This is a genomic window from Lentzea aerocolonigenes, assembly GCF_000974445.1.
Classification (GTDB): Bacteria; Actinomycetota; Actinomycetes; order Mycobacteriales; family Pseudonocardiaceae; genus Lentzea; species Lentzea aerocolonigenes.
On sequence record NZ_BBOJ01000005.1, the window covers coordinates 115,344 to 230,686 of the forward strand.

The 115,343-nt window shown below is 68.5% G+C and carries 100 protein-coding genes (2 of these 100 cut by a window edge); 52 read left to right on the forward strand and 48 right to left on the reverse strand.

The genetic code is table 11. The annotated features are described in order from the left end of the window. From AOM45_RS11270 to AOM45_RS11280, 3 genes are all read right to left on the reverse strand, one after another. A protein-coding gene (locus AOM45_RS11270) for a helix-turn-helix transcriptional regulator (protein ID WP_030467434.1) crosses the window boundary here: on the reverse strand, nucleotides 1-2,163 show its 5' portion. It extends 597 nt beyond the left edge of the window; 2,163 of the gene's 2,760 nt are visible here — the first part of the coding sequence; its start codon is at nucleotides 2,161-2,163; the stop codon falls past the left edge of the window. 86 nt (nucleotides 2,164-2,249) lie between these two features. Beyond that, nucleotides 2,250-3,173, reverse strand: a complete 924-nt coding sequence (locus AOM45_RS11275; RefSeq protein WP_030467433.1) for an LCP family protein — start codon at nucleotides 3,171-3,173, stop codon at nucleotides 2,250-2,252. After that, on the reverse strand, nucleotides 3,170-3,676 hold the full coding sequence (locus AOM45_RS11280) for a SigE family RNA polymerase sigma factor (RefSeq protein ID WP_030467432.1): 507 nt from the start codon (nucleotides 3,674-3,676) through the stop codon (nucleotides 3,170-3,172). The genes AOM45_RS11275 and AOM45_RS11280 overlap by 4 nt, the downstream gene beginning before the upstream one ends. A gap of 162 nt (nucleotides 3,677-3,838) precedes the next feature. Here AOM45_RS11280 and AOM45_RS52775 point away from each other — a divergent pair, with 162 nt between their 5' ends. Further along, complete coding sequence (locus AOM45_RS52775) at nucleotides 3,839-5,446, forward strand: PI-PLC domain-containing protein (RefSeq protein ID WP_063757023.1); 1,608 nt, start codon at nucleotides 3,839-3,841, stop codon at nucleotides 5,444-5,446. 100 nt (nucleotides 5,447-5,546) lie between these two features. Here the strand turns inward: AOM45_RS52775 and AOM45_RS11290 are convergent, their stop codons facing one another. The 3 genes from AOM45_RS11290 to AOM45_RS11300 are packed head-to-tail and all read right to left on the reverse strand — an operon-like array spanning nucleotide 5,547 to nucleotide 7,921. Then, nucleotides 5,547-6,350 carry an SAM-dependent methyltransferase gene (locus AOM45_RS11290; protein ID WP_030467430.1) on the reverse strand — a complete coding sequence of 268 codons (804 nt, stop codon included), beginning with the start codon at nucleotides 6,348-6,350 and terminating at the stop codon, nucleotides 5,547-5,549. Between the two features lie 58 nt (nucleotides 6,351-6,408). Beyond that, complete coding sequence (locus AOM45_RS11295; RefSeq protein ID WP_030467429.1) at nucleotides 6,409-7,449, reverse strand: tetratricopeptide repeat protein; 1,041 nt, start codon at nucleotides 7,447-7,449, stop codon at nucleotides 6,409-6,411. After that, nucleotides 7,442-7,921 carry a sigma-70 family RNA polymerase sigma factor gene (locus tag AOM45_RS11300; RefSeq protein ID WP_051783271.1) on the reverse strand — a complete coding sequence of 160 codons (480 nt, stop codon included), beginning with the start codon at nucleotides 7,919-7,921 and terminating at the stop codon, nucleotides 7,442-7,444. The genes AOM45_RS11295 and AOM45_RS11300 overlap by 8 nt, the downstream gene beginning before the upstream one ends. A 435-nt stretch (nucleotides 7,922-8,356) precedes the next feature. On the opposite strand from AOM45_RS11300, the gene AOM45_RS11305 reads away from it, so the two are divergent. Continuing rightward, nucleotides 8,357-13,501, forward strand: coding sequence for an SdrD B-like domain-containing protein (locus AOM45_RS11305; protein WP_030467427.1), 5,145 nt, complete (start codon nucleotides 8,357-8,359; stop codon nucleotides 13,499-13,501). Between the two features lie 4 nt (nucleotides 13,502-13,505). Here AOM45_RS11305 and AOM45_RS11310 read toward each other — a convergent pair whose 3' ends face one another. Together AOM45_RS11310 and AOM45_RS11315 are read right to left on the reverse strand one after the other, a co-directional pair. After that, nucleotides 13,506-16,640 (reverse strand): TIR domain-containing protein, encoded by a 3,135-nt coding sequence (locus AOM45_RS11310; protein ID WP_030467426.1) that lies wholly within the window; start codon nucleotides 16,638-16,640, stop codon nucleotides 13,506-13,508. Continuing rightward, nucleotides 16,640-19,684 (reverse strand): hypothetical protein, encoded by a 3,045-nt coding sequence (locus tag AOM45_RS11315; protein ID WP_156093803.1) that lies wholly within the window; start codon nucleotides 19,682-19,684, stop codon nucleotides 16,640-16,642. Before AOM45_RS11315 ends, AOM45_RS11310 begins: the two co-directional genes overlap by 1 nt. Before the next feature lie 141 nt (nucleotides 19,685-19,825). Here AOM45_RS11315 and AOM45_RS11320 point away from each other — a divergent pair, with 141 nt between their 5' ends. Beyond that, nucleotides 19,826-20,299, forward strand: a complete 474-nt coding sequence (locus AOM45_RS11320; RefSeq protein ID WP_030467424.1) for a DUF4262 domain-containing protein — start codon at nucleotides 19,826-19,828, stop codon at nucleotides 20,297-20,299. A gap of 273 nt (nucleotides 20,300-20,572) precedes the next feature. Here AOM45_RS11320 and AOM45_RS11325 read toward each other — a convergent pair whose 3' ends face one another. Continuing rightward, nucleotides 20,573-21,526 carry a helix-turn-helix transcriptional regulator gene (locus tag AOM45_RS11325; RefSeq protein ID WP_030467423.1) on the reverse strand — a complete coding sequence of 318 codons (954 nt, stop codon included), beginning with the start codon at nucleotides 21,524-21,526 and terminating at the stop codon, nucleotides 20,573-20,575. An 84-nt stretch (nucleotides 21,527-21,610) separates the two neighbouring features. Between AOM45_RS11325 and AOM45_RS11330 the strand changes: the two genes are divergently transcribed. Then, nucleotides 21,611-22,084 carry a VOC family protein gene (locus AOM45_RS11330; RefSeq protein WP_030467422.1) on the forward strand — a complete coding sequence of 158 codons (474 nt, stop codon included), beginning with the start codon at nucleotides 21,611-21,613 and terminating at the stop codon, nucleotides 22,082-22,084. Here AOM45_RS11330 and AOM45_RS11335 read toward each other — a convergent pair. From AOM45_RS11335 to AOM45_RS49380, 5 genes are all read right to left on the reverse strand, one after another. Next, nucleotides 22,068-22,457: a hypothetical protein gene (locus tag AOM45_RS11335; RefSeq protein ID WP_030467421.1), complete on the reverse strand. Its 390-nt coding sequence runs from the start codon at nucleotides 22,455-22,457 to the stop codon at nucleotides 22,068-22,070. The genes AOM45_RS11330 and AOM45_RS11335 overlap by 17 nt on opposite strands. Nucleotides 22,458-22,459: 2 nt before the next feature. Beyond that, a complete protein-coding gene (locus AOM45_RS11340) occupies nucleotides 22,460-23,830 on the reverse strand; it encodes an NAD(P)/FAD-dependent oxidoreductase (protein ID WP_030467420.1) in 1,371 nt (456 codons plus the stop codon). Then, nucleotides 23,831-25,036 carry an MAB_1171c family putative transporter gene (locus AOM45_RS11345; RefSeq protein WP_030467419.1) on the reverse strand — a complete coding sequence of 402 codons (1,206 nt, stop codon included), beginning with the start codon at nucleotides 25,034-25,036 and terminating at the stop codon, nucleotides 23,831-23,833. It lies immediately after the preceding gene. Continuing rightward, nucleotides 25,023-25,580, reverse strand: coding sequence for a hypothetical protein (locus AOM45_RS11350; protein WP_156093802.1), 558 nt, complete (start codon nucleotides 25,578-25,580; stop codon nucleotides 25,023-25,025). The genes AOM45_RS11345 and AOM45_RS11350 overlap by 14 nt, the downstream gene beginning before the upstream one ends. A 67-nt stretch (nucleotides 25,581-25,647) precedes the next feature. Beyond that, the gene (locus AOM45_RS49380; protein ID WP_156093801.1) at nucleotides 25,648-26,355 is read right to left on the reverse strand and encodes a hypothetical protein; all 708 of its coding nucleotides are present in this window, start codon (nucleotides 26,353-26,355) and stop codon (nucleotides 25,648-25,650) included. A gap of 241 nt (nucleotides 26,356-26,596) precedes the next feature. Between AOM45_RS49380 and AOM45_RS11360 the strand changes: the two genes are divergently transcribed. Continuing rightward, entirely contained in the window at nucleotides 26,597-27,499 is a 903-nt protein-coding gene (locus AOM45_RS11360; RefSeq protein WP_059362345.1) for a GGDEF domain-containing protein, read from the forward strand. 10 nt (nucleotides 27,500-27,509) lie between these two features. On the opposite strand, the gene AOM45_RS11365 is transcribed toward AOM45_RS11360, so the two are convergent. Beyond that, nucleotides 27,510-28,109 carry a DsbA family protein gene (locus AOM45_RS11365; RefSeq protein WP_030467415.1) on the reverse strand — a complete coding sequence of 200 codons (600 nt, stop codon included), beginning with the start codon at nucleotides 28,107-28,109 and terminating at the stop codon, nucleotides 27,510-27,512. Between the two features lie 50 nt (nucleotides 28,110-28,159). Beyond that, a complete protein-coding gene (locus AOM45_RS11370) occupies nucleotides 28,160-28,642 on the reverse strand; it encodes a MarR family winged helix-turn-helix transcriptional regulator (protein WP_030467414.1) in 483 nt (160 codons plus the stop codon). 182 nt (nucleotides 28,643-28,824) lie between these two features. Between AOM45_RS11370 and AOM45_RS11375 the strand changes: the two genes are divergently transcribed. Further along, on the forward strand, nucleotides 28,825-30,840 hold the full coding sequence (locus AOM45_RS11375) for an ATP-binding protein (protein WP_051783260.1): 2,016 nt from the start codon (nucleotides 28,825-28,827) through the stop codon (nucleotides 30,838-30,840). Between the two features lie 103 nt (nucleotides 30,841-30,943). Here AOM45_RS11375 and AOM45_RS11380 read toward each other — a convergent pair whose 3' ends face one another. Beyond that, nucleotides 30,944-32,065, reverse strand: a complete 1,122-nt coding sequence (locus AOM45_RS11380) for a hypothetical protein (RefSeq protein WP_051783313.1) — start codon at nucleotides 32,063-32,065, stop codon at nucleotides 30,944-30,946. A gap of 234 nt (nucleotides 32,066-32,299) precedes the next feature. Here AOM45_RS11380 and AOM45_RS11385 point away from each other — a divergent pair, with 234 nt between their 5' ends. Next, nucleotides 32,300-35,266, forward strand: a complete 2,967-nt coding sequence (locus tag AOM45_RS11385) for an AfsR/SARP family transcriptional regulator (RefSeq protein ID WP_156093800.1) — start codon at nucleotides 32,300-32,302, stop codon at nucleotides 35,264-35,266. 357 nt (nucleotides 35,267-35,623) lie between these two features. On the opposite strand, the gene AOM45_RS11390 is transcribed toward AOM45_RS11385, so the two are convergent. The 4 genes from AOM45_RS11390 to AOM45_RS11405 form a co-directional block, all read right to left on the reverse strand. After that, nucleotides 35,624-36,487 (reverse strand): Scr1 family TA system antitoxin-like transcriptional regulator, encoded by an 864-nt coding sequence (locus AOM45_RS11390; protein ID WP_030467410.1) that lies wholly within the window; start codon nucleotides 36,485-36,487, stop codon nucleotides 35,624-35,626. A 46-nt stretch (nucleotides 36,488-36,533) separates the two neighbouring features. Further along, complete coding sequence (locus AOM45_RS11395) at nucleotides 36,534-37,844, reverse strand: DUF2252 domain-containing protein (protein ID WP_030467409.1); 1,311 nt, start codon at nucleotides 37,842-37,844, stop codon at nucleotides 36,534-36,536. 252 nt (nucleotides 37,845-38,096) lie between these two features. Then, complete coding sequence (locus AOM45_RS11400) at nucleotides 38,097-40,154, reverse strand: ArnT family glycosyltransferase (protein WP_030467408.1); 2,058 nt, start codon at nucleotides 40,152-40,154, stop codon at nucleotides 38,097-38,099. After that, complete coding sequence (locus AOM45_RS11405) at nucleotides 40,151-41,368, reverse strand: bifunctional glycosyltransferase family 2/GtrA family protein (RefSeq protein ID WP_030467407.1); 1,218 nt, start codon at nucleotides 41,366-41,368, stop codon at nucleotides 40,151-40,153. Before AOM45_RS11405 ends, AOM45_RS11400 begins: the two co-directional genes overlap by 4 nt. 151 nt (nucleotides 41,369-41,519) lie before the next feature. On the opposite strand from AOM45_RS11405, the gene AOM45_RS11410 reads away from it, so the two are divergent. Genes AOM45_RS11410 through AOM45_RS11420 form a run of 3 tightly spaced genes read left to right on the forward strand, consistent with a single transcriptional unit; the run spans nucleotide 41,520 to nucleotide 45,676 of the window. Further along, nucleotides 41,520-42,188: a response regulator transcription factor gene (locus AOM45_RS11410; RefSeq protein WP_030467406.1), complete on the forward strand. Its 669-nt coding sequence runs from the start codon at nucleotides 41,520-41,522 to the stop codon at nucleotides 42,186-42,188. After that, a complete protein-coding gene (locus tag AOM45_RS11415) occupies nucleotides 42,185-43,531 on the forward strand; it encodes a sensor histidine kinase (RefSeq protein ID WP_035910106.1) in 1,347 nt (448 codons plus the stop codon). Before AOM45_RS11410 ends, AOM45_RS11415 begins: the two co-directional genes overlap by 4 nt. Nucleotides 43,532-43,585: 54 nt before the next feature. Further along, nucleotides 43,586-45,676, forward strand: coding sequence for a M6 family metalloprotease domain-containing protein (locus AOM45_RS11420; RefSeq protein ID WP_030467404.1), 2,091 nt, complete (start codon nucleotides 43,586-43,588; stop codon nucleotides 45,674-45,676). On the opposite strand, the gene AOM45_RS11425 is transcribed toward AOM45_RS11420, so the two are convergent. The 3 genes from AOM45_RS11425 to AOM45_RS11435 are packed head-to-tail and all read right to left on the reverse strand — an operon-like array spanning nucleotide 45,673 to nucleotide 48,196. Beyond that, nucleotides 45,673-46,152, reverse strand: a complete 480-nt coding sequence (locus tag AOM45_RS11425; RefSeq protein ID WP_156093799.1) for a hypothetical protein — start codon at nucleotides 46,150-46,152, stop codon at nucleotides 45,673-45,675. The two genes, AOM45_RS11420 and AOM45_RS11425, sit on opposite strands and share 4 nt — an antisense overlap. A 50-nt stretch (nucleotides 46,153-46,202) precedes the next feature. Then, a complete protein-coding gene (locus AOM45_RS11430) occupies nucleotides 46,203-46,691 on the reverse strand; it encodes a hypothetical protein (protein ID WP_030467402.1) in 489 nt (162 codons plus the stop codon). A gap of 56 nt (nucleotides 46,692-46,747) precedes the next feature. Beyond that, nucleotides 46,748-48,196, reverse strand: a complete 1,449-nt coding sequence (locus AOM45_RS11435) for an LLM class flavin-dependent oxidoreductase (RefSeq protein WP_030467401.1) — start codon at nucleotides 48,194-48,196, stop codon at nucleotides 46,748-46,750. A 64-nt stretch (nucleotides 48,197-48,260) separates the two neighbouring features. Here AOM45_RS11435 and AOM45_RS11440 point away from each other — a divergent pair, with 64 nt between their 5' ends. After that, nucleotides 48,261-48,740: a MarR family winged helix-turn-helix transcriptional regulator gene (locus tag AOM45_RS11440; RefSeq protein ID WP_236703305.1), complete on the forward strand. Its 480-nt coding sequence runs from the start codon at nucleotides 48,261-48,263 to the stop codon at nucleotides 48,738-48,740. Here the strand turns inward: AOM45_RS11440 and AOM45_RS11445 are convergent. Together AOM45_RS11445 and AOM45_RS11450 are read right to left on the reverse strand one after the other, a co-directional pair. After that, the gene (locus AOM45_RS11445) at nucleotides 48,737-49,048 is read right to left on the reverse strand and encodes a hypothetical protein (RefSeq protein WP_030467399.1); all 312 of its coding nucleotides are present in this window, start codon (nucleotides 49,046-49,048) and stop codon (nucleotides 48,737-48,739) included. The genes AOM45_RS11440 and AOM45_RS11445 overlap by 4 nt on opposite strands. A gap of 45 nt (nucleotides 49,049-49,093) precedes the next feature. Further along, nucleotides 49,094-49,699, reverse strand: a complete 606-nt coding sequence (locus AOM45_RS11450; protein WP_035910103.1) for a TetR/AcrR family transcriptional regulator — start codon at nucleotides 49,697-49,699, stop codon at nucleotides 49,094-49,096. 107 nt (nucleotides 49,700-49,806) lie between these two features. Here AOM45_RS11450 and AOM45_RS11455 point away from each other — a divergent pair, with 107 nt between their 5' ends. The 8 genes from AOM45_RS11455 to AOM45_RS11490 all read left to right on the forward strand — a co-directional run bounded on the left by AOM45_RS11455 (nucleotide 49,807) and on the right by AOM45_RS11490 (nucleotide 57,760). Continuing rightward, complete coding sequence (locus AOM45_RS11455; RefSeq protein WP_236703307.1) at nucleotides 49,807-50,568, forward strand: SDR family oxidoreductase; 762 nt, start codon at nucleotides 49,807-49,809, stop codon at nucleotides 50,566-50,568. Nucleotides 50,569-50,597: 29 nt separating this feature from the next. Next, nucleotides 50,598-51,506 carry a VOC family protein gene (locus AOM45_RS52780; protein WP_236703309.1) on the forward strand — a complete coding sequence of 303 codons (909 nt, stop codon included), beginning with the start codon at nucleotides 50,598-50,600 and terminating at the stop codon, nucleotides 51,504-51,506. Between the two features lie 84 nt (nucleotides 51,507-51,590). After that, a complete protein-coding gene (locus tag AOM45_RS11465; protein WP_030467396.1) occupies nucleotides 51,591-53,207 on the forward strand; it encodes an FAD-binding oxidoreductase in 1,617 nt (538 codons plus the stop codon). A gap of 13 nt (nucleotides 53,208-53,220) precedes the next feature. Next, on the forward strand, nucleotides 53,221-54,399 hold the full coding sequence (locus tag AOM45_RS11470; protein WP_081902087.1) for an acyltransferase family protein: 1,179 nt from the start codon (nucleotides 53,221-53,223) through the stop codon (nucleotides 54,397-54,399). Beyond that, a complete protein-coding gene (locus AOM45_RS11475) occupies nucleotides 54,392-55,576 on the forward strand; it encodes a sedoheptulose 7-phosphate cyclase (RefSeq protein ID WP_030467394.1) in 1,185 nt (394 codons plus the stop codon). Before AOM45_RS11470 ends, AOM45_RS11475 begins: the two co-directional genes overlap by 8 nt. After that, a complete protein-coding gene (locus tag AOM45_RS11480; RefSeq protein WP_051783253.1) occupies nucleotides 55,573-56,280 on the forward strand; it encodes a cupin domain-containing protein in 708 nt (235 codons plus the stop codon). Before AOM45_RS11475 ends, AOM45_RS11480 begins: the two co-directional genes overlap by 4 nt. Continuing rightward, nucleotides 56,277-56,621, forward strand: coding sequence for a cupin domain-containing protein (locus AOM45_RS51715; protein ID WP_030467392.1), 345 nt, complete (start codon nucleotides 56,277-56,279; stop codon nucleotides 56,619-56,621). Before AOM45_RS11480 ends, AOM45_RS51715 begins: the two co-directional genes overlap by 4 nt. Further along, nucleotides 56,618-57,760, forward strand: coding sequence for an MFS transporter (locus tag AOM45_RS11490; protein WP_030467391.1), 1,143 nt, complete (start codon nucleotides 56,618-56,620; stop codon nucleotides 57,758-57,760). The genes AOM45_RS51715 and AOM45_RS11490 overlap by 4 nt, the downstream gene beginning before the upstream one ends. Before the next feature lie 39 nt (nucleotides 57,761-57,799). Here the strand turns inward: AOM45_RS11490 and AOM45_RS11495 are convergent, their stop codons facing one another. Then, the gene (locus AOM45_RS11495; RefSeq protein ID WP_081902085.1) at nucleotides 57,800-59,728 is read right to left on the reverse strand and encodes a DUF8189 domain-containing protein; all 1,929 of its coding nucleotides are present in this window, start codon (nucleotides 59,726-59,728) and stop codon (nucleotides 57,800-57,802) included. Nucleotides 59,729-59,866: 138 nt separating this feature from the next. Between AOM45_RS11495 and AOM45_RS11500 the strand changes: the two genes are divergently transcribed. Further along, nucleotides 59,867-61,093, forward strand: a complete 1,227-nt coding sequence (locus tag AOM45_RS11500) for an MFS transporter (protein ID WP_063757021.1) — start codon at nucleotides 59,867-59,869, stop codon at nucleotides 61,091-61,093. Here AOM45_RS11500 and AOM45_RS11505 read toward each other — a convergent pair. Together AOM45_RS11505 and AOM45_RS11510 are read right to left on the reverse strand one after the other, a co-directional pair. Continuing rightward, nucleotides 61,048-61,644 carry a hypothetical protein gene (locus AOM45_RS11505; protein WP_051783252.1) on the reverse strand — a complete coding sequence of 199 codons (597 nt, stop codon included), beginning with the start codon at nucleotides 61,642-61,644 and terminating at the stop codon, nucleotides 61,048-61,050. The genes AOM45_RS11500 and AOM45_RS11505 overlap by 46 nt on opposite strands. A 14-nt stretch (nucleotides 61,645-61,658) precedes the next feature. Next, nucleotides 61,659-62,102 carry a hypothetical protein gene (locus AOM45_RS11510; RefSeq protein WP_236703311.1) on the reverse strand — a complete coding sequence of 148 codons (444 nt, stop codon included), beginning with the start codon at nucleotides 62,100-62,102 and terminating at the stop codon, nucleotides 61,659-61,661. A 289-nt stretch (nucleotides 62,103-62,391) separates the two neighbouring features. On the opposite strand from AOM45_RS11510, the gene AOM45_RS11515 reads away from it, so the two are divergent. After that, nucleotides 62,392-63,219, forward strand: coding sequence for a PucR family transcriptional regulator (locus tag AOM45_RS11515; RefSeq protein ID WP_030467386.1), 828 nt, complete (start codon nucleotides 62,392-62,394; stop codon nucleotides 63,217-63,219). Here the strand turns inward: AOM45_RS11515 and AOM45_RS11520 are convergent. From AOM45_RS11520 to AOM45_RS11540, 5 genes are all read right to left on the reverse strand, one after another. Beyond that, a complete protein-coding gene (locus AOM45_RS11520) occupies nucleotides 63,191-64,264 on the reverse strand; it encodes a PucR family transcriptional regulator (protein ID WP_030467385.1) in 1,074 nt (357 codons plus the stop codon). The two genes, AOM45_RS11515 and AOM45_RS11520, sit on opposite strands and share 29 nt — an antisense overlap. Beyond that, nucleotides 64,207-64,686 carry a copper resistance CopC family protein gene (locus AOM45_RS11525; protein ID WP_051783248.1) on the reverse strand — a complete coding sequence of 160 codons (480 nt, stop codon included), beginning with the start codon at nucleotides 64,684-64,686 and terminating at the stop codon, nucleotides 64,207-64,209. The genes AOM45_RS11520 and AOM45_RS11525 overlap by 58 nt, the downstream gene beginning before the upstream one ends. Then, on the reverse strand, nucleotides 64,683-65,339 hold the full coding sequence (locus AOM45_RS11530) for a YcnI family copper-binding membrane protein (protein ID WP_030467383.1): 657 nt from the start codon (nucleotides 65,337-65,339) through the stop codon (nucleotides 64,683-64,685). Before AOM45_RS11530 ends, AOM45_RS11525 begins: the two co-directional genes overlap by 4 nt. Before the next feature lie 66 nt (nucleotides 65,340-65,405). After that, the gene (locus AOM45_RS11535; RefSeq protein WP_156093797.1) at nucleotides 65,406-65,789 is read right to left on the reverse strand and encodes a hypothetical protein; all 384 of its coding nucleotides are present in this window, start codon (nucleotides 65,787-65,789) and stop codon (nucleotides 65,406-65,408) included. A gap of 277 nt (nucleotides 65,790-66,066) precedes the next feature. Then, nucleotides 66,067-66,942 (reverse strand): helix-turn-helix domain-containing protein, encoded by an 876-nt coding sequence (locus AOM45_RS11540; protein WP_030467381.1) that lies wholly within the window; start codon nucleotides 66,940-66,942, stop codon nucleotides 66,067-66,069. Between the two features lie 326 nt (nucleotides 66,943-67,268). Between AOM45_RS11540 and AOM45_RS11545 the strand changes: the two genes are divergently transcribed. The 3 genes from AOM45_RS11545 to AOM45_RS11555 all read left to right on the forward strand — a co-directional run bounded on the left by AOM45_RS11545 (nucleotide 67,269) and on the right by AOM45_RS11555 (nucleotide 70,738). Further along, nucleotides 67,269-67,664: a hypothetical protein gene (locus AOM45_RS11545; RefSeq protein WP_156093796.1), complete on the forward strand. Its 396-nt coding sequence runs from the start codon at nucleotides 67,269-67,271 to the stop codon at nucleotides 67,662-67,664. Nucleotides 67,665-67,941: 277 nt separating this feature from the next. Beyond that, the gene (locus AOM45_RS11550) at nucleotides 67,942-68,478 is read left to right on the forward strand and encodes a hypothetical protein (RefSeq protein ID WP_156093795.1); all 537 of its coding nucleotides are present in this window, start codon (nucleotides 67,942-67,944) and stop codon (nucleotides 68,476-68,478) included. A gap of 1,462 nt (nucleotides 68,479-69,940) precedes the next feature. Beyond that, nucleotides 69,941-70,738: an SIMPL domain-containing protein gene (locus AOM45_RS11555; RefSeq protein WP_201779935.1), complete on the forward strand. Its 798-nt coding sequence runs from the start codon at nucleotides 69,941-69,943 to the stop codon at nucleotides 70,736-70,738. Between the two features lie 401 nt (nucleotides 70,739-71,139). Here AOM45_RS11555 and AOM45_RS11560 read toward each other — a convergent pair whose 3' ends face one another. The 3 genes from AOM45_RS11560 to AOM45_RS11570 all read right to left on the reverse strand — a co-directional run bounded on the left by AOM45_RS11560 (nucleotide 71,140) and on the right by AOM45_RS11570 (nucleotide 76,284). Continuing rightward, nucleotides 71,140-72,705: a S8 family serine peptidase gene (locus tag AOM45_RS11560; protein WP_236703313.1), complete on the reverse strand. Its 1,566-nt coding sequence runs from the start codon at nucleotides 72,703-72,705 to the stop codon at nucleotides 71,140-71,142. A gap of 136 nt (nucleotides 72,706-72,841) precedes the next feature. Continuing rightward, nucleotides 72,842-75,382 (reverse strand): DUF7617 domain-containing protein, encoded by a 2,541-nt coding sequence (locus AOM45_RS11565; protein ID WP_030470097.1) that lies wholly within the window; start codon nucleotides 75,380-75,382, stop codon nucleotides 72,842-72,844. A gap of 221 nt (nucleotides 75,383-75,603) precedes the next feature. Beyond that, entirely contained in the window at nucleotides 75,604-76,284 is a 681-nt protein-coding gene (locus tag AOM45_RS11570; protein WP_030470096.1) for a hypothetical protein, read from the reverse strand. A gap of 30 nt (nucleotides 76,285-76,314) precedes the next feature. On the opposite strand from AOM45_RS11570, the gene AOM45_RS11575 reads away from it, so the two are divergent. The 6 genes from AOM45_RS11575 to AOM45_RS11600 all read left to right on the forward strand — a co-directional run bounded on the left by AOM45_RS11575 (nucleotide 76,315) and on the right by AOM45_RS11600 (nucleotide 81,238). Continuing rightward, nucleotides 76,315-76,833, forward strand: coding sequence for a hypothetical protein (locus AOM45_RS11575; RefSeq protein ID WP_156094090.1), 519 nt, complete (start codon nucleotides 76,315-76,317; stop codon nucleotides 76,831-76,833). A gap of 278 nt (nucleotides 76,834-77,111) precedes the next feature. Further along, complete coding sequence (locus tag AOM45_RS11580) at nucleotides 77,112-77,714, forward strand: hypothetical protein (protein WP_156094089.1); 603 nt, start codon at nucleotides 77,112-77,114, stop codon at nucleotides 77,712-77,714. Between the two features lie 654 nt (nucleotides 77,715-78,368). Then, entirely contained in the window at nucleotides 78,369-78,902 is a 534-nt protein-coding gene (locus tag AOM45_RS11585) for a response regulator transcription factor (protein WP_051784102.1), read from the forward strand. A 66-nt stretch (nucleotides 78,903-78,968) separates the two neighbouring features. Then, complete coding sequence (locus AOM45_RS11590; protein ID WP_059362354.1) at nucleotides 78,969-79,280, forward strand: hypothetical protein; 312 nt, start codon at nucleotides 78,969-78,971, stop codon at nucleotides 79,278-79,280. A gap of 173 nt (nucleotides 79,281-79,453) precedes the next feature. Beyond that, on the forward strand, nucleotides 79,454-80,206 hold the full coding sequence (locus tag AOM45_RS11595) for an RNA polymerase sigma factor (protein ID WP_051784101.1): 753 nt from the start codon (nucleotides 79,454-79,456) through the stop codon (nucleotides 80,204-80,206). 288 nt (nucleotides 80,207-80,494) lie between these two features. After that, complete coding sequence (locus tag AOM45_RS11600) at nucleotides 80,495-81,238, forward strand: hypothetical protein (protein ID WP_156094088.1); 744 nt, start codon at nucleotides 80,495-80,497, stop codon at nucleotides 81,236-81,238. Here AOM45_RS11600 and AOM45_RS11605 read toward each other — a convergent pair. The 4 genes from AOM45_RS11605 to AOM45_RS11620 all read right to left on the reverse strand — a co-directional run bounded on the left by AOM45_RS11605 (nucleotide 81,235) and on the right by AOM45_RS11620 (nucleotide 84,739). Next, nucleotides 81,235-81,831, reverse strand: a complete 597-nt coding sequence (locus AOM45_RS11605) for a hypothetical protein (protein WP_156094087.1) — start codon at nucleotides 81,829-81,831, stop codon at nucleotides 81,235-81,237. The genes AOM45_RS11600 and AOM45_RS11605 overlap by 4 nt on opposite strands. 123 nt (nucleotides 81,832-81,954) lie before the next feature. Continuing rightward, entirely contained in the window at nucleotides 81,955-82,548 is a 594-nt protein-coding gene (locus AOM45_RS11610) for an arsenate reductase/protein-tyrosine-phosphatase family protein (RefSeq protein WP_051784100.1), read from the reverse strand. Further along, the gene (locus tag AOM45_RS11615; RefSeq protein ID WP_030470087.1) at nucleotides 82,545-83,354 is read right to left on the reverse strand and encodes an LCP family protein; all 810 of its coding nucleotides are present in this window, start codon (nucleotides 83,352-83,354) and stop codon (nucleotides 82,545-82,547) included. Before AOM45_RS11615 ends, AOM45_RS11610 begins: the two co-directional genes overlap by 4 nt. Next, the gene (locus AOM45_RS11620; RefSeq protein WP_030470086.1) at nucleotides 83,351-84,739 is read right to left on the reverse strand and encodes a tyrosine-protein kinase domain-containing protein; all 1,389 of its coding nucleotides are present in this window, start codon (nucleotides 84,737-84,739) and stop codon (nucleotides 83,351-83,353) included. The genes AOM45_RS11615 and AOM45_RS11620 overlap by 4 nt, the downstream gene beginning before the upstream one ends. 253 nt (nucleotides 84,740-84,992) lie before the next feature. Here AOM45_RS11620 and AOM45_RS11625 point away from each other — a divergent pair, with 253 nt between their 5' ends. Genes AOM45_RS11625 through AOM45_RS11665 form a run of 9 tightly spaced genes read left to right on the forward strand, consistent with a single transcriptional unit; the run spans nucleotide 84,993 to nucleotide 96,198 of the window. Beyond that, nucleotides 84,993-86,738 carry a nucleoside-diphosphate sugar epimerase/dehydratase gene (locus tag AOM45_RS11625; protein WP_162185708.1) on the forward strand — a complete coding sequence of 582 codons (1,746 nt, stop codon included), beginning with the start codon at nucleotides 84,993-84,995 and terminating at the stop codon, nucleotides 86,736-86,738. Then, a complete protein-coding gene (locus AOM45_RS11630) occupies nucleotides 86,735-87,685 on the forward strand; it encodes an NAD-dependent epimerase/dehydratase family protein (RefSeq protein ID WP_030470084.1) in 951 nt (316 codons plus the stop codon). Before AOM45_RS11625 ends, AOM45_RS11630 begins: the two co-directional genes overlap by 4 nt. Next, nucleotides 87,682-88,956 carry a nucleotide sugar dehydrogenase gene (locus AOM45_RS11635; protein WP_030470083.1) on the forward strand — a complete coding sequence of 425 codons (1,275 nt, stop codon included), beginning with the start codon at nucleotides 87,682-87,684 and terminating at the stop codon, nucleotides 88,954-88,956. Before AOM45_RS11630 ends, AOM45_RS11635 begins: the two co-directional genes overlap by 4 nt. Then, complete coding sequence (locus AOM45_RS48830) at nucleotides 88,953-91,286, forward strand: glycosyltransferase family 4 protein (protein ID WP_063757110.1); 2,334 nt, start codon at nucleotides 88,953-88,955, stop codon at nucleotides 91,284-91,286. The genes AOM45_RS11635 and AOM45_RS48830 overlap by 4 nt, the downstream gene beginning before the upstream one ends. Beyond that, a complete protein-coding gene (locus AOM45_RS11645; RefSeq protein WP_030470082.1) occupies nucleotides 91,283-92,377 on the forward strand; it encodes a glycosyltransferase in 1,095 nt (364 codons plus the stop codon). The genes AOM45_RS48830 and AOM45_RS11645 overlap by 4 nt, the downstream gene beginning before the upstream one ends. Further along, nucleotides 92,347-93,801, forward strand: a complete 1,455-nt coding sequence (gene wzy / locus AOM45_RS11650; RefSeq protein WP_162185707.1) for an O-antigen polysaccharide polymerase Wzy — start codon at nucleotides 92,347-92,349, stop codon at nucleotides 93,799-93,801. Before AOM45_RS11645 ends, wzy begins: the two co-directional genes overlap by 31 nt. Next, nucleotides 93,798-95,000, forward strand: a complete 1,203-nt coding sequence (locus AOM45_RS11655; protein ID WP_030470080.1) for a DegT/DnrJ/EryC1/StrS family aminotransferase — start codon at nucleotides 93,798-93,800, stop codon at nucleotides 94,998-95,000. Before wzy ends, AOM45_RS11655 begins: the two co-directional genes overlap by 4 nt. Beyond that, nucleotides 94,997-95,587 (forward strand): sugar transferase, encoded by a 591-nt coding sequence (locus tag AOM45_RS11660; protein WP_030470079.1) that lies wholly within the window; start codon nucleotides 94,997-94,999, stop codon nucleotides 95,585-95,587. Before AOM45_RS11655 ends, AOM45_RS11660 begins: the two co-directional genes overlap by 4 nt. Beyond that, complete coding sequence (locus AOM45_RS11665; RefSeq protein ID WP_030470078.1) at nucleotides 95,584-96,198, forward strand: NeuD/PglB/VioB family sugar acetyltransferase; 615 nt, start codon at nucleotides 95,584-95,586, stop codon at nucleotides 96,196-96,198. Before AOM45_RS11660 ends, AOM45_RS11665 begins: the two co-directional genes overlap by 4 nt. On the opposite strand, the gene AOM45_RS11670 is transcribed toward AOM45_RS11665, so the two are convergent. Together AOM45_RS11670 and AOM45_RS51720 are read right to left on the reverse strand one after the other, a co-directional pair. Beyond that, nucleotides 96,163-97,446, reverse strand: coding sequence for a lipopolysaccharide biosynthesis protein (locus AOM45_RS11670; protein ID WP_162185706.1), 1,284 nt, complete (start codon nucleotides 97,444-97,446; stop codon nucleotides 96,163-96,165). The genes AOM45_RS11665 and AOM45_RS11670 overlap by 36 nt on opposite strands. Continuing rightward, nucleotides 97,398-97,889 carry a hypothetical protein gene (locus AOM45_RS51720; RefSeq protein ID WP_162185705.1) on the reverse strand — a complete coding sequence of 164 codons (492 nt, stop codon included), beginning with the start codon at nucleotides 97,887-97,889 and terminating at the stop codon, nucleotides 97,398-97,400. The genes AOM45_RS11670 and AOM45_RS51720 overlap by 49 nt, the downstream gene beginning before the upstream one ends. Before the next feature lie 133 nt (nucleotides 97,890-98,022). On the opposite strand from AOM45_RS51720, the gene AOM45_RS11680 reads away from it, so the two are divergent. After that, entirely contained in the window at nucleotides 98,023-103,614 is a 5,592-nt protein-coding gene (locus tag AOM45_RS11680) for a DUF7927 domain-containing protein (RefSeq protein ID WP_030470075.1), read from the forward strand. 11 nt (nucleotides 103,615-103,625) lie between these two features. Here AOM45_RS11680 and AOM45_RS11685 read toward each other — a convergent pair whose 3' ends face one another. Next, on the reverse strand, nucleotides 103,626-104,051 hold the full coding sequence (locus tag AOM45_RS11685; RefSeq protein WP_156094085.1) for a response regulator: 426 nt from the start codon (nucleotides 104,049-104,051) through the stop codon (nucleotides 103,626-103,628). 306 nt (nucleotides 104,052-104,357) lie between these two features. Here AOM45_RS11685 and AOM45_RS11690 point away from each other — a divergent pair, with 306 nt between their 5' ends. From AOM45_RS11690 to AOM45_RS11725, 8 genes are all read left to right on the forward strand, one after another. Continuing rightward, entirely contained in the window at nucleotides 104,358-104,774 is a 417-nt protein-coding gene (locus AOM45_RS11690) for a hypothetical protein (protein ID WP_030470073.1), read from the forward strand. Between the two features lie 2 nt (nucleotides 104,775-104,776). Further along, nucleotides 104,777-105,466, forward strand: a complete 690-nt coding sequence (locus AOM45_RS11695; RefSeq protein ID WP_063757114.1) for a response regulator transcription factor — start codon at nucleotides 104,777-104,779, stop codon at nucleotides 105,464-105,466. Between the two features lie 217 nt (nucleotides 105,467-105,683). Continuing rightward, nucleotides 105,684-105,980: a hypothetical protein gene (locus AOM45_RS50730; RefSeq protein WP_156094084.1), complete on the forward strand. Its 297-nt coding sequence runs from the start codon at nucleotides 105,684-105,686 to the stop codon at nucleotides 105,978-105,980. An 8-nt stretch (nucleotides 105,981-105,988) separates the two neighbouring features. Continuing rightward, the gene (locus AOM45_RS50735; RefSeq protein WP_156094083.1) at nucleotides 105,989-106,411 is read left to right on the forward strand and encodes a 6-carboxytetrahydropterin synthase; all 423 of its coding nucleotides are present in this window, start codon (nucleotides 105,989-105,991) and stop codon (nucleotides 106,409-106,411) included. Next, on the forward strand, nucleotides 106,398-106,781 hold the full coding sequence (locus AOM45_RS11710; RefSeq protein ID WP_030470069.1) for a hypothetical protein: 384 nt from the start codon (nucleotides 106,398-106,400) through the stop codon (nucleotides 106,779-106,781). The genes AOM45_RS50735 and AOM45_RS11710 overlap by 14 nt, the downstream gene beginning before the upstream one ends. A 232-nt stretch (nucleotides 106,782-107,013) precedes the next feature. Further along, on the forward strand, nucleotides 107,014-107,826 hold the full coding sequence (locus tag AOM45_RS11715) for an RNA polymerase sigma factor (protein ID WP_051784096.1): 813 nt from the start codon (nucleotides 107,014-107,016) through the stop codon (nucleotides 107,824-107,826). A gap of 231 nt (nucleotides 107,827-108,057) precedes the next feature. Then, nucleotides 108,058-109,137 carry a hypothetical protein gene (locus tag AOM45_RS11720; protein ID WP_030470067.1) on the forward strand — a complete coding sequence of 360 codons (1,080 nt, stop codon included), beginning with the start codon at nucleotides 108,058-108,060 and terminating at the stop codon, nucleotides 109,135-109,137. A 108-nt stretch (nucleotides 109,138-109,245) separates the two neighbouring features. After that, nucleotides 109,246-109,632: a histone-like nucleoid-structuring protein Lsr2 gene (locus tag AOM45_RS11725; RefSeq protein ID WP_051784095.1), complete on the forward strand. Its 387-nt coding sequence runs from the start codon at nucleotides 109,246-109,248 to the stop codon at nucleotides 109,630-109,632. 595 nt (nucleotides 109,633-110,227) lie between these two features. On the opposite strand, the gene AOM45_RS11730 is transcribed toward AOM45_RS11725, so the two are convergent. The 4 genes from AOM45_RS11730 to AOM45_RS11745 form a co-directional block, all read right to left on the reverse strand. Then, nucleotides 110,228-111,067, reverse strand: coding sequence for an SAM-dependent methyltransferase (locus tag AOM45_RS11730; protein WP_162185704.1), 840 nt, complete (start codon nucleotides 111,065-111,067; stop codon nucleotides 110,228-110,230). 354 nt (nucleotides 111,068-111,421) lie between these two features. After that, complete coding sequence (locus tag AOM45_RS11735; protein ID WP_030470064.1) at nucleotides 111,422-111,631, reverse strand: hypothetical protein; 210 nt, start codon at nucleotides 111,629-111,631, stop codon at nucleotides 111,422-111,424. 30 nt (nucleotides 111,632-111,661) lie between these two features. Continuing rightward, nucleotides 111,662-112,393, reverse strand: a complete 732-nt coding sequence (locus AOM45_RS11740) for a response regulator transcription factor (RefSeq protein WP_051784094.1) — start codon at nucleotides 112,391-112,393, stop codon at nucleotides 111,662-111,664. 176 nt (nucleotides 112,394-112,569) lie between these two features. Then, nucleotides 112,570-113,289, reverse strand: coding sequence for a prepilin peptidase (locus tag AOM45_RS11745; protein WP_030470062.1), 720 nt, complete (start codon nucleotides 113,287-113,289; stop codon nucleotides 112,570-112,572). A 192-nt stretch (nucleotides 113,290-113,481) separates the two neighbouring features. Here AOM45_RS11745 and AOM45_RS11750 point away from each other — a divergent pair, with 192 nt between their 5' ends. The 4 genes in view from AOM45_RS11750 to cpaB are tightly spaced (at most 15 nt apart) and all read left to right on the forward strand, a layout consistent with a single transcriptional unit that may run on beyond the window. Then, nucleotides 113,482-113,688: a Flp family type IVb pilin gene (locus tag AOM45_RS11750; protein WP_035911699.1), complete on the forward strand. Its 207-nt coding sequence runs from the start codon at nucleotides 113,482-113,484 to the stop codon at nucleotides 113,686-113,688. A gap of 5 nt (nucleotides 113,689-113,693) precedes the next feature. Then, nucleotides 113,694-114,128, forward strand: a complete 435-nt coding sequence (locus AOM45_RS11755) for a TadE/TadG family type IV pilus assembly protein (protein ID WP_063757109.1) — start codon at nucleotides 113,694-113,696, stop codon at nucleotides 114,126-114,128. Beyond that, nucleotides 114,116-115,207 carry a pilus assembly protein TadG-related protein gene (locus tag AOM45_RS11760; protein ID WP_081902387.1) on the forward strand — a complete coding sequence of 364 codons (1,092 nt, stop codon included), beginning with the start codon at nucleotides 114,116-114,118 and terminating at the stop codon, nucleotides 115,205-115,207. Before AOM45_RS11755 ends, AOM45_RS11760 begins: the two co-directional genes overlap by 13 nt. A gap of 15 nt (nucleotides 115,208-115,222) precedes the next feature. After that, nucleotides 115,223-115,343, forward strand: partial view of a Flp pilus assembly protein CpaB gene (gene cpaB, locus AOM45_RS11765; protein ID WP_051784092.1) — the beginning only. Its footprint extends 650 nt past the window's final position; only the first 121 of its 771 coding nucleotides appear in the window; its start codon is at nucleotides 115,223-115,225; its stop codon lies beyond the right edge, outside the window.

Below are 115,343 nucleotides of genomic sequence, written 5' to 3' on the forward strand. Positions count from 1 at the left end.
ATCGACGTGCACCTGGTGCATCGCGTCCCGCTGGCGGTAGGCCTGCGCCATCGCGCGCCGCGGGTCGCCTTCCGCCAGCGCGATCAGCGCCCGCACCTCGTGCAGCCAGATCATCGGCATGGTCAGCCGGGCGTCCGCGTGCGCCGAGTCGAACGCGGTGATGAACGCGGTGGCCGCCGCGACGTCGCCCCGTTCGAGCGCCGCGTAGACCGCGAAGTGCGTCGAGGTCGCGCGCAGACTGATCACCTCGGACACCGGGTCCTCGTGCGCGACGGCGGCCAGGGCGCCTTCTGCCTCCGCCTCGACCGCCGGCATGTTGCCGACGCGCCAGTTCAGGAACAGCGACGCGTTCGCCACCATCGCGAACTCGATCGGCGAGCCGTGCTGGCGGACCCGCAGCCGGGCGCGCTCGATCTCGTGGCGTGCCGTGTCGACGCCGTCCGCGGCCATCAACGCCAACAGCGCCACCAGCCACGCCACCATCGCGTCCGTGCTGCCGGTCGCGTCGTCGAGGTACGCACCGTTCGCGAGCGCGCGCGTTGCGGTCGTGGCCACTTCATCGTGCGGCCACACCTCGTAGCGGCCCATCTGCGCGAGAAGCCCGAGCAACGTGCGTTCGTCCGGGGTGCCGCCCGCCAGTCCCGCGTAGCCGCTGAGGTGCGCGGAGGCGACCTGGCGCTGGTCGGGCAGGAACGAGCGGAACACCGCGAGCCGTGCCTCCAGGTGCAGCCGCGACTCACCGTCCGGCCTGGCCGCGATGGCCTCGGTCAGCTCGGTGATCGCCGCCGCGGGTCCCTCGATGGCGGCCGTGGCGGAGGCGGCAGCCGCGACCAGTTCCGCGTCCGGCAGGCCCTGCGCCGCCGCTTTCAGGTGCCGGTGCGCGTTCACCGCGTCGCCGGTCCGCAGCAACGCCCGGCCCAGCTCGGCACGCAGTGCGGCGTCATCGGGCCGTTCGTCCACCGCGCGCGCAAGATGGGCCGCGGCCGTGCGTGCGTCTCCGGCCGACAGCAGCGTCGCGGCGGCCTTGCGCAGCACGTCGGCGGCGTTGGGCAACGTGCCCTTCGGTGCGTGCACGAGATGCGCCGCCACCCGATCCGCCGGTGCGTGCGACTCCCACAACGCCTTCGCAGCGCGCGCGTGCAACGAGGCGCGCGCGATCGGCCCGAGACCGGTCAACACCGCTTCACGCACAACGGGATGCACGAACCCCAAGTGCTCACCGGTGACCAGGACGTTCGCCGTCGTCAACGCCTCCACGGCGGCCGGAAGATCGCCGACCTCGGCCAGTTCCGCGGCCTGCCACGGGTCTGCCTGCGAGCCCAGCACGGCGACCGCACCGGCGAGCGCCACTGCCTCGGCGGGCAACCGTCCGAGCGTGGCGCGGAAGACCGTGCTCGGCCCGAGCGTGCCGACCTTCTCCGCCGTGCAGGCGTCGTCGAGCGGCAGCCCGAGCGCCGCGAGCTCGTCCACCAGCACGCCGGACAGGAACGGGTTGCCGCCGCTGGCCGCGTGCAGTGCCTTGATGACCTCGGGATGCCCGCCCACCAGTGCGCCGAGGGCGTCCGTGGTGAGCGGGCGGGGGAGCAACCGGTCCGCGGCCACGCTGAGCGCCGCGAGCGGCCCGAAGTTGTCCGCGGGCGGCTGGGTCGCGACGACCAGCGCGATCGGCAGGTCGGAGATGCGGCGCGCCAGGTAGACGAGGAACTGCAACGACGACAGGTCGGCCCAGTGCGCGTCGTCCACCGTGATCAGCAGCGGGCGGGTGGAGGAGAGGTCCACCGCGACCCACCACAGCGAGTGCAGCGTGCGGGCGAGCTCGGCCTCGCTCGGGTCGAGCGCGGCGTCGTCCAGCGCCTTGAGCGCCGCACCCGACGGCCCGGCCAGGATCTTCTCGCGGAGCTCGCCGGAGTACCGCGACACCGAACGTTCGACCATCTGCCGGACGACGCCCCACGCCATGGCGCTCTCCAGGGCGTCGCCGACGGCCTGCAGCCGTCCGAACCCGCGTTGCTTGGCCAGCTCGCGGCACTCCTGCACGAGCCTGGTCTTGCCGATGCCGGCGCGGCCCTCGATGACGACGACGCGACCCTCACCACGGGCGGCTGCGTCGAGAGCTTCACGAATGTGCGCGATCTCGTCGTCTCGTTCAAGTGGTTCGCGCACGAATTGATCGTAGCGGCCATTCGGCGGGCTACACGCTGGTCATCGACACCGCATCCGGGCGACTTGATGCTCCATTGGAGTGATCGTCAGTTCACGCACAGATCCCCGGGATCCGCCGCCTTCCCGGCGAGGGCCTTGTCGGTGAACTCCTTCGACTTGGCGGGGTCGGCCTCGTACGCGAAGCCGTTCTGGTTCTGGACGGGCGTGCCGACCGGCAGGGTGCTCATGCTGATCTTCACCGGGCCGGTGAACCGCTGCGCGAACGCGAGCACGTCCCAGCCCTGGTCGATCTTGATCATCCCGGCGGCGCCGTGGGCGAGCGCGACCGCCCTCTCCTTGGTGAGCTGCGAGGCCACTCCGGCGAGGAAGACCTGGTGCCGCTTGATCCGGTCCAGGTCACCGTTCGGCAGGCCCTGGCGCTGGCGCAGGAACGCGACCGCGTAATCGCCCGAGATCGTCGTCTTGCCCGCGCGGAAGGGGACCCCGGAAACCGGATCGGTGATCGCCGCGCGCAGGCAGACCTCGACGTTGAGGAGGTACGCGATCCTGCCGACATCCCTCATCTGGATCGCGGCGTAGTGGTCGACCTTCGTCCCGGTGAGCTTCTCGACGGCCGCGGTCAGCTTCTTCGGGTCCTGGGCGAAGAGGGTGTTGATCTTCACGCCGTCCACGAGGAGGTCACGCGGCAGCGACACGAGCGCCGCCGTCCCGTCCGCCTGGAACCGCGCCAGGACCAGCGCGTCGCCGAGGTTGACGTCGTCGAGGCCGACGAGCAGCACGTTCTGCGCTTCCTGCCCGAGGGACGCCCCGACCGGTGCCGTCTCGGTCTTCTTGATCGTCGTCGGGACGATCACGGCCGCGGCGGCCGCCGCGACGGTCAGCGCGGCCACACCGATGATCATGCCGAGCGGCTTGCGCTTCCTGGCCTTGTGCAGGTCGGCCATCACGGTCCGCGGATCGACGCGTTCGTCGGCTTCGGCGGCGATGGCTTGGCGGATCAGGTCGTTCATGAGTGCACCCCCAGGGTGGCGGATCGGGCGAGTTCGTGAGCGCGCAGCGTCTGCAGTGCGCGAGAGAGTTGGCTGCGCACGGTTGATTCCGCGCAACCGAGCACCTGTGCGATCTCCGCGTCGCTGCAGTCCTCGTAGAACCGCAGCACCAACGCCGCACGTTGCTTGCGCGGCAGGACAGCGATCCGCGCGCGCATGGCCTCGCGTTCGGCGTGTGCGTCGGCCGGGTCGGCCATCGACGGCACGTGCCTGGCGAGCTCACTGCGTTCCACAGCGACCTCTCTCGCGGCCTTGCGACGACGCCACGACAGGTAGTCGTTGGTCACCATGCGCTTCACGTAGAGGTAGGGCGCATCCATCGCCCCGATGCGATCCCACTTGCTCTGCGCGCGCATGAGTACGTTCTGCACGATGTCCTGCGCGAGATGCTTGTCGCAGGCGATCGCGGTGGCGTACCTCAGCAGCCGGTCGAGCCGGTCAGCGACGAACTCGTCGAACCCCACGCCGCCCCCTTCTAGTTCGTGGTTGCTTGCGGCTCGGGAAACCCCATCGAGGCCGTCGCGCGCTGCATCGGATTTTGTGGTCCGGACCACAGATGTCTCGTTTCGGGCGGATTTCGGTGTGAAGTCTTTTCACGTTCACCCCGATGAACGACCCTTCACCCCATGCGCATCATCCCTGCACTCGCGCTGTTGTCGCTGCTGCTCGTCCCCGTGGACGCTGCCGCGGCACCCAACGGCAACTACTACCTGCAAAGCGCCGTGACCGGCCAGAACGCGGCCGTGTCCGGCTCCTCCGTGGTCCAGCACCGCCCCAAGGGCAACGAGGACCGCCAGCAGTTCACCTGGAACGGCAGCACGCTCTCCGAAGGCGGCCAGTGCCTCGGCCGCGCGGGCGACGCCGCCCAGATGGTCAGCTGCTCGAGTGCGGACGCCCAGTGGGTCGCCGTGCTCGACGACCAGGACCGCTACCGCTTCAAGGACCCCGGCTCGGCGCGCTACCTGATCGCGTCCGGCACCGACCAGGTCCGCGTCGGCACCGGCACCGACACGTGGTTCCTGACCCCGGTCAACCCTGTCCGGTACCAGCCCCCTGCCGACCCGCGCCTGGACGAGATGACGTTCCTGACCGCCCACAACGCCTACGCGAACGGCGTCGACGGCGGCTTCACCTTCGCCAACATCGCCCCGAACCAGTCACGCGGCATCGTGCAGCAGCTCAACGACGGCGTCCGCGGCTTCATGCTCGACATCCACCAGACGCCCGACGGTGCGATCCTCTGCCACAACAGCTGCACGCTCGTGAGCAAGCCCGTGGCGCTCAACGTCGACATCCAGCGCATCGTCGACTTCCTGAAGTCCCGCCCCACCGAGATCGTCACGGTGTTCCTGGAGGACTACGTCTCAGCCGACGTCCTGCGCGCCGAGCTCGCCCGCGTCAACGGCCTGAACGACGTGCTGTACCGCGCCGAGGGCGTGCGGGACAACGGCTGGCCGCGCCTGTCGCAGATGCGGGCCACCGGCAAGCGCCTGCTCATCTTCACCGACCACGGCAAGGACGGCCGCGAGAACTCGGGCGTCCTCTACCAGCGCGACTGGACCGTCGAGAACTACTGGTCGATGGGCTCGGGCGCCGGCACGTCCGACTGGTCCTGCTACTCCCGCTGGGGTGAGAAGCCGCTCACCGCGACCGAAGCGAACTTCCGCCCGCTGTTCGTGATGAACCACTTCCGCGACGTCCCGATCCAGAGCACCGTCGCGACGGACAACTCGAAGGCCGCCGACCGCGCCCGCCGCTTCTGCGAACCCGCGGCGCGCAAGACCGCGAACTACCTGGCCGTCGACTTCTACCAGCTGAACACGCCCGCCCTGCCGGTTGAACGGCACCCCTCGGGCTCCGGTTCCGTCGAACTGTCGCCGACGCTCTGCCTGGACAACAACGCGGGCGGCACCGCCAACGGCAACCCGGTGCAGATCTGGACGTGCAACAACTCCTACGCGCAGAAGTGGCGCGTCGTCGCGGACGGCACCATCGCGACGGTGGGTGGGTGCCTCGACGTTTCCAACGGCGGCACCACCGACGGCACGCCCGTTCAGCTGTGGGAGTGCAACGGCACGGGCGCGCAGCAGTGGCGGGTGCGCGCCGACGGGTCGGTGCAGAACCCGCAGTCGGGGTTGTGCCTGGACAACCCCGGTGCGTCGACGACTCCGGGCACGCGCTTGAACATCTGGACGTGCAACGGGTCCGCGGCTCAGGCCTGGCGCTTCCGCTGAGTCCCTGGCCAGAAGTCTTGTCCGCAACCTCCCGGCTCGCCGGCCCAGGTTCCGGCACGGATGAACGGCGCGTGGACGAAAGCGCCGTTCATCCACCTGCTCAGACCTTGCGGCCGACTCCCACGTAGACGTCCTCGGGGCCATCCTCGCCGGCCGGGCCGAGTTCCGCGTGCCACCTCGGCGCCGGAACGACGCCCGGCTCCAGCACCTCCATGCCCGCGAACATGGGCTGGAACTGCTCCAGCGAACGGAAGTACATCGGGTCGCGGCTGTGCTTCATGGCCTCGACGACAGAGCCCATCTCCTGCGGCTTGAAGTCCGCGGTCAGGTGCGAGAGCGCGATCAGGCTGCCGGGCGGCACGGCGTCGCGGTAGCGGGCGACGACCTCGGCCGGGCCCTTCTCGTCCGAGACGAAGTGCAGGACCGCGACCATGAGCAGGCCGACGGGCTTCGAGAAGTCGATCAGGTCCTTCACGACCGGGTCGGACAGGACGTCCTGCGGGCGGCACATGTCCGCCTGGACGACGCCCGCGTTCTCGTTGCCCTCCAGGATGAGCTGGCTGTGCGAGACCGCGACCTCGTCGTAGTCCACGTAGACCACGCGGGCGTCCGGCTTCTCCTGCTGCACGATCTCGTGGACGTTGCCGACCGTCGGGATGCCCGAGCCGAGGTCGAGGAACTGGTCGATGCCGTGCTGCATCATCAGCAGGACGGCGCGGCGCATGAACGAGCGGTTCGACGCCGCGATCGCCCGGCCGTCGCGCAGGACCTGCAGCACCTTCTCGCCGACCACGCGGTCCGACGCGAAGTTGTGGCCACCTCCCAACAGGAAGTCGTAGACGCGTGCCGCGCTGGGCACGTCCGTGTTGATTCCTGCGGGCACCCACGAGAAAGGCTCGGCCATGCCGCAGAACCTACCCGCCTGTGCGCAGGCGTGTATCGGCCCGGATCGGGTGAAAGGGTCAATGACAGCGGGCGAAACGGGCCGAGATCTGCTCTACCAGCTCGGACGCCCCTGCTCGCCGGGCTTCCTGGGCCAGCCAGCGGAGGTGGTCGTCGAACCGCGCGGACCGCAGGGTGGCTGCCGCTGCCAGGGCGTTCTCGGTGAACCCACCGGCTTTCGCGAGATCTCCGACGGCCAGGTGGTTGCGGGCCAACGCCGTCAACGCGATCGTGCGCGCGCGGACGAACCCCTCGTCGTAGGAGCCCACTTTGGTCGTGAGTGAGGCGATTGCCCGTTGTGGATCGTCGAGCGCGCGACGGTCTGCCCACGAGTTGTGCGCCGCCACGGACCCGAGCTGGAACGCCCTCAGTGCGTCGTCAGGTGCGTTGTGGTGCAGGAACATCCGGCCTGCCCTGGTCAGCACGGAGGCGATCAGCGCCTCGTTCTCGGCCTGCCGCGCCAAGGTGAGCGCGCGTTCGAAATGTGGCAGCGCGAGGCCGGGCAGGCCGCTGTCGAACGTGGTCCAGCCCGCCAGTTCCTGCACTTCCGCGACGGCCGTCCACATCGCCTCGTCACCGGCGAGGATCATCGGTTCGACCAGCGCGAGGTGCTCCAGCACCGCGGCCCGGCAAGCGATCCCGCCGTATTTCTGGTCCAACGCGCGCAACGCCTGCGTGCGCGCATGAACCGCTGACGGCGCGAGGAGTTGCATAGGCGCCGCGGGAGGCATCCAGTCGGAGACCGGCGCGCCGACCATGATCCTGGCCGCGTGCTCCAGGAAGCGTTGCCGTGCGGCGACATCCGACTGCATCAGCTCCGCGGCCTCGGTGAAGCCGTCGGCCAGGGCGGCCTCGCACCAGTGTGCGGCCTCCTCGGTCCGGCCGAGCGCGAACAACGCCTGCGCCAGCCGCAGCGCCGCGTCACCGACGTGCTGGTCGGCTGCTATCCGGAAGTGCACCGCCGCCTCCCGCGGGTTCCCGGCGCGTTCCGCGGCCTCGCCCAGGCGGTACACCCGTTCGACGGCCTCGTCGAACTCGAACCGGTCCAGCAGCTCACTCATCGGTGCCTCCGAGGATCCGCCGCAGCTCCGCCCGGCCGCGGGTGAGGTGCGTCCGCACGGTCGACTCGCCGACGACCAGCACGGAGGCGATCTCGCTGACCGAGTAGCCGAGCAGGTGGTGCAGCGCCACCACCTCGCGGTGCCTGGGGGAGAGCTCGCGCAGCGCGGACCGCACCGCCTCCACCTCGTGCACCTGCTCGGCGACATCAGGCACTTCGACCATCGGTGTTTCGTGCTGGTACCGCTGCTGCGCCCGGCGCATCAGCCGTATCGCGACCTTCAGCACCCACGCCTCGGGCTTGTCGTACGCGTGGATGTCGTCCCATCGGTGCCGCGCGATCAACAACGCGTCCTGTGCCACGTCCTCGACCACGCGGGTGTCCCCGGTGAGCGAGGTCAGCGTCCTGGTCACCACGGGCAGGCAGGTGCGGAAGAACTCGGCGAAGCCCTGATCCGGCTCCGGTGCGTTCAACGGCCTTCCCCTTCAACGTCCGCTCGTGGTGTTCACCGCCCTGAGGCGACCTTCACCGGTTACAGGCGTCGAAGCCAGGAAAGGCTGAGTGCAACACGCGTATTCACCCGTTCAGCCTCATATGCCGTGTGGTCAAGCGGTGACATCCACACACACGAACGACCCGGAAGAGCGAAAAATCCTCTGTGGACGGTTACTCGCCACGAACTGGCGATCTAAACCTGTATCCACGATCGAGGAACAAGTCTCACCTGACGTGGGACAAGCGTTTTACGGAACGCGACACGCGCAGCTGATCAAGCCGCCATTCATGCGAGACAAGTTCACTCGCACGTGCGACAAGCGCCTCTCGGTAACCGGGCAGACCTGCGGAAACGGTGGCATTTTCCAGATTCCCGCAGTGTGTTCCCGACCCTGCTGCCTAGGAGCGATTTCGTGAAACGACCACTTGCCGCCGCGCTGGCGGCGCTGGTGGCCGCCCCGTTCGCGGTCGTCACACCGACCGCGAACGCCGGCCCCGGCGACGGCAGTCTGAACGTGACTGTCGTGCGTGATGTCAACGGCAACGGCACGTATGAGGCCGCTCTGGAAGTTGGCGTCCAAGGCGCGGCCGTCCTGGTGACCGATCCCGCGGGCAAGACCGCGGCCGGGACGACGGACGCTCAGGGCAAGGTGACAGTGGGACTCGGCGCCGTGAGCGGCGGCAGGTACCGCGTGCAGGTGAGCCCTCCCGCGGGCAGCGTGCTGCAGCCCGCACCGGCAGGAGCCGGCCTGGAGAGCAACACGATGTTCGTGGACGTCTCCGGCGGCAAGACGGTCAACGTCATGACCGCGCTGTGGAACCCGGCCGACTACTGCCAGGCCAACCCGACGCTCGTCACCGGCTGTCAGCGGGCGACGCGCAAGCAGGACGGCAGCAGCAACGTCACCGGCTCCGAGCGGTCCCTGGTGACCTTCCCGTTCACCAGCCGCGGCACCGGCCCCGCGCCCGCGCAGATCGCGAACCAGGGCGCCACGGGCTCGGTGTACGGCATCGCGTACCGCAAGCAGGACAAGCGCATCTTCTCCGGCGCGTTCGCGAAGCGGCTCACCAACTACGGCAGCGGCAACGCCGGTGGCATCTACGTCACGCCCGCCGGCGGCGGCGCGACGACGCTGTTCGCCACCGTGCCGAACGCCGGCACCACCACGCACAACCACGCGAACAACTTCGACGGCGGTTTCGCCAACGTGGTCGGCAAGGAGGCGCTGGGCGACATCGACATCTCCGAGGACGGCAGCGAGCTCTACGTCGTGAACCTCGGCGACAAGAAGCTCTACGTCTACGACGCTGCGGTGGCGACCGCGGGCGCGCCGAAGGGTTCGTACGCGATCCCGTCCCCCTGCGCCAACGCGAACGACTGGCGGCCGGGCGCTCTCGGCGTCCGTGACGGCGTGGTCTACGTGGGTGGTGTCTGTTCGGGCGAGACGAGCCAGAACACCGCCGACATGCGGGCAGTGGTCCGGACGTTCAGCGGCGGCGCGTTCAGCGCACCCGTCGTGAACCAGCCGCTGAACTTCAAGCGCGGCACCGTCCTGTGGCAGGGCACGAACACCGACCGCTGGCTGCCGTGGAAGACCACCTACACGCAGCCGACGCCGACCGGCGGTCTCGTCGAGCACCCGGAGCCGTTGCTCACCGACATCGGTGTCGAGGCGAAGGGCGATCTCGTCCTGGCGTTCCGCGACCGCTTCGGCGACCAGGGCGGCAAGAGCCTGTCCCCGGCCGACGGATCGGCGGGACAGTGGGACACCGTCAGCGGTGGCGACCTCAACCGGGCCTGCCGCCAGGCGGACGGCAGCTTCGCCTGGGAAGGAACCTCGGCCTGCCCGAACAACAACACCGCGGCCAACAACGGCGGCGGCGAGGCCGGTGACGTGGTCGAGTACTACCCCGGTGAGTACTACAAGGACGCCAACGGCGCTCCGCACAACGAGACCGCGCAGGGCGCGCTCGTCGTCGCGTACGGCGAAAGCCGCATGCCGGCGACGGTGATGGACCCCACGGCGCTGAACACCGGTGGCACCGGCTGGTTCGACCGGACCAACGGCACCATGGCCGCCAACGGTTTCCCGAACGCCTACCAGATCAGCGACGTGAACAGCGAGGGCTGGGGCAAGGCGAACGGTCTCGCCGACCTCGAGGCGCTGTGCGACCTCGCGCCGGTCCAGCTGGGCAACCGCGTCTGGTTCGACACCGACGCCGACGGCGTCCAGGACGGCGACGAGCCGCCGGTTCCGGGTGTCAAGGTGACCGCGACGCCGTGTGCCGGTGGCGCGTCGCTCGGCACGAAGGTCACCAACGCGAAGGGTGAGTACTACTTCGGTGCCGCCGACGGTCTGAAGCCGGAGACCTGCTACAACCTCACGTTCGACCGCAGCGCGGTGAACGCGGGCGGGCTGCCGAACGCACCGGACGTCGCGAGTCTCAAGTGGACGGTCAAGGAGGCTGGACCGGACCGCGTCATCGACTCCGACGTGGACGCCGAGGGCAAGACCCAGGTCACCACGGGCAAGGCCGGTACCGCGGACCACACGATCGACGCGGGCATCAACGCCAAGGTCACCAACTCCCTCGGTGACTTCGTCTGGGTCGACACCAACCGCAACGGCCTGCAGGACACCGGAGAACCGGCCGTGCAGGGCATGACCGTCGTGCTGAAGAAGGGTGACGGCACGCAGCTCGGCTCGCCGAAGCAGACGGACGCACAGGGCAAGTACCTGTTCGACCAGCTGCCCGACGGCGTCTACAGGGTCTGCTTCGACCTGTCGAAGTTGCCCGCGCAGTACGCGGGTTACACCTTCACCGGCAAGGACGCGGGTGACGACACGAAGGACTCGGACGCCGACCCGGCGGACGGCTGCACCCCGACGACGACGCTGGGTGCCGCCAAGCGCGAGGACCTGACGCTGGACGCGGGCCTGGTGCCACCGAACAACTCCCTCGGTGACTTCGTCTGGGTCGACACCAACCGCAACGGTGTGCAGGACAGCGGCGAGCCGGGCGTGCCCAACGTGACGGTCAAGCTCGACACGGGCAAGACCACCACGACGGACGCGAACGGCAAGTACGTCTTCGACCAGCTGCCCGACAGCACGTTCACGGTGTGCTTCGACGTCAAGAACCTCCCGGCGCCGTACCAGGCCTACCTGGTCACTCGCCCCGACGCGGGCGGGGACGACGCCGAGGACTCGGACGCGAACGCCGAGGGCTGCGCGCCGCCGACGTCACTGGGTCCGAACAAGCGCGAGGACCTGACGCTGGACCTGGGCATCAGGCCGCCGAACGAGCTCGGCGACACGGTCTGGAAGGACGAGAACAAGAACGGTCTCCAGGATCCGGGTGAGCCCGGCGTTCCCGGTGTCACCGTCAAGCTCGGCGACAAGACCACGAAGACGGACGAGAACGGCAAGTACGAGTTCCCGAACCTGCCGGACGGCGAGTACACGGTGTGCTTCGACATCGCGAACCTGCCCGCAGCGGTGAAGGACTACGTGCCGACGACGCCGAACGCCGGCGACGACGGGAAGGACTCCGACGCGGACGTCTCGACCGGGTGCACGCCGCCCACCACGCTGAACGTGGACAAGCCGGAGGACCCGACGCTCGACCTGGGGCTGATCTCGCCGGTCAACCGCCTCGGCGACTACGTGTGGATCGACGTCGACAAGGACGGTCTGCAGGACGCCACCGACATCCCGGTCGAGGGCGTGACGGTGAAGCTGAGCACCGGCGCGACCACGAAGACCGACGCGCAGGGCAAGTACCTGTTCGACGACCTGCCGGACGGCGAGTACACGGTGTGCTTCGACATCGCGAACCTGCCGGCCTCCGTGAAGGACTACAAGGTCACCAAGCTGAACGCCGGTAGCGACGACGGAAAGGACTCCGACGCCGACCCGGCGACGGGGTGCGTGCCCGAGGTGACGCTGGGCGTCGGGAACCGCGTCGACCTGACCCTGGACATGGGCCTGGTCTCACCGCCGAACAAGCTCGGTGACCTGGTGTGGCTCGACAGCAACTCCAACGGCGTGCAGGACGACGGCGAACCCGGTGTCCCGAACGTCCCGGTCAAGCTGTCCACCGGTGCGAGCACCACGACGGACGCTCAGGGCAAGTACCTGTTCGACGACCTGCCCGACGGCAAGTACACGGTGTGCTTCGGCCCGATGCCGGACGCGGTGAAGGACTACTTCTTCACCAAGCCGAACGCGGGCGACGATGACGCGAAGGACTCCGACGCGAACGTCGACACCGGCTGCACCCCCGAGGTGGAGCTGGGCATGGGCCAGCGGGAGAATCTGACAGTCGACGCCGGCATCCACGCGCCGATCAATCTGCTCGGCGACTTCGTGTGGATCGACGCCAACAAGAACGGTCTGCAGGACGAGGGTGAGAAGCCCGTGGCCGACGTGACCGTGAAGCTGAACACCGGTGCCACCACGAAGACCGACCAGTACGGCATCTACCTGTTCCGCGACCTGCCGGACGGCGAGTACACGGTGTGCTTCGACCTCAAGAACCTGCCGGCGGCGGTGGCGGACTACACCGCCACCAAGCGTGACGCGGGTGATGACCTGAAGGACTCCGACGCCGACCCAGCCACGGGCTGCACGCAGCCCGTGCAGCTCGGGGTGGACAAGCGCAAGAACCTGACGCTCGACCTGGGTCTGGTCGCACCGCCGAACAGGATCGGTGACTTCGTGTGGTCCGACACCAACCGCAACGGCGTGCAGGATCCGGGCGAGCCCGGCGTTCCCGGTGTGCCGGTCAAGCTGGTCGACGACAAGGGCAAGCCGGTGGGCGAACCGGTGAAGACCGGTCCCGACGGCAAGTACGAGTTCCCGAACGTCCCGGACGGCACCTACAAGGTGTGCTTCGAGATGGGTGCTCTGCCCGGTCAGTACGCCGGCTACGTGGCGACGAAGCCGAACGTCGGCGACGACACCAAGGACTCCGACGTCGACCCGGCCACCGGCTGCACGCCGCCGGTGAAGGTCGGTGTCGGGAAGCGCGTCGACCTGACCCAGGACCTGGGTCTGGTGCCGCCGACCAACCGCGTTGGTGATTTCGTCTGGTACGACAACAACTCCAACGGGGTGCAGGACGCCGGCGAACCCGGTGTGCCGGACCTCCCGGTGTTCCTGCAGGACGGCAACGGCAAGCCCGTCTCCCAGAGCAAGACCGACAAGGACGGCAGGTACCTCTTCACCGACCTGCCGGACGGTGAGTACAAGGTCTGCTTCAACGCCGATCCGCAGACGGGCCTCGTGGCCGGACGTGAGCTGACCAAGGCGAACGCCGGTGACGACGGAAAGGACTCCGACGCCGACCCGGCGACCGGATGCACCCCGGTCGTCAAGCTGGGCAAGGACAAGCGCGTCGACCTCACCCTCGACGCGGGTCTGCTGCCGAGGCCGCCGGCACCGTCGCTGGCCAGCACCGGTGCGGCCGTGTGGGGCCTGCTCCTGGCGGCGTTGACGATGATCGCCGGTGGCGTGTTCCTGCTGCTGCAGGGCAGGCGCCGGCGCAGGACCTGATCCGTCAGGGAAGCAGATGGCGGAAGGCGTCGACCAGCAGCATGCGCTGCTGGTCGACGTCCAGGCCTTCGTCGAGCTCGTCGTCCGCGCGGAACTCCTTGGTGTTGAAGGGACCGCGCGGGCCGAACGACTCGACGCGCACAGCGATGTCGACGAGGTCCGACGTCAGCTCCACGACGGACTGGTCGTCCGGGATCGGGTCGTTGTGCTGGTAGAGCTCGTAGGAGAACCGCATCCCGATCGTGCCGTCGAACGTGGCCTGCTCGGTGGGCAGCTGCATCGCCTCGAACACCGCCCGGTAGAGCGCGGCGCCGGTCAGGTGCAGCGGGGTCATCACGACGTGCGTGACGCCGAGGTCGTGGCTGCGCACCGAGATCGCCGCGGTCGGGCCGTCCGGCGTCGGCGGCACGGGTTGCGGGAACACGGGGAACTCCGACTTGCGGTCCGCGCGCCACGTCGCGACCAGGCGGTCGGCCGCGTCCACCATGTCGATGTGCTTGCGCGGCGCGAGCAGCGGCGGCAGCGGTTCCTCGTCGAGCCGCACGATGAACAGGAAGGCGCGTCGGCGCGTCATCTCGAGGTTGAACGCCGCCGTCCACTCGTTGGTGACCCACTCGCGTTGCGGGGTGTTCGCCGACCACAGCAGCACGTAGTAGTCCGAGGTGGCCAGCGCCTCGTCGATCGCGGCGACCACGTTGCGGCCGGGTGCGATCGCGCTCTCGTCGAGGTACGCGTTGACGTTGCGCGCCTCCAGCTCGGTGCGCAGCTGCTCGGCGTGCGGGCGGTCCTTGCCGGCGAACGACAGGAACACCTTGGGTCGGGTTTCGAGCGGCACGGGGTCTCCGTCCTTCCTGAGTCTTCTGCGGAGCGGGCCCGCTGTGGTCTGGATTCCTGCGTCGCCGTACAACGACCAGCACGCCCAGTCGGCGGGGTGCTGGTCGGAGACTTCTCTGAGCGCGTGCTGCAACGCGCGGTCGCGCGGCAGTCTGGCCAGGTTGCGGTCGAACGCGTCGAGCACCTTCCGTGCTGCCTCGTCCTCGGCCTTCCACCGCGCCGCCACGACCGCCGCCGCGCCCGCGGTGATGGCCGAGCGGACGAAACCGACCTGTTCGTCGCGGCCTCGTTGCTGGGCCATGCCGGACTCGCAGGCACCCAGCACGACCGTGCCGCACGCGCTGAAGTCCAGCTTTGCCAACGCTTCCGCGGACACCCGTTCGTCACCGAAGGTCAGCCACGACTGGTCGGGGTCCACGCGGTCGTGTGTGCCGTGCGCGTCGATGCGGATGCGTTGGAAGCGATGTTCCCCGAGGACGGTTTCCAGCTCCGCCGCTGAAGCGAACCTCTCGCCCGGTGTCGTGGCTCTGCGCAGCAGGGAGTCCGGGCTGAAGATCGCCGTCCGGTCACCGCGCTGCCCGCGGGAACGCCGGTGCAGCGGGGAGAGGGCGGACAGGCACGGCAGACTCGACAGCGCGTGGGTGAGGCCCAGGTGGTGGGTGGTGCCGGGGACGGGGAGGCCGACGAGCGGGACGTCGGCGAGGACGTCACCGGCCACGACGGCGATCCGGGTGATCTTCGGTGGTAGTGCCCCGATGACGTCGTCCAGCGCGATCAGCCCGGCCAGCTCGGTGAGCAGCGCACCGAGGATCGCCGGGTTGTAGTGGGGTTTCCACGCCTTGAGCCGGCGGATCGTGTCGGTGAGATCGCTGATGTGGACGTCGGTCGTCAGGTGGACGGTCCGGCGGCCGATGATCACGTGGTGGAGCTGGTCCGGTGTCGCGTGCATCATCCACACGACCTGGTCCCGGGGGAGGTGCCTGGTCGTCCTGCGCAGCCAGCGCCTGGCCGCGCGGAGGTCGGTGAACCTCGGCAGGGCGCGGGGTTCGGTGAGGATCGTGGCGCCTCTGGCCGCCTCGACGGCGACCACCAGCCCTGCCAATGCTTTCGGGCCGCTGCGCCGGACGCGGCGGACGGCGGCGAGCACGCGGCCGTCGTGTTCGTCGGGGGCGGCGCGCAGCATCCGGAGCTTGACGCTCGGGCTCTCCTGGTGGTCGGCGACGTCCTCTTCGAGGTGGTGGGACTCCGTCCAGTACCGGGCGGCACCGTCCTCGTCGCCGGCGTCGGCGCACGCGTCGCCGAGTTTCCGCAGTGCCAACGCCTTCAGTTCGGCATGGGCCGACCGGTTCACGGCCTCGTGGAAGTGGTGGAGGGCGTCGTCCAACCGTCCCCTGGCGTGGGCGAGCTCGGCCGAGGTCAGGTGCCAGAGCGCGGAGTTCCCCTGCCCCAGCATGCCTTCCGCCGCGATCAGCTCGTCGTCCGCGATCAGGCGGCGCACGTGGTCGAGGTGGCGTTCCACGCTGAGCGTGCGCGTGGCGTCCGGGAGCTTCGAGATCACCTCCGGGCCCGCCGCGGCGACCAGCAGCGGGAAGAGCTTGCGCGCCGCACCGGCCTGCCGGGTCAGCACGAGCAGGACTGTCAGCTCGTACACGACGGCGAACCTCAGCGCGGACTCGATCTGGAAGCTGGTGACGCACCTCGTCATCAGCACCAGCGCTTCCTCGTACCGCAGCTCTCTCCTGAGTGCGGCGGCCCGTTGCAGGAACTCCGCGGGGGTGTGCGGGGTCCTGTCGTCGATCTTCGGGACGTGCGTGCCCCTGCGCACGTCCAGCAGGAGCCGGTCCCTGCCAACGGTTTCGAGGTGCTCGGTGCGTCCCGCGCGGCGGAAGTGGCGCTCGGCGGCGTCCAGTTCGCTTTCCGCGGTGGGGTAGTCGTAGCGGTCGGCGGCGGCCAGTGCGGCGACGCGGGCGAGTTTCGCCTGTTCCAGTTCGGTGAGCTTCAGCTTCCGCAGCTCGCGCACGTCCTGGGCCGCGCGGGCGTGGTCCGTCGCGGCACTGCGGATCTGGGCTCTCAGCACGCGCAGCGACGTGTCGTTGCTCTCGGCCAGGTACTCGTCGCAGCGCTGGGCGGCTTTCGCGACGGCGCCGAGGTTGAGCAGGGTGGCGCAGTGGTCGTGGGCGACGATCGGGCTGATCTTCGCGGCCTTCTCGTAGGCGAGGTCGACGCCGAGCACGTTGCCGCGCAGTGCGGCGGAGCGGGCGGCCTTGACCGCCTCCGCGAGGGGCGTGCCCGGCTCGATCTCCATCAGTCCCCGCAGCCCCGCGCGTCGTCGTTCTCGTGGCAGATCAGCAGGATGCGGGCGGCCGGGCCGTTCGGTGTCGCGGGGCTGGACGACGGGGCGGCGGAGTTGAGGGTGATGACGATGTTCAGGCTGGTCGGCAGGCCGATCCGCGGTGGTGCGTCGACCCGGATCCACTCGGCGTCGCGGTGCACGCGCACGTCGGCCGGAACCGCTTGCTGCTGATCCGCGCTCACCTCCCGGACCGTGACGGTCATGTCCTGGTTCAGCGCGTCGGCGGCCACCGGACCGTCCTTCGTGGACAGCGTGGCGCGGAAGCTCTCGTTGAGGTAGATCGTGGTGCTGGGCGAGTTGAGCACTTCGCTCATCGTGAGTTTCCTGGTGCTGACGCGGTGCAACGACGACTGGTCGACGTGGATCGCCTTGCCGTCGGTGACGCGCATGGTGGCCTTGCCGCCGAGCGCTTCGAGGACCCTGGTCGACCACTGGTGTCCCGGTGGACTCAGGAAGATCTCGTGCCGGCCGATCATGGCGCCGATGTCGCCGAACCGGACGGCCTGCAGCAGCCCGTTCGTCTCGGTGCGTGTGGCCAGGACGTGCGCGATGTCGCTGAGCATCGCCGCGCCCTCCACCTCGCCGTTGTGGCCCAGTAACGGATCGGAGGTGGCGACGGTGACCTGGTTCCCGTCGACGTGCAGCTGCGAGCTGCGGCCGTCCGGCGTGCGGACCTGGATCGGGGTGCCGGTCGGTGGTGCGTTGCCGAACTCCGCGATCGGAGGGCCGTCGCGGGTGGGCTTCAGCGTCATGAACTCGCCGGTGGGCGGCGCGCGCGGGTTGAGTCCAGCGAGCAGGTGGCTGACGATCCCCCGGCCGTCGGGCACTCCCGCGCGGACGGTGAAGGTGTCCGCCGGGGCGTCCGGGCCGATCGTGAGCCACGGGTCGTCCTTGCCTCCGACGCGGTGCTGCGTCTGGCCGTTCGCGTCGCGCTGGCTGTAGAAGACGTTGTCGTTGAGGGACTTGCCGCGCTGCAACGGTTGCAGGGCCTGGACCATCCGGTTGACCACACCCTTGGCCCAGCTGAGCGAGATGAACGACCGGGTCTTCTCCGCGACGAGCGTGCCGAGGTGGTTGCCCTGGTAGTCGACGCGGTAGTCGATCCTGGCCCGGTCGGCCTTGAGCGTGGTGGCGAGCTGGCGGACGTTGGTCCGCATGACCTTCAGCTCGCCCAGCGGGACGACCTGGCGGCCGGACGCGGTGGTCTTGACGGTGGCGGTTCCGTCGGCGGTGTTGATGGTGCGTTCGACCTTGTCGACGACTTCGCGTTTGGCGACGGTGACCTCGGTGATCTTCCCGTTGCCGTTGTCGAGCGCGGAGGTCTCGTCCTTCGGGCCCGCGCGGCGGACGGGTTCCGGCAGGTCGGCCCGGAAGCCGTCACCGGTCCTCGCGATTCCGTCGCCGAGCGAGACACCGCCCCGCACGTGGTAGAACCCGCAGTCCTTGAACGCCTTGGACGGCTTGGTGAGCACGGCTTCCTGCGTGGCCGACGGCGGCTGCACGGGCCGGATGTCGCCGCGTTCCTTGAGATCCTGATGGCGGGTGTACCAGTCCGTGAACCTGAGGTCGGTGGCGGGTTCGGTCTCGGGGAGGCGTTTTCCTTTGCTGGCCAGCCATTCCAGCGCGCCGCTCCAGCGCATGATCTGGTCGAGCCGCGCGTACTGGGCCTCGTGGTCGGCGACGCTCTGGTAGTGCTCGTCCCACCAGCGCAGTCCTCTGCCGAACGCGTAGGAGGGTTCGACCTCGCCTTCCGCGCCGTCCGAACGGGAGAAGAGCCGAGTGGACTGGGCGCCGATGGACGCCTTGTCGCCGTTGAAGGAGAACGCCTTGTCGTTCTGGCCGAACCAGAGCCTGCCGGACTCCTCTCCCGCGCTGGTCTCGCAGTGGCTCGGCGGCGTGGCGGCGTTGCTGTCGGGCACGAACCCGCTGATCGTCGGGACGCCGTCACCCACACCGTCGACCCACTGCTTGGCGATGAGGTCGGTGTAGAACAACGTCATGCCGACCTCGGTGCCCGCGATGCCGCCGTCGTAGCGCGCCTCGTTGTAGAGCGGGTGGTTCGTGATGTGGTTGAGCATCGTCCACAGGTCGGTGCGGTCCGTGGGCAGGCCGGCTGCTTTGAGCTTTTCGCTGGAGACCTCGTCGAAGACGCCCGCTTCGACGAGCGCGGCGTCGGCCTGACCGTCGAGGAGCAGGTCGACGGTCTGCTGGGGGACGTTCTTCAGCACGGCCCGGACGTCTTCCCGGGTCGGGATCTTCTTCGGCGGGTCGAGGGAGAACCCCGGCTGCTCGTGCCTGCTGTAGGCGCGTTGCAGCACGGTGATGTCCTGGGCGGTGACGTCCGGTCCCGGCCAGTTCCAGCCGCCCGCGTGCACCTCGCCGTCGCGAATCTCCAGCGTGGACAGGTGTTTCGCGGCGGAGAGGAATTCGTCCAGCTCGTCGTTGATCTTTTTGGTGATGTACCCGTTCCGGGTGCGGAAGTCGTTGGCGCTCTGCGGGTTCTCGTCGGTGATGACGATGGTGTGGTCGCGGATCTCGTACCGGTGGACCTGCACTTGCGCCGGATCGCTGCCGGTGTCCGTGCGGTGCTGATCCAGCAACAGACCCGCGGTGCGCTTGTCGTTGACGTCGTCACGCGGCACGAGCAGGTGCAGCGTGTCGCCGTGGAAGAGCGCCCTGCCGGGCCCGGTCGGTTGCCTGGCGAGGTCGCTGAACCCGTTGTCCCTGATGGGAAAGGTGTCGAAGAACGCGTCACGCATCCCACCGGTGTCCACGTCGAGCCGCGCGGCCAGCCCGAAACGTGCCCAGTCCCTGATCTGCTCGCGTCGCTCGGCCTCGTCGTCGCCGAGCGCGCTCTCCGCAGCCGCGAACGACACGACAAAACCCTGCTGCTGCCGTTGCGCCCCAGCCTCATCAGGCAGAAGCACGACTACGATGCCCGCAGCCGCGACAAGCACGGCCACGGCCAAGGCGATGAGAAGCGTTCGTTGGCGCATGGACGATCCTCCGTGCGTCGCAGATTAACGATCCAGACGGCCCACAGATCGTTTGTCCACTTTCTGTCAACGAACTGCCCCAAACGATCTTGTCGGTGCTCCTCGGCACACTGGATCCACCACCGATCCGAGGAGACCACCATGTGCTGGGACTGCGACCACCCCGCCGACCGCGCGGAAGAACACCTGGCCACCCTGCGCCGCTGCATCGACGCGCGAGGCTGGGCCGTGCAAGCGATGGAACGACACCGAGCCCACCCGCCCTGGGCCTACACCGTCGGCCTGACCCTCCGAGGCCTGCCGGAACTCGTCGTGACGGGCATGGCGGTCCTCGAAGCGGGCCGCCTGCTCGACGACACGGCCGAACACCTCGTGCACAGCTGCGTCCCTCTGCCCGGCCGTCGGTTCGGTCTGCCGGGAGGCCCGCTGCTGGAGGTGGTGAAGGTGGCGCGGCCGTGGGCGCACCTGCTGGTGTCCGCGCGGCTGTTCGGGGAGGGAATCCAGGCGTTGCAACTGGTGCACGCGGACGGGGCGGGGCGGTGGCCTTGGGAGCGCGACTACGTGGGGGTGCTGGGTGGGCAGCCGGTGCTGGGGGTGAGGGCCGCGCCGCCGTGAGCGGCTTCGGCGGGGGTGTCGTGCGGGTATCGGCGGGTAGGTCCCGCGGCATTCGCTGGTTGCGTGTGGAGGCAAGGTGTCGTCCGGCGGGCGCGCCGAGCCCCCCGGCCCCTCAGACGGCTCTACGCCGGCGATCGCCCTGGCCCGTGGTCCGGCAAGGCCCGCAGTGGCTCTCGCTCACCACCGAACCCGCTTCTCGCCCGACCGACCTGGGGCCCGCTACCTCAATCGACCCCCGCTCTGCACCTCGGCGGGTCCGCGACCCCCACCCCTTCACCCCACCGACCGGCTGATCCGCTCCCCAACCTGCCGCAGGTGCTCCACCAACTCCCCAGGCCCGTGCACCGTGAACTCACACCCCACCAACATCAGCCGAAACGCGAGGTAATCCACTGTGTCCTCAACGCTGTGCCACACGCACGACCCGCCATCGACCGCCACCAACTCACCCGCGAAGTCAGCCAGCCGAACCCGAGCCACCTCCACCGGCAGCCGCAACGTCACGTGAGCCCGATACGTCGGCCCCGTCTCGTACATCTTCTGCGCAACGTACGAAGCCGCGTCTCCACCAGGCGGTGTCCGGCCTGAGAACCGTCCCCCGGTGGCCACCGCCGCCGAGACGCGGTCCAGCCGGAAGATCCGCCAGTCGTCCCGATCCAAGTCGAAAGCGAGGAGGTACAAGCGCCGCCCGAGCGCTACCAACTGAACAGGCTCGACATGCCGCCGAGACGTCACGTTCGAGTGCGCCACGTACGTGAACCGCACCCGTTCACCACCATGCGCCGCGCCGGCGATCACGGTGAGCTGCACGGGGTCGACCAGCGCGTCGAACGACGCCGCGGACGGTGCGGTGGCCGACGTCAGGGACGACACGCGGCGGGCCAGCCGGGGTGGCAGGACCTGTTGCAGCTTCGCCAGTGCTCGCAGCGACGCCTCGGCTATGCCCGCCACCGGTTGCCGGGCGGCGGTGCGCAGGCCTACGGCGATGGCGACGGCCTCCTCGTCGTCGAGCAGGAGTGGTGGCATCGCCTTGCCCGCGACGAGCCGGTACCCGCCGAGCACGCCCATCGTGGACTCGACGGGGTAGCCGAGGTCGCGCAGCCGGTCGATGTCGCGCCGGACCGTTCGCGTCGTGACGTCGAGGCGGGAGGCCAGCTCGCTGCCGGGCCACTCGCGGGGTGTCTGCAGCAACGACAGCAGGCGCAACAACCGGGCGGCATCACTCACACCAGAAACGTACCCACGAACTAGGACCGAAGCGGTCCTACATGGTTCATACGGTCTTTCTCAACGACCAGAAGGAGAAGACCGATGAACGTCGTCCCCGAGGGCTACCACACCGTCACGCCGTGGCTGATCACCGCAGGCCGGACCGCAGAGCTGATCGACTTCATCACGGCGGTGTTCGACGCGACCGAACTCGGTCGCGTCGGCGAGTCCCCGAACATCGGGCACGCCGAGGTCCGCATCGGCGACTCGGTCGTGATGCTCTTCGACCACCCCGGCTGGCCGGGCACCCCGGCGTTCCTCCGCCTCTACGTCGCCGACGACGCCGAGACGCTCGGGCGCGCGGTCGAGCGCGGCAGCAGGGTCGTCACCGAGCCGACCGAGATGTTCTGGGGCGACCGGGTCAGCAGGTTCGCCGACCCCTTCGGCAACCTCTGGTGGCTGCACCAGCGCGTGGCCGAGCCGTCAGCAGAGGAACTGGCCGTCCGGATGCAGGACCCGAAGTTCAAGAAGGCCATGAACTACGTGCAGAGCGCGGACTTCACTCCGCAGAGGTGAGCCAGGCCGAGGTGCTCCGGTGCCGGCCGAGGCCCACGGCGTCGAACTCGTCGTGGTGCTCGCCCTTCTCCACGCCGAGCCGCCGCAGCGCGAGCGAGATCGGGGTGACGTCCGGCGCCGGGTCGTCCTCCTCCAGCACCAGCGGTCCGAGCACGCTGCGGCCCTGCTCCCAGACCTGCGCCCGCTGCGAGCCCACGCCACCGAAGAACTCGGCGTCCACGAGTGCGACGGGTCCGCGTGAAGACCACCCGGCAACCACGCTCTCCAAAGGCGCCTCGGGCAAGGGCAGCAGCACAAGCCCCTGGGTCAGTGGCACGACCCGATCAGCGTCCAGAACGCCGGAACGCGCGATGACGGCTCGAAGGGTGTACATGATCAGTCCGTCACCCGTGAGCGCTCGTCCGCCGTCAGCGTCGGTTCGGGCGACACCTCGCTCCGAGGGCCACGCATCGTCGCCCACACGACCTTGGGGCTCATCAGCTTCGCCATCGGCCCGGACAACGTGAACGCGTCGATGAACGCCCGAGTGACTGCGGCCTCCGTGGTGGCCGTGCGCACCAAACGGTCCACGTAACGCTGCAAGACCTTGCCCGCCAACGGCAACGGCTTGCCCACCGCACCCGGATACAGGATGTCCTGGTTGGTGGCCATCGCCCACGCCCCGTCGACCACCTTGCCGATGCCGCGCTGGATCCGGTGCGCACCGTGCCCCGCCCGCATCCCGGCGTCCAGTGCCTGAGCGCTCTGCGCCGCGATCGACATCCCGTGCCCGTAGACGGGGTTGTAGGTCGCCACCGAGTCGCCCAGCGCCAGCAGCCCGGCGGGCCAGGACTTCAAGCGCTCGAAGAACATCCGCCGGTTCGCGGTGCTGTGCGACCCGTACACCGGCGACAGCGGTTCCGCCGAGGCGATCAGGTCGCCCACGACCGGGTTGCGCACCGAGCGGGCGAAGTCGACGAACTCGGACTCCTCGGTCGACGGCTCGCCGCCCCGCGTGCCCGACAGCGTCACCAGCCACCGGCCGTCCTCGATCGGCAGCAACGTCGCCGTGCAGCCCGGATGCGGATCACGCGGGTTCGCCTGCACGTTGACGATCGGAAAACCGGACGTCGCAGCCGGAGGAGCGCGGAATATCCTTGTGGCGTACGCAAGGCCGGAGTCGACGCTCTCGGACTGCACCTCGGGCAGCCCGAAGTCGACCAGCCACGAGGGCAACCGCGAACCCCGCCCGGTCGCGTCGACGACCAGGTTCGCCTCCAGCGAGATCTGCTCGCGCGAGATCCGGTCCTCGACCAGCACTCCCGTCACCGCGTGCCGGTCACCGAGCAGCGACACCGGTTCGGTGCCGGTCAGCACCGAGATCTTGTTGTCCCGCAACGCCTGGCTGCGCACGACCCAGTCGAGCAGCCCGCGACTGCACGACACGATGAACTGCATCTCGGGGAACCGCGGCACCCATCCCTGAGCGCTCAGCGACACCAGGTCGTTCGGCACCCCGATCCGGTGCGCGCCGGCGGAGAACAAGGCGTCCAACGTGCCGGGCAGCAACGACTCGATCGCCCGCGCACCACCGGCCATCAGCAGGTGCGCGTGCCGGGCCTGGGGCACGCCGGAGCGCGGCGACGGCCCGTCCGGCAGCTTGTCGCGTTCGACGACGGTGACCTCGTCGAAGTGTTTGACCAGGACGGACGCCGCGAGCACGCCCGCGAGCCCGCCGCCGAGAACAACGGCGTGTGTGGGTGCCATCTAATCCATTCCCCCTACGCGTGCGGCGTCAGCCACGGCGGCGTCGACGATCGGCGAGTGCAGGTACGCGCGCGAGATCCGCACCCACCTGTCGTGCTCGGCGGCGAGGTCGGTGCCGTCGACGATCTCCGAGACGGGACGGCGCTTCGCGGGCTTCGAACGCCCGGACGACCCCGCGGCGCGCAGCTGCGCGGCCTCCACGACGGCGGCCACCTCGTCCTTGGACAGCGAGGCCTGGTGCGCCAGGGACGTCGCGGTCTCGCCGACGCTGAGGTCGAAGTACGGCGTCAGCGCCCAGCGCCAGTCGTTGAGCTCGATGATCTGACGCCGCACGCGGTGGTGCGGGTTCAGGAACTTGCCGGGCGCCACCAGCACGATGCCGGGGTTCACGTGCACCAGCGCGCGGTGCAACGGCCGCAGGGCGAAGTACGTCCGCCAGCGCCGGATCCACAGCGACGGCGACGGGCGCCGCGGCCCGAACACCGGCAGCGCCATCGCGATCACGAGCGGGATCATGCTCAGCGACGCCATCAGCGGCGCGGCCAGGCTCAGGACGTCGAAGCTGCGTTCGCCGAACCAGTCCATCATCAGCACGAACAGCTTGATGACCGCGAACGCCACCGGAAAGAGTGCGGCGACGCAGTACCAGCGCAGGCCCCGCGCGAGCCACGGCCGGGCTGAGATCGCCTCGTCCCGCGCGCCCTGCCAGCAGTGGTAGGCCTGGCCGCCGCAGCCGACCCCGGTGGCCACGAGGTAGATGAACAGGTACACCGCAACCGTCGGCTGCGTGGCGTAGAACGTGTCGAAGTCGGTCTGGCGCTCTTCACCGATCTCGGACTTGAAGAACAGCACGGTCGTCACCGCGACGACCGTCGCGTAGCCGACGATGATCAGCCGTACCCGGTGCCAGGCCTCGGCCGCCGGGTACCGCCAGTACAGCACCAGGGCGTAGGCCGACCCGGCGAAGCAGATCACGAGGCCGTAGACGATCAGCACGGCGAAGTTCGGCACGCCGCTGACCCAGTTGATCCAGGTGACGTTCGCGGGCGCGGCGAAGAGCACGGCGAACGATCCGAAGAACACCGTGGCGATCAACGCCACGACCCTCGGGCTGCCCCAGCTCGACCGCAGCGCACGGATCTTGTACGCGAGCAGCAACAGGCCGACGACACCGCACGAGAGGTAGATCAGGTTAAAGATCGCCACGACGCACCCAGCGAGATCTTCCTTCGAGAGATTCCGCCACCCGGCGCACGTGCGCGGGTTCCTCCGTCGCGGCCGTGTCGGCCCACACCCGGTGCTCCGTCAGGCGCTCCAGCAGGTGGTCCGCGAGGTTCTCGGCCTCGCGTTCCTCGTCCTCGGTCAGCGTCGTCCTGCCCGCGATGATCTGCGCCATCCTCGGCAGCAGGTGCGGCGCCAGCTTGCGCATGCCCTCGCTGCGGCCGAGCGCGACGGGCTGGTGCTGGAGCAGCACGTGCGCGAACTCGTGCAGCAGCACGTGCAGGCGGTGGTACCAGGACGGGGAGTCGGCGCAGATCACGAGGTACGTGCCGTTCTCGAGCAACGCGGTCGCGCCGCTGAGGCACACCGCGTTCGTGATGGCGGCGAAGCGGACGTCGACGGGACGCTCGAGGCGCTCGCTCATCAGCTCGCAGACCCGGCGGCTCGCGTCGCGGTGCGTGGCGTCGGGCGGCAGGTCGAGGTCGCGGGCGACCTCGTCGACCAGCCTGCGCAGTTTCCTGCGGTTCACCCGTCGCCTCCTCTCGATGTCGTCGGCAGCGGTCCAGACAGAGATCTTCACGCCGTTGTCGTCATCATCAAGTGAGGTCCGGCGACGGACGGCGGCTGTTCAGCGGGAACGACCAGCCCTCGCCGACCTCCAGGGCCTGCCGGAACCCTTCTACCGCAGCGGCTCTGGCCTGCGGCGACAGTTCGCCGGTGCGTTCGGCCAGCCGGGTGACGAACTCGACGACGCCGAGTTCCCGCAGTGCCAGGAAATCCGTGAGCTCCGAGTCGACCCGCGCCGCGAGGTCGTCGTCGAAGAAGTACGCCGGGTCGGCGCCGAAGTGGTCGGCCAGGCCGAGGATGTGCTTGAGCCGCGGGTTGTCGCTGGCCGAGCTGAGCAGTTCGCGGATGTAGCTCGCGGAGATGCTGCCGAACTGACCGGACGAGCTGATCGCCGCCGCGACCTCCTCCGGTGACCACGGTCCGCGGTCCGGCGGGTGCACGGCCTCGAAGAGCGTCGTCAGCGCGTTCGCCCGCCACCCGGGCTGTTCTCCCGCGTGCAGGTCACCGCGGCCGCCGAGGAACACCGCCGGGTGCACGCCGAGCGCGCCCGCGAGGTCGACGATGGCCTGGCAGGTGGGGTTGTCCTTCACCCCGAGCCGCAGCTGCGAGATGTAGCCGTGCCCGATGTCCCCGCCCCGTGCCTTGACCGCGGCGGCAAGCGCTACGTTGGTCACCTTGCCTCGGCCGTCGGGCGGGTTGCTGCACAGCTCGTTGAGGACCTCGGCGAACGGCCTCACGCCACACCTCCGCTGGAGCGACTCGTGGCCGGCGATCATTCCACTGTTGTGGAACCAAGAGAGCATATGGCATCACAGGGGTTGAATCCACCTGTCCGTAGTCCTATGATCACACTCCGCCGCTTGCACTGGTGTGTCGCGTTCGATCCGAACGACGTCACCGCAGTTGAAAGGGGCAGTTCGGGCCGGTCAGAGCTGAAGTCTGGGGGGACTCATGGCGACTGCGCGGATGGGACTTCCGGTGAATCACGGTTCTCTGCGGCTGCACGACGAGAGCGCTCCCTCGCGCTGTGGTTCGTGTGCGCAACCGGTTGGTGCGTGGGCCACGGACCGCCTCACGGGCCTGCTGGGCCGTTGGGGCTGGGACGACCAGGCGCCCGCCGTGTACCGCCGTGCCCAGCGCCGGTGGGAACAGGTCGCGTTGCTGATGATCGACCTCGACCGCTTCAAGAAGATCAACGACGAGTACGGGCACCCCGCGGGCGATGTCGTGCTGACCGACGTCGCCGACGTGCTGAAGGCGCACACACGCTCGTCAGATCTCGTGTGCCGATACGGCGGCGATGAGTTCCTCGTGCTGCTGCCGCGCACCACTGGCGGTGAGGCTGCTGTTGTCGCAGAACGGATGTTGCGCGGCATCCGCGCGTTGCAGACCGCGATCACCACAAACGACGGCTACCACTTGACGCTGCACGGCCAGACGGCGTCCATCGGGGTCGCCTCCCACGTGCCGGGCAGCGAGGACACGCTCATCGACCTGGTCCGCGACACCGACGCGGCCCTGCAACGGGCCAAGCGCAACGGCCGGGCCCGCGTCCAGGTGCACGACCCCGGTGCGTTCGCGGCGGAGCGGAAGCCCGACACCTCGGCGTTGCACCACCTGCTCGCGTTGCAGGACCTGATGAGCAGCGAACAGCTGCCGCAGGTCCTGGTCGCGCTCTCCGATGGTGCCAAGGCGATGGAGGAGCTCGTCGCCGTCCTCGGTCCCAAGGTGATCCGGACGCTGGAGCGCTTGCAGGACAACGGTTTCGTGCTGCGCCGCGCGTCGCGCTACGAGCTCACGGCCGCCGCTCGCGAGTGGATCACCGACGTGCTGCCGGCCGTGGCCGCGTGGACGAACCGCCACCACGGTCTCGTCCGGTAGGGCCTGTGTCTCAGCGCAGGGTCGCGAGCCGCTGCTCCACCTCGTCGGCCGTGGCGTGGCCGCGGGCGAGCGCGTACATCTCCGACCCGCGGACGGCGATCAGCGTCGGATACCCGTTCACACCAAGGCGTGCGGCGAAGTCGAAGTCCTCGTCGGGCGACACGGTCTCGAACGCGGCCACGACCGCGTCGGCGTCGAGGCCGAAGTCCTCGGCGATCGTCCGGTAGGTCTGCGGGTCGGACAGGCTCGCGCCGTTGTGGAAGAACGCCTTCTGCATCGCCACGGCCAGTTCGGCTGCTCGCTCCGGCGCGGCCTGGCGCAGTGCGATCAGACCTCGTGCGGCGGCCTCGGAGTCCATGACGAACGAACCCTCGTCGAGCACCTCGTTGAAGGCGTCGCCGAACGTGGCGCCGGTCCGCGCGGTCACCTGGACGTTGGCGCCCTTGATGAACCCGAAGTTGCTGATCGGCACGCGGCGGTCGCCGGTGAACAGGCCGCCGGAGATCACCTCGACGGGCAGGTCGGGGTTGCGCTCGATGACCGTCTCCAGGGTGCCGGAGAAGGCGTGCGACCAGCCGCAGTAGGCGTCGAAGACGTAGAGGAGCTTCACGAGCAGTACAAAGTATCTGACTCGTCAGATATTTCGTGGTGTGACCCGGTTCACCTCAGGCGCGGCAGGGCGTCCCTCGCGGCGTGGCTGAGGAGCTTGAGGTCCTGCGCGAACTGCTCGCGGTGGTCCTCCGGCAACGGCGCCAGGAAGTGCGTCCTGATGTTCTCGAGGTGCAGGTTCGCCGCCCGGACCAGGGTTTCCGCGCCTTCTGCGGTCAGTGTCACGAGGCGGCCGCGCTTGTCGGTGGGGTGTGCGGCGCGGGTCACCAGTCCCGCGCGTTCCAACCGGTCGATCACCCGCGTCGCGCCGCCCGTGGTGAGGACCTGCTCCTGGCTGATCGCCCGCATCGACAGTCCGGGCTCGCCGGCCCTGCCGAGGATCAGCAGAACCTCGAACTCCAGGTGCGTCAGCCCGCACTCCTCTTCGAGCGCGCGGCCGAGCAGGTACCCCAGCCGGCTGGCCGCGCCCTGAAGACGCCCGAACGCCAGCATCGTCGCGTTGGTCGCCGCGTCGTGCGGGGTCTTGATGTCCACGGCGCAGCGTAGAGCACCGAACGAGGCCTGCCTTTGCGGACTTCCAAGTCGTAGCGTGAGTCGTGGGGTGATGTCGGGTGGGCAGAGTCGAGAACACCGCGTCCGGGACGGCTTGCGGGAACGTGGTGCAGGCGGGGTCGATCGGAACCTTGAACATCCATTCCGGACCACCTGGAAACCCTGTGCCTCAACAGCTGCCGCCCGCGCCGAGCGTGTTCGTCAGCAGGGTCGACGAGCTGACCGAGCTCGACAGGTGGCACGAGCGCGAAGAGCGCCAGCTGCTCGTCGTGGTCAGCGGGCCCGGCGGGGTCGGCAAGACCGCGCTCGCGTTGAGGTGGCTGCACGACACGCGCGACCGGTTCCCCGACGGTCAGCTCTACGTGGATCTCGGTGCCCACGCGGAGGCCGCGCAGCCCGACGAGGTGCTCGAGTGGTTCCTGGGCGCGCTCGGCGTCGAGGTCGTGCCGCCGGGTCTGCCGCAGCGCCAGGCGTTGTTCCGCTCGCTGACCGCGAACCGCTCGTTCGCGATCCTGCTCGACAACGCCGCCAGTGCCGCCCAGGTCAGGCCGCTGCTGCCCGCCTCGCCGCGCTGTGTCGTGGTGGTGACGAGCCGGTGGCGGCTCAGCCCGCTCGGCATGGACGGCGCCCGGTTCATCGAGGTCGACCCGATGGACCTGCGGGACTCGGTCGAGCTGCTGGAACGCGTGGTGGGCGAACCCAGGCTCGCGGAGGAGGCCGACGCCGCACGGGAGCTCGCGCGGTTGTGCGGCGGGATGCCGATCGCGCTCGGGGTGATCGGCGCACGACTGTCCCGGCGGCCGCGGCGCACGCTGGCCAGGGAGGTCGACGAGCTCAGGACCGAGAACCGGAGGCTGGCGGGCCTGGATCTCGGCGGTTCGGCCTCGGTGAGCGCGGTGCTGGATCTGTCCTATGTGGATCTCCCGCCGCGTCAGGCTCGGCTCTACCGCCTGAGCTGCTGGCACCCCGGCCCCAGTTTCGGCGTCGAGGCCGCGGCGGCGATGCTCGCCGACGACGTCGGTGAGGTCGAGGACGACCTCGACGACCTGGTGGAGAAGAACCTCCTCATCGAGGTCGGCGACGACCGGTTCCGGTTCCACGACCTGCTGCAGCTGCACGCACGTGCGCAGAACGACGCCGAACGCGAAGACGCGATCCAACGCGCCGTGGAGTTCTACCTCGACAAGGCGGTCGTCGCCGACGTGGCGGCGATCCCGGGCAGACCGCGCGTGGGCCTGCGGTTCAAGTCGGCCGACCCGGACGCGTTCGGCTCACGGGCACAGGCGCTCGACTGGCTCGACCACGAACGCGACAACCTCGTGCAGGCGTTGCGGGCGGCCGACGTCCACGGCTGGCCGGACCTCGTCTGGCAGCTCGCCGAGGCCATGTTCGCGTTGTTCCAGCGGCGTCACCACTACTCGGACTGGCTGTTCACCCACGAACGCGGGGTGCGGGCGGCGCAGATGTGCGGTGAGCGGACCGCGGAAGCCAGGCTGCGCAACCAACTCGCCGTCGCGCTGCGCAACCTCGGCCGCCTCGACGAGGCGACCGCCCAGGTCCGCACCGTGCTCGAGCTCGCGGGCGATCACGATCTCGGCAGCAGGGCCACCGCTCTGATGTTCCTGGGCCACATCTACCGCCTGAGGGGCGAGCTCGACGTGGCCCTGAGGTACTTCCGCGAGGCGCTCGAGGTGGAGATTCGCCACGGACGCACTCGCGGAATCGCACTGGCCCGGCGCCGCATCGGTGAAGTGCTCATTCACCTGGGCCGTCTCGACGAGGCCATCACGGAGCTCGAGGAGTCCGAGGCGTTGTTCGACAACGGCGTGGACAGGGCTCGCGCACGGATGTTCCGGTCCCGCGCCGTGCTCCGGGCATTCCGCTTCGACGAGGCCGGGCGGCTCGCCGAGAGCGTGCTCGCCGACGTTCGTGACGAGGGCTCACCAATGCACGTCGCCGATGCGTTCGAGCTGCTGGGCGAGATCGCCGAACGGCAGAGCGACCTCGCGCGGGCTCGCGACCACTACCGCTCCGCGCTGGCCTGCTACGGCGAGTCCTTCGACCCGAGCGCCGAGCACGTCCTGGCCAGGCTCGCGGACCTCGACCGGAACGACGACGAGCGAACACCCGACGTACCGCCGCAACAACAGCCCGGCGACCGCGAGCGCGGCCTCGGCTGACGGTGCGGGCCCGGCCACCAGCACGTCCGCCAGCGCCCACCACTTCGGCGTCGCCCGCCCGACGTGGACGAGCAGCACCCCGTCACTCCTCACCACACCCACGTCAACGGCCATGGCGCACCGGCGAGATCGGCACTGTGCGGGCCGGCTCCGGGATGCCGAGCAGCCGGTACATGGCCGCGCGCAGGATCGCACCGGACCGGTCGAGCCGGGAACTGATCAGCTCAGCGAATCCCTCGACGACCACGGCTTCAGCGATGTCGTCGGTGTACAGGGGAACCGCCTCGCGCAGCACGTGCGCAAGACTGCCGTGACGCACCTCCGGACAGGTGGCGAGCAACATGCGGGCACCGACGCCGGCGGCGTACTGCGTCGTCGAACCGTGGTCGCCGATGACGACATCGCTCGCGATCATCGTTGCGCGCCAACCCTCTTCGGGTGGAACGACGATCACGTCGCAGTCGGCGAGCCACGACCGCACCTGCCAGGCACCGTGCGCGGCCCAGATGTTCGGGTGCAGCACCGCCGCCGTCCTGAACGACTTCGGCAGCTCCCGGTACAGCTCAGGCCGTTGGCAGAACGTGGAGTCGGCCGTCCACGTCGAACTGATCGTCACGAGCGTCTCCTCCGGCCCCACCCCCAACGCCCGCCGGTAGTGCTCGCGGAACGGCAGGCCGGCCCGCATCCGGTCGAGGCAGATGTCACCGGCCACGACCGCCGCGGGCAAGGCCTCGGGACACGACTCGACAAGAACCTCGAGCTCGTGGTCGTGCGACAGGGCGATCACCGAAGCCGGCACCTTCCCACCCCGCATGAGCAACTGCCGATCGAGCCCGTGCGTGGGCTGAGCGTCGCGCCCAGCCGACCGAACCCGTTGGCGTGACTTCAGAGCGCTCGCCCCGTGCGGCAGCACGAGCACGGGCCCGGGCGCCCGGTCGACGAACCGGTAGCTGGCCGCGAGCACGAGGTCGAACTCGTGCTGCACCGCCATCTCCCAAGGAATCACCAACCCTCCCACCGCGCTGAGGAACTGCGCGGTCCCCACGTCCGGCTCGGGCTGCGTGAAGTACGTCTGGACCCGGAAGTCGGAGTCCAGCAACGGCAGCAGATCGAGCAACCGCGTGCCCGCCACCACGGTGGGCACGATCACGAGCACCTTGCGGCACCCCGGCACCGTCACGCGGTGCGCACCTCCCGCACCGAGCGGGGTCGTGAACCAGTTCATCCCGGCCTCCATCGGTCGAAGTCATTGCCAAGACCGTCCCGGCCGGACTGTTCATCGGACTGTCACGAACTTTCTCCGCACTTCAGAGCACTCGCGAGCAAGACACGTGTCCTGTTTCACGCACTATTCACGTCCATATGTCAATGGACTGTCACTGAACTGTCATCTTGGGCTGAACGAGTGCATTGCATTGCCGCTGAACAGGGAGGACACTCTTCGGCGGGGACGCGAGGGGTGGCGCTGGTGGATGCGCGATTCACGATTTTGGGGCAAACGGGGATACGTGTCGGCGAGACGGTCGACACGCAATGGGGCCCGCTCAAGCTGCGCGCGATGCTCGCGGTGCTGCTCACTCGTCCGGGAGCGCCTGTACCTGCGGCGGAGCTGATCGACTGGGTCTGGTCGGACGACGACGTGCCGCCCAAGAACCCCTCCCAAACGCTCTACTCGTATTCCTGGCGGATCCGCAGGGCACTCGATTCGATGCAAGACCGGGTGGAATTGGTCGTCGCGAACGGTTCATTTCGCTTGACGGCCCGGCGTGAATCCATCGACTACTTCCAGTACCGGGATCTCGTCGATCGCGCCCGCGATCTGGCTCGTCGCGGAGACCATCAGCAGGCCCTGGACGCGATTCGCAGGGCATTCCACGTCTGGGGTGATCAGCTCCCGCTCGAGGACCTCAAATCCGGCCGCGCCGAGGCGTGGCGCAGCCAGGCCCGGCGGACGGCGCAGGTGCCCGCCTACGAACTGCTGTGCAGCGAGTACCTCGTGCTGGGCGACTACAGCTCGGTTCTCGAAGTGCTCGACGACCTGGCTCCCGACCACCTCGCGCACCCGAGCCTGCTCAAACGACGGCTCGAAGCGCTGTACCTGTCGTCCCGCACCGATGAGGCGACACAGCTCTACCTGAGCACGTACCAGGCGTTCAAGGCCGCGCTCAACGACGCCGCGGCGCAGGACCTGCGCGAGTTCCACGACCGCCTCAGGGCGCACGGGGTCGCCAGGACGGAGCCGACTACCGGTGCCGCGGGCGTCCTGGTCCCGGAACAGCTCCCGCTCGACGTGCCGATGTTCGTGGGCCACGAGGACAAACTCGCGGCGTTGGACGTCATGGCCTCCCGGCCGGGCGTGGTGGTCGTCGACGGAGTGGGCGGTGCGGGCAAGACCGCGTTCGTCGTCCATTGGGGACACCTGCGCCGCCAGCGGTTCCCGGACGGCGTCCTCTTCGTTGACATGCAAGGGTTTTCCGACGGTGTCAGTGTCGACACCTCCTCTGTCGTCGACCGCTTCCTGCAGGGCCTCGGTGTGTCTCCCGACCGGATCGTCAATCCCGACCACCGCCTCGCGAAGCTCCAGTCGGTGCTGTCCGGTCGACGGCTGCTGGCCGTTCTGGACAACGTTCGTGACACGAGCCAGATCCACCCCCTGCTGCCGTTGTTCGCGTCCGGTGTGGTCGTGGTGACGAGCCGGTCCCGGCTGTCCGATCTGGCGGCTCGCCTTGCGCCGCAACGGATCTCCATCGACCCGTTGAGCGACGACGAGGCGTGCAGGCTCCTCGTCGACCGCATCGGTGAACACCGCGGAGGCTGCGAGGAGCTCGTCGAGCTGTCCAGGGTCTGCGGCGGGCTCCCGATCGCGCTGAAGGTGCTCGCGAACCACATCGCGACCCGGCCGGGCGTGCAGTTGGGTGCGTTCGTCACGCACTTCCGCGAACGTGGTGTGCTCGGCATCGGCACGATGCACGGGCCTCGTGCGGTCTTCACGCAGTCGTTGCGCGCCTTGGATCCTGACGCGCGCCTTCTGTTCAGGACGATCGGCGCGCATCCAGGACCGGGCATCAGCGTGAGCGCGGCGGCGGCGATGGCGGGGTTGCCCGCCCGTCGTGTCCACGAAGCCCTGGACGCCCTGGCGGAGGCGCACCTGCTGGAGCAGGCGGGTGAGCTGGACAGGTACAGGCTGCACGACCTGCTGCGCGAATTTGCGGCCGGGCTTCTCGAAGACGCGGCCGAACGTGTTGCCATCGAACGCCGCATGCTCGACTTCTACTACAGGACGGCGGAAAACGCGGACGTGCGCGTGCTGCCAACCATGATCCGAGTGCCCACATCGGACAGCGACGAGAACGTCGGGGCGCTCGAGTTCCGCGACGTGGCGGCCGCACACCGGTGGTGCACCGCCGAGGCGCAGAACATCGTCGCCCTGGTGCGGTTCGCGATCAGCGCCGGCTACTTCGAGTACGCCATGCAGATCCCGCAGTTGGTCGGACAAATCTGGCTGAGGCAGGGATTGACGGCCGAGGTCCTGAACGTGCTGCACGCCGGGCTCGCCGGCGCCAAAGCGCTCGGCGAGTCGGCTGCGGAACACCTCGCCGACCTGCTCCAGCAGATCGGCCACACCTACCTCGCGCGTCAGGAGTACGGACGGGCCGAGCACTACGTGCACTCCGCGCACCTGGCCTACCTGCGGGCACCGGGCGACCAGACGCCGGGAATTGCGTTCTGCCTGCACACCGGTGCGCGGATCTTGGTCGCGACGGGCAACGTCACCATGGGGATCGACAGCCATGAGCGCGCTCTCACGTTGGTGCGGATGATCGGTGAACGCGGCCCCGGAATGGAGAAGGTCTTTCTTTATCGCGCCGGAGAGGCCTACCAGGAAGCTTTTGACTACCAGCGTGCTGCTTCCTACTACCACAAATCATTGGTGCTGGCGCGTGAGCAGGAAGACGAAGCCTCTGAGGCCACCGTTCTCCAGTTGCTCGGATCGCTGAGCTTCGCGAGAGAACGAATTGCGGAAGCTCGTGGGTTCGCCGAGGCCGCACTGTGGAAGCACGCTGGATTGCTCGCCGTGGGGCGAGTGGGTGAGGTTTGTGCGCTGTTGAGCGAAATCGAACTCGAAGACGGAAATCTGTTCGAAGCTAAACAATATGCGCGCAAAGCGATCCAGTTCTGCGGGCGGGCTGGTGCGTCGCTGAGCGAAGCGACCGCGTTGCACGTTCTTGGACGCATTCATGCGCGCGAAGGCTTGCGGGACGGTGCGATCGAAGCGCTGTCGCTCGCCGTCGCCCTGCTGGCTGACCTGCAGCCCGAGCGCGGCGACCGCATGGCCGCTGAGCTACGTGAACTCGAGCTGGAAATCGAGCTGCCTGGGGCTCGTAAAGATTCTCCCGTGGTCAAGCGGGATACCGAAGCGTTCTGAACTTTCATTACTGACAGTACCTTTCCTGCGGGCTTTCGCTTGTTCGAGTGTCCTTCTCCTGTGTGACGGGTTGACAGCACTGCGTCTGTCGGTAGAAGATTCCGGCTTCAAGCCCGAATTCCGGGCGATGACGAATCCAGGAGCAGAGCCTTGATCAAGGCGCTATGTCGGCTGCTTGCCGTCTTTGGCGTGGTCGCTGCGGTGGCGGTTGTTGCAATGGTCCAGAATGATGCGCCGTCGACAGACGCCTCGAAGCATTGGTGCGACGGCGTCAACAGGGACGACCACTTCGAGTAGGTCGGCCCGGCAGAGCCCTGGGGCCTGCGGTTTTGAAAGATGTTCAGGTTCTTGTGCTGGTCAGGCGGCGTATTTCTCCGTGAGCGCGTTCGACCGGTAGGCCAGAGCGATCCGTTGCAGGCTGCTGCGTGAGGAGCCCTCGTCCATCGCGCAGGCTCGGAGCGCTGTGGTCATCCGGCGAAACGGCTGGACGTCGTCCTCGGTGGTGATCACCATGACGCCTGGCGTCATGGTGATCACCACCTGTTCGTCGTCGTGCACCTCGAAGCCGTGCAGCAGCGCGGGCGTGATCACGGCCTCGCGCGGGACCACTCGAACGATGACGTTCGGGTGGCGTGCGGTGATCGCGGCGAGCTCCAGCATCTGCTCGCTCATGAGCTGCGCCGGGCCGACGCGGTTCCGCAACGCCGTCTCGAACACGAAGAACTCGAACCGCACGCTCGGAGTCGCGATCAGGTCCTGCCTCTTGCGCAGCAAGGCCGTCGCGGTCCTGGTGTTGCGCTGCGACAGCGGGCCTGTCGCAGCGAACAGGTAGTCGCGGGTCCTCAACCAGTCGGGCACGACAGCGGGGTCGGCCGCGACGACGTACCCGGCGCCTCTGAACTTGGCCAGCAGTGCCGCATGTTCGGCGAAGGTGTCACGGCGCAGGGTGATGCGTCGCGCCGGTTGGTCGTCCTGCACTCGGTCGATCAGGTCGAGCGCGTGCGCCGTTGCGTCCGCGTCCATGCTCAGCCCGACGGCGAGGCGGCGCACGTCGTCCGCGCCCGGCAGCAGGATGCCGTTCTCGATCTTCGACATCTTGGACTGGGTGAACCCCGCCCGACGCGCCGCCTCCGCCCCGGTCAGCCCAGCCCTCTTCCGGTGCGCGCGGATGAGCGCGCCCAGGTCGTCGAGGTCGTGCTGGGCGTCGTCGGAGCGGGCCATCGCGGTTCCTGTCGGTCGATTGGTCGCAAACGTACCGCCAAGTGGCTCACGCGGTCGAGTCGACACCCTTGATCCGGCCGTCCCGGAACGCGTCCACGAACAGCCGGTGGTCCTCGCGGGTCTGGCGGGCGTAGTCCAGCGCGAAGGCGACGATCGAGTCGGAGAACGCGGCCTCGCGGTCGCCGATGGCCGCGGCGATCGCTTCCTCGCACTGGAAGGCGACGAGGGTCTGGGCCGAGTCCTCGTCGGCCACGCAGTGCATCTTCGCGGTGGCTTTGCCCAGGTAGCCGAGGACCGGGAGCATGTCGGCGGGTTCGGTCAGGTCGGACCAGTCGAGGTCGGCCTCGTACGGGCTGAGCTCGGAGACGACGTAGCCGACGCCGTCGATCTGAGTGTGGCCGAGCCACGGGTCGGCGTGGGCCTGCAGGGCTCGTTGTGAGACGGCGGTGCGGTGGCCGTGGTCGGTGAAGTACTCGCGGATGCGCTCGTCCGGCACGATGCGGCTGGGGGCGGCGACGTTGGCCTGCTTCATCGACAGGACGACGTCGTTCTCCAACGCCTGGGTGCGGCCCTCGACGAGGATGTTGTAGGCGTGCAGGCCGGCCGAGCCGATGCCGAAGCCGCTGCGGCCCACCACGTCCTTGACGGTGTAGGTGCGGCTGGACGCGCGCTTGCCGGTCGGGATCGTGTCCAGGTAGGACGCGAACGCCTGCTCGACGGCGGTGCGGACCTCCGGCGTCAGTTCGTGGGTGCCGTCGCGGTCGCGGCGGAAGACGCGTTCGTAGTCGACGATCACGGTCTTCTCGTCGAGCAGACCGATTCTGGTGGCCAGCCGGGCTCGTTGCAGGACGCGGTGCAGGGCGCCCTCGGTGCTGTCGAGGCCCAGGCTGAAGAGCTCGTCGCCGGGGCGTTCGGCGAACGTGCGGACCTGGCCCACGTAGGCCGAGACGTACGCGCGGATGAGGTCGGTGATGACGTTGTCCGGCAGCGCCTTGCGCCACCCGAGCAGGGCCATCGAAGCGGCGAAGCGGCGGATGTCCCACGTGAACGAGCCGAGGTAGGCCTCGTCGAAGTCGTTGACGTCGAACACCAGCGTGCCCGCGGAGTCCATGTAGGTGCCGAAGTTCTGCGCGTGCAGATCGCCCTGGATCCAGATGCGGCCGGTGCGCTCGTCGGCCCACTCATCGGGCAATTCGGCCATGTCGGCGTAGAACAGGCACGCACTGCCTCTGTAGAACGCGAACGGTTCGGCCGCCATTTTGCGGAACTTGTGCCGGAACGCAGCAGGATCCGCCGCCATCAGTCCGGCAAAGGCGTCCTCGAGCACGTTCACAATGCGGTCGCCGCGATCGGTCATCGGTGCCCCTCCCTCTCCCTCTTGAGGACGCCGATCCCAGCACGAGGATGCGTTCGAGTCGCCGTGCGTCTGCAAATTTCACGGAGAGCAGGAATCGAGAAGCCCGCGGTGCGGGCCCGCGCCTAACGTCGAAGGCATGTGCTTCATGTTCGGAGCAAGCCGGGAACAGGTGCTCCGCGCGCTCGGGCTGACCGAGGACGCGGAGAACGGGCCCGGCGGGGTGATCACGTCACCGCCGCCGGGCCCGGAGAGTCACGCGTGGCACTCCATCAGCGCCTGCTCCGACCCGCCGCCGTAAGCGCTCGGGTCCACAGTGGAGCAGTGCTGGGTGATCCACTCCTGGCGGCCGTGGTCGTCGCGGCCGCCAGGACCTCCACGGCCACCCATGCGGTCGCCGCCGCTGAGCACGAACTTCAGCTTGCCCTCGCTCACCCACGTCTGGAGCTGGTCGACCGACGGCGCGTTGTCCGAGCCGGAGAACCCGCCCATGCCGATCACCACGGCGTCCGAGCCCATGATGTACGGCGAGGCCGCCTGCGCCGAACCCGCGATCGCCAGGGTGATCTCGGCACCACCGCCGTGTTCCTCGGCGTAGGCGAGGATGCGCTTCTGCTCGTCGGTGAGCTCACCGCGGTTCCCGCCCATCCCCGGCATCATCCCGATCTGCGGACGGTTCCCGCGCGGTTGCTGGTTCCCGCTGGGTGGCTGCTGGTTCCCGCCCGGAGGCTGCTGCCCGTTCATGAACACCTCGAAGCCACCACCACCGCGCTCCATCGGCCCGGCAGCGGGCATCACGCCGTTGCCAGTGGCGGAAGCCGCGGTCGCGGTCGACCACACGGCCGGCGTCAGCAGCACCGCGACGAGCGCGGCGACGAGCCCCGCCCTGCGCAGGCCCGCCAGGAGCACGACGATCGCCACCACGGCGACACCGGCCGTCGCCCACCGCACCCAGCCGTGCCAGGACGTGTCGCGCGAGACCACGACGAACGCCCACCCGGCGGTGATCGCGATCCCCAGCGGCAGCAGGAACCGGACGAAGCTCTTGGCGCGCCAGAACATCATCAGACCGGCGGCGCTGATCGCGGCGACCGCCGGAGCGAGCATCGTCGTGTAGTACGGGTGCCAGATGCCCTGCGCGAAGCTGAACACCAGCGCGGTGACCAGCAGCCAGCTTCCCCACATGAACCAGCCCGCGCGCTCGGCCGCGTCACCGGGAACCTTCGCGCGCCACCGCAGCACTCCCGCCACCGCGACGGCGACCAGCACCAGCAGGCACAACGGCAACAGCCACGAGATCTGCCCGCCCACGGAAGCGCTGAACATGCGCGTGATGCCGACCTGTCCGCCGAACATCGCACCGCCGCCCGGCCCGCCGAACTCCATCGGGCCCTGACCGGTCGGCACCTGACCGGAGGGCGGCTGGGCACCGAAGAACTCGGGAGCATTCCCGCCGCCCCGGTTGCCGCTGCCGCCGAACACCCGGCCGAGACCGTTGTAACCGATGATCAGGTCCCACGCGCTGCCGTCCGTGCTGCCTCCGATGTACGGCTTGGAGCCAGGCCACCACGCGTGCAGCGCCACCCACCAGAACGACGACGCGATCAGCACGGCACCGGCCGCCAGCACGTCGAGCACCCGCCGCTTCACCGGCGCACTCGACCCCACCAGGTAGGCCAGCGCGAAGCCCGGCACCACGATCCACGCCTGGAGCATCTTGGTGAGGAACCCGCAGCCGATGAAGAAGGCGCACCACAGCAACCACTTCGTCCGCGGACGGCTCTCCGTCGACTGCACGGACCGCGTGAAGGCGTACGCGGCCGCGACGAGCAGCAGCACCAGCAACGTGTCCGGGTTGTTGTCGCGGTTGATCGCCACCGTGATCGGCGTCAGCGCGAGGATCAACGCGGCGAGCAGCGCCACCTTCTCGTCCGCCCACAACCGGACCGTGCGATGCAGCAGGAAGACCGCCGCGACGCCCTCGACCACCTGCGGCAGCAACACCGCCCAGCCGTGGAAACCGAAGATCCAGACGGAGATCGCCTGCGGCCACAGCGACATCGGCGGCTTGTCGACGGTCACCACGCCGGCCGGGTCGAACGAGCCGAACAGGAAGTTGGTAAAGCTCGTCGACATGGACTTCGCGGCCGCCGCGTAGTACGCGTTGCCGATCTGGCCCGCGCCGATCGCCCACACGTACAGCGCGCCGGCCAGCAGGCAGATCGCGGCGAGAGTCCAAGCAGGCCAACGTGAACGTTGCTGTGCACCGGCCGTGTCGCTGACCGGAGCGGCCACCTCGGCAGTGGCGGTCATGCCTGTTCCTTTCGGTCGTCCCTGCGGAACACCCAGCTCCGCAGCAGGAAGAAGCGCCCCGCCGTGCCCAGGGCGGACGAGCCCAGCAGCACGGCCAGTTCGAGGGCGCGGGACGGGTCGGGGACGGCCGCGTGCAGCACGAGCAGCGCGGCCGACGTGAACGCGTAGTAGAGCCCGAACACCACGAAACCCTGCAGATGCGTTCTGCCGCGGGCGGTGTTGCGGGCCGTGAAGGTGAAGCGGCGGTTGGCCTCCGTGTTGAAGAGCGTGGTGATCACCAGCGCGGCCAGGTTGGCTGCCAGCACCGGCCACCACAGCCGGAAGACGCCGTACAGGGCCAGGTTCGCGAGCGTGGAGATCACGCCGATCACCGCGAACGACAGCATCTGCCAGGACAGCCCGCCCTCGCTGCGGCTCAGCACCGCGTCGGGGTGGATCGCCCTGGGTTGCGGCCGCTGCGGCAGCCCGTTCACGAGTGCGGTGCCGTTGGCCTTCGCTCGCGCCACGCGGATCAACCCCTTGACGTCGTCGATCGCCGTGCCGATCACGTCGACCCTGCTGTCCACGTCCTCGACCCAGTCGACCGGGACCTCGTGAACGCGCAGACCGTTGTGCTCGGCCAGGAGCAACAGTTCGGTGTCGAAGAACCACGCCTCGTCGCGGGCCTGGCCGAGCAACGGCCGGACGACCTCGGTGCGGGCGGCCTTGAACCCGCACTGGGCGTCGCTGAACTTCGCACCGTGCGTGAGTCTGATCAACGCGTTGTAGCCGCGCGAGACCAGCTCGCGGCGTGGCCCGCGCACCGTCCGCGAACCCGGTGCGAGCCGCGAGCCGATCGCCAGGTCCGAGTGCCCGTTGAGCAGCGGCGCGACCAGCGGCAGCAGCCCGTCGAGCCCGGTGGAGAGGTCGACGTCCATGTACACGACGACGGCCGCCTCGCTCGCGCCCCACGACTCCTTCAGCGCCAGCCCGCGACCCTTGCGGTCCAGGTGGTGCACGCGCACCCGCTCGTACCGCTTGGCGAGGGCGTGCGCGACCTCCAGCGTCCGGTCGGTGCTGGCGTTGTCGACGACGACGATCGACCAGTCGAACGGGAACTGCTCGCTCAGGAACCCGTGCAGCACCTCGACGCAGCCGGGCAGTGCGCGTTCCTCGTTGTAGACGGGGATCATGATGTCCACCGTCCCCGTCGCCTGTGCGGTGCTCACCGCCATGTCTTCTCCGTTCCACTGTGGACACAGCTGTGACCGTTGTGGGACCGAGCTTGCTGACGCTGTCGTGAGAACGTCCTTGGCTTCTGCTGAGAGAATCGTTAGAGCGGATTCACACAGGTGCCTCACAGGTTCGCCCTCTACCGTCGCCCGCATGCGACTGCTCGTGGTGGACGACGACCCGGACGTCCGGGACAGTCTGCGGCGCAGCCTGGAGTTCGAGGGGTACGACGTCACCACGGCCGCGGACGGTGCCGAGGCGCTGCGGCTGGTGCACCACGCCGACCTGGCCATTCTCGACCTGATGATGCCGGTCCTCGACGGTTCGGAGGCCTGTCGCCGGTTGCGTGCGGCGGGGGAGCGGCTGCCCGTGCTGATGCTCACCGCCCGCGACGCGCTGGGCGACCGCGTCACCGGCCTGGACGCCGGCGCCGACGACTACCTGGTCAAACCCTTCGCGCTGGAGGAGCTCCTGGCCCGCGTCCGCGCGTTGCTCAAGCAGAACCGGCGCCGCGCGGCGCCGCGGTCGTTGCAGTTCGCCGATCTGCGGATGGATCCCGAGGCCCGCGAGGTCGTGCGCGGCGGCGTCCACCTCGACCTGACTCCGACCGAGTTCGACCTGCTGGCGGTGTTCCTGGGCGATCCCGAACGGTTGCTGACCAAGCAGCACCTCAAACACGCCGTGTGGGGCCACGACAACGGGACCAACAACCTCGACGTGTACATCGGCTACCTGCGCCGCAAGACCGAGGCAGGCGGACGGCCCCGGTTGCTGCACACCGTGCGGGGCATGGGTTTCATCCTGCGCGAGACGTCGCCGTGAAGGGCCCGGTGTTGCTGCGCGGCAAGCTCGCGTTGATCACCGCGTGCGTGGTGGCCGTCGCGATCGGCGGGATCAGCGTCATCACGTGGCTCGTCACCGATCACAACCTGCGCTCGCAGCTCGACAAGTCGTTGCTGGCGAGCCTGCCGCCGCGGATCAACCAGCCGCCGCTGCCGGGGGAGATGCGCGGTTTCCGGCTCCGCTGCGACGAAGGAGTGCCCAACGAGGGCCTGCAACAGGTGCTGCAGGGCATCCAGACCCTGAGCCCCGGCGGCCGCACCTGCGCACCTCCCGGCGTCGACCCCGTCGTGACGAGCGACACCGACTTCGTGACCACCACGACGTACCGCGACGGCGTGACGAGGTCCGGCGCGGAGGCACGCGTTCTGCTGCAACCGCTCGACAACGGCGACGTCCTGATCCTCAGCCGCAGCGTCGCGGAGATCGACGGCACCCTGACCACGCTCGCCGGCGTGCTCGCGGCCGTGGCCGTCCTCGGCGCCCTGCTAGTGGCCGGACTCGGCCTGTGGCTGACCCGCCGTGCCCTCGCTCCCATGGAACGCCTCGCCCAGACCGCGGAACACATCGCCCGCACCGAGGACCTCACCACCCCGATCACCGTGTCCGGCCAGGACGAGGTGGGCAGGCTCGGCCGCGCCTTCACCTCGATGACCGCGGCGCTCGCCGAGTCCCGCCGCCGTCAGCGCGATCTCGTCAACGACGCCGCGCACGAGCTCCGGACCCCGTTGACTAGTCTGCGCACCAACATCGACCTGCTGGCGCGCAGCGAACACACCGGACGTGAGCTGCCGGGGCGCGGCGAGGTCCTCGACCGCCTGCAGGCGCAGAGCCAGGAGTTCAGCGACCTCGTCACCGAGCTCGTCGTGCTGGCCCGCGACGACCGCGAGCTCGCCAGCGTTCCCGTCGACGTGGCCGGGGTGGTCGACCGCGCCGTGAAACGAGCCCGCAGCCGCGCCCACGACCACGTCTTCGACGTCGACCGCTCCGCGTGGTCGGTCCTGGGTGACGCGGGCGCGCTGGAGCGCAGCGTGCTCAACCTGCTGGACAACGCCGTGAAGTTCTCCCCGGCGAGTTCCACGATCACCGTCCGCTCGCGGCCCGGCTGGCTCACCGTCAGCGACGAGGGGCCGGGACTTCCGTTCGAGCACAGGCAATCGGCGTTCGAACGGTTCTGGCGCGCGCCGGACGCCCGTGGCCTGCCCGGATCCGGTCTGGGCCTCGCGATCGTCGCGGACATCGTGGCCGTGCACGGCGGGAGCGTGCGGTTCGTGCCGAGACCGCGCGGTGCGTCCGTTCGCGTGGATCTGCCGGAATTCCGTTGAGCAGCAGACGATCGACGGTGGTTCGCGCGGGTGGGTCTGGACCACGGTGGTGGCATGGACCGCAGACACCGGCGCCCTGCCCTGCTGATCACCGCGTTCCTCTCGGTCGCGATGGTCACCGCCGGCAACTCAGCCGCAGCTCCGACACCTGACGAACCGCTGCACCACTGGCAGTACGACCACTGGCCGCAGCAGCAGCCGTGGCAACAGTCCAGGGACTCCGCGCGCGTGTTCGCGCAGGCGGGGTTCCCCGGCCCGGTCGACCCGCAGAACTGGGTCAACCCCGACCACATGACGTGGGAACGGGACTACAAGAAGATCCCCGGCACCAACTGGGCCGACCCGTCGGCCAAGGGATCGGTGCGCAACTTCAAGGGCGCGCTCGTCCTGCTGGACTACCCGAACCAGCCGTTCGTCGTGACGCAGCCCAAGAACTCCACGGTGTTCGGCAACCCGAGCGCGGAGGCGAGCAACGTCCCGCGCGCTCAGGTCGGGCAGTTCTACCAGGACTTCCTCAACAAGCCGAACGGTCTCAACCGCGGCCACACCGTGCACGAGTACTGGATGGAGACCTCCGGCGGGCGCTACGGCGTCGAGCTGAAGGCGTTCGGCCCGTACCTGATGCCGGGCAAGGACCACGAGTACGCGATGGAGTTCCAGGGCGGCACCGGCTGCCCGGCCGGCGACTCGTGCAACCGCAACATCCGCACCGACGGCCGTGCCGCGTGGGTGGCCGACGTCGGCTCGGAAGTGCCGGCGGGCTACGACTTCGTCTACTACCTGTCGGCGGGCCAGGACGAGTCCGGCACGTGGCAGGAGTTCGGGATGATGAAGTTCCGGACGAAGGAGGAAGTGACCGACGACTTCGGCCCGCCGGACCCGGCGCTGCCGAACTGGTCGAAGACCCGGTACGTCGACTGGACCTCGTGGGCCGCGGGCTCTTCGATCTGGCCCAACGCGGGCGGCGGTTCGTCCACCCAGGCCGAGAGTTCCGGTCAGGGCGTGTACGCGCACGAACTGAGCCACATCCTCGGCATCGGCGACAACTACAACAACCCGTACGGCAGTCCGCCGCGCCGTGACTACAGCGGCCCGTGGGACATGCTGTCGCGCGGCTCGTTCAACGGTCCCGGCGGCCCGCACTCCCGCTGGACCATCCCGGCCACCGGTGGCGCGTCGCTCGGCGCCCAGCAGACGCTGCGCAACAAGATCAAGCTCGGGATCATCGACGAGAAGAACGTGCTGAGGTTGTCGCGCGAGGCGCTGGCGAGCTCCGGCACGGTCATCGCGAAGATCACCGCCCGCGAGGTCAACCCCGGCGCGAACGGCCTGACCGGCATCAACCTCGCGCTGGGCACCGGTGACAAGTCGCCGTCCTGCAACGTCTCCACCAACCCGTTCTGCGACGGCGGCGGCTACAACAACTACACGCTCGAAGTCGTCGACCGGATGGGCGCCGACTCGTTCACCCCGGACGCGGGCGTGTTGCTGGCCAAGACGAAGAACCAGGACACGGCACCGTTCACGTGGGTCGTCGACGCCAACCCGCAGGACATCGGCATGACCGACTACGTGCTGCCCGACGGCACCAAGGTCCCGATCACGATCGGCGACTACCGCCAGCTCGCCGACGCGCTGTTCCACGCGGGCACCGGCTCCGGCAGCGAGTTCGAGTACGTCGACCAGGCCAACCGGCTGCACTTCTACGTGCTGGACCTGCAACGCGACTCGCGTGGTGTCCTGTCCTACACGGTGGCGATCCGGTCGCTGGACGGCGCGGGGCCGCAGCAGCGCGGCGTGCGGGTCACCCCGACCGCCGCTCGTGCCGGGGACGACGGCATCGCGACGTGCAGCTTCCCGTTGACCAACACCGGCCGTGCGGCGCCTCCCGGAGGACAGCACCCGGAACCGGTCGACCAGTACGTCGACGGTGACGTGTACCGCGTGACGGCGAAGGCGGAGAACGGGTGGTCCGTCTCGGTGCCGAACGCGTTGGCCACGGCCAAGTTCGGTGGCCGGGTCGACGTTCCGGTGCACGCTCAGCGCACCGGCGGGCCGATCACGTCGAAGGTGACCCTCACGGCCACGTCCGAGAGCAATCCCGCCAGGACCGCAACCGCCACCTGCACGGTGACCGGCCGCTAGACCGACTCGTCCAGGTGCGCGTCCCACACCGCCCACGCCTCGGTGTGGGACGCGCCGCCGGCGAAGAACGCCTCGGCCAGCACGTCCAGGTCCGACTCCACGTTCATGAACTTGGGCCGGTGCACGGCGAACCCGCGCGGGTCGTCGGCCACGCGGTAGGGCACGGCGAGCCGCAGCGTCTGCCGGTGCGGGCCGTACTCGACGGCCTCGACGAGCAACGCGTCGGTCTTGCCGTGGTCGAGGTCGACGTAGCCGTCGGCCACGAGCACCGCGCCCAGCCAGCTCGGGTCGCCGTCCGCCAGCGCGTCCTGGCCGGCGCGGGCACCTTCCGCCAGGTCGTCGAACATCAACCGGTCCATGCCGAACTCGCCGTCGGTGTGCAGGTACCCGAGCAGCGGGATGAGCGTCTCTCCCTCCGACACGCACCAGACTCCGTGGGCGGCGAAGAACCCGGCCAGGCGGGCTGTCTCGATCATGGCGGACACCATGCCACTTCGGTGCGGTGCAAGTGTCCGGAATGGAGCAATCAGCGGGAACGGGCGGACCGGCGCGGTCGTCGCCGCCGTTGTTGCTGTCGTTGCTGTTGTTGCTGCGGAACGGGTCCTGACGTCAGCATCGTGAAGCAGGCCAGCAGCAGGATCGCGCCGCACGCCACCCACGTCAGCGTCCTGACCGCGGAAACCGGTGCGGGCACACCGATGCCGAGCAGCAGCAACGGCATGCCGAGCGCGTAGCAGACGCCTGCCGCGAACGTCCGGCCCGAACCGTTGACGAGCAGCGGGACCGCGGCGATGCCGATCAGCACCGCGAACGCGAGCCACGCCCAGGTCAGCCCGGCGTGCAGCGCGACCGTGACGTCCAGCCCGTCCCTGGCGCGGATCGCGGCCTCCGCCTCCGCCGCGTGGCTGCGTCCCACGGCGGCGCGTGTGCCTGCGGCAGCGGCTGTGAGCAGCGCCGACGCACCCAGGATCGTGCGACCGCGCCGTACTGGATCGACTCGCTTCCCGGTGTCCACGCCCCCAGTTTGTTGGCCAGGACGGGCGGGGTCGCGTTGCACACGCCGAGGTGCACTCAGTAGTGGTACGGAATGCGCGCCATCGGTTCCACCAGCTCACGCTCCTCATAGGACAGATGCGAGAGCAACGTGTCCGTGAGCAGGTCGACCGCCTCCTGCACCTCGACGACCCGCTTCGGTTCCGCGACCGTCGCCACCAGCGCCGCGTCGAGGCGTTCGAGGACCTCGTGGATGACCTGGTGCTCCTCGGTCAGCCGGTCCAGCACGGGACCGAGGCGTGCGTCTCCCGCGCGGAGTTGCGGATAGAGGCTTCTGTCCTCGTGTGTGTGATGGATGGTGACGAGCCGGCAGTAGCTCTCGCAGTAGGCGCCCATCGTCCAGTTGTTCTGACGCATGGTCATCGTGTTGATCTCGGACCGTGCCGCGCCCACGTCGATCACGCCTTCTGCGACCTGACGCACGACCAATCGGATCTTCGTCAGCTCGTCGCGCAGGTGGTTGTGCACGCCGATCAACTGCCTGCTGAGCGCCTTGCCCGAGGCGGTGTAGACGGCGTCCGCCTCAGGCGCCGGGCCTTTTGGGCGGTTCGCCTCGTCCCAGAGCCGTTCGTCCGACCGCCGCACGCCGTCGTCGGGTGTCGGCGCGATGCCGAGCCGGTCCGGTTGAGTGCGTTGTTTCGTCACCATCTCACGCACGGCCGGTGCGACTTCTTCTGCGAACGCACGCACATCGTCGTCGGTCTCGACCATGAGGATGAAGCCGCTCATCCCGTGCAACAGTGCCAGTTCCGCGATCTGCTCGGCGGTGAAGTCGCTCGTGATGTTGTAGAGCCTGCGGACGTCCTTCGGCGCCCGTCCGGCCTCGTGCGCGGCCTCGTCGATGATCGCGTTCATGTTCCCGAGCTGGTCCGGCGGCGCGTAGGGACTCGACGGCAGCCACCCGTCGGCCTTGCGTCCGATCAATCGGAGCATCCGCGGCTTGTACGCGCCGAGCCAGATCCCGACCGGATGGGCCGGGAACGGGCCGGGCTTCGCGCCGTTGAGCGAGTAGTGCTTGCCCTGCAAGCGAATCCCGCGTCCGGGCGTCCACAGCGCGCGGATGACGTCGATCGCCTCCTCCAGCGCCTCCACCGACTCGGCGGGCGTGCGGCGAGGCCCGTCCATGGCGGCGATGGCGTCCCAGAACGCGCCGGCGCCGAGCCCAAGCTCAACGCGCCCACCGGTGATGACGTCAAGACTGGCGACCGCGCGCGCAAGGACCGCGGGCGGCCTGAGGGGCAAGTTCGCGACGTTGGGGAACACCCGCACGTTGGTCGTCGACGCGGCGATGACCGACAACGATGTCCAGGTGTCCATGTGCGTTGCGTTGTACGGGTGGTCCTGAACGCTGACGAGCTCCAGGCCCCGAGCGTCAGCGACCTGCGCGAGCCGCAGCGCGTCACCGAACCGCTCGGCGGCCGGCGGCAGGAACACGCCGAACTCGAGCGAGTGACCATAATCTGCCATGCCGAAAGTATGCCACGCAGATGTTCTGTTCGACAGACGTTCTGTCCGGGCTATCATTGGTGGGGTGACCTTGGACGAAGACTTCGGCTGGACCCTCGGCGTGGTCTTCCGCGCCTTCGTCAAGGCGACGAACGCGGCCGTCGGCGACCTTCCAGGCGGCCACCGCGGCTACCAGATCCTCACCGCCGCCACCCGTGAGCAGCCGGAAAGCCAGTCCGCGCTCTGCCAGCAGCTGGGCATCGACCGCACGGTCATGACCTACCTGCTCGACGACCTGGAGCGCGCCTCCCTGGTGGAGCGCAGGCCAGCGCCAACCGACCGCCGCACTCGCCTGGTCGTGGCGACCGACGTGGGCCGCGCACGCCTGGTCGAGCTCGACGAACGACTCGCGCTGGCCGAAGCGCACGTGCTCTCGGGCCTGCCGAAGGGCGACCGGGAGACGTTCAAGGCGTTGTTGTGCAGGCTGGCGGGACACGTGAACGAGCTGGACCCGGTGCCGAGCGCGTGTCAGGCCGTGCAGGACATCGCGGCGAGCACGTCCTAGTCGAGCGCCGCGCGGATCAGCCCGGCACTGCCGAAGATCAGGACAAGTGCGAGCAGGAGCCAGCCCGCCCGTGCGCCGAGCAGTCCGGGACTGGGTGTTTCCTGGTTCCGCGCCCGTGCGTTGAGCGCTTCGGCTCGCAGCACGCAGGCGAGTGCGGCGAGCCAGATCGCGAACGCGGCCAGGAACACGGGGTGGCCGAAGACGCCGGCGGCCAGGAGTCCGATGAGGATCGGTGTGAACACCGCGATCCACACGGTACGGAACAGCAGGCCCCATCGGTAGGTGCCGGTGACCGCGTCCGCCTCCACTCGCCCTGACCAGGCCGGCCACCTTACCGAGCGAATCTGCCGAGATCAGGCCGAAACCGGCTGCACCGGCCACATCCGCAACGCCATCTCCCCGACCATCTTCAGCGTCTCGGTGTTCACCCCGTCCCGAGCCTGCTGCGACATCCCCTGGATCACCGCGACCACGTACGTCGCGAGCCCCCGCGCGTCCGCGTCCGCCGGCAGCTCGCCGGAGGAGATCGCGTCGGCGATGCGCGTCTGCAGCAGGTCGCGGTTCGCGTTGCGGCGGTCGGCCAGGTCGATGCTCACCTCGGCGTTGCTCGGCGAGTTGTTGGCGGCCGCGGCGATCACCAGGCAGCCCGGCGGGTGGTTGCCCTCGGCGTAGTGCTCGGCCGCGCCCATGATCAGCCGCGTCACCAGGCCCGTCGCGGTGGTCTCCTCGGCGAACGCGTCCGCCATGAACCGGCCGTGGGTCGCGTTGTAGCGGTCGACGACCTCGGTGAACAGGGCTCGCTTGTCGCCGAACGCCGCGTACAGGCTCGGCGGGTTGATGTTCATCGCGGTCGTCAGCTGGGAGATCGACGTGCCCGCGTAGCCGTGTTCCCAGAAGACGAGCGTGGCCGCCTCCAGTGCGGCGTCGCGGTCGAACGTCCTCGGGCCTGACCTGGCCATGACTTGAACACCTCCGTTGTGTGAGCCCGATCTCGCTGGACCAGCTTGACACGAGCGCCCACCCGACAAAGAATCTGTAGCGATCGCTACAGATTGGAGAATACACCGTGTCTGAGGGGAAAGTCGCTGTCGTCACCGGGGGCAGCAGGGGGATCGGCGCGGCCATCGCGCTGAAGCTCGCTGCTGACGGTGCGACCGTCGCCGTGCACTACGGGCGCGACGAGGCGGCTGCGGAGGAGATCGTCAAGAAGATCGAGCACGCCGGGGGCAACGCGTTCGCGATCCGGGCCGACCTGGCCACTGAGGACGGACCTGCCGTGCTGTGGGCGGAGTTCGACGAGAAGGCGCGCGCACGGGGGCTGGACGGCAAGTTCGACGTCCTGGTGAACAACGCGGGCACCACCGTGCGCGGCGTGATCGAGGACACCGACCCCGCCGAGTTCGACCGTCAGCTCGTCCTCAACGTGCGCTCGCCGTTCTTCGTGACGCGGCTGGGGCTCGCGCGGCAGAACGACGGTGGTCGCATCATCAACATCTCGTCCGGTGCCACGCGGATCGCGTTGACCGACATCATCGGTTACAGCGCCACCAAGGGTGCGATCGACGCGTTCACCTTCACGTTGGCGAAACATCTTGGTACTCGGAAAATCACCGTCAACGCGGTGGCTCCGGGTATCATCGACACCGACCTGAACGCGGCGTGGCTGAGGGGCAACGACGCCGCACAACAGTCCGCGGCCGAGTTGTCGGCGCTGGGCAGGGTCGGACAGCCGTCGGACGTCGCCGAAGTGGTCGGCTTCCTGGCGAGCGATGCGTCCGGCTGGGTGACGGGCCAGATCATCGACGCCACCGGCGGCAGTGCGCTGTAACAAGTTCAACTCATCCGGGGGGATTTGCTGTGCGTGGTGTGGGAACCGCGGAGAGCGCTTTACCGAAGGCGGCCCTGCCTGGCGCGGTCGCCGTTGATCACCTCGCGAGCACGGTGTCCGATCTGGACGCCGCCGTCGCATTCCTGACCGCAGAGCTCGGCGGTCAGGAGTGCTACCGCGAGGGCCCGATCGCCGACAGCACAGGCGATTGGATGGCTCGCAAGCTCGGCGTTCCGGCCGAGGCGAGCGCGCGGATCGTCATGATCCGTCTGGGGGAACGCCTCAACTTCGAGGTGTTCGAGTACAGCTGTCCCGGCGCGAGCCGCGTCGCTCCACGACCAGGTGCGCCAGGGGCGTCGTGCCTGTTGCTCGCGGTCGCGGACCTGCGGGCCTTCGCAGCGCGGATGCGCCTGGCCGCAGTGGTCGTCGAGCACGACCAGCAGGGAATCCTGCGCTGCAGCACCGAGTTCGGGCTGACGTTCGAGGTCGTCGAGGACCCGTCAGTCGATCCGGAGCTGCCGGCCGACGTGATCGGCATCAGGTACACCGTCGCGGACCTCACTGCGGCACAGAGCTTCTTGACGTCCGTGATCGGCATGGGGGCCGTTCACGACACCGTCCTCGGGCTCGGCAACGGGCCGCTCGTCGAGCTGGTTCCCGCAACGCTGCCGGGACCGCTGCCGGGCAACCACGACGTCGGCGGGCACCACCTCGCGTTCGCGGTCACCGATGTGGACCGCGCCGCGGAGTTCCTGTCACAGCACGAAGGCGTGCACGTCATGGGTACCCCGGAGACGGTGACCGCCGGCCCGATCGCCGGTGACCGCTGGGTCTACTTCGCGAGTCCGTTCGGGATGCAGATGGAGCTCATCTGCATGCCCGACGGGAACCTCCCTTACGAACGCGCAACGTCCGCGCGCCGGTGGCCGCCGAACTGAGCTGACAGCTCACCTCGGCACCTGACCTCACACACTTCCTGTGATGGCGCTCGAACGCGCCCTTTTCCTGGAGCCACAACACAAATGGCATACAAGCACGCCCGCGCAACGCTGTCCCGTCGCAGCCTGCTCGGTGCGGGGCTGGCGACTGTGCCCGCTCTCGCACTGACACCCGCGACCACGGCGCTGGCGGATCCCGTTTCCCGGCCGGACACCGCGGCCGCTGTCATCACTCCCGTCGACCCGCAGTTCGCGAGCCTCGCGAAGGGCACCAACCAGCGACTGGACGGCAGGCCCGACCGCGTGGTGATCGCGACGTCGACCCAGCAGGTCGTCGCCGCCGTCGCACACGCACTGCGCAACGGCCAGCAGATCGCCGTCCGAAGTGGAGGGCACTGCTACGAGGACTTCGTCACGAACCCCGCCGTGCGCACGGTCATCGATCTGTCCGCAATGGACGAAGTCGAGTTCGACGCACAGCGAGGGGCGTTCGTGATCGGGCCCGGCGCCCAGCTCGGGCACGTTTACCGCCAGCTCTTCAAGCGGTGGGGTGTGGTGGTTCCCGCCGGCAACTGCCCGACGGTCGCCGCGGGCGGTCACTTCGCGGGCGGTGGCTACGGCAGCCTGTCCCGTCGCAACGGGCTGAGCATCGACCACCTGTACGCGGTCGAGGTCGTGCACGTGACCGCGTCCGGTGAGGTGCGCGTGGTCGTCGCGACCCGCGAGGCGAACGACCCGAACCGCGACCTGTGGTTCGCGCACACCGGTGGCGGTGGCGGGAACTTCGGCGTCGTCACGCGCTACTGGTTCCGCTCGCCGGGATCGGACGGCCGCGACCCGAGCAAGGCGCTGCCCGCACCTCCGAGCTCGCTGATCATCAGCGAGGTCGTGTGGCCGTGGGAGAAGATCGACGGTGCCGCGTTCGCCACGCTGATGCGCAACCACGGCACGTGGCACGAGCGCAACAGCGCGCCGAACTCCCCGCAGCGCAACCTCTTCAGCCAGCTCAAGCCGTTCCACCGCAGCAACGGGTCCATCGTGCTCGACACGTCGGTGGACGCGGGCGCACCGAACGCCGAGGGCGTGCTGACCGCCTACGTCCAGGCCGTCGGTGCCGGACTGCCCGCGCCGAAGGTGGTGCAGCACAGGACCGTTCCGTGGCTGCAGTCCACCACCTGGGGCGGTTTCACCGGCCCCGACTCCACGACCAGGTTCAAGGGCAAGTCGACCTACCTGCGCCGCTCGTACCCGGAGGCGCAGATCAAGGTGATGCACCGGCACCTGACCCGCACGGACTTCGCCAATGCCGGCGCGCTCATGATGATCGCCTCGTACGGCGGGCAGGTGAACGCGGTGTCCTCCACCGCGACCGCCTCGCAGCAGCGCGACTCGATCATCAAGCACCAGGTCGTGTCGCTGTGGAACGACGCCGCCGACGACGCCGCGAACATGGCGTGGGTGCGGGAGTTCTACCGCGACCTCTACGTCGGCACGGGCGGCGTCCCGGTCTCCGACGAGATCACGGACGGCTGCTTCGTGAACTACGCGGACACCGACCTGTCCGATCCGGCGTGGAACTCCTCGGGCGTGCACTGGGGCCGCCTGTACTACAAGGACGCGTTCACCGCTCTCCGCGCAACGAAGCGCCGCTGGGACCCGCTGAACGTGTTCCGGCACTCGCAGTCCATTCCTCTCTCCTGATCGGAGCCCTGCCATGACGGCTGTTGCGGCCACACGTGACAGTCAGCGGCTGCCGAGCCTGACCGGGATGCGCTTCTTCGCCGCGCTCATCGTGTTCGGGTTCCACCTGTCGCTGAACAAGCTCTTCACCGACGACACGGACGTCTCGTCACCGTTTGCCGCACTGATGCGCAACGGCGGTTGGTTCGGTGTCTCGTTCTTCTTCGTGCTCAGCGGGTTCGTGCTGACGTGGTCGGTGCGTCCGAAAGACCGTGCGAAGGACTTCATCGCCCGCCGGTTCGTCAAGATCTACCCGAACCACCTCGTCACCTTCGCGATCTCGTTCGCGCTGTTCGGGCTCGCCGGTGCCACCGCGGCGGAGGCGCTGGGCAACCTGACGTTGCTGCACGCCTGGATTCCGCGTGACACCAGCTTCTTCAGCATCAACCACCCGAGCTGGTCGCTGTCGGCCGAGCTCTTCTTCTACGCGGCGTTTCCGTTGCTGTGGATGGGAGTTCGGCGAATTCCGGTTCGTGTGCTGTGGCCGGTGGCGATCCTGGTGATGCTCGCGATCCTCGCGTTGCCGACGGTCGCCGCGCTGCTGCCCGCCGGCGAGGTGTTCGGCCCCAACCACAAGAACTCGCCGCTGTACCAGCACTCGATGACCCAGGTCTGGTTCGTCTACGCCTTCCCGTTGACCAGGCTCCTGGACTTCCTGCTGGGCATGCTGATGGCGACGATCGTGCGCAACGGCCGGTGGCCTCGACTGCACCCCGGAGCCGCGCTGGCCCTGCTCGTCGCTTCCTACGCCGTGAGCCTCGCGCTGCCCCTGCCGTACCAGATGAACGCGGCGTTCATCATCCCGATCGCGCTGGTGATCCCGGCGATCGCGGCGCACGAGTCGCGCGGCCGCGGCGGCTGGCTCAGTCACCCCAAGGTCGTCTTCCTCGGGGAGATCTCCTTCGCGTTCTACATGGTGCACGACATCTTCCTGACCGGAGTCGGCACCGTGCTCGCCGGTCGCACGCTGCCCGTCGGAGCCGGAATCGCACTCGGCCTCGGCGTGCTGCTCGCGAGCTGTGCCGCCGCCTGGGCGCTCTACGCCGTCGTCGAACGCCCGCTCACCCGCTGGTGGAGCCGCCGCAACCGGCCCGCCGCGGTGCCTGCCGAGACCACCGACCCTGCCAAGATCACGGAGCCCAGCCATGTCTGAAATCGGCCTGCACGTCACCCACAGCGCCAACAAGTCCTGGACCGTCCGCAACGTCCAGCCCGTCGAGTACGACGTGGTGCTCTGCGACGACGTCCTCGATCCCGCCAACCAGGCGATCCTCCCCGTCCCCGCCCAGGGCCGCGCCCGCAGGCTGGTCGTCGTGGACGCCAACGTGGATGCCCTGTTCGGTCAGGCGATCCGTGCCTACTTCGACGGCAACGACGTCGAGCACCGCGTGCTGGTGCTGGAGCCGGGCGAGATCAACAAGACGGTCGAAGCCAGCATTCGGGTCACCACAGCCATGGACGACTTCGGCGTGGACCGCCGCCGGGAGCCGGTGATCGCGATCGGTGGCGGTGTGCTGCTCGACGTCGTCGGGTACGCGTGCAGCATCTACCGGCGCGCCACGCCGTTCGTCCGCGTGCCCACCACGCTGATCGGACTCGTGGACGCGGGTGTGGGCGTGAAGACCGGTGTGAACGCCAACGGGCACAAGAACCGCCTCGGCACCTACTTCGCGGCCGAACGCACGCTGCTCGACCGCAAGTTCCTGACAACGTTGCCGCGCAGGCACGTCAGCAACGGTCTCGCGGAGATCCTCAAGATCGCACTGATCAAGGACCGCGAGCTGTTCGACCTGATGGAGGCCACGGGCGAGCACGTGCTCGAGGCGAAGATGCAGCGCGGTCCCGGTTCGGTGGACCCCGCACTGGAGATCATCGACCGCGCGATCCACGGCATGCTCACCGAGCTGCAGCCGAACCTGTGGGAGAAGACGCTGGAACGGGTCGTCGACTACGGCCACACGTTCAGCCCGTCCCTCGAGATGGTCGCACTGCCCGCGTTGCTGCACGGCGAGGCGGTCTGCATCGACATGGCGCTCACCACGTGCCTCGGCGAGCAGCGCGGCCTGGTCACCGAAGAGGAACGCCGGCGCGTGCTCGAGCTCATGACGCGCCTGGAACTGCCGACGTGGCACCCGTTGCTCACCACCGACCTGTTGCAGCGCGCGCTGGCCGACACCGTGCGCCACCGCGACGGCCAGCAGCGTCTGCCGCTGCCGGTGGGCATCGGTTCCGCGTGCTTCGTGAACGACGTCAGCCCGCAGGAGCTCGCCGACGCCGCTGCCGCGCTGGAGGCCTTCGAGCTCGCCCAGGAATCGGCGGTGCGCGCATGAGCCTGCCCCTGGTCCGCACGACGGACGCACCGGCGTCGGTCTACGGCGTGCACGGCGCCGCCGGCCTGACGCACTGGACGTGTCTCGCGAGCAGGCAGCACCTCGCGTCACCGACGGAGGCCGTCGAGTGGGCGAGCATCCCGCCGGGAGGGCTGAGCGGGGAGCATCTGCACAGCCGCACCGAGGAGATCTACCTGATCCTCAACGGGGAAGGGGAGTTCATCCTCGACGGCGAGAAGATCCCCGTGCGTCCGGGAACGCTCGCCATGACGCCCGTCGGGCACACCCACGGCCTGCTCAACACCGGCGCGACCGATCTGGACTGGTGGGTCGTCGAGACTCTCGCCGCCGTGACCCAGCAGGCCATCGCCACCACCGAACCGATGGAGGAACGTCCCGTGGCAGCCGCCCAGATCTTCGACCTCACCACCACCCCCGTCGTCGACACGACCGGCACCTTCACCGGGCCGCTGCGCCGCGTCGAACGAATCTCGCTGGAACCGGGGGAGAGCCGTTCCCTGGGACGGGAGTCCACCGAAGTCGCGGTGTTCGTGCAGCAGGGCGAGGCGTCGCTGACCGGCTTGAAGTCGTTGTCCGCCAACACGTGCGTGACGCTGCCCGCCGGTTCGGCGGTGGTGCTCACCGCGTCCTCGCCGGTCGTGGCCTACGCCGTGGACCTCGCGGTGCCGGGTGGTGACGCGTGATCGTCACGACCGTCAACTCCGACGACTGGACCTGCCTCGCCCGCAGGGGAATGCTCTTCGCCGAGTGCGAGAGCGTCGACTGGTGGCAGCTGTCCGAAAAGGACGTTCTGCGGGTGAGTGCGGTGCACGCCGTCGAGGAGGCCGTGATCGTGCTGGACGGCACCGTGACGGCTCAGGTCGGCGACGAGACGCTTTCGTTGCGCTCGGGCCAGGTTCTGCTGGTGCCACACCGCACGGACGCGGTGCTCTCGGGCGAGGCGACCGTGCTGACGGTGCGTGTGATGCCGTCGGCCGTGTCGTCCGCGCTGCCGCCACGGATTCCCGAACTGGTGTCGCCGTGACCAGGTCGCCGTTGTCGGGCGCCGCCATCGGGGTCTTCTGCGTGGGAGCGTCGGAGTACCTCATCGCCGGGCTGGCGCCCAGCATCGCCACCGGCCTGCGCACCACCGTTGCGCAGGCCAGTGGCCTGATCACGGTGTACGCGGCGGTCGTCGCCGTCGCGGGACCGCTGCTGACCCTCGCGGTCAGCAGGGTCGAACGCCGCGCGCTGCTCATCGGGCTGCTCGCGGCGTTCGGCGCGGCGAACCTGCTCGCTGCTGTGTCGACGGGCATGACCGAGATGATGATCGGCCGGATCGTCGCCGCCGCGACGCACTGCCCGATCGTCGCGATGGCACTGGTGATCGCTTCACGTCAGGACGACGCCGCACGGCAGGGCAGGGCGATGGCCAGGATCTCGGTGGCGCTGAACCTGGCCACCGCGGTCGGCGTGCCGCTGGCGCTCGCGATCAACACGCTCACGTCGTGGCGGGTGGCGTTCGTCCTGCTCGCCCTGGCGGCGGGTGTCGCGGTCGCCCACGTCGCGCGCTGCCCGGTCGGCAGGCCGACGACCACCGCCCGTGCGGAGGTCAAGGCGTTGCTGCGGCCCCAGGTGCTCGCCGCGATCGCGACGACGTTCCTCGCGACTCTCGGCGGGTACGCCACCTACACGTTCATCGCGCCGATCCTCACCGAGGAGACCGGTTTCGCCCAGGACCACCTGTGGTTGCTGTTGCTGCTCTTCGGCCTCGGCAGCCTGGCGGGCAGCGTGCTGGGCGGACGGCTCGCCGACTTCCACCTCGACCGGGGTCTGCGGATCGGTCTGGTGGTGCTGGCGCTGACCACCCTGCTGTTCGGCGTTCTGCTGCACAGCAAGGTGTTCACGGCGATCCTGCTGCTGGTGCTGGGTGCCGCGTTCTTCCTGATCGTGCCGGCGCTCAACGCCCGCATCATGGTCGGTACCGCCGACCTGGCGCCGACGTTGGCGACGAGCGTCAACGTCGCCGCCTACAACCTCAGCATCATGGTGGCGAGCGGTGTCGCGCGCGTCGCCGTGGAGGGCGGGATCGGCCTGCAGGCACTGGTTCTGCTGTCCGCGGTGACACCGGTCGTCGCGCTCGCTCTGGTGCGCACGACCCGGCGTGAGCCCGTCCCGGCGTGACGAGAGGGCCCGTGACCAGTGGCCACGGGCCCTCGTCCGCTAGTTGCCGGCGACCTGCCAGGCACCGAACGCGCTCGTCGGCCCGGGCGTGCTCTGCTTGCGCTCGTAGAGCTTCGCGTCCCCGCCCACTACGAGCACCCGCACGTTGCCCGCCGCGTCACGCACGGCCGCGGGCCCGACCTCCGCGTACCCGCCGAGGTCCTCCCACGGCGCGAACGAGTTGCTACTGGTCTGCCGCGCCACGCTGATGCCGTAGTTGTTGTTGCGCGCGAACGCCAGCACGCGCGGAGAAGTCCCACCGGACGTCACGGTCGCAACGGGCCCAACGCCGCCTTGGCCGCCGATGTGCGCGATAGGACCGAATGTCCCGTTGCTCGAACCTTCCGCGACCGTGCCAACGGCGCCGTCGGTGTGCTCACGGACGAGCGCGCGCACCTTGCCGCTGTCCAACGTGACACCGGGCGCGTGCGTGCACTCCACGGACCCGATCGACTTGAACGTGGTCGACGCGCCGGGATTCTGCTGCCAGTGGTCGACATGACCGTTGGCGTCGGCGAACAGGTGCATCCTGCCGGTCGACGAGGTGAACCCGACGGGCGGCGACACGATCACGCTCGTGTTGCCGGACAAGGCTTCCCAGCCGCTGAACGACCCGTCGCCGTTCTGCCAGGCGTTGCTCACGCCGTTGGTCTGGTTGATCGCGAACAGTTCGAGGCCGCCGTCGCCGTTGAGCACCAGCGCCGGCGTGCCGAAAGCGGGCGTGGCGCCGTCCGGGTTGCCGGCGTCGATCCAGGTGAACGAGCCGTTCGCGGCCTGGCCTGCGACGAGGATCGCGCCGCTGTCGAGGTCCAGCACGGCGATGTGCACGCGCCCGGACCCGTTGAGCGCCACGGCGACGCCCGGTGCGAACGTGCCGGACCGCAGGTTCTCGGGACCGGTCCAGGCGCCGTTGACGGGCTGGTGCCACCACATGATCGAGTCACCGGCAGCGACGAACGCGTGCAAGGTGCCCGTGCCGTCGACGATCGCCCACGGCGCGACGACCGGCCAACGGTGGTAGTTGCGGAACACCTGCTCGTCGAAGGCGGGCCCCGTGACCGGGTCGTGCTCGGCGTAGGCCTGGTACGCGTCGCTCTTCGGACCGAGCAACGCGTCCGGCACGTTGCGGGGTGACGCGGCGATGTTGTAGCAGCGGTACCGGGTGAACAGCACGAACCCGCGCCCGTTCGGACCCTCGTAGGCACGGACGGCCTTGGTCGCGAACTTGGCCGTGTGGATGTGGTCGGCGTGCTCGGCCGGCTCGTTCGGGAAGTCGTACGACGGCTCGGGATCCTGGATGCGGATCACCGTGGGCTGGTACTCGTCGAGCAACGCGAGCAGCACGTTGTTGAGGTCCGCCTGGTTGTACCACTGGGCGACCTGCACCGGCCCGCCCGTCGGAATGATCGTCGGAGCGGCGTGGTTCGGGTCGTTCCACAGCTTCTCGAGCGCCATGTTGTGATTCGGGTCCGCGCCGCCGCCGTCGGGCAGGCTCAGGTAGATCAGCTGCACGTTCGGCGCACCCACGAGCGTGTCGACCTCGAGGATCATGGTCGCGACTTCCTTGGTGTCGCGGGTCCAGTTGTTCGGCTGACCCGCGAGCTTCGCGTAGGCGGAACGCTGACCCTCCCGCACGCTCGCGGCGAGATCCTCGGGGGTCCACTTGTACGGGTCCCACCCGTTGAACTGGTCGGCGGTCAGGACGATCGTCCGCACCGGCAGTCCGGAAAGGATGGACGGCTGGATGTCAGGGTTGAGGAACAACAGGTCGTCGTCGGTGTGCGCGACGATGTTGACGAAGCTTCCCCCGGTGGGCAGAGCGCGAGTCCCCGCTCCTGCGGCGGAGGCGATGCCGGTGTTGGCGAGCGCGGTGGCGGCGGCAGCTGTGACACCTGCGGCCAGCACAGTTCTACGGCTGATGTTTGTCATCGAGAATCCCCCAGATTCTGTCTTGACGTGCGTATCACAGGACGCCCGGTACCGCAGGAGGTTGCCCGCAGGTTCAGACCACTGGGTGACAGCAAATTCGATCGACCGCGCGGCCAGGCAGCTGTTAGGCACGTCCGCATGTGGCGCTACCTGACCTCCGCGGGACTGGCGCGGCTGGCCGACGAAATGGTCGTCGTCACGCTGGCCCTGCTCGCCTGGAGCAGAACGGGCGAGGAACTGCTGACCGGCGTGACCACCGCCGCCTACGCACTGCCCGCAGTGGTGACCGGCCCGCTGCTCGGCGCTTGGCTGGACCGCACCCGGCGCCCGTTGCTCGCGCTGGCAGGCAATCAGTTCCTGCTGGCAGGAATGGCAATCGGCCTGATCTTCGTACCCGCGCCCCTCATGCCCGTGCCGGCGTTCCTGGCGGGTCTGACCCTGCCGATGACGAGCGGCGGCTTCACCAGCATGCTGCCCCGCCTGAACGTGGACCTGCCGCGCATGACGGCGTACGACTCGATGCTCTACAGCGGCACGGCCATCGCAGGCCTCGCCCTGGCGAGCATCGTCGCCGTCGCCTGGTCACCGGCAGGCGCGATGACCGTGGTGGCTCTGCTGGCCGCGGCCGGCGGCCTGGTCACACTGCGTTTGGTCCTGGCGCCCGCACCGCCGTCACCGCACTCGTCCCTGCTCCCGGCCCTCCGCGCGGGAGCCCGAACCCTGATGCGCACCCCACCCCTGCGCGCCGCGACCCTGACGTCGGTGATCAGCTTCGCCGGCTTCGGCATGCTGGTGGTGACGCTCCAGGTCCTGCTCCCCGCACTGCACGCGGACAGCGACCTGAGCGGCCTGGTGCTGGCGGCGTTCGACGTGGGCGCCGTGCTGGCGGTGATGGCGGTGCGCCCACACCTCAAGCGATGGCTGCCGGAGCGAATCCTGTTCGTGACGGTGGGCCTCTACGGCGTGTCGTTCGCGCTCTGGACCCTCGCCGGCAACCTCCCCGTGCTGCTCGGCATGGCCTTCGTGGCAGGCCTGGCCTCAGGCCCGACCCTGGTAGCGCTGATCACCGCACGGCAGCGCTACAGCCCACCCGAACTGCTGGGCCAGGTGTCGACGACCGGTGCGAGCCTGAAGATCGGCGCGTTCTCGCTCGGCTCCCTGCTGGCGGGCGTCCTGCTGTCGTCGAGCACGCCCACCACCGCGTTGCTGGTGATCGCTCTCCTGCAGTTCGTCGCGGTGGGGGTGGGTCTCGTCGCCGCGCGGACCAGGCGTGGGTGGTTTCCGCCGCACAGCAACGGAAACCACCCACGACCCGGGTCTCAGCAGGACGCCGGCACCTGCTCCGACCTCAGGTCCCACGGCTGACCGCGGGTCTGACCCTCGGCCTGGCCGTTCACGTACCAGTAGTAGTGCCCCTTGTACCGGCTCCCGAAGTGCAGCTCGTACGTGCCGCTGACCCGCGAACGCTGCTTCGACGCGTAGATGATCACCCGTGACCTCGGCCCGACGTCCTGGCGGAGCTCGTCGGTCGTCGTGTCGTTCCACGTCCACTCGCGGCGGTACGACGTCTGGATCGACCACTCGAACGACTTGCCGATCTTCGATCCGGCCGAGAAGTCGACGCCGAACGAGTGCGAGGTGCCCTGGCTCGCCTCGTACCTGATCACCCTGGTCTGGTTGAAGTTCGTGCAGTTCGTCGAGCTGCCGGCGAGCTGGCGAGGCCCGTTGAAGACCGAGATGCCGCCGTTGGGCTTGAAGTCGCACCTGTCGGTGCGAGCCTGGTTGCACAGGTCCAGCAACTCTCGGGTCGTCGGCTGGCCCTCGTGGTTGGCCGAGGCCGTCCCCGGCACGGCGATGACGATGCCTGTCAGAGCGGCGATCGCGACCGCGACCACCCGGCGTGCGAACGTGTTCATCTTCTCCCTTTGCTTCAGCTGAGGCCGACCGTGACGGCCCTGTCGTTGGCCCACGAGCCGACGTCCGGCTCGTTGCCCTTGAAGGGCCCCTCGCGTTGACCATCGGCGAAGTAGAGCCACACCCAGCAGCTCGACCAGGCCTGGACCGAGCTGACCTTGTTCCGCATGTCGTTGCCGAGCGAGACCCAGTGGTCGACCGTGTCGTTCTTGGGACACGGCCTGGGCACCCAGATCGTGAGCGAGTCGCCGGAGTAGTCCAGGCCGGTGAACAGCTTCGCGCCGATCACGTCGCTCGGATTCCGCACCGAACCGCTGCCGCTGCAGCTGTACCGGCCCGTGGTCGTGGAGAAGTCGCAACGCTGCGCGGCCTGGGCCGGCACCGCGGTGAGCAGTGCTGTCACCGCTGCCGCGACGGTGCCGAGCACGGCTGTTTTACCGGCTTTGGTCCAAAAACCCACAGAACCCTCCCTAGAAACGGCGAGATGCCGCGAAATTCGATAGGGTGGAACGTTGTGAATCTTGCGGTGTTCGTCCGGTAATCGTCCATCCACGATATTCGGAAAAGGCGATCTCGCGTGCTGTGTCCGAATCAGCGATTCGCGCACTGCCTGTCGCCCGGTCGCAGGTTTCGGAAACTTCGGATTTGTTTCCTCTTCTTTCGGAACGCCAGGCGTGTCTTTTGTCCGGTGTAGTGGACGTGTGGAACCAACGGCAGTGGTGACCTCGGCTCGGGAATGCGCTCGTCGGGTGTTGGCGGTGTGCCTGGCCGCACTGCCGCAGGCGGATCACAGCGAGGCGGAGGTCGTGGCGGGCGTGCGGGAGATCGGCGCGCTGTGGGCGAGGTCCGGCGGCCGGGTGGACGACCTGCTGAGCGCGCTCAACGCGATGGCGGCGGAGCTCGACGGCAACGGCGCGCCGTGCCACGACGGCTGCGAGCGGCTCGTGGTCGAGCTGGAGCGCGGCTTCCGCCCGGCCGCGCCGGAACCGGTGTTGACGCCTGAGGGAACAGCTGCGGTGTTCGCGGTCGACGGGGGATCCGCCGACGTGGTGGCGGCCGCGTTCCAGCGCAGCGGGCGGTCGGACGTGACGTGTGTGGTGGTGGGCGACCGGGCCGAGGTGCTGCTGCCGTCGCGCGGTGAGCAGGCGGCGGTGCACGAGTGCGAGGTCGTGCTCGCGAAGCTGCCGGGCTGGTCGATCCGGGCGGCGGTCGCCTCGGAACCGGACGGCCTCGCCGCCGCGTCACGGCTGCTGGGCATCGCGGTCGCGCTGGACCTGCCGGACGGCGTCTACGGCCGCGCCGACCTGCTGATCGAGGGCGCGGTGGCCCGCTCGCGGGAGAGCTCCGCGGCGCTGCGCCGGCTGATCACGCCGGTGATGGAGAGCCACTCGCTGCGCACGACCCTGGCGGCGCTGATCGCCGAGGGCGGCAACCGGACCGGCGCGGCGGAACGACTGATCATCCACCGCAGCACCATCGACTACCGGCTGGCGCGCATCGAGCAGCTGACCGGACAGTCCCCGCTGACCGTGAGAGGACTTCAGGTGCTCACCACGGCGTACGCGTTGTGCTCCTAGAGCCGCCGGCGCCTGCCACGGCCCGGCGGTGCACCACGGCGTGCAACGTGAGCGCTGTCGCCAGCGTCTGCAGTCCCCGCGCGGCCATCGGCGCGCACCCGGTCAGATGGCCGACGCGGTTGAGCCGGTAGTCCAGCGTGCTGCGGTGGATGTTCAGCGTGCTCGCCGCCTTGCTGCGGTTGCCTGCCGTGGCGACGAGGGTCTCGACCGTCGTGCGCAGCAGCTCGTGGTGCACCACCGGTGCGATGAGCGCGAGCAGGGCCACCAACGCCTCGGTGTCGCGCATCAGCGCGTACTCCACCACCACGTCCTGGACGTCGTAGACACCCGGTGGCGCGGCCAGGTTCGTGACGAGGTCGAGCACGACGCTCGCCTGCACCCCGGCGTCCTCGATCTCGGTGTTCGGCCGCCACGTGACCGCGAGCCACGTCGGGTCCGCCAGATCCTCACGCAACTCCTCGCACAGCTGGACGGCGTCTTTCTCGTCGTGCGCGGGCGCCAGCAGGAACCCGCCGCCGTCCGAGAGCAGGTGCACGGCACCGAGCCGGCCGCGCGCCGTCAGCGCGTGGCCGATCCGCGGGCCGAGGTCGCCGTCGCAGCGCAGGGCGATCACCGCGTAGTCCGGTTCGGGCGGCACGTGCCCTCCCCACAACAGGTTCGCGGCCGCCAGCTGCCCGTCTTCGCCACGCACCGCCTGCTCGAAGCCGCTCGCCAGCGCGCACACGGCCGACACCTCGGTGCGGCGCACCGCTTCCACGAGCCGCGGCACGTCACCGCCGGTGTCGCCGGTGATCACGGCGGCGACGGCCGACTCGGTGTGGTGCCGCAGCGCGAGCACGAGCGGGGCGAGCGGCCGTTGCCGCCTCCCCCAAGCGATGCCGAGCTCGCGCAGCCGCGTCAGGTCCAGTTCGGACGGTTCATCTGCGATCGCGGCCCGGTACAGCGCCTCGACGTCCGCGAGGACGACGTCCAACTCGTGCCGCACCGTCACCGGCGCGCCCGCGCCTGCCGAAAGGCCGCGGCCGTCAGCAGCGCCGCGATGCACAGGACGATCGTGCCGAGACCCGCCCACGTCTGCCAGCTCATCCCGCCGGACGACCCCGGCTCGGCGAACGTGAACCTGAGCTGCCCGGTCAGCGGGGACGGCTCGCCGAGACGAATCGTGTAGTCGACGACGTAGTCGCCAGACGGCGGCTGGGGCGACAGGACGGCGGTCACGACGTTGTCGTCGACGCCCATCGCGCCGGAACTCCACGGTTTGCCGTCCGGGCCGGTGACGGTGACGACGTTGGCACCGCCGCCGAGCACCGGCCGGTCGAAGGTGAGCCGGACTGTTTCGGGTGCCTTGCGCAGCTGCGCACCGGCCGCAGGAGTGGAGGACACCAACTGCCCGGCGGCGGAGGCGGGCGGGACGGCGACGCCCAGTCCGAACAGCGCGACCAGGACGATCAGGCAGAGCTTCTTCACTGCGGACTCCTCCGGCGCGGCCGGGTCAGCGCGATCACGCCGAACACGACCATGATCAGCAGGGCGCTTCCGAGCGGTACCGCCACCAGCCAGGTCGGACCGCTCGTCGTCTGGGCGTGCCCGTGCCCGTGGGCGGTGCCCGACGGCTCGGCGAGCGCGACCACCGGTGCGGGGTACTTCGGTTCGGCGTCCCCGGTCTGCTCCTCTGCCCAGTTCGTGAGCGTGCCGTCGGCGTAGATCTGCTTGGTGGGCAACAGGATCCGGTCGACGTTCGAGGGCAGCGGTGACGCGGTGAACGAGAACTCGTCGTAGTGCTCGTCGCCGGGCGGGATCGCGCGGTCGAGCGTGGTCCACGTGATCCTGGTGACGACGCCTCCGGCCGCCCGCCCGATCTCGGGGGTCCAGCCGGGCACCGGTCTGGTGCGCACCCTGGTGATGTCGTACCCGGTGGGCACGGTCACCTCGATCCGGACCGTCGGCTGCGTGCCCTCGTTCGGCACCCTGAGCACGAACGCGCCGTCGCCGCCCTTTTCCGCCGCTGCGCCGTAGACGTGGGCCGTGACGTGCGCTCCGGCCGTGCCGGTGCCGAGCAGACAGACGGCGACCGCGAGCAGGGCCGCCCGGCACAGCCGCAGAAATCCGTTGGCAGACATGGAGTTACCCCAGGTTCGGGAGTAGGGGAGGCGGTGCGGCCCGCCGGTCCGCACCGCCGGCTCAGGTCACCTGTTGCGGATGGTCATGAAGTAGTAGTTGCGGGAGTCGGGTCCGTTCCACTGCCCGTCCCAGGCGTTGAACTGGGTGTTGCCCTCGCAGTTGCGACCGGTGTAGCCGGTGAGCGCCAGGTGGTGCCGCCAGTAGTTGAACGAGATGTTCGGCCATTCGCGGGTCTGGCCGGGCTCGATGCCGGTCAGGCAGCGCCCGTTCCGGTTCTCCCGCAGGCTGCGGACCTGCTGGGTGGCGTTGGTGATGCGCACGCACGACTCGCCCTGCGGGGCGCGGCAGTCCGCCGCCTGCGCGGGGGCACTCGCGAGCGTGATCGTCGCCAGTGCGGTCGTGAGCGCGCCGGCCAGGGCGAGCATCCTGGTCCGATTCGAACGTGCCATTCGAGACTTCCTCACGTGTCATTTGCGGGTGGGGAACTGGACGTCATCGTGGCCGGAATTCGAGTGCGGACGAAACCGAATGCACGCTTTTCGGAACAATTCGCTCGAGCTTGCGGAAAGGGAAAGTTCCCAGCCTTGAGCTGTGACCGCCGTCAAACCGAATTCCTCAGCACGGGACCGGTACGCCGCATGTCCAGGCGCGTTCTGTGCGGGTTCCTGGGGCCATTACCGGTGCGAGCGACCTGCCTTCGCACCGCGTTGCCGTACTTGGGCTCGCTCATCCCCACTGCTGGTTGCGGGACTGATCGCATGGAGCCAGTTGCAGTCCTGCGCTGCTGTCGTGCAGGCACGCATCGCGGACCGAGCTGCGGACTTCGGCGGCGTCCTGCGAGATCGTGATCTTCCACCGCTGTGAGTCCGTCTCGGCGCATGCGGCGCTGCGAAGGCCTGTGGGGCTGAGGTCCAGGCACGCCCCCGTGGCGTGGTTGCTGAGCCGATAGGTGCCGTCCCCGGCCGCCTGCGGTGTCCACCGCTGGTAGCTCATACCGTTGCAGCGAAAGGTTCTGAGTCCGCCGTCCAGGCTGTCGTCCAGGCAAGCGCCGGTGGCCCTGCTGACGAAAATGCGATTCCCGGCTGCGGAGATCAGGCCCGCTGAACCGTCCGTGCTCGAGGTCGGCTGTGTCGGTGCGGTGGCCGTCGAGACGAACGCCAGGGTGATCAAGCTGCCCAGCGCCGCGCCGACGCCGGCACCGGCCAACGCCCACAACCACCTGCGGCCCGTCCTGGGGGGAGCTGTGCCCGGCTTCTCCGGTGAGGGCTCCGGTGCCGTGCGGGGCTGAACCGCATCGGCCGCTTCCCAGCGCGCCCGGTACTCGGCGGGATCCGCGCCCAGGGCCGTGCACAGGGCCCGCACGACGTCCCACGGCGGGACGGAGCGCCCGCGGAGGTATCGCGACAGCGACGAGTCGCTCACGTGGATCTCGGATTCCAGCGACCGCAGAGGACGTCCGGAGTCCCGCTGCAGAGTGCTGAGCGCGGTGGCCAGACTGCGCACCGGGTCGGATTCGTTCTGCTGGCCGCCAGCCATCGAGACCTCGTTCACGCCGGGCCGACGGCGTGCTTCGACCGGCGGCACCTGTCCCGGGACGGTCATGTCCCAGCAGGTCAGGAACCTAGCGGTCCCAAATGAGCTGAAGCAACCGGGACACGCTTGCGCACGGGCACTGATCGACTACAACCTGTGTTCGTCCGAATGCCGGGTGTGCCGTTAGGCCTTTCAGTCTCACGGCCCAGCTTCGCCGACAAGCCTCGACCGCTACCTCGAACGGTGGCCGCGCGGTCGAGGCGGAGGGCGGGGCCGGCTCGTTCCAGGGCGGGCGCCGGCCGCGGTTCGCAACGTCGATCAGGGGAGCGATCATGTCTTGCAGAGTCACAGGAGCAGCGCTGGGAGCGCTGCTCGCTCTTTCCGTCACGGTCACCGTGGCACCGGCGGAGGCCGCCACGGCCGATCCGGTGGCCTCAGTGCTTGCAGTCACGTCGCCGACTTCGTCATCTGGCGAAACGGTGAGCGACCAGCAGTTGCAAGCTGCAGGCTACGAGCGCATGGCCGTCGTCAGGGCAGGCGGGGCGACCGGCACGTTGTGGCGGATCATCGAACCGGCGGGCGCGTGGACGTGGCATGCCAACCTCCACAACGCCGCGCCGGGTTCGAAAGTCTGGGCTGAGAACTGGTTCAGCAACGTCGTGTCATCGGCGACTGTTCCGTCGGGCGAGATCGGGGTCAACACCGGTACCTGGTCCAGCTTCGGCAAGTTCCGGGTCTGCTTCCGCCTGGCTGACGGTACGTATCGCGGCTCGTACTACTCGCAGACCTAGCCGGCGCCCAGGTGGCCGGTAGACCTCGGTCGGCTGAGGACAGGGGGTGTCGACCGCGCCTCCGGCCACCACTGGTAGGCGCCCGCTCGCCTTCCACTGCTCGGGTGGAATGTGAATTCGGTGGTGGTGTGTGATCGTCACAAATGTGTCGTTCAGTCGTCAATAAAGTGGTCGATATCGTTCATCTGTGGCGATGTCGGCATGCATCTGGCCGTCAAGTCGGCCATGGAAATTCTGAGATTTCAGCAAGTCATCAGATGACTGTTAGGGGAGAATGATGAAGCTGCTCACTGGGATTGTTGTCGGCGCGCTCGGATTCGCGCTGTTGTCGGCGCCGGCGGTGTCCGCCGCACCTGTTTCGACGGACGTGTCCGCGATGGAGAATGTTTCCGCGGCGGCTGTATCGCGCACGGAGATGATCCAGCGTGCCAAGTCCTGGAACCCGCACACCGCCAAGCGGATTCCTTACAGCCAGAGCAAGACCCACGGCGGTTACCGCACCGACTGCTCGGGCTACGTGTCGATGGCGGCCAAGCTGGCCAAGCCGGGAGCGACCACGGTGAATCTGGCCTCCTCGACTTACACGGTCGCGATCAACAAGAACGACATGCGCATGGGGGACCTGTTCATCGACTCCATCGGTGACGCCAACAGCCGCCATGTCGTGATCTTCGAGAAGTGGGCCAACGCGCAGCACACTGCCTACTGGGCCTACGAACAGCGCGGCGGCTACGGCACCGATTATCGGGCCCGCAGCTACGGTCTGGGCGGCGACCAGTACAAGGCTCGGCGTCTGAAGAACATCACCGGCTGACACGAAGGACAGGTGCGGGCGGCCCCGTTGTGGTGCCGCCCGCATTCTGGTGAACAACCACGAAGAGAACGGTGCCGTCGGCACTGAAGAACGCGTGCCTAATGCGGTAGAGCTGGACCGCAACTGGCAGTGCCCGCGAAATGCCCGCTCTGACCCGAGAACAACCATTCGAAAAGGCTGCTTGAGCTTCGCGCCGGGCAGCTTCCATCGCCATCGCGGCGTCGACGTTCTGCCGAGGTGCACCACCCCCGACTGGGGCGTGTCCGGATCGAGACTGGTCGCTGATGGCCAGCCCGCTGGTTCTCCGGTCGTCGAGGTGGTCGGCCGGTGCGACGAGGCCGGGATCGACCCGCTGCTCGACCTCGTCAACGAAGGCGCCTGCGGCGACGTCTTCGTGAGGAAGCCGCCCGCACGTTCGCGCTCAGCCTCGCCACCTCCGCCGAGCTCGTCGAATCCACCGGCCGTGATGGCGATTTCTGCGATCACATGGCCGCGGTGTGCGACGCCCACCGCACGAAGTGGGACCGGCGCCAGGAACCCGACTGGGCACACCTGCCCTGACCGGGCGCCGTTGTGCAGGTTCCTGCGTGTTGAGTGTCGACCAGTCGAGTCCGGTGTGTTGTCCGGGTCCGGGGCCCCCGAAACGCTCGAAGGCGACCCGGTTCGCGCTGTCCGCGAACACGAATCGCCTTCGTCTTTGGTGCCCCCGGCAAGGCACCACGCAGACCTGCTCACCACTTCGGTCAAGCGTCTGACCGGCAGATTGGGGTTCGCGAGCAGCTTCATCGTGGGCGAACGGCGTGGTGGGCGATGAGCGGCCACGCGGAACGCGCGGCTGGAGCGAAACGCGCTCTGTTCGACAGGTGACGGTGGAAGGTGACTCGCGTTTCGTCGAGCCGACTGCAGCTGCTCTGGTCACAGCCTTGTTCGTGGGCGCTCGGATCGGTTCGGGGGCGGCGCACTGACGGTCTCTGTAATCACCCCGCCGTGGTCATCACCTGAGCGCGAATCGCACTCACTCTTTTTCGTTGACATATTGCGAGCAGATGAGCTCTCTTCTGGAATCTGACTAAAAACGAGAGCTCGACTTGTAGGGGGCGCCTGGTAATGCTTCGCCGGAAGCGAATTAGCTGGCACGTCGCGTTTGACCGTCAAGTCCCGGCCGGCGAGCTCCTGTGGCATCGAGTGCGCCCTTCGAGGCCGGGTTCCTCGTCGGCCGCCAACGAGACCGTGTTCCCGCAGGTCGCAAATCAATGGAGTCTCTGCTCCAGGCTGGAGGGCTGCAGGCTTCGATCCTGCTGTTCAATTCCGGTAAAACTGTCCGGTCCGGACGGGTGCATTGTGAGTCCCGGCGGTGTCTGTGAGGCTGATGCCCTCGCTTTCCGATGGGCTCACTCAATCGTGGCGATCTTTCACTCATTCAGTTCTGGGAGTCCGATCGGTGTTTATCTGGAGTCCAGTCGTGGTTGATGCTGGCTATTCGCACATTCCGCACAGCACTCTCGGAGAGGACACGGTTGTCGTGATTTCCCTCAACCAAGGCAGCAGCTCTCACACCTCGGCGCTCAGACGGTTTCTCTGGGCAAGTGCACTCACTGTGGTCTGCCTGATCGCCATGTCCATCCCCGCACAGGCGGCCGAGCCGGGCACGGTCGCTGTCGGTGGACACGGCGAAGTGTCGGCAGCACCGGACATAGCCGTCATCAGCGTCGGCGTTGAGGTCAGGAAACCCACTGCCGCAGAAGCGCTGGAAGCACATGCCGTTGCCGCACAGGCACTGCTGGACGCAGTGCGCGCCAAGCGTGTGTCCGATCGCGACATCCGAAGCGAGAGCGTGTGGCTCAACCCGGTCTACGAGTACGACCAGTCCGGCAACTCGTTCGTGGCGGGCTTCCAGGCTGGTCAGACCTTCTCCGTGAAGGTGCGAGACGTGACCGGGGCCGGGGAGGTTCTTCGCGCCGCGGTGGACGCGGTCGGGGACGCAGGGCGGATCAACGGAGTGGCCTTCGACATCGGAGACCGTGCGGTACTGCGTCACCGGGCCCGCGCCGCCGCGTTCAAGGACGCGCGCTCCAAGGCTGCCCAATATGCCCAGCTCAGCGATCGAAGGCTCGGCGACCTGGTGTCCGTGAACGAAGCCACCTCCAGTGGCGGGCCGATTCCGATCTTGACGTCGCAGGTCGCGGACGGTGCGGTGCCGATTGCGCCAGGTGAGATCAAGGAGGAGATCGACGTCGCCGTGGTGTACCAGTTGCGCTGATGACAGGCGTTGGTCGCGCTGAGCCTTCCGTCAGAGGAGAGGTTCGGCAGGGCGGTGTCGAGGCCAGGGACGTGTCGGAGCGAGGTGGGCACGGCCCTGGCACCGCTCCAGCGGCTTCGGCGCCGCGCCACCAGCCGTCGTAGCGATGGGTTCGACGTCTCGGTGGCGCGGTCCGCAGTCGGTGCCGTCAAAGCCCTCCGCCGGTATCGCTGAGTGTCCAACCGACCACGGAGCGGAAAAGTTTTCATATTCAGTCAGATTCCTGTCCGTCGGTCCGTTGTGGGACATGACAGCAGGCGGATCGCGTCACGGTTGAGGTCCGATTTCCGCCACGCGGCCCGACATGCGAAACCCCGCTTGGCTACCGGTGTGGTGGCCAAGCGGGGTGTGTGGGGTGGGTGTCAGAAGGTGAGTTGCCAGGCGTCGAGGTAGCCGGTTTCGGTGGTGCGGTAGGCGTCGCGGATCTGCAGTTTCCAGGTGCCGTTGGCCAGCTCGGTGGAGGCGTTGAGCGTGTAGGTGACGTTGAGGTTGTCGGTGGTGTCGGTGAGGCTGGTGTTGCGCAGGCGGTAAGTGGTGCCGTCGGGGGCGAGCAGGTCGAGCTGGAGGTCGCCGCGGGCGGTGTGCTTGATGTCGACGGTGATCTTGAGGGTGGCAGGGGCGTTGCCGGTGCGGCCGGTGACGGTGATGGGGCTGGTGACGGTGCCGGTGCCGGGGATGGTCACGTTGGTCGTGTTGACGAACACCGACGGAGCCGGGGCGGGCGCGGGGGTGGTCTGGGTGGTGCCGGTGTACAGCAGGGTGTTGGGGGAGCCGGTCTGGGCGTTGCGGACCAGGCCGGTGGTGGCCGTGTTGATGAGGGCGGTGCGGACCTGGGAGGGGGTGGCGGTGGGGTTGGTGGCGAGGTGCAGGGCGGCGGCGCCGGCGACGTGGGGGGTGGCCATGGAGGTGCCGGACATGGCGCCGGTGGAGGTGTCGGAGCCGCGGGTAGCGGAGGTGATGGACACGCCGGGGGCGAACAGGTCGACGCAGGTGCCGTAGTTGGAGAAGGAGGCTTTGGTGTCGGTCTTGTCGACCGCGCCGACGGTGATGGCCTCGCTGACCCGCGCCGGGGAGACGGTGCAGGCGTCCTGCTGCACGCCTTGGGCGTTGCCGTTGCCGGCGGCGACGGCGTAGGTGAGGCCGGAGGCGATGGAGTTGCGCACGGCCTGGTCGATCGCGGAGTTCGCGCCGCCACCGAGGCTCATGTTGACCACGGCGGGCTTGACGGCGTTCTGGGTGACCCAGTTGATGCCGTTGACGATCTGCTCGCTGGTACCACTGCCCTGACAGCCCAGCACCCGCACCGCCACCAGCTTCACCTGCTTGGCCATGCCGTAGGTGGTGCCGCCGACGGTGCCGGCGACGTGGGTGCCGTGACCCTGGCAGTCCTGACCGTTCTTGCCGTCACCGATCGCGTCGTAGCCGACACGGGCCCGGCCGCCGAACTCGGCGTGGCTGGTGCGGATGCCGGTGTCGAGGATGTAGGCGGTGACGTTGGCCGCGGTGGTGGCCGAGGTGTACTTGCCGTCCAGCGGCAGGGTGCGCTGGTCGGTGCGGTCCAGGCCCCACGTCGCCCCGGTCTGGGTGTCGGTCATGTGGACCTCGGTGACGGGCTGGACGTAGGCGATGCGGGGGTCCGCGGCCAGCCTGCGGGCCTGGGCCTGGGTCATCTCCACGGAGAAGCCGTTGAGTGCGGAGGTCCAGCTGCTGCGCAGCTTGCCGCCGAAGCGGCCCGCCACCTCGCCCGCGGCACCGCCCTTGCCGTCCTTGAACACCGCGATGTAGCGGTCACCCACGACCGTGGCACCCGGCACCGGCCGGATCTCGCCCTCGGCAGCCGAGGCGTTCGCCGCCCCGGCCGCACCGAGCAGGCCGAGCACCGCGATACCGAACGTCGCCGCCGCTGCCACCACACGCGTTGTGCTCACTGAGACTCCCTTGTCGACATCGCCCGCTTCGATGTCACAAGGTTCCGAGCCCCCAGTAGCGCGACCCGGTCATGTTCGGTTGCGCTACGGTTGCGCCAGTCCGATCACCGTCCGTGATCTGACTGGTCGCCTCCTGTCAAGCACGCCTCCTGGCGAACAGTCGCAGGATCAAGCCCAACCCCGCCAGGAGCAGTCCGATGGCGGCCAGGCGCCAGACGTCATCGCCGGTCACCGCGAGCGGTGGGTTGGTGGGTGGTGTGGACACCGGTGACACGTCGGCGCTCGCCGAGTCCGGGAGTGTTGCGACGGGCGAGAGCCCTCCGGGCAGGACGTAGGTTGCGGTGGCCGTGTTGACGATTCCCGCCGACAGTCCTGTGGTAGCGCAGTGCACGACATTCTCCGCGCCCGTGGCCAGTGCGAAGGCGCTCGCGGCGCAGCCGGGCTCGATCAGGTCTTGCACGGTCACCTCGGCGAGGTCGACCTCGCCCGTGTTGACGACGGTGACGCGCCAGCGAACCGTCTCGCCACTGTGGACAGTCGCATTCTCGCCCCAGCTGTCACAGGTGCTCGCGTTGCCGGTCAGACAGACCTCTTTGCGCATGGTCAGGTCGGCCACCCGCACCGAAGCGTCGTCGGGTGGGGTGGCGACCGGTGCGGTGGTGGCGGGCGCGCCGGGTGGCACGTACCGCCCGACCACGGGTTTGGTCATGCCCGCGGTGACGTTGCTCGTCGAGCAGGTGAACGACACGGACGTGCCTGTCGCGAGGTTCATCCCACCAGTCGAGCACGACGGCTCGGCGTCGTCGTGAAGTGTGACCCCGGTGAGGTCGACCTCGCCGGTGTTCGCGACCGTGATTCGCCAGTGTGCCGTGCCGCCCCGCTCGACGACGTGGTCGTCAGCCCACGGTCCGCTGCCCGTCTCCGTGCACGCTTCCGCTACCGGCGACTGGCAGATGTCCTTGCGCACCAAGAGGTCGGACACCATCGCGGTCGCGTCAGCCGGAGCGGTGATGATCGGTGCGGTGTCCGGTGGTGACCCTGGTGGCACGTACATCGCGGTCACCGCGTTCGTTGTTTTCTTCGTGAGGTTCGTTGTCGAGCAGTCGACCGTCTTCGACGTGTGCGCGGCGAGGTCGAACGGCGCTGCGGAACACGACGCCTCGTTGGGATCGTCCAGCACGATGCCGGTCAGATCGACGTCGCCGGTGTTGGTGACGGTGATGCGCCAGTGTGCCGTTGCACCCCACGGAACGGTGGCGGAGTACACCCACGGGCCGGTGGCGCACTCCACCGCGGTCAGCGCGGCGCAGATCTCCTCCTCCACGTGGAGATCCGTGATTTTCACCGCCGCGACCGCGTCCGTGGTCGCTTCCTCCGGCCAGCCCATCATCTCGAACGACGCCGTGGCCTCGTTCTTCACGCTTCCGGTCACGTTGGCGGTCGAACAGTGGAACGAGGCCGACGAACCCACGACCAGGTCGAACTCCGCATCGCAACCCGGCGCACCCTCGTCGGTCAGAGTGATGCCGGTGAGGTCGACGTCACCGGTGTTGGTGACCGTGATCCGCCAGTGCGCGGTCGAGCCGGTCGGTGTCGTAGAGGTTTCCTGCCGCGGACCGGCGCCGGCGGCACCGCAGCCCGTGCCGGCGCAGACCTCCTTGACCACGGCCAGGTTCGTCACCTTCACGCTCGCGGAGTCGGATGCCGTGCTCACGGCGGTCTGGCCAGGTGGGGTGAACGACGCGATCGTCGTGTTCGTTCGTCCTTCGGTCACGTCGGCGGTGGAGCAGGAGAAGGACGCCGACACACCTGCGGTCAGGTCGAACGGTGCTGTGGCACAAGAGGCTTCCGCTGGGTCGTTCAGCGTGGCACCTGGAATGTCCACAGTGGTCGGTCGGCTCACCCGGATGCTCCAGTACGCGGTGCTGCCCGCGGGGATGAGGGTGTTCTCCGCCCACGGACCGGAGCCGCCGGGGCCGCAGTCCGCCGTTGTGGTCGAGGTGCAGACCTCCTTCGCCACCTTCAGTGCGGGCAGCGGAACGGAGAACGCGACCTGCTGGGCGAGGTAGGAGTCGCCGGTGGTGTTGAACTGGAGGGAGAGACTGGTTGCTCCAACGGGCAGTGTGCCCAGCGGCAACGTGAAGTCCTTGGCGTCGACCGAGAAGTTGTTGGGCGTGTTGGGATTGATCTGTCCGTCCGCGCCGTCGACGAAGAAGTTCCCCGTTCCGGCACCGGAAGGCTCGCCGACCGCGGTCCCGTTGACCAGGAACTGGTCAGCGGCGATGTCCCAGTCGCCCTCGTATGCGGTGACACCGGCGCGCAACCCGGTGTTGCCTGCCCAGTGGAGGCGGACGTGGTCGACCGTTGCGCCGGGGGGAATGGTCAGGCCCGTCGAGCTGGAGTTGAACGTCGCAGGGCTGGTGTCGGTGTCGGCCCACGCCATCTGGTACTCGTCGTTGACGGCGTCGGGATCCATCCGTCCGGCGCCGTCCGCGCACAGGGCCGAGGTGAGTGGCGACGGCGAGGCCGGGCACTTCGTCACCGGGTTGCCGATGATGTTGAAGTCGCCGTAGACGACCTGGTCGTACACCTGGGTGAACGGGACGATGACATCGGCTGTGGCGGCGCCGGTCGTCACCGTCGCCGAGCCCGCACCGAGGACGAACGCGATGATCACGCACGACAGGGACCGAGTCTTCCGGATCTCCCCAGCGCACATGTCATGCCTCCGGTCCCGCCGACCTGGCGGTCGTGTGGACTCGTACACACGTGAGAGACCTGGGAACGATCAGCGGATTACGGGCGGCGGAGTCACCGCAACAGGTGAACTCGTGCGCACCGACGCGGCAGTGGCGAGCCCGGCGCTCCGCCTGTGGTGCACCGGGCAGCCATCCCAGGTCAGTTCCTCAGGTCGACCTGCCAGATCTGCTGTTCGGGCCGCCGCAGGATCTCCAGGCCGCCGACCATCCGCACCTTGAGATGTCCTGTCGCACTCGTGGTGACAGTGCTCACCTCGCCGACTGGACCGGCGGTGCCGTAAAGGCGGATCTGTTGTCCCGCAGTGAGCGCCGAGATCGGGACGCGGCGCGTGTTGACGGCCTGCGAGGCCGGCCACCGCCTCGTACCGAGTTTCCAGGCCAGGTAGCCGATCGGTGGCGCGACGACTGGTATCAGGGGTGCGACAGGCACCAGCGGCACGGCGGCGGAGAATGCGGCCAGCGCTGCGAGGAAACCGGTGGGGATCGGCACGTTTCCGAACTGCGCCCAGCCAGTGGTGCGCACCGAACCGTCGGGACGGAGGCCACGTGGCGCGATGCCGTCGGACAGGCGCACGTCCGGAACGGTCTCGGTCTGTGCGGCCGTCTTGTCATCGGTGGCCCCGTTGAGCGACGTGTCGTCCACCGTGACGCGGTGTCCACAGGTCGTGCAGACGAGGCACATGCCGGAACGTGCGTCGGCGTCCGGCCACACCCGCAGGGCACCGTGCCCGGCCGGACAGCGGTGGGCGGACGGGCCGCGCTGGAACCTGTGCAGTGCTCGGGCGTCGGTGCTGTCCATCCGGTTGTCCTCGCCGCTCATGCGTTGCTCTCGCGGAGTGAGTTCTCGTTGGTGACCGTGCGCCCGCCGATGTCGTCGGGGCGGCCCGATTCGGCACTGCCCAAGTCCGAGGCCGACAGTCCGTTCCGGAGCGGCGCGTTGGAGTTGTCGTTCTGGTGTGACGAGGGGACGGCGGTGGGTGCCAGGGGCGTCCTGGTCGTACTCCCGGCCGCGATGGTGTCGACCGGCTCCGGTGATCCGATGGCTGACGGGCCAGAAAGACCCGGTTCGGCGGGGTGTGAAGCGGGAGTTGTCGAGGCCGTGGCGCTCGGTGTGACCGGACTTTCCTGGCCGGTGATTGTCATCGGATGGGTCTGGGCGGGGGTGGTCGTCGGGCTCACCGTGCTCACGGGACCTTCCGGTCGCACTGGTGACGTCGGCGCGATCGCGATGTTCGGAGTGAGGTTCGACATCGGTGGTGTGGACACGGACACCAGCGCCATCGGTGCGAGCAGTGTGCCGCCGAGCACGGGCAGCAGGCGACACCAGTTCGGGACGCTCCACCACATGCGCAGAAGTGCGTGTGGCTGATCGGATGGCTGGATCAAAATAACTCCAAAAAGGACCGTGGACTTCTTGGCTGCCTCTGTGAAGTCGATCGCGGAGCGCCGTTGGCGTGTTATCGGACCTCGAAATGATCACTCTGTTGAGGGAGATGATCCACTGTGGACCAGCACACGGTCGCACGATCAGGTGAGGACGGCCAGGAGTTCGCAATCGAAGATGCCCGGTGCGGTCTGGGGAGTGAGTGAGAGTTCGCCGTGCAAGGGGTGGAGGCCCGCTCGATGACTGAATCACGTTCCGTCCCCGTGAGGATCAGCCGTCGGTGGGTGGCCTGCGGGATGGCTTTCGCCGCAGCTCTGACGATCACGCTGGCCGCGCTCCGGGCGTCGGATGACGACCTGGTCGTGACCGTCGACGACGGGATCGAGACGGTCACCGAGAGTCTGCCGACCACCTATCAGGTCAAGGTTCGCAACAACACCGATCAGCAGCTCGACCAGGTAGAGGTGACGCTCACGACGCCGCCGTCGCTCGTGCTGGGACCGACAGGCACCGGCCAGACGCCTGAGCCCGTCCCGACGAAGTGGTACCTCGACGTCGCCGCGGGTGAGACGGCACAGATCACGCTGGATGCCGCCGTGGGAACGATTTCCCCCGGCGCGGAGATCACCGTGATCGCCTGTGCGTCGGCTGCGGATCTTCCGATGGCGTGCGGGGCCGACGTGAACCACGGGGTGACCGCGATGAAGGAGCAGAGCGAAGCCTCTTGGGTCACCACGGTGACGATGTGGTGGCAGTTCCTGCTGGCCGCGCCAGGTGTGCTGCCGGTCGTGCTGCTCGTCGTCTTCGCTGCGTTCCGGCCGTTCAGGCGAAAAGACGGAGCACCTGACCAGCATGAGTCGTCGTGACCGTGCGGCGATTTCCCTCGCAGGTACCGCTCCAGCGCGCTTCCGGTGTACCTCGCCACGGCTCAAGGCCGCGGAGACGGGGGTCCGGCCGGTCGGCTTCTCCCGTCGGGACCGCGGAGGTTCACCTCGTGTGCTGCGATGTCGTGACGCGGCTCGGTGGAACAGCCCACTCCTGCACCCGACGGACGCGCCGACGTGGACAGCGACGATGGTGTGCACGACCACAACGTGGTCGGGTGTGTGGCAATGTTGCCGCTGCGGATGTGAGCGATAACAGCGGTCTCTTGCGAGAGACCGGCAGCCGGGAACACGTGTCGGCGTGCTTTACGCACGATCACGGTCCAAGCATCCAAGCGCTGAGCGGAATACGTGCTACCGCGTTTCCGGAGCCACTCGAACGAGTGCATGCGCAGTGGTGTTGTTGCCTGGCTGGCCCAACGCCGTGTTCGTGCGGAACGTATGAGCGCTTGACGATTTCGAGCAGAACGTCGATCAGAGGTTGAACAAATGGGTGCAGGTTCGGAAGAGATATCGCTGGCGGGAGAGGGCTCTACGCGCCGGCTTCGAGTCGCACTGGTCGAATCGCTGCCGCTGCTGAGACACGGTGTGCAGACGGTCGTCTCGGCTCATCCCGCTCTGGAGTGGGTTGATGCGGTGAGCAGCACCCGTGACACCATCGAACTGTGCGAGTCGGCGCGTCCCGACGTCGTTCTCGTCACCTCGGCTGTCGATCCCGGCTGGAATCGTTGCCAGTTGCTGACCCGCCTGTTCAGGGATCTCACCGTGGTGGCGCTGCTCGGCCGGGAGGCACGTACCGCGGACAGCATCGCCATGGCGCGCATCAACGGTGCCAGGGCGCTGGTGCCGCTGGACGCCGATCCCGACCGGTTGGTGAAGGCCATCACGGCGGCGGCAACGGTTGGTCACCACATCGACTCCGCTCTGACGGTCTTCGCCACCTCGGTGGAAGGTGCCCGAACGGCGGGCGGAAGGTCGTTGTCGCGCAGGGAGTTCGAGGTGCTGCAGCTCATCGCCGAAGGGCGAACGGCGGTGCAGATCGCGTTACGACTCCAGATCACCGCCGAGACCGCGCGCACACACGTCAGTCACATCCTGCGAAAGCTCGATGCCAGGGACCGCGCGCACGCCGTGGCCCGGGCCTACGAGCTGTCGTTCCTGCCGAAGTGATCCCTGGAGTTCGTCTCGAGGAGGTCGTGGATGTTTCGTCTTCATCGCCAAGGATGGGTGCCGTCAGTGTTGGTTCGATTCTTCCTGCGGGCGGGTGACCGTCGTTCATGGACTGTCCGCTGCCGCGACGAGCGCGGCCGGAACGCCACCACGGTGGTAGCGCTGACCGAGGAGTTCGTGGTCGTGGAGAACGCGGAACGCGAGACGATCCGCCTGTCTGCCGCTCAGGTGGACCGTTTGCGGGTGGCGCTCCGCTCTGCGGTCATCAGTCTGGGCACGCTGGACGACGACGACAACGTGAGTGCGAGCCCGGCCCACACGATCCCCGTGCAGCGTTCGCGCGGGTTCCCTCGCGGAGTTACTCGCCCGAACGGGTGAGCGCATACTTAATTTTGGGGATGCTCGGCAATGTCGAGGCCGCGTTGCGCACACCTGTTGGGCGACAAGTTCGCGGTTCCGGAGAGTTGCCTTCCATGAGTGAACTGCTCGCTGTAGCTTTGCACTTACAGGCGGCGTGACGGAGAGGGAATTGGAAACCTGAGGCAGGTGAAATGACTGACGAAGTCGAGGACATCGACTCCGGTCTCGTGCGGGCGGTTCGCGCTGGAAACCGGGAGGTTTTCGTCCAGCTCTACCGCAGAAATTTTTCGGACGCGTACGGGCTCGCGTGCAAACTGCTCGGCACCTCACAAGGTGCCGACGATCTCGTTTCCGACGCGTTTGTCAAGGTGTTCAACCGAATCATTGCGGGCGGTGGTCCGACGGAGATGTTCCGCGCCTACCTGTTGACCACGGTTCGCACGACGTTCTACAAGCAGTTGGCGCGCGATCGGATGATCGACCGACGCGTGGAGGTCACCGAACTTCTGCTGCCGACCGAGGAGAGCGATCCTGTCGCCGAAGGCCTGGACGCCCAGCTCGCGAGCAAGGCTCTCGACAGCCTGCCCGTGCGGTGGCGGACCGTGCTCGTACTTCTCGAACTGGAGCGGCTCAGCACTGCGGCGGCAGCGGACGTGCTCGGCATGCGTCCGAACGCTGTCGCGGCATTGGCTTTCCGTGCTCGCGAAGGGCTTCGGCTCGCCTATGTGCAGATGCACGTGAAGGCCGCGGCCGAGGAGATCTGTCGTGAGGCGGTCGACAACCTGGCCGCGCTGCTGTCCGGGCGCAAGAACCGCGGCGTGCGGCAACGGGTGCGCGACCATCTGGCGCTCTGCCACAACTGCGAGGGCGCCGCGCGTGAGGTCACCGATCTACTGGCCCAGCTCGGCCGCACAGTGCCTCCGGATGACCGGCTCGTGGCCTGAATCTTCAAGATATCCGAGCCGGCCGGGCATCGAATATCGCGCGGTGTGCCCGACTGTCACTCAAACGAGTTAACGCGCTTCAGTGTTGAAGTGAGTCCTCGTGGCATCTGTCCAGGTATTTGTTTACTGACTGTCGCCAAAGTGTGGACCTAGTGGGGTCAATGTTACGCTTTGATGCACAGTTTCCTCCTGTTGAGGTGAGTTATCACTGCGGACCGTAGTCTTTGCGTGGCTCGACGGCGGTTACTCAGGTAGGGGGCGAGACACATCTTGGCTAATGAGCTGCGCTTGCAGGGGGTCGTCGATCTGATGCAGGAAGCTGCATTGGTGTGGACGCCGATCCGGCGCGAGGGTGATCTGCCCGATGTGGTGGATTATCGGGTGAAAATGGGCAACAAGCCCGCGAGCGACGTTCTGGGGGCCGACCAGGTCGTCGGCCTGACGCTGGGGCAACTGTTGCCGGAAGACACCGCCGTACTGCTGCGCAGGCTGTTCACGCAGGCTTTCCGAACCGGTGAACCGGTCGAGCACGTCGCGGCAGCCCCTGATCCGCTCACAGATCTCGCGCGGACCCACAGCGTGTCCGTCCGCATCACACCTGTGGGCGAATCCGTGTTGTGCACCTGGTTGCCGGGCTGGCTGGCCGGTGACGGCGCTGGCGAGCGCCGGCAGATCGCGCGCGGCGGTTCCTCCGCGGCGGACCGGCTCGAGTTCGCGGACGCCGTCGATGCTGTGGCGGACGCCGGGTTCGGGGTGTTCTCGCTCGACCTCATGAGCGGCAGGATGATCATGTCGAGCGGGTTGCACCGGATCTTCGGTGAGGGATCGGACGTGCAGTCCGGTCTCGAGTCTGCGGTCTCGGGCGAGTGGCGGGCGCTGCTGCTGCGCGGAGAGCCGATGGACGTCGAGGTGCGGCTGGCCCCGGAGCACGGTGGTCACCGAATCCGGGTCGTCGGCCGGATGGCATGTGCTCCAGACGGTCTCCCGGCTGTGGTGCGGGGGAGCTGTTGCGTGCTGGAGTCGTACAGCTAGCTGTTCTCCGGTTGCCCTGACAGCTCCGGCGAGCACCGCGGACACCAGGGAGAGACCGAGCGGTGGTTGCGCGACCGCAACCACCGTTCGAACTCTGCCTCGGTGACTCGCCTGGTCACCCGTGTCTCCTCCCACAGCTCGGCGATGATCCGATCCAGGTCTCCGTTCAGCGGACCGTGCCAGGCCGCGTAGGCGTGCAGGTCCGCCCCGGGATGGCCGGGGCCCCGAGCGGGAGGCGCGGCCGCGCAGTCCCACCTGTGCACCGTGCCGTTGTCGAGCAGGTACGGATGTGTTTCCGGCGTGATGGTCCGTTGTTCCCGCTGCCATTGCTCTTGTGCGTCCTGATGGCGGCGGAGTGCCTCCGGGTAGGTGGGAGCCGCGAGGTCGCACCAATAGCAGCAGCCGCTGTTCCACCGCGACACCTGGTGCACCACTTCGGCGGCTCGCTCGGGGCTGATCTCGCCGTCGGCGACCCGGTCGAGCAGCCAACGCACCGCCGTGGCGTCGAGCAGCCACCGCTCCGTGCCGTCGGCGACCTGTCCGGTTCGCAGCGCCCACACCTGCGTGACGAACTCATGACCGCCTACGTCCAAGGTCAGTGACAGTGGTACTGCGGTGGCCAAATGTGCTCCTCAGAGAGACGGGCGTGCCGACTGCCGTCGATCGGGTAGTTGCGTATCGCCGGAAAGTCCGCTCGTGCAACGCGGGCGGATTGTTCAAGCGTCGAACATCACCGTGAGCACCTCCTGCAGTGCGGCGCCGATTATTTCCGTGCTCTGGTGATGCAGCCCGCGTGACCGGCCGTACGGATCGGGCACGATGTCGTCGGTCTTGTTGACCCACGTGACGTGGCCTCGGCGCAATGCCGCCGTCGAGACCGCCGCCCGTGCGCGCAGCACCGGATCGTTGCCGGTGCGGCGCAGCGACACGGGTGCCAGCAGGCGGGCGAACTCCCTCAGACAGAAGGTCGAGTGCAACAGCGGCGGATGCTGGGAGACGACCTCCGCACGGTGTTCACGATCCGCTGTCAGGACCAGGTCAGCCGAGGCCAGGGTGATCCGATCGAGATTGCGGGCGATGTGCGACTCGCCGGCCACCCGCTCCACGCCCCATCTGGGCAGGTGGTCGCGGGTCAGCAGGTGCATCGACGCTCCGGTCATGGCCTGAGTTCCCGCGCTCGCGACGACGAAGCGCGTGACCTGGTCGCTCGGCAGCCGCTGTGCGAGCAGGTGCCGGGTCAGCAACTCGGCGAAGGGCGAGCGGCAGACGTTGCCGGTGCACACGAACAGGATGCGGAAACTCGACCTCATCGCGCCGTGCTCTCGAGATACCGCGTGATCTGGTTCTGGCGCAACGCCTCCCAGAGCTGACCGGCACGCGCGCCGTCCGAGATCGGCGCAGTCACGAACGTAACGGCGGAGGGCGCCAACTCCCTGAGGCTGAAGGCGAGCGACTCCAGCGCGCTCATGGTGAGGATGTCGTCGAACTGGACGTACCTGCTCACCGTGTGTGCGAAGTCGAACGCCTGGCTGGGACTGCTCAGCACCCCGCTCGACATGACCGAGCAGATCAGTGCTCGCAGCGCCTCCTGCTGCCGCTCGACAGGATCGGCGACGCTGGGATCGACCCGGCCGATTCCGCCGACCACCTGCGCCAGCGCCCTGAAACCGGTGAGATCGGAGGTCGCGAAGTGGTCCACCCGAACCCCCGTGAGCGTCTCCACGGTGTGGACCATCAGCGAGGGGCCGCCGAGCCCGGAGACCGAGCTCATCGTGGCTACGCCGTGTCCTGGAACCGGGACCCAGCTGTCAGGTGGGATCGACACGACGGTCGCCGCCCTGCGGTCTCCCGACAGCCGCACGAGCATGATCACTTGACTGCGGTCGGCGTGCGGAGCGGAATCGCTGCTCGCCAGCAGAAACGTCATGCCGTCCGTCCACCTGGGCGGACGCCGCACCGCGTCGAGCGAGGTGAAGACCGACGGTAGCTGTTGCATCTCTCGCCCTTCGTGAGTGACGACGGCGCACAGTCCGCTGACCGTCAGGCACAGCGTCAACACCGACACCACTGCCAGCCGCGTGTCGCTCGTCCGGTGCGCCGGCTCGGGGATGGTCATGCTCGATGGTCCCGGTAGGCAGGGGTTCGCGGCAGAGGCGCGGTCTCCGGGTCGCCGGCGCGGCGGTACGGGTACGCCTCGGAGACACGGGTCCTCGGTGTCATCGTCGTGACCGTGCCGAGCAGTCGTGCCGACACGGCTTCGAGGGCGTTGACGGATTCCTTGACCTGATGCTTCTTGGACTTGCCGTGGCGCACGACCAGGACTGCTCCATCGCACCGGCTCGCCAGGATCGCAGCGTCGGTCACGGGCAGCAGAGGCGGTGTGTCCACGAGCACCACGTCGAACCGCGCCGCCAGCAGTTCGAGCAGGTCCACGACGTACCGCGAGGCGAGCAGCTCGCTGGGATTTGGCGGGGTCGGACCGCTCGCGAGCACGGTCATGCCGCGACGGCCGCACGGCTGCAGTGCCTCCTCGAGCGACGCGTGGCCGATCAGCACGCTGGTCAGGCCGACGGCGGACTCCAGACCCAGGTAGTCGGCGATGCGGGACGCGCGGAAGTCCGCGTCGACCACCACCACCGTCCTGCCGGCCTCGGCGAGGGTGACGGCGAGATCGCAGGTCAGCGTCGACTTGCCCTCGCAGGGCATGGAGCTCGTGATGACGACGGTCCGGGCAGGGTGGTCGACATCGATGAACTGGAGGTTGGTCCGTATCCGCCGCAGCGACTCCGCACGTGCCGACGAGGCGCTCGGGTACGTGATCACCGGACGGGCTGCCGCGCCGGGATCGAAGGCGACGGTGCCCAGCGACGGTGCGGCCACCAGGTCCTGGAGCGTCTCCACCGACCGGATCGACGTGTCGAGCGCGTTGCGCACCAGCGCCGCACCGACGCCGGCGGCGAGCCCGAGCAGGACACCGAGGACGCCGTTGCTCACCGGACGGGGAGACACGGGAGTGCGTGGCAGGCGGGCGGGTTCGACCACCTTCACCGCGACGGCGGGCTGAGCACCGCTGGTCGGTTTCTCCAGCTCCGCGACGAGCCCGCGGAACGCCTCGGCGGCCGCGTCGGCCAGTTGTTGTGCTCGGCTCGGCGTCGGATCGGTGGCGGTGATCGTCAGCAGCACCGTGCCCGGCTGGACGTCGGCCCGGATCGAGTCCGGCTCCGGTACGAGCCCTCGGCGTTCGACTTCCTGAAGGATGCGCCCGGTGGTGACCAGTCGCGTGTACGACTTCACCTTCTGCTGCGACATGAGGCTGCCCTGGTAGGCCTGGGCGGCGTCGCCGTTCACATCCTGCGCCGAGACGAACAGCGTCACCTCTGCCTCGTAGACGGGCACGACTGCCCACGTGGCCGCCACCGCGACGCCAGCGCCGAGTGTGAGACCCGCTGTGACGATCCGCCAGCGTTCGCGGACCAGCAGGAGATAGCCGCGCAGAGACACGGGTTCCCTTCAAGGTCTGATCGGTATTTGCCGGAACGAATGGTGAATTGTGCCAAGAGTTTCAGGCAGCGCAAGTGGGCAACACTTCTGGGTGGTCGCGAGTAATGGGCCCCTGCCTTGCCGGTCTGACCAGACCAAGTGTTGGTGTGCGAAGGTGGGAATGAGGTGTGATCCAGTGCCCTCGACCGGTTGGGGATTTCGGCTTCTGCTGTGGGGAATCGATGCCACCGCGTGGATTGTCGCAATGGCGGCGGTGACCTGGTTCCGATACTGGTTGGAAGCAGCGGACGTCGAGGGGGCGCAATTTGCTCAGTTCGCGCCGATAGTTCTCGCCATTGCTGCCGTGGTCGCGCTGGCGGCGCGCCTCTACAGCGGGCGTTACCCGGTGGGCAGTCTCGAGGAGGCGGTGCGGCTGGCATGGGCCGCCGTCATCACCGGCGTGTTCGCCGCGATCGTCGACCTGTGCTGGGCGACTCCGCCCGTGCCCCGATCGGTACCGCTGACGTCCGCGTTCGTCGCGTTGTTCCTGGCTTGGTCAGGCCGTTGCGTGCTCCGGCGGGCTCACGAGCGCTGGGCGCCACCCGAACTGGCCTGCGCCCGGCGCGTGGTCATCCTGGGAGCTGGTGTCACGGGGGAGCAGCTGGTCCGGTCGATGCTGAGTGACCCGATGGGCGGTTACTTCCCCGTCGCGCTCGTCGACGACGACCCGGCGAAGCAGTCGCTCCGCCTCCGCGGCGTTCCGGTGAGTGGTACCAGGAAGGACGTGGTGGCAGTCGCCTCACGCACGGGCGCGACGCTGATCGTCGTCGCGCTGCGCGATCCCGATCCCGCTGTGCTGCAGGAGATGTCCGAGATCGCGCATCAGGCGGGTCTCGGTCTTCAGGTGTTGCCGTCGCTGAACGAGCTGCTCGGCTCGCAGGTCGATGTCGCGGATCTCCGTGAACTCGACCTCACCGAACTGCTCGGCAGGCAGCAGGTCCACGCCTGTGCCGATACGGCGGGTGAGCACCTCGCGGGCAAGCGAATCCTCGTCACCGGCGCGGGTGGGTCCGTCGGATCGGAGCTGTGCCGCCAGATTCACCGGTTCGGGCCCGCGCAGTTGTTCATGCTCGATCGCGACGAGTCGGCGCTGCACGCCGTTCGGTTGTCGATCTACGGCGAGGCATCGCTCGACTCGCCGGACGTCGTGCTGGCGGACATCCGGGACTCCGAGGCCGTGCGGATCGCGTTTGCCCGCTGTCAGCCCGACGTCGTCTTCCACGCCGCGGCGCTCAAGCACCTCACCGCCCTCGAGCAGTACCCGCTCGAAGCGTGGAAGACGAACGTGCTCGGGACGTATTACGTGCTCGAGGCCTCACTGGCGGCGGGTGTGAGCACGTTCGTCAACATCTCCACGGACAAGGCAGCGAACCCGACGAGTGCGCTCGGCAGCTCCAAGCGCGTCGGTGAGCGCCTCACGGCAGACGCCGCGACGCGTTCCGACGGCAAGTACCTGTCCGTGCGGTTCGGCAACGTCTTCGGCAGCCGCGGTTCGGTGCTCAGCACCTTCACCGAGCAGCTGGCGCAGGGCCGTCCGATCACGGTCACGCATCCCGAGGTGAGCCGCTTCTTCATGACCATTGCGGAAGCGGTGCAGCTCGTGCTCCAGGCGGCTTCGATCGGCCGCTCCGGTGAGGCCCTGCTGCTCGACATGGGCGAGCAGCTGCGGATCGCCGACGTCGCCCGCCAGCTGATGGAAGTCTCCGGCAGATCCGCGCCGATCGTCTACACCGGACTGCGCGAAGGCGAGAAGCTGCACGAGGAACTGTTCGGGCCCGGCGAGCTCGACCAGCGCCCGTCGCACCCGTCCATTTCACAGGTCGTCGTGCCTCCCCTCGATCCGGCATATCTGCTCTCGCTCGCCGTGGACTACGGCGAGATCGAGGTGATGACGGAATGCGCGACCGGAACCGTCCCGGTACCGCGCAACGCCCACAGCGACGCGAGCGTGACGTTGTGAAGATCGTCGTCACAGGTGGTGCGGGGTTCATCGGCGCCAACCTCTGCCGCGAGCTCGTGCGCAGGGGAGCACACGTGATCGTGCTGGACGACCTCAGCACCAGCGAGCAGAGCAACCTCGACGGGCTCGACGTCGAGCTGCGTGTGAAGTCAGTGCTCGACCGTCAGGCCGTGACGGACGCGTGCCGGAGTGCGGACTCGGTGGTACACCTCGCCGCGGTTCCGTCCGTGCCGCGGTCGTTGCTGGACCCGCGGCGCAGTCACGACGTGAACGTGACGGGCACACTGGAGGTGCTGCAGGCCGCCAGGACCTCCGGTGCGCACGTCGTCGTCGCCTCGTCCAGCTCCGTGTACGGAAGCAACCCCCTGTTGCCGAAGTCCGAGGAGATGGCATGCCTGCCGATGAGCCCGTACGCCTCCGGCAAGCTCGCTGCGGAGTCGTACGCCCTGTCGTTCCAGCACTGCTTCGACCTGCCGTGCACGGTGTTCCGCTTCTTCAACGTGTTCGGACCGCTTCAGCGGCCCGCGCACGCCTACGCCGCCGTCGTTCCGTCGTTCGTGTGGGCAGCACTGCGACGAGAACCGCTCGTCGTGTTCGGTGACGGGCAGCAGAGCCGGGACTTCACATTCGTCGAGTCGGTCGTGGAAGTGCTGGCCGACTGCGTCACGCGCGCCGTCAGCTGTGCGCACCCGGTCAACCTCGCCTTCGGCACGCGAACCAGCCTCAACGAGCTGATCACCAAGCTGTCCGCGTTGCTGGGTCGCGAACTCGACGTGGTGCACCGGCCTGCGCGCAACGGTGACGTACCGCACTCACAGGCGTCCAGCAGTGCGCTGCGCGGGCTTTTCCCTTCGGTGCGACCAGTTCCACTGGAAGCTTCCCTGTGCAGAACCATCGAGTGGATGCAGCGGCTGGTCAGTTCGGAGCCGTCGAGGTCGACCGCATGACCGCGGCTGGTGGCCAGGACAAGCTCGTGATCATCGGGCAGGGGTACGTGGGTCTGCCGATCGCGATGCGGGCCGTCGAGACCGGGTTCTCGGTCGTCGGGATCGACCTCGACGCCAGCCGTGTCTCGTCGTTGCGCGAAGCGCGGTCCTACGTGGGTGACGTGTCAGACCGTGAACTCGCCGCGGCACTGGAGAGCGGGCGCTACCTCCCGTCGGATTCCTATGTGGACGCTGAGCGGTTCACCGCCGCGATCATCGCGGTGCCCACTCCGCTGATCGGTGGAACGCCTGATCTCAGCTTCGTCGAGTCGGCGGCTGCGTCCATCGCACCGCACATCCGCCATGGCTCGCTCGTGGTCTTGGAGTCGACCACGTACCCGGGCACCACCGAGGAGCTGCTGGTACCCCTGCTGGAGCAGGGCAGCGCACTCGTCGCCGGCGTGGACTTCGCGGTCGGCTACAGCCCAGAACGCATCGACCCCGGTAACACCACCTGGACTCTGACCAACACACCCAAGGTGATCTCCGGTGTCAACCGGTCCTCGCTGCGCGCCGTCGAGGCGTTGTACTCACGGTTGGTCAGCACGACGGTGGCGGTGTCGTCGACGAAGGAGGCCGAGTTCACCAAACTGCTGGAGAACACCTTCCGGCACGTCAACATCGCACTGATCAACGAGATCACTCTCTTCGCGCGTCAGCTGGGTGTCGACGTGTGGAAGGTGATCGACGCCGCGTCGACGAAGCCGTTCGGGTACATGCGTTTCACGCCGGGACCCGGTGTCGGAGGGCATTGTCTGCCTGTCGACCCGACCTATCTGTCCTGGCGGGTGCGCAGAGAGCTGCATCGCCCGTTCCGCTTCGTCGAGCTGGCCAACGAAATCAACGACATGATGCCTCATCACGTCGTGAAACGGATCGGCGCGATCCTGGCCCGGCGTGGCAAGGGTTTGGCCGACAGCGTGGTCATGCTGCTGGGGCTCGCGTACAAGGCCAACACCGGCGACGTCCGCGGGTCACCCGCGCTGTGCATCGTCGAACTGCTCATGTCGCTCGGTGCACGGGTCGAGGTGGTGGATCCCCTTGTGGAGCCCCATCGTTGTCCGCCCGGCGTGAAACCCATCGAACTGTCGGAGGACGCGTTGCGGCTCGCGGACATCGTCGTCCTGCTCGCCGACCACGACGATGTCGACTACCCGCTCGTCGAGCGGGCGGCGGACTGCGTGCTCGACACCCGGCACCGGCTCACTGCGGCGCATGTGGAGTACCTGTGACCACGAAGGCTGATGTACCCGCCCGCCGGTTGCGGGTCGTACTCGTGCTGAAGACCAACCGCGGGTGCCTGTGGACGACACCACACGTCGACGCGTTGCTCGCGCGCGGGCACGACGTCGTCGCGGTGCTGCCGCCTGGTGAGGGCCGGTTGCGCCGAGAGCTCGCCGGCCGGGGTGTGTCCGTTGTGGACAGCCCGTTCGACTTCAGCTTCCGGCTGTCGTTCCACACGCTCGCCGGCCTGTTGAGGCTGCGCGGGGTGCTGCGGCGTCTGGATCCGGACGTGTTGCACTACCACCTGCTCGCCTCGGCGCTCGCGGTCCGGCTCACCAGCCTCGCGACCAGGGCCACGCGGGTGCACATGGTCGCCGGTCCCCTCTACCTGGAGTCACGGTTGATCCGGCTGGTGGAGCGGATCGCCTCACACCTGGACACCGTGACCATCTGCGGAAGCCGTTTCACCGCGCGGCTTTACCGCGAGCTCGGGCGGCCACCCACGCGGACACCGGTCGTTCCCTACGGTGTCGACACCCGGCTGTTCCGGCCGGCGAGCCCCGCAGAGCGCGTGGAAGCGCGTGCGAGGGCCGGTGCGGACGAGGCTTTCGTCGTCATCATGGTCGCACTGGTGTACGCGCCGAAACGCTTCATCCACAAAGGACGAGGCATCAAGGGGCACGACGTTCTTCTTGAGGCCTGGCAGAGGTTCAACGCCGATCACCCGGACAGCCGCCTCGTGCTGGTCGGCGGCGGGTTCGACGAGGCGGGTGCCCAGTACCGCCGGCAGCTGATCGCGAGGTTCCGGATCGCCGAGGACCCGTCCGTGACGTGGTTGGACAGCGTCGAGGACGTGCGGCAGTACTACGCGGCCGCGGACCTCAGCGTGTCGCCGTCCTTGTCCGACAACCACGGCGCGGCACTGGAGGCCGGCGCCATGGGTGTGCCCAGCGTGGTGAGCGACGCCGGTGCGCTGCCGGAGGCGGTCAACCGCGACGCGTGCTGGATCGTGCCGAAGGACGATCCCGACGCGCTGTTCGCCGCGCTGAACGAGGCTTACGCCGAGTACAGAACCGGACGGTTGGCGGAACGGTCCGATGCCGTGCGCGATCGGGTCGTGCGTTTCTTCGACAGCACGCGGGCTGCGGCCGCCGTGGCCGATGTGGTCGAGAACGCTGCGGAGATTCCGGTGGCCCGTGCACCCGGTGACCGTGTCATCAGCCTTTTCACCGAGATGAGATTCGGGAGCGGAACCGAGGCACCGGGCGGCTTCGCCAGATATCTGGACCTGGGCGACCGGTTGTGCGTGGTCGCCAGGACGACTGAACCGGAGGCCGGCGGGGGAGAGGCGCTGCGGCCGTTGCCGGACTACCGCGGTCCGGCGGGGTTGCTGCGCGCACTGCCCCGGCTCGTTTCGGCGATCGCCCGTGCGGTCGCCGATGCCGAGGTGATCGTGCTGCAACAGCCCGGCGCGATCGGGTTCGTCGCCGCCGTCGTGTGCAGGTTGCTGCGCCGCAAGTATTCCGTCGAAGTAATCGGTGACGCGTTCGACGTGCTCGCCGCAGGGACGTTCGGCCCCGCGGGCAGAGTGGTGGCGAGTGCCGCGGCCCGGCTGACGGGGTGGGTCGTAGGTGGTGCGTCAGCGGTGCTGTACGTGACCAATTTCGTGTTGCAGCGGCGCTATCCCGCTACCCCTGGACGGTTCACCATCGCCCTGTCGGACGTGCGCATGGCCGAGGGCATGCTGCTCGACAAACCACGCAAGTGGCTGCCGGGTCCGTTCTGCGTCATCGCCGTCGGTACCCACGAACAGCTCTACAAGGGCCACGACGTCCTGCTGCGAGCGTTGCACAGGCTGGTGGAGTCGAGGTTCGACGTGCACGCCGTGCTGGTGGGCGGTGGCAGGCGGCACGACGAGCTGGTGGCCGTGGCCGAGTCACTGGGGATCGCTGACCGGGTCTCCTTCATCGGACCGGTGTACGACCGCCGGCTGATGACCGTGCTGCTGGACTCCGCGGACCTGTTCGCGATGCCGTCCCGTGCGGAAGGGCTGCCACGCGCGCTGATCGAGGCGATGGCCCGAGCGCTGCCCGCCGTGGGCACCTCGGTGGGTGGCATCCCGGAGCTGCTGGAACGAGGTTGCCTGGTCGACGCTGACGACGACGGGGCGCTCGCCCGCGTCATCGGCCGGCTGCTCACCGACCCACGTGAGTGGGAGCAGCAGTCACGTCGCAACCTCGAACTCGCCCGCACGTACGAGACGACGTTGCTGGACGAACGCTTCTCGGCGTGGTTGTCGCACATTCCCGCCGCGTTGCCCGAAAGGAAGACCACATGACGCAGGATCCGGTGAAGGTGGTGCACGTCCTCGGGACGCTGGATCGCGGCGGCGTGGAGACCATCGCGTTGAGGCACTGCCGCTCGATCCCGGCTTCCCGCGTCAAGCAGACCTTCGTGACCCTCGGGCCGCACGAGGGTCTGCTCGCCTCGCAGTTCCGCGCTGCCGGAGCCGACATCTACCGCTGTCCCCTCAAACCCAAGATGACCTTTCCGTTGCGGCTGTGGAACTTGCTGTGCAGCCTGAGGCCTGACGTGGTGGAGTCACACGTGAGCCTCGTCAGCGGCCTTGTGCTGGCCGCGGCGTCGGCCGCGCGCGTGCCCGTACGGATCGCACGCATCCGCAGCGAGGGCGACGGGCGGCGCGACACCCCGGTGCGCAGGCTCCAACGAGCTCTGTTGCGGGAGATGATCTGCAACTCCGCCACCGACGTGATCGGCGTGACCAAGGCAGCGCTGGCGTTCGCTGATCCGCCTCCGCACGACCGCCGGTACCGCGTCGTGCCGAACCAGGTCGACGTCGACCGCTTCAGGCTCGTCCGCCGGGTCCGAGAGCCGGATGCCTCGCCGGTCATGGGACACATCGGCCGTGCGTCCGCGGAGAAGAACCGCGCGTTCCTGATGGAGGTGTACGACGAGGCCCGTCGCAGGTCTCCCGACGTGCGCTTGACCATCGCAGGACCAGGCGGTGTCGAGGACCTCGCCTCCGTCGCACCGCGCGTCGCGGCGGATCCGTCAGTTCACCTGCTGGGGCACACAGAGCGTCCGGAGGACGTGCTCGCCACGATCGACGTGCTGCTCCTGCCGTCACGTCGTGAGGGTCTGCCCAGCGTGGTCCTCGAGGCGCTGGCCTCGGGGGTGCCGGTCCTCGCGACCGACCTGCCCGGTCTCCAGGAGCTCGCGGCCAGGCTGCGCGGTCTGCACCTGCTGCCGTTGAGCGTGGGGCCGGGCAGATGGGCGTCCACGGCGCTCGCTCTGGCGAGCACCTCGGAGTCCGAGCGGGCGTTGATCGCCGAACGGATCCGCGATTCGGAGTTCGCCTTGTCACCGGACGACCAGTGGTGGCGGACGGTGTGGACCGCGTCGCGATGAGCGGTCCGCGCAGGCCAGCCGGTGACGTGCCGCTCAGCCTCCTCGCAGGAGGTGGCACCGGGTGGCGTCGGCGTGCCGATGAGGCGGCAAAGACGCACGGGCGCCGTGGGCGATCCGGGGTGGAGCCGGGCGAACTGCCCGTCCTGCGGGACGGCGCGATCCCTCGTGAGCTGCCGGCTCGAATCGCTTTGGTGGCAGCGGCGGCGGTGGTGGCGGCCGTGGGGTGGCGGGTGCCGTCCAGCGGCGTGGTGCCGGCGGCTGTGACCTTCTGGGCATCGTGGTCGCTGTGCCTCGCCGTGCTCGTACGCGGGCATCCGCAGGGCATCTACCGTCCCGCGGCGACCTACCTGGTGTTGTTCGGCCTTTTCCACGGCGGGCTGTTGCTGAGCGTCGCGGTTCGTGGTGACTCGGTTTCCGAGGACGCGCGATGGCTCGAGGACGCGCACACGCCGCAAGCCGTGTCACTGGCCGTGCTGGGCATGGTCGGGTACACCGTGGCTGCCGGGCTGGCCGGTCGCGGCGCGCCACCGGCGGCCGCGAGTCGCGGCGGTGCCGTGACGGGGCCGCTCGGGTTGGCCGTTCAGCTGGCCGGGACCGGGATCTTCGCCGTCGCTCTGGTGCGCGCCGGTGGGATCGACCTTCTCTGGGGTGGCTACAACGCTTACGTGGAGGCGAACGGGACAGACACCCTGCTCGCGTTCGGCACCCTTTGCTCCGGGACGGGTGCGTTGCTGGCGGTGTCGGCGGGCGGGCGCGCGCGGGTCGCCGGCTGGGCCGGATTCGTGCTGTACGCGGTGATCGCGCTTCCGCTCGGGACTCGGGGAGAGGTGCTCTTCCCGTTGATGGCCATGGCCGTGATCGAGGCGAGGCGGCACCGCATCCGTCCGCTGTGGACCGCTCTGGCGGCTGCCGGTGTGCTCTTGCTCGCCGATGTGGTCCGGCAGACCCGGATCGGTGGAGTGCTGTCGCCGTCGTGGTGGCTGACCGCACCGCTGGACGCCATCGCCGAGATGGGCTTCTCGCTGCGTCCCGTGGTGGTCGTGCTCGGCTGGGACGAGCCCGTGCGGGCCGGAGCGACCTTCGTCGCCGTACCGGTGCGATTTCTCGAGTCCTTCCTCGGCTGGCACGGAGGCTCACCCACCTACGACGACAGATTGTTCAACGTCGAGATCGCGAACCGGGCAGGACAGATCGGAGGTTCTCCTGTGGCTGAGGCGTTCCACAACTTCGGCACGCTCGGCGTGGTGCTCTTCATGGCGGCGCTCGGTGTCTTGCTGGCGCGGCTCGAGAAGCGGTCCGACGCGGTGATCGGCGTGGTACTGCTGCCATTGATGATCCAGGTGCGCAACAGCTTCGCGCCGGTCCCGGTGCAGATCGGGATCGGGTTGTTGCTCGTCGCCCTCACCAGGGTGAGGCTGCGATGAGCGAGCTGGCTGTCCACGGCGGCGTGCCGGTGCGCACGACCCCGATGCCCCCGTGGCCGTACTTCGACGACGAGGACCTGGAAACAGCGGTGACGGTGCTGGCCTCCGGTCGGGTCAACTACTGGACCGGCGTGCACGGCAGAGCATTCGAGACCGAGTTCGCCGCCGCCGTCGGGACGGACTACGCGGTCGCCGTCTCCAACGGTACTGTCGCGCTGGAACTGGCGCTGCGGGCCCTTGGTCTCGGTCGCGGAGACGAGGTCGTCGTTCCCGCGGCCACGTTCATCGCGACCGCGAGCGCGGTGGTCGCGACCGGGGCGTGCCCCGTGATCGTCGACGTGGACCCTGCCAGCGGGTGCCTCACCGCGAGCACGGTCGCGGAGGCGATCACGGGCCGCACGAGGGCGATCATCGTGGTCCACCTCGCCGGGCATCCAGCCGACATCGACCCCGTTCTGGAACTCGCGCGCAAACACGGCCTGCGTGTGGTGGAGGACTGCGCCCAGGCGCACGGGGCTGTCCACAGCGGACGGTCGGTCGGTGCCATCGGAGACATCGCCGCCTGGTCCTTCTGCCAGGACAAGATCCTCACCACGGCGGGTGAGGGCGGCGCGGTCACCACGTCCGACGAGACGCTGTGGCGCCGCTGCTGGGAGATGAAGGATCACGGCAAGAGCTGGACGGCCGTGCATTCCCCGCACCCGCCCGGTTTCCGTTGGCTGCACGACAGTTTCGGCACCAACGCCCGCATGACGGAGGTACAGGCGGCGATCGGACGCAACCACCTCCGTCGTCTCGACGGCTGGCTGGCACAACGAAGGGCCAACGCCGCGGTCCTGCTGGAAGCGCTGGCCGCCGAGCCGGCCGTCGACATCTCCCTGCCGCCCGCCAGGGTGGAGCACGCGTACTACAAGTTCGTCCTCCATCTGCGGCCCGAACGGCTGATCCCCGGCTGGACCAGGGACCTCGTGGTCGACGCCGTTCGCGCGGAAGGCGTTCCTTGCCTGCACGGCGGATGCAGCGAGATCTATCGTGAACGGGCGTTCGCCGCGGTGCCGGGCACACCGGAGCAACTGCCCGTCGCCGCGCGTCTCGGCCGCACTTCGATGATGCTGCTCGTCCACCCGACGTTGTCCAAGGCGGACATGGAGGACACCGCCGCCGCGCTCACCAAGGTTCTCCGGGTGGTGACGGCATGATCCGGCGGATGGTGGACATCGTGATCGCGGCGGCCGGGCTCGCGGTGCTCGGGCCGGTGCTCGCCGTGGTGGCCGTGCTGGTCCGCTGGCGAATGGGCTCGCCCGTCCTGTTCCGCCAACGGCGCAGTGGATTGCACGGCGCGGAGTTCTCCATCGTCAAGTTCCGCACCATGCGACCACCGCGATGGTCAGGGCAGCCTGATCGGGAGCGTGAGACCAGGCTGGGCGCCGTGTTGCGCCGCACGAGCCTGGACGAACTGCCACAGCTGGTGAACGTTCTGCGCGGTGAGATGAGCCTGATCGGCCCGCGGCCGACGCTGCCGGACCAGGTTCGCCACTACAGTCCGCGCCAGCGAGAACGGCTCTCGGTCCGGCCAGGCCTCACCGGATGGGCTCAGGTGTCCGGGCGGAACGCCCTGAGCTGGCCCGAACGCATCGAACTCGACCTGTGGTACCTGGAGAACCGAAGCCGGCGGCTCGACCTGGTGATCATCCTGCGCACCGTCGGACAGCTGCTGCGTCCGCACGGGATCACCGGAGCCGGCGGGGTCAACCCCAGGTTTCCCGAAACGGAGGAAGCGGGATGACGGAGTTCTACATCGCCGGCGCCGGTGGTGCGGGCAGGGAGGCGCTGGACATCTGCGTCGCTCTGGGTCAGGAGGTCACTGCGTTCGTGGACGACGCCGTGGCCGGTCAGCTGGTGCGAGGACATGTCGTGTGCCTGCCGGAGGACACCGCCGCGAGGGCGCTGTACGTCGTCGCGATCGCGGACACGGACGCCCGCGTGAAGGTGTCCAGGCTGCTCGACGGGCTCACTCTGCGAGCCGGCAAGCTGGTCCACCCGAGCGCGGTGATCGGTCCGACCACCATCACGGGAGAGGGTCTCGTCGTGCACGCCAACACGACGATCTCGAGCGGCGCCAGGATCGGCGTCCACTGCCAGGTCCACTACAACGCCACGGTGGGGCACGACACCGAGCTCGAGGACTACGTGACCGTGCTGCCAGGAGCCAACGTTGCCGGGAACGTGCGGCTCGAGACCGGGGTCACGGTGGGATCGGGCGCGGTCGTGCTGCAGGGCCGCGTCGTCGGCGCGGGAGCCTGCGTCGGCGCGGGCGCCGTGGTGACGCGCGATGTGCTGCCGGGGACGGTGGTCGTCGGATCACCGGCCGCGCAGCTGCTCAAGACCAGACACTGAAACCCGCTTCCGCAGCAATGTCCACGCCACAGTGGACAGTCCGGCGTACAGGACGGCCGATCCCACCGCGACGCCGACTGCACCGCCCAGTGAACCGGTGACACCGTAGACACCGATCGCGCCGGCCGCGCCCGCTGCGCCGAGGACGCCTGCCGCCGTGGTCCACCCGCCACCGATCAGGCCACGGCTCGCGACGACGAACGGCGCGAAGCACACCTCCGCGGCCACGAGGATCACCAGCAGCTCACGGGCGTCGCCGAACGCCTGCCCGAAGAGCGGAACCACGAGCAGCCACGCCGCGAACACCACGAGCAGGCCGGCGGCGGCGGTCGTCGCCACCGCGAGCAAGGTCGTTCTGACCAGGTTGGGCGCTCCCCGGCCCATGGAGATGTCCCGCAGGCACATCTGACCGAGCGCGGCCGAGAGCATCCGGGGGATCTCGCCGAGCGTGGCCGCGAGCGAGTAGACGCCCACCGCTGCGGTGCCCGCCGTGAGCCCGATGGCGTACCGATCCGCGCGCAGCACGACCACGAGCCCCATGGACAGTCCGAGCGTCGGCGCACCGAGGCGCAGCAACCCGCTGATGGCGCCGCCGGAGATCGGCGACCAGTTCAGCAACCCACCACGGCGCAGCGCCGCGGTCTCGGCCACCACCACCACGCCGACTCCGCCTGCCTGAGCGAGCAGGAGCGACGCGGCGCTGCCCGCGCCCGAGGCCAGCAGCACACCGGCGAGTCCGCCCGCGCTCGTCACCGCCGCCGCCACCCCTCCGCGGCGGAGCAGGCCGTCGGCGAACCACGCGTCGACGATCTGGCCGACGACCATCTGGGAAGCGGTGTAGCACCCGACCGCGAGCAGAAACAGCGGTCTGGCCAGCGCGCTGTCGATGATCGGGGCTGAGGCGGCGGTGCTCGCCACACCCAGCAGCGCCGCTGACAGCGCTCCGACCGCGGAACACCGCGCGAACGCGGAAACCAGTGCCGGCCGGTCGCTGTCCGGGAGGCAGAGCTGCCGGCGGAACGCGGACCCGATACCGAATCCGCCAATCAACGCACAGAGGCTGCCGATCGTCACGCCGAGCACCATGATCCCGCGCTCGTCCGGGCCCAGCACGCGAGTTGCGATGAGGGCGGCGCCCGCGTTGCAGGCGAACTGAGCGGCGCTGGTGCCGAACATCGTCATCAGCTGCCCGAGTCGGGTCATCGCGCGGCGTGACGTCCAGTCGGCACGGCGGTGTCGAGTGCGCACAGCCGCCACGCGACCTCCACCGACGAATCGAGGCAACGGACCAGGTGCCACGGCTCGTCCGCCACCCACCGCCGTTCGTCCGTGACGGTGAGGTGGGCCTTGCGCGTGCGGTTGTCGGAGAAAGCGATCCGCAACGCATGGTCGCTGTCCTTGCGTGCTTCGTCCACGGTCATTCCGCTCAGCCGTGACAGCACTTCCAGGTGGTGCGGCCGAACACGCCTGTCCCGGCCGGACACGCCGAGACGCCATCGGTAGTCCTCACCGAGGAAGGCACACGCCTCCGTGCCGTCGAACCGCACCCGCCAGTGCGTGCTCAGGTCGAGGCGCAGCTCGTAGTCGCGTTCATCGCTGTAGAAGACCAGGAAAGGGGTGCGTTGCCGTTCCCCCACCGCCACCACGAACGTGCCCGTCAACTCCGCAGGGTTCGCCATCACATGGGGCATTCTCGCCTCATCAGACCAGGTCATGAGCCCTTTTTCACACGAATTCGTGAGATCGGGTTTTTGCGCGTAATCCCTTTTCTCCCAGGGGTCTGAATTCAGAAGAACCGATGTGTGATCACTGGAGGAAGTACTGATGTCCCGTTGGACGCGGCTGGCTGGAGTCTGTGCCGTAGCCCTGCTTCTCGGCACCGCACTCAGCCCGTCGCTCGCCCTCTCGGCCCAGCAGTCGGAAAAGCCGATCGGCCCCGCCGGCACACGTCTCCGATCGCCACAGACGTTCTTCGCCTACCTCAAGCCCGACGAGAAACTCGACGTGTCGTTCGTCAAGGACGACGACCTCGCCGGCAGCCTCGCGGAAGATCTCGTCGTCGCGGTGCGACGGCCTTCGGGAGCCGACGTCAGCTGCACGATCTCCGACAGCGATCCCGAGGGCACCGCGTGCACGTGGTCCGGTCTGACCGCCCCGGTAGCCGGTATCTGGGCGGTGGAGGTGACCGTGTCGGCCTGTCCCTCCACCGGAATCTGCGGGAGGGACAGCTACGGCTGGGACGTCACCGTGCGGAACGGCGTCACCGGCCTACCGGGCCGCGTGTGGTCCGAGCGGTTCGCGATGAACCAGGACCCGTCGTCACCGCCGGTGGACCTCTCCTTCTGGTACCAGAGCGAGTTCGGCTACACCTACCGCGCGACCTATCGCGGCTACCACGGCATCGACTCGACGTTCGAGGCCGACAGCTTCGGCATCGTGCAGGACGGCACCTGCACGTCCGCCTACCAGAGCAGTGCCACGCCGCGGCCGGCGCGAGGTGCGTGCGGCGGTGTGTTCAAGCTCTTCTTCGAGTCTCCCTCACCGGATCTCCCCCCGGCCGCCACGCGCTGGAACGGCACCACGGACTGGATCAGGCAACCGGAACCCGCCCCTGCGGTGATCACAGGTGGCACGTTCACACCTTCGGCGCCGGGGACACGTGCGGGCACCCTCGCGTTCGACCTGAGCGGCTACAGCGGTCCGCTCACGGTGCACGTCGACGTCAACGACGACGGTGATCACACCGACCCCACCGACCGCACGCTCCCGGTCACCGCGGCCGCCGGCGCCGTCGTGGTGCCGTTCGACGGGCTCGACGGCGCCGGCGCTCGCATTCCCGCCGGACAGTCCTTCTCGTTCGAGGTCGTGGTGGACAGGGTCGCCGAGATCCACTTCGTCAACACCGACGCCGAGTTGCGCGGCGGTGGCATCGACGTGCACCGGCTCAACGGTCCCGCCTTCGGCAGGACGACCCTGCAGTGGAACGACACCGCCTTCCCGAATCCCGACCGCGAACGCTGCGGTGCCGCTCCGATCACCGACGGACGCACCGGCATCGGCAGCGCGGGTGGTGTGCACGGCTGGGGCCTGGGCACGTGTGGCAGCGTGGCCGGTGCCAACGCCAACGACGGCGTCCACGGAGGGTGGGGCGACCTGCGCGCGATCGAGGAGTGGACGTACGTCCCGATCCTGGTCACGCACACGGTCCGGGTGCCGGGCCGGGACATCCGGATCGCCAAGACGGCGAGCAGGTCGGCCGCGCAGCAGGATGACGTCGTCACGTACACGATCACGGCTGAGCACGTGGGCGACCACGTCCACACCCTCACCGGTCCGGTCAAGCTGACAGACGACCTCTCCGGAGTTCTCGACGACGCGAAGATGGAGGGCGTGCCGGTGGCGAGCTCCGGCACGGTGTCCTTCGTCTCGCCGGTGGTGTCGTGGTCGGGTCCGCTGGCGCCGGGAGAAACGGCGGTGATCACGTACTCGGTGCGGGTGAACCGGTCGGACCTCGGCGACAGAAGGCTTGTCGGCGCCGTCAGGTCGGACACTCCTGGCGCCGACTGCGCCGCGGCGTCGGCGAATCCTGCCTGCACGACCGTCGTGCACGTGCCGAGCCTGAAGATCGTGACCACTGCGGACCGGGCCGAGTTCGAGCCGGGAGGCACCGTCCTCTACACGGTCACGGTGACCAACGACGGTCAGGTTCCTTTCACCGCGAGCGATCCGGCGAGCTTCGCCAACGACCTCACCGGCGTCCTCGACGATGCGAAGCTCGCCGCAGACGAGGTGACGGCGTCCGCGGGCGCCGTCGACTACGACTCGCCGGTGCTGACGTGGACCGGTCCGCTGGACGTCGGCCAGACCGCGTCGGTGACCTATCCGGTCGCCGTGACCCGTCCGGACACCGGCGACGGGGCACTCCGCAGCACCGCGACGGGACCTCCCGGTGTGGCACTGACCTGCGCCGCGTGCGAGGTGGAGTTGCTGTCCAGCACCGTGTCGGTGAACAAGAAGGTGTTGGCCAGGACGCTGAACCCGGACGGCTCCTTCACACTCGTCTACGACGTCGTGGTCACCGGCGGTGGCTCGGCTCCGTCCACCTACGACCTCAGCGACACGCTCCGGTTCGGTGCGGGGGTCGCGGTGAACGCGACGAGCGCGCTCGACCTGAGCGGAACGACCGTCCCCGTCGGCTGGGACGGTGTTGGCGAGACGTCGGTGGTGACCGGTGTGAACATCGCTCCGGGTGCGAGCCACACCTACCGGCTCACCGCGGTCGCGACGCCGAGTGCGATCGTGACGAGCGCCGCCGCCGACTGTTCACTGGATTGGGGAGAGCCCGGCACCGGTTTCCACAGCACGGCCACCGTGACCAGCACCGGCGGAACCAGCAGTGCCACCACCTGCGAGCCGATTCCCTTGCCCGCCTTCGGCAAAGTGGCGCTGCCGGAGCCGCCGGCGCCCGTCGGTGACGCGTTGAGCCACAGAGCTGGTCTGTCGATGGTGTCGGCGTCCGCACGGTCCGTGGTCACGGATTCCGGCTGGGGTGAAGGGGCTGCCGCTGTCTTCGCGTCCGATGTGGACAGCCGGCGGGACACCTACTCCGCGACCGCGGGCGCGACGGTGGAACCGGAAGCCGGGGTCGCGGCGATGGACTGCACGATGACGGAAGGCGAGAACGCGACCGATTTCTCCGGCATCGCGACGCTGACCGCCAACGGTCCGTCTCGGCAGGTGGACGGGTGTGCCGAGCAGCAGAACCTCGTCGTCGGCATGCAGGCCGCCGGCACTCCGGTTCCCGGTGAGGACGGCACCTTCACCCAGGCCTATGACATCACCGTCGGCAACCGCGGTGAGGGAGAGGCCGTCTATGATCTCGCCGGCCGGCTGTGGTTCGGCAAGGGTGTCGCGGTCGAGTCCGCCGCGGTGGTGAACACCACTCCGGGTTCACTGCCGGTCAAGCCCTGGTGGGACGGAGGGGCGGACACCGCGCTCGTGAGCGCGGTCGCGATCGGTGGCGGCGTCACGCACGTCTACCGCATCGCCGTGGTGATCACTCCCGATCCGGACGTCACGACTGGTGCGGCCGCGAACTGCGGCCTCGACTCCGGTGAGACGGGCACTGGCTTCCGCGCCATCGCCACCCTGTCGCACGACGGCCGTGCGCAGCAGGCCGTCGCGTGCACCGCGCCACCGGCGATCTCCGTCGCCAAGGGCGTGACCGCCACCGTGCCGAACAGCGACGGCACCTACACGATCACGTACGAGATCGTCGTGACGAACGACGGCTGGAGTGCCGGCCACTACGACCTGGCGGACTCCCTGGAGTACGGCGCCGGCGTGGAGGTGGTCGGCGCGGAGGTCGTGACCCCACCCGCCGCGGGGCCGGGTACGGGATGGGACGGCACGAACGACGCTCTTCTCGCGGAGAACGTGACCATTGAAGGCAACGCGAGCCACGCCTACACGGTGACCGTGGTCGTTGCCCCACCGGACGACCCCGCTCCCGGGGCGCTGGACTGCTCCCTCGACTCGGGCGAGAGCGGAACCGGTGCGCGGAACACCGCCAGGGTGACGAGCAACGGTGTCGTGAAGGGAGCCACCGCGTGTGCCGCCCTCGCACATCTCTCGATCACGGAAGCGGTGCTGCCCGGCTCGCCGAGGGCGAACGGCGACGCCACGTTCACCGTCACCTACCAGATCGACGTGCGGAACTCCGGTGCCGAGCCGACGACCTACGACCTGACCGAGGAACTCCTTCCCGGCAAGGGCATCAGTGTCGTCTCGGCGGTCACGCCGGCGAGTCCCGGCTGGAACGGCACCGATGAGCAGAAGATCGCGAACGGGGTCGCCATCGGCGCAGGGGAGCGTGACACCTACCTGCTGACGGTTGTGTACGTGGTCAACGTCGTGTACGCGACGAGCACCACGACGGACTGCCTGATCGATGACGGGGAGGCCGGATCCGGGTTCGGCGGCCGCGCCATCGCGACGGGCCTCGGCCTGCCTCGCACGGCTTTTGCGTGTGCTGAGGCTCCCGTCTTGTCGATCAATCACACGATGACGGGGCTCACGTCGCGCGAGGACGGTTCTCACACCGCGGTGTACGAGATCGCCGTGACCAACCTCGGTGCCGGAGCGGGCCACTACGACCTGACCGACGACCTCAGGTTCGGGTCGGGCGTCGAAGTGGAGAAGGTCGCGGTGAGCGCGATAGGCGACGCTCCGGCCCCGGACAGCGGGTGGCACGGTGCGGGCGGCCTGGTTTCAGATGCGCGGATCGACGGTGGTGACACTCAGGTGTATCGCGTCACAGTCGTGGTGACATCGGAGGCCACCGGCAAGGCGGCGGACTGCGTCGTGGATCCGGAGGAGACCACAACCGGTCTCCGCAACGTCGCGACGATATTCACCAACGGTGTCACGGAGCAGGCGGTCGCGTGTGGTTCGCTCGCCGGCGTCTCGGTGGCGCAGGACGTCGTCCGCACCACTCCGCTCGGCGACGGCTACCAGGAGATCAGTTACCGGATCACCGTCGCCAACGACGGCGTGGCATCCGCCACCTACAGCCTCCACGACACACTGAGGTACGGCGTGGGCACCGCGGTCCGCTCTGCCGTGATCGACGGTGCGCCGGACTGGAACGGCGCTCTCCAGCCCGTCGTGCGCACCGATGTTCCCGTGGCGGCGGGAGAACGGCACGTCTACGCCGTGAAGGTCGTCGTGGCGCCTCCAGCGAACGCGCGCGCCGAGTCCTTCGACTGCGTGCTCGACCCCGACGAGGAGGGCACCGGTGCGCTGAACACTGCGGCAGTGGTGGTCGACGGCGTCACGAAGTCGGCCGATGCGTGTGCCGCGTTCCCCGGAGTGACGATCACCAAGGAGTTGCTGCCCGGCTCACCGAAGGCCGGGTCCGACGGCGAGGTCGTCGTGGACTACCGGATCACTGTTGTGAACGGCGGCGCCGCGGACATCACCTACGACCTGGATGATCGGCTGCACCTCAGGAACGAGACGGAGGTGACCAGCCTGGTGGTGCGGATGAGTCCTGATGTGGCTCCCACGAACCCCGGCTGGAACGGCCGCTCCGACTCCTGGATCGCTCGCGGTGTGCATCTCGCGCCGGGCCTCGGCCACAGCTACGTCGTCACCGCGCGCGTCGTGCCCGATGTGACGGACGGCGACGCGCCGAACTGCGCACCGGATGCGGGAGAGGACGACCGCGGTCTGCGGGACGAGGCGACCGTGACCGTCAACGGGACCGCGCTGACCACCGAGGCCTGCGCGCCGCTTCCCGTCGACGAACTCGCCAGGACCGGTGTTGACATCAGGTCGCTCTGCGGCGTCGGTTTTGCGTTGCTCCTCGCGGGAGTCTTCCTCGTGCTCGCCGCTCACCGCCACAGGACCGAGTGACGCATTGTGCGTCAGCTGGAGCGGATGGCGTCCGGGTGCGTGTACTGTCCGATCTCGACAGTCGTGCGGATCGTGGTGAGCAGCGCCTCGCCGTCCGCGTTGAGGCCGACGAGGCCGCGGACTCCGTGCAGCCGGGCCCAGGCCGCGGCCACGGAGTTGCGGCTGTTCCTGCGCAACAGCGCCACGATCACCAGGTCGGGGAACATCGACGTCAGCAACAACGACAGGTCCCACCGCGGGTCGCTCGCCGAGTCGAGCAGCAACACGTCGGGTTCGTCCGTCTGGCACAGGTGGATCACGGCGTCGCTGTCGGCGGCCGAGCCGATCCACGTCAGCTCCCGGCTTTCCCGGATGATCGGAGCGACGCCTCGCTCCAGCGACGACGCGGAGCTGATCACGGCAACGCGCAACACACGAGCCGGGATGGTACTGATCACGACTGGTCTCCTCCTACTGCGGCCACACGCCGCAACGACGTTGGTAGACACCGGCTTTGCGGCTCGCTTATGCCTGTCCGCCGAAATTCCCCCGCTTCGGTGAACTCCGGTCAACTCGCGTAAGGGGTTCGCTCACCAAGGTCATCAAAAGTTGTGCGTCGATCAACGCGCGGTGAGTCACGTGGTGAAGGAGTCGGCATGTCGCGCCGGAAGGCAGCGGGCAAACATCGATTGGCGCGACCTAAGAAGGAGGTGCGCTCCAGGTGCGGTGCCTGTACGAGGAGGGGACTCGCGGGTGCTCTTCTCGTGCCGCTCGCGGTACTGGCCGGGGCGGCGTTCGACTCCGTCACCAAGGCACCCGACGCGGTCGCCAAGGTGATCGAGAGCGTCGGCGCCGGTGAGCCGGACATCGTGATCGTGACGACGACGGTGGGCATTCCATCGCGCCAGGAGGAGTACTCATCGGCACCGGAAGCGGCGGCCTCGCCGGAGGCGGTCGCCACAGCCTCCTCGGCCGAACCGCAAGCGGTCGCCGCGCCACAGCGGACGATGAGTGACGCTTCGGCCGTGCAGCCTTGTGCCACAGCACGTGGCACGGGTTCGCACGCGTCGAAAGAACCACCGGTGGCCAGCATGTCGGTGAGTGTCCTACCTGGACATTCACGGGAGGGCCGGGACGGGAACGAGGAGTCCCGGCGCGGCCGACCGGCGCGGTGCGGGTGAACATGACGCAGTCGCTGGCCGCGGCCAGGCTCAACACCTGTCGGCAGAACCGGGGCAGACCGCTCCGTGTCGCACTCGTCGACTCGGTGCCGTTGCTCCGCAGCGGCGTCCAGGCCGTCGTCGCCGCGGACCCGAGTCTCACCTGGATCGGTGCGGTGAGCGGCGCGCTCGCCGCCGTCGAGATGTGTGATCGAGGAGCGCCGGACGCGGTCCTGGTCACGTCCGGCAGTGATCCCGGTTGGAAGCTCTGTGAGCTGCTGACACGTCTGTTCAACGGCATGATCGTCGTGGTGCTCATCGGTCCGGAGTCGAGAGGCGCCGAGGCGATGGCTCGGGCACGTCTGCACGGGGCTCGCTCGCTGGTGCCGATCGAGGCGGACTCCGACCGCCTCGTGACCGCGATCAGGCTCGGTGTCGATCTAGGCGATTTCGTGGATCCGCAGCTGCGCGGCTGTTTCGCTCCCGTGCGGCTGTCTGCGGTCGTCCGGGGCGGTAGACCTTTGTCGCGCCGGGAGCTCGAGGTGCTGCACCAGGTTGCGAAGGGGCGGACTGCCGCGGAGATCGCCGACCGTCTCGGCATCGGCACGGAGACCGTCCGGACTCACGTGAACCACGTCCTGCGCAAGCTCGAGGCACGCGACCGGGCACACGCCGTCGCGAAGGCTTTCGAGATGTCTTTGCTGTCCCGCTGAAGCGGAAACTCCTCCGGGTGACTCGGATGGCGGGGCCGTAATGAGGCAGTGGCCCCGAGGTCCACATTCACGGCGACGGATGCCCCGTTGCGGCCGGTCCTTCGGGTTTCACCGGTCGTCATGCCGTCGCTCCCCCGGGCCGTGGTGGCGAGTTTCTCTCCTTCCTCGCCACCACGGTCCTGTATGCGTTCCCGGTCGAATCGACGAGGAGCTGTTGATGACGCACCACCTTCGAAAATGGTCACGGTTGTCGATGTTGCTGAGGCTGGAGCGGCGCAGGCGTGCGGTGTCGTCCACCTCCGAGACCACGATCGACGAGCGGCGCCAGGCGAACGTGGTGGTCCGGCCCAGCCGCGGCTGCGTCGCGGTGGAGGGAGCGTCCTTCGGCCCCGTTTACCTGTCACCGCTGCAGGTAGGTCGGATGCGTGCGGCACTCAGGGATGCCGCGAGCCAGCTGGCGGACCAGGGAAGTCGGCTGTGCACCGCTGCGGATCCGTTCGCGCGACGCTCGTGAAGTGGGACATGTACGAGATCGTCGAGCACTACAACTTCGTTGCCACACACGAAATCTCCGGCCTGCGTCCGACTCATCCGTGCCACGGCGTGCACATGCACCAGTGGTCGGTGGAGGTCGTCCTGCACTCGGCCGGTCTGCTACCCACCAACGCGCCGGCCGAGACCTCGGCCCTCGAGCCGCTGCGACGTTATGTCATGAGTGAACTGGAAGGTCGGCATCTCAACGATCTGCTGGTTGGTGAACCGACGCCGGCGAGGCTTGCCGGTCACTTGGCCGACTGGTGCCGCTGCCACCTCGCCGCATTCGTGGTCGAGACGCTGCAGGGCATCTCGGTGTCGGCCGGCCGGACATCCCGGAGTCGATACCTGGTGTCCAGAGGCCACGGCAACGGTCAGCGAGGGAAGCGGTGCAGCTGTGATCAGTCCTGAGTACCTCGAAGCCGTCAACAGCCACCCCGCCCTGGCGAAGCTGGCGTTGATGGCGCGGCCGGGCACCGGTTGGACCTTCCTGCCGATTTTCGTCGGCGGTTTCCAGTGCATCGGTGGCTTTCGCGAGCGACGAACCGTGACCGACACGATCATCGTGCGCGCGATGGACGACGTGACGGTGGGCCGTCTGCGCAACGAGGACTGCCGCGGGCCACGACGCTCGTCGGTGTCAGGTGTCCTGTGGGAGTACACCGGCACGCTGGACGACGCCGTCGACGAGCTGCACGCGTTGCCGGACCCAGACGACCCGATGGCGCCGAAATTGCTTCGCCCGACATCATCGACGTTTGTGATCAACAACCAGAGATGAAAGCCCGTGTCCAATAGTGAACTCGATGCGCAAGATTGAGTTTCTATTATCATCCCATTGGGGGTGTTGCCCATGAGAGGTCTGCAGACTTCGTCCGGCTGTGTCATCGCGGCACGCCGACCGGGGGGAATTTACCGCACGGTCAAGGCTGACGTACTGCGTTCCGTCACTCCCGGATGTAGTTTTGCCTTGCGCATTGTCCGTCACGATCGCAGAACAAGGGGCAGGTGAGATGAACGAGGATCTCGACAGCCGCGACGACCAGAAAGCCTGCAGTTCGGACTCGTCCCTCCTGCGCGCTGTTCGAGCCGGCGACCGGGATGCCTTCGGTGAGTTGTACCGCAGGTACCACGCCTGTGCGCACAGTTTCGCGTGTCGGCTGCTGGGCACGTCGCAGGGAGCGGACGACCTCGTCGCGGAAGCCTTCACCAAGGTGCTCAACCGGATCGTGTCCGGTGGCGGACCGGCCACGTTGTTCCGCGCCTACCTGCTGACCACGGTGCGCACCACCTTCTACAAGCAGCTCGCCGTCGATCGTCTGGTCGATCGCCAGGCTGATCTCTCCGAGCAGGTGGTGCCGGTCATCGACCGCGATCTCCTGATCGAGAGGCTGGACGCGGACCTTGCGCTGCGCGCGTTGGAAAGCCTGCCGGACCGGTGGCGGACCGTGCTGGTCCAGTTGGAGATCGAGAAGAAGTCGACCTCGACAGTGGCGGGCCTGCTCGGCATTCATCCGAACGCGCTGGCCGCGCTCGCATTCCGGGCACGTGAGGGACTCCGTGTCGCCTACCTGCAGATGCACGTCAACTCGACGGGGGTGGCGGAGTGCAGGCTGTCCGCGAGCAACCTGGCCGCGTGGCTGTGCGGCCGGCTCGGCCAGGGACTGCGAGTTCGCGTCCAGCGCCACATCGCCACCTGCGGTCGATGCACCAGCGCGGCACGGGAGGTCTCCGAACTGTTGACGCAGCTGCGCAGGTCGGCTCCGTTGACCGTCGCGGCGCCCGAGATGCCGAGCATGCAGTTGGTCGATTCTTTTCATGCGTAGCGGCACTCTTCCGACGGTAGGCCGATTCGGGTCGGGCATCCCCAGAATCGGGTTCACGCATCCCCACAATTGGTGATCCGGCTTGGTGTCCGTCTTTCTTTGTGGCTAGTGTTCCACTGCGCCGCTGCCGCGGTTCTGATGCGAATTTCCACTGCGGCGTCGTGTGTGCACCCTCCGTCGATTCACGAGGCTGTCGACCTCGTTCCGAGAATGTGAAACAAGGGAAACGGAATGCAGAAGAAGCTGTACAAGGGCCTCATCGCGGTCGCCGCGGCAGGTGCCGCGGTTCTCGCGAACGGGTTCGGGACCGCCAACGCGCACGTGCAGGAAAACCACATGGCGCCCGCTCCGCAGGAAGCGCCGGTGACCGCGGAGACGCCGCAATATCCTGACGCGACGGTCACGGGCACCCCCGAAGACACCCCCGAGAACGATGTCGTGACGACCACCTCGACCCCTGATGAAGTGCCGACGTGCACGGTGGAGGCGGAGTCGGCCTGCGACGACGCGGTCGTGAACGCGGCCGGCACGGACGCCGGCATCGGTGTGGGCGTGGGCGTCGCTGCTGCCGCTGATGTCGACGCCGCTGTCGACGCGAACGTCGCTGTCGCTGCCGCGGTCGACGCGAACGTCGCTGTCGCCGCTGCCGTCGACGCCGACCTCGCCCTGGCCGCTGGCGTCGGTGTGGGCGTGGGCGTTGATGCCGGTGTCGGTGTCGGTGTCGGCCTGGGTGTGGGTGTCGATGCCGCTGTGGGCGTGGGCGTTGGTGTCGATGCGAACGCCGCGTCCAGCACGAGCATTGACGCGACCGCCGCTTGCGCTGCCGACGCGGACGCGGCCGGCACCGCTGAGGCCGACTGCGACGCTGACGCAGCCGATGCGGCCGACCCGAACTCCGCCGCCGACGCGGCGTCCACGACCACTGACGCCGGCAGCGGTGTCGTGGCCGTCGCGAACGCGAACGCGGATGGCGGTGTGGTGGTCGTCGCGAACGCGGACGCCGGGGTCGGTGTGGGCGTCGGCGTTGCCGCTGCCGCCGATGTGGACGTCGCCGCCGCCGCCGATGTGGACGTCGCCGCAGGCGTCGGTGTGGGTGTCGGGCTGGGCGTGGCCGCTCAGGTCGGTCTCGACGTCGACCTGGCCCTCGCCCTCGGCCTGGGTGTGGACGTCGACGCCGAGGCGGCCGCCGCCGCGGACGTGGATGCGTCGGCCGTCTCCATGAGCGAATGCCCGGACACGGACGCGAACGCTGCGAGCACCTGCCCGGCGAACGTCGCCGGCATCCCGACCGGATCGGCCATCGCGGTCTGATCTGCGCCTGGGCACCGGTTGTGAGCTGCCGGTCGAGCGGGTGCGGGGGGCTTCACGCTCCCCGCACCTTGTCAGGTGCTGCCACATGTCGTTGATGAGGTGAACGCAATGGTGGTGAGGATCATCGTCAACAAGACGGACGATCTGGACGGGGCCAGCGGTGATGACGTGGCCACGGTGTCCTTCGGCGTGGACGGGGTCCACTACGAGATCGACCTGGGCGCGGCTCACCAGGAACGGCTCCGCGCCGCCCTGGCGCGGTTCATCCCGGCGGCCCGCCGGGTGGAGTGGAGCGCCAGTACCTCCTACTCCACCCACGACGACCTCATGGCCCGTATTCGTTCGTGGGCGCAGGAACAGGGCGTCGGCGTGTCCAACCGAGGTCGTATCCCGAACGCGTTGATCGCCGCTTTCAAGGCGGCGCACGAAAGTCGTCCGGACGACATCATGCAGCAGTGTGGCGATCTCCTCGAACCACCTCCCACGCCCGAGTGAGCGCAGTCCGTGTGCGTTGCCTCGGCAGTTCGACGTGCCGCGGTACAGCCGGCCTCCGCTTTCGCGTGGTGGCCTCGGGCTTTGGCCGGGCAGCCAGCCTCAAAACGGCTCCGCAGACGAGGAACGAGATGCCGACGAGGGCGAGATCGTAAAGTGGAACGCCGGTCGGTTGAACCGATTCCAGTGCATTTGACATCGGAGCTCCGAACGTGAGCGGGTCTGTTCACCAAGGCTACGTCGCGCACTGGAGCTCGTGATGTCGCGAAACAGGGTGAAGTCATAACGCGTACCGGTGTGCATCAGTGCCCGTTGCGGCTTGTCCGGCGCTCTGTCGTGTGATGAGAACAGAATTCCATTCGCGCAGGGTGACAAATCTGACGAAGAATGTGTCTTCTATTTTCCGGCGGCGGTTCGGCGCGCTCCTGCTGTTTCAAGGTCGGGCCGGCGCTGGCTTCGACGGGACATTGCCGCGGTCGTGCGGTCCTGCGGCGTGTCCACGGACAGGCGGTGACGGTGGTCCTTCGCAACTCTCCGTCGCCGCTTCGTCCGTGCTGGAGCTCGTCTCAGGGCACGGTGGGCTAGTCCGTGCGGAGCTTCACCGCCTGCGCGCGACTGCTGCGCAGCCGCTGAAGTACTCGGGGTTCTGGTCCGGTTCGGTGTCGGGGTCCGGGAGCCAGAGCGGGATGGGCACGAGGCCCGGCTCGCTGACCTCGAATGCAACCAGCAGATCGCCGACCTCCGCCGCGCTGCGGAAGGCGCACTCGGGCAGCGGCTGGTGGTAGATGTCGCTGTAGAGCGCGATGGCGTCGAGCAGTTGCTCGTCGGGGCAGGTGTGTGAGAGCGCGACCTGGCAGGCCGGTCCCAGCGCGTCCGCGTAGGTGGTCAGCAGCTCCGCCGGGCCGGCGGAGTCGGGAACGTGGTGCAGCACGTCGATGGCGAGCAGGGCCACGGGCTCGTCGAGGTCGAGCAGGCCGTGCAGGTCCGGCGAGTCCAGGATGTGCTCCGGCCGGCGCACATCGGCGTGGAGGTATGCGGTGCGGGTGTCGCCCGCCAGCAACTCGCGCGACTCGGTCACCACGACGGGGTCGATGTCGGTGTAGACCACCCGGCACTCGGGAGCGAGACGCTGTGCCACCTCGTGCACGTTTCCGGCGGCCGGTATTCCGGAGCCCAGATCGACGAATTGGCGAACTCCGTCGTGCACGAGCCGGGTGACCGCACGGCGCAGGAAGTCTCGATGCGTGCGCACCAGGTACGGCAGTTGGGGTGCGCACAACGTGAACTGCTCCGCCAGTCGCCGGTCGGCGGCCGAGTTGTGCGAACCGCCCAGCCAATAATCGCGAACTCGGGCGGTTTTGGGTGTTTGAGCGCCGATGATGCTCGGTGCCCAGATGGGCGGCACGTCTGCGGGAACCGGTGTTTTTGGATTGATCACACCACGCAGTATGTGTCATCGGCGGCCAGCGTCATGATCATAATGCCCAAAATTGGGGATCATTGTGGCCGGGGTGTGCGAGACCCGGCTCTGGTGTGGCAATTGCGCGCTGATCTGATTTCCTCGAAACGTGGTCGAGGCGCCGTGGAGAGGCGAGTCCGTTCATCCCTGAATCTCGGCCTGACCATCCTGTCGTCCCACGGCTTCGCGTGTTCACGCGCCGTGCCGGGCCGCCGCCTCCACCCGGACGTGGCAGGCCCCGGTGCCGGCAGGGGCGCGGATCTGTCTGCCGGCACCGGGGCTGGGTCGTGGTGAGGATTCGGCGGGTCTCAGGCGGTCAGAAGTCGCGGTTGCTCATGGCGTCGTCCTCGGTTGGCTGTCGATCCACAGCCACAGCGCGGCGATGAGCAGGGCCGTCGCGAAAGCTCCCTGCCACGCGGTGGGTTCTGTGATCATCATGACGACGTTGGCGGCGCTCAATAGCCCGTAGACCGCCGCCAGGATGATCTTGACGCGGCGCTTGTCGAGGCCGGTCGCCGAAGTCCGCCCGTTGATGCTGGCCATGTCCAACCTCCTGTGCCCTCAACGTGTTCGTCAACGGCCGGGGCGGCCGGTGATCCCGCTCTCGACGCGCGGCCGCGTGCGCAGCGGAGGCCGGTAGCGGTATCCGACACCGCGAACCGACTCGATCGGCGAGGTGGCCGAGTCGTCCCAGCCGAGCTTGCGGCGGAGTCTGAGCACGGTGAACTTCACGCGCTCTGTCCCGATGCCGGTCGGGTCCTCCCACGCCTCGGCGAGGAGTTGACCGGTGGACAGCGTCGCTCCCGCGTTGCGGGTCAACATGCTCAGCAACCGGAATTCGATCGGGGTAAGGGAGACTTCACGATCGTCCACGTGGACGAGCCTGGACAGAGGGTCGATCTTCAGCGAGCCGTCGTCGTAGACGCGCTCCGACCACCGGGCGGGGCGCGCCCTGCGCAACAGCGCCTCGACCCTGGCCAGCAGTTCGCCGGTGGTGAAGGGTTTGGTCAGGTAATCATCAGCACCGGCACGCAGGCCGCGGATCTTGTCCGACTCCTGGTCACGTGCGCTGAGCAGCAGGACCGGCACGTCGCTGAGATCGCGGACGCGTTCGAGGACGCTCAGTCCGTCCATGCCAGGCAGCCCGATGTCCAGTACGACGAGGTCCGGCTTGGAGTCGTACACGGCCCGAAGCCCGGCCTTGCCCTCGGACACGCGATCCACCTGATAGTTGTTCCTGGCCAGGAGCAGCGCCACGATCCGGGCGATGTCCGGATCGTCCTCGATTACGAGTACACGCGGCATGATCCCTCCTGGTGCTTCACTCACGATCAAACGTATGTGCGCAGCGGAAAGATCACCTTCTCGTCATCCGGCCGTGGCTGCCCCCTGTTCACACCGTGACGATTTCGCGCCGTAGGCCTTCAGGGCGACATCCTTATCACTCGAGCGAGTGGCTAGTGTGGCGTCAGGAACGTGAACTATTGACCTGGAGTGACAAGTAGGACCACGAACGTGGCACAGACCATGAACGGCCCGAGCGGCAGGGCCGTTCGGGCGTCCGCACGTCGCACTGCCAGCAGAACCGCACCGGCCAGTCCACACAGGACGAAGGAGAGCGCGGTCCCCAGCAGGACCGACTGCCATCCAGCCCACCCCAACACCATGCCGAGCGGCCCGGCCAGCTTGACGTCGCCCAGCCCGAGATCCCCCGGCCTGATCAGCGCGAGCACCAGATAGCCTGCCGCGAGCGCGATGCCCGCCAGCACCGCGCGGAGGAACCTGTCGGGCTCGGAGTTCAGCAGCGCCGCACCTGCCAGCAGCGCGGCGATCACCGGGTAGGCGGGCAGAGTGAGCTGGTCCGGCAGCCGGTACACGATCAGGTCGATCGTCGCGAGTGCGATGCACAGAACGGCGAGCCAGGCGAAGGCGATCAGCTCGGGCCGCGGCCCCACCGTGCCGGCGATGGTGCCGAGCACCGCTGCAGACGCGATTTCCGTTGCACCGCACGGCAAGGTGACGCGCTCACGGCAGGACGGGCAGCGGCAGGCGCTCGCCGAGCGGAGTCGGCTGCCGCAGCGCGGGCACGCGGTCCGGTCGGGTGCGCCCGGCGGTACGGAGAGCCGGAAGACCGCGGCGCGGATCCACGGCCCCGCCAGCAGGCCCGTGGCTGCTCCGGCCGAGGCCGTCGTGAGATGCACGCCTGACACGGTAGGGCAGCGTCCACACGGGACGAGGGTTTTGTCCTCCATTCGCACGACAAGACGTCGTCTCCATCGGGTGTTCCGCAAATTCTTCTGGCCGATCGCCCGCTGTTTCGGGGGGTTGCCAGTGCCGCACAGTTGTCCACATCGGGCGGCACCGGATCGCCTGAATCCCAGGAGGAGAACAAGATGTTCACAGCAATCGCTTACCTGCAGCTCTGGATCAGCGCCCGGTTCGACGACCGCGAGCGTGGCGCCACGGCCGTCGAGTACGGCCTGATGGTCGGCCTGATCGCCGTCGCGGTCATCGGCGTCGTCATGACACTCGGCGGCCAGCTCGAAGGGTTGTTCGACGGTGTCAGCGACCAGCTGCCTGCCGCGCCTGCCGGAGCCTGATCGCGATGAGGCCGCCGCTCGGAGCCGATCACGACGGATCGGCTCTCAGGGCGAACCGCGATCGCGGAGCGGCGGCGGTCGAGTTCGCTCTCGTGCTTCCGGTCCTGCTGCTGCTGATGTGCGGCATCGTCGACTTCGGCCGGGCGCTGCACGAACAGGTCGTGCTCACCCAGGCGGCGAGGGAGGGTGCCCGGCTCGCGGCACTGAGCGAACCGGACACGGTCGCCCGCACCCGCGATGCCGCAGGAGCACTGTCCGGAGCGGACGTCAACGTCAGCGTCACGGCCTGTCCCGCCAACCTCGTGGCGGCGGACGCCGTCGTTGAGGTCACTCACCAGTTCACCTTCATCACTCCGATTGCGGCCATCGCCGACACGTTCGGTGGCGACATCGGTCCGATCAATCTCACCGGAAGGGGAGTCATGCGATGTCTCGGCTGATGTCACGGCTGCGGCGCGACGACCGTGGCGCGGTGACCGCGGTGGTCGCGCTCCTGCTGGGCGGCGGGTTGCTGCTCGGCTGTGGCGCGCTCGTCGTCGACGTCGGCCGGCTGTACAACGAACGTGCCCAGTTGCAGAACGCGTCCGACGCGGCAGCGCTCGCACTCGCCCAGGCGTGTGCCGGGGGTACGGGCTGTGCCGGCAGCACCGCGCTGAACTACGCCAACGCGAACTCCGGCGACGGAACGTCCACAGTGGATCTGGTCTGCGGAGCCGACGCGAGAGGACTGCTGGCTCCCTGTCCGTCGGACGACGACGGGGAGGCGGCCGGCTGCCTCGGCGACCGGCCGGCCGGAGGGGAGTTCGTCGAGGTGCGCACGAGCACCCGGCAGGCGGACGGGTCCACTCTGCTGCCTGCGACGTTCGGGCAGGTTCTGCTCGGCTCCGCCTACGAAGGAAGGGGCGTGGCCGCCTGCACTCGAGTGGCGTGGGGCGGCCCCAGGGCGACCTACGGCTTCGGCGTGACGATCTCGCTGTGCGAGTGGAACACGGCCACCGCCGGTGGCACGACGTTCGCGCTGGCGTCCGGAACGGTCCCCGAGAGCTTCGAGCGCGTGCTGAAGCTGCACACCACCTCGGGAACGAGCTGTTCCGGCAACCCGGCCGGCTGGGCACTGCCCGGTGGCTTCGGCTGGCTGGCCGACGCGACGGGTGACTGCCAGGCCTACGTCGACCTCAACGGTGTCTACCTCGCCGACACCGGCGTGAGCGCGTCCAGTGCGTGCAAGGAGGAACTCGCCGACGCCGTGACCGCCGAGACGACTTTGCTGGTGCCGGTGTACGACGGCGCGGGCGGGACCGGGCACGAAGGGTACTTCCACCTGAAGGGCTTCGCCTCCTTCGTGATCACCGGCTACCACCTGCCGAGCGTGAAGATCGCGTCGCGACTGACCTCCAAGTCCTACTGCAAGGGCGACGACAAGTGCGTGTACGGCTACTTCACGACCGCCTTGCTGCCCGCTGACGCCGTGCTCGGTGGCCCCGAGATGGGTGTGAGCGCCGTCCGCATGCTCGGCTGACACCGGAGAAGGATCATGAAACGACGTTTGCTCACCATCGGCCTCACGCTGCTGCTCGCCGCGGTCGGCACCATCTCGGTGCTGCTCTACGTGCGCAACGCCGACGCTCGGGCGCTGGCGGGCAAACGCGCCGTTC

Coding starts and splice junctions, on each gene's coding strand:
- AOM45_RS11275 (WP_030467433.1), bottom strand. CDS start 3,173: ATGAACGACCTGATCCGCCAAGCCATCGCCGCCGAAGCCGACGAACGC.
- AOM45_RS52775 (WP_063757023.1), top strand. CDS start 3,839: ATGCGCATCATCCCTGCACTCGCGCTGTTGTCGCTGCTGCTCGTCCCC.
- AOM45_RS11290 (WP_030467430.1), bottom strand. CDS start 6,350: ATGGCCGAGCCTTTCTCGTGGGTGCCCGCAGGAATCAACACGGACGTG.
- AOM45_RS11295 (WP_030467429.1), bottom strand. CDS start 7,449: ATGAGTGAGCTGCTGGACCGGTTCGAGTTCGACGAGGCCGTCGAACGG.
- AOM45_RS11310 (WP_030467426.1), bottom strand. CDS start 16,640: ATGGAGATCGAGCCGGGCACGCCCCTCGCGGAGGCGGTCAAGGCCGCC.
- AOM45_RS11315 (WP_156093803.1), bottom strand. CDS start 19,684: ATGCGCCAACGAACGCTTCTCATCGCCTTGGCCGTGGCCGTGCTTGTC.
- AOM45_RS11320 (WP_030467424.1), top strand. CDS start 19,826: ATGTGCTGGGACTGCGACCACCCCGCCGACCGCGCGGAAGAACACCTG.
- AOM45_RS11330 (WP_030467422.1), top strand. CDS start 21,611: ATGAACGTCGTCCCCGAGGGCTACCACACCGTCACGCCGTGGCTGATC.
- AOM45_RS11335 (WP_030467421.1), bottom strand. CDS start 22,457: ATGTACACCCTTCGAGCCGTCATCGCGCGTTCCGGCGTTCTGGACGCT.
- AOM45_RS11340 (WP_030467420.1), bottom strand. CDS start 23,830: ATGGCACCCACACACGCCGTTGTTCTCGGCGGCGGGCTCGCGGGCGTG.
- AOM45_RS11380 (WP_051783313.1), bottom strand. CDS start 32,065: ATGAACTGGTTCACGACCCCGCTCGGTGCGGGAGGTGCGCACCGCGTG.
- AOM45_RS11390 (WP_030467410.1), bottom strand. CDS start 36,487: ATGGCCCGCTCCGACGACGCCCAGCACGACCTCGACGACCTGGGCGCG.
- AOM45_RS11395 (WP_030467409.1), bottom strand. CDS start 37,844: ATGACCGATCGCGGCGACCGCATTGTGAACGTGCTCGAGGACGCCTTT.
- AOM45_RS11400 (WP_030467408.1), bottom strand. CDS start 40,154: ATGACCGCCACTGCCGAGGTGGCCGCTCCGGTCAGCGACACGGCCGGT.
- AOM45_RS11405 (WP_030467407.1), bottom strand. CDS start 41,368: ATGGCGGTGAGCACCGCACAGGCGACGGGGACGGTGGACATCATGATC.
- AOM45_RS11410 (WP_030467406.1), top strand. CDS start 41,520: ATGCGACTGCTCGTGGTGGACGACGACCCGGACGTCCGGGACAGTCTG.
- AOM45_RS11420 (WP_030467404.1), top strand. CDS start 43,586: ATGGACCGCAGACACCGGCGCCCTGCCCTGCTGATCACCGCGTTCCTC.
- AOM45_RS11425 (WP_156093799.1), bottom strand. CDS start 46,152: ATGATCGAGACAGCCCGCCTGGCCGGGTTCTTCGCCGCCCACGGAGTC.
- AOM45_RS11435 (WP_030467401.1), bottom strand. CDS start 48,196: ATGGCAGATTATGGTCACTCGCTCGAGTTCGGCGTGTTCCTGCCGCCG.
- AOM45_RS11450 (WP_035910103.1), bottom strand. CDS start 49,699: ATGGCCAGGTCAGGCCCGAGGACGTTCGACCGCGACGCCGCACTGGAG.
- AOM45_RS11465 (WP_030467396.1), top strand. CDS start 51,591: ATGGCATACAAGCACGCCCGCGCAACGCTGTCCCGTCGCAGCCTGCTC.
- AOM45_RS11470 (WP_081902087.1), top strand. CDS start 53,221: ATGACGGCTGTTGCGGCCACACGTGACAGTCAGCGGCTGCCGAGCCTG.
- AOM45_RS11475 (WP_030467394.1), top strand. CDS start 54,392: ATGTCTGAAATCGGCCTGCACGTCACCCACAGCGCCAACAAGTCCTGG.
- AOM45_RS11480 (WP_051783253.1), top strand. CDS start 55,573: ATGAGCCTGCCCCTGGTCCGCACGACGGACGCACCGGCGTCGGTCTAC.
- AOM45_RS11495 (WP_081902085.1), bottom strand. CDS start 59,728: ATGACAAACATCAGCCGTAGAACTGTGCTGGCCGCAGGTGTCACAGCT.
- AOM45_RS11500 (WP_063757021.1), top strand. CDS start 59,867: ATGTGGCGCTACCTGACCTCCGCGGGACTGGCGCGGCTGGCCGACGAA.
- AOM45_RS11505 (WP_051783252.1), bottom strand. CDS start 61,644: ATGAACACGTTCGCACGCCGGGTGGTCGCGGTCGCGATCGCCGCTCTG.
- AOM45_RS11530 (WP_030467383.1), bottom strand. CDS start 65,339: ATGTCTGCCAACGGATTTCTGCGGCTGTGCCGGGCGGCCCTGCTCGCG.
- AOM45_RS11535 (WP_156093797.1), bottom strand. CDS start 65,789: ATGGCACGTTCGAATCGGACCAGGATGCTCGCCCTGGCCGGCGCGCTC.
- AOM45_RS11540 (WP_030467381.1), bottom strand. CDS start 66,942: ATGACCGTCCCGGGACAGGTGCCGCCGGTCGAAGCACGCCGTCGGCCC.
- AOM45_RS11550 (WP_156093795.1), top strand. CDS start 67,942: ATGAAGCTGCTCACTGGGATTGTTGTCGGCGCGCTCGGATTCGCGCTG.
- AOM45_RS11570 (WP_030470096.1), bottom strand. CDS start 76,284: ATGAGCGGCGAGGACAACCGGATGGACAGCACCGACGCCCGAGCACTG.
- AOM45_RS11595 (WP_051784101.1), top strand. CDS start 79,454: ATGACTGACGAAGTCGAGGACATCGACTCCGGTCTCGTGCGGGCGGTT.
- AOM45_RS11610 (WP_051784100.1), bottom strand. CDS start 82,548: ATGAGGTCGAGTTTCCGCATCCTGTTCGTGTGCACCGGCAACGTCTGC.
- AOM45_RS11615 (WP_030470087.1), bottom strand. CDS start 83,354: ATGACCATCCCCGAGCCGGCGCACCGGACGAGCGACACGCGGCTGGCA.
- AOM45_RS11635 (WP_030470083.1), top strand. CDS start 87,682: ATGACCGCGGCTGGTGGCCAGGACAAGCTCGTGATCATCGGGCAGGGG.
- AOM45_RS11645 (WP_030470082.1), top strand. CDS start 91,283: ATGACGCAGGATCCGGTGAAGGTGGTGCACGTCCTCGGGACGCTGGAT.
- AOM45_RS11655 (WP_030470080.1), top strand. CDS start 93,798: ATGAGCGAGCTGGCTGTCCACGGCGGCGTGCCGGTGCGCACGACCCCG.
- AOM45_RS11660 (WP_030470079.1), top strand. CDS start 94,997: ATGATCCGGCGGATGGTGGACATCGTGATCGCGGCGGCCGGGCTCGCG.
- AOM45_RS11665 (WP_030470078.1), top strand. CDS start 95,584: ATGACGGAGTTCTACATCGCCGGCGCCGGTGGTGCGGGCAGGGAGGCG.
- AOM45_RS51720 (WP_162185705.1), bottom strand. CDS start 97,889: ATGCCCCATGTGATGGCGAACCCTGCGGAGTTGACGGGCACGTTCGTG.
- AOM45_RS11680 (WP_030470075.1), top strand. CDS start 98,023: ATGTCCCGTTGGACGCGGCTGGCTGGAGTCTGTGCCGTAGCCCTGCTT.
- AOM45_RS11695 (WP_063757114.1), top strand. CDS start 104,777: ATGACGCAGTCGCTGGCCGCGGCCAGGCTCAACACCTGTCGGCAGAAC.
- AOM45_RS50730 (WP_156094084.1), top strand. CDS start 105,684: ATGACGCACCACCTTCGAAAATGGTCACGGTTGTCGATGTTGCTGAGG.
- AOM45_RS50735 (WP_156094083.1), top strand. CDS start 105,989: ATGTACGAGATCGTCGAGCACTACAACTTCGTTGCCACACACGAAATC.
- AOM45_RS11715 (WP_051784096.1), top strand. CDS start 107,014: ATGAACGAGGATCTCGACAGCCGCGACGACCAGAAAGCCTGCAGTTCG.
- AOM45_RS11720 (WP_030470067.1), top strand. CDS start 108,058: ATGCAGAAGAAGCTGTACAAGGGCCTCATCGCGGTCGCCGCGGCAGGT.
- AOM45_RS11725 (WP_051784095.1), top strand. CDS start 109,246: ATGGTGGTGAGGATCATCGTCAACAAGACGGACGATCTGGACGGGGCC.
- AOM45_RS11735 (WP_030470064.1), bottom strand. CDS start 111,631: ATGGCCAGCATCAACGGGCGGACTTCGGCGACCGGCCTCGACAAGCGC.
- AOM45_RS11740 (WP_051784094.1), bottom strand. CDS start 112,393: ATGCCGCGTGTACTCGTAATCGAGGACGATCCGGACATCGCCCGGATC.
- AOM45_RS11750 (WP_035911699.1), top strand. CDS start 113,482: ATGTTCACAGCAATCGCTTACCTGCAGCTCTGGATCAGCGCCCGGTTC.
- AOM45_RS11755 (WP_063757109.1), top strand. CDS start 113,694: ATGAGGCCGCCGCTCGGAGCCGATCACGACGGATCGGCTCTCAGGGCG.
- AOM45_RS11760 (WP_081902387.1), top strand. CDS start 114,116: ATGTCTCGGCTGATGTCACGGCTGCGGCGCGACGACCGTGGCGCGGTG.